Origin of the sequence: Neisseria viridiae (assembly GCF_962747995.1) — a bacterium.
Taxonomy (GTDB): Bacteria; Pseudomonadota; Gammaproteobacteria; order Burkholderiales; family Neisseriaceae; genus Neisseria; species Neisseria viridiae.
In genome coordinates, this window is sequence record NZ_CAUJAJ010000003.1 from 1 (window position 1) to 115343 (window position 115343).

The 115343-nt window shown below is 52.6% G+C and carries 95 protein-coding genes, 3 tRNA genes and 2 pseudogenes (1 of these 100 running past the window's edge); 67 read left to right on the top strand and 33 right to left on the bottom strand.

Features of this window, described 5'->3' with window-relative positions; all coding sequences use genetic code 11:
• Window positions 1-320: 320 nt before the first annotated feature.
• The 5 genes from truA to Q9J79_RS02865 all read left to right on the top strand — a co-directional run bounded on the left by truA (window position 321) and on the right by Q9J79_RS02865 (window position 3972).
• A complete protein-coding gene (gene truA, locus Q9J79_RS02845) occupies window positions 321-1118 on the top strand; it encodes a tRNA pseudouridine(38-40) synthase TruA (RefSeq protein WP_301912340.1) in 798 nt (265 codons plus the stop codon).
• A 122-nt stretch (window positions 1119-1240) separates the two neighbouring features.
• Window positions 1241-1480 (top strand): AbrB/MazE/SpoVT family DNA-binding domain-containing protein, encoded by a 240-nt coding sequence (locus Q9J79_RS02850; protein ID WP_002218169.1) that lies wholly within the window; start codon window positions 1241-1243, stop codon window positions 1478-1480.
• Entirely contained in the window at window positions 1468-1791 is a 324-nt protein-coding gene (locus tag Q9J79_RS02855; protein ID WP_301912339.1) for a type II toxin-antitoxin system PemK/MazF family toxin, read from the top strand. Before Q9J79_RS02850 ends, Q9J79_RS02855 begins: the two co-directional genes overlap by 13 nt.
• Window positions 1792-2471: 680 nt before the next feature.
• The gene (gene porB, locus Q9J79_RS02860) at window positions 2472-3485 is read left to right on the top strand and encodes a trimeric porin PorB (protein WP_304685278.1); all 1014 of its coding nucleotides are present in this window, start codon (window positions 2472-2474) and stop codon (window positions 3483-3485) included.
• 325 nt (window positions 3486-3810) lie between these two features.
• On the top strand, window positions 3811-3972 hold the full coding sequence (locus Q9J79_RS02865; protein WP_301912337.1) for a hypothetical protein: 162 nt from the start codon (window positions 3811-3813) through the stop codon (window positions 3970-3972).
• Window positions 3973-4540: 568 nt separating this feature from the next.
• On the opposite strand, the gene putA is transcribed toward Q9J79_RS02865, so the two are convergent.
• Window positions 4541-8146 (bottom strand): bifunctional proline dehydrogenase/L-glutamate gamma-semialdehyde dehydrogenase PutA, encoded by a 3606-nt coding sequence (gene putA / locus Q9J79_RS02870; RefSeq protein ID WP_304685279.1) that lies wholly within the window; start codon window positions 8144-8146, stop codon window positions 4541-4543.
• A gap of 250 nt (window positions 8147-8396) precedes the next feature.
• A complete protein-coding gene (gene putP, locus Q9J79_RS02875) occupies window positions 8397-9923 on the bottom strand; it encodes a sodium/proline symporter PutP (RefSeq protein ID WP_107819899.1) in 1527 nt (508 codons plus the stop codon).
• Window positions 9924-10404: 481 nt separating this feature from the next.
• On the opposite strand from putP, the gene Q9J79_RS02880 reads away from it, so the two are divergent.
• From Q9J79_RS02880 to Q9J79_RS02900, 5 genes are all read left to right on the top strand, one after another.
• The gene (locus Q9J79_RS02880; protein ID WP_025457830.1) at window positions 10405-10725 is read left to right on the top strand and encodes an accessory factor UbiK family protein; all 321 of its coding nucleotides are present in this window, start codon (window positions 10405-10407) and stop codon (window positions 10723-10725) included.
• Between the two features lie 14 nt (window positions 10726-10739).
• Window positions 10740-12236, top strand: a complete 1497-nt coding sequence (locus Q9J79_RS02885) for a YifB family Mg chelatase-like AAA ATPase (protein ID WP_304671554.1) — start codon at window positions 10740-10742, stop codon at window positions 12234-12236.
• Between the two features lie 105 nt (window positions 12237-12341).
• Complete coding sequence (gene ftsN / locus Q9J79_RS02890; RefSeq protein WP_301673151.1) at window positions 12342-13205, top strand: cell division protein FtsN; 864 nt, start codon at window positions 12342-12344, stop codon at window positions 13203-13205.
• 2 nt (window positions 13206-13207) lie between these two features.
• Window positions 13208-13852 carry a thiol:disulfide interchange protein DsbA/DsbL gene (locus tag Q9J79_RS02895; protein WP_301673150.1) on the top strand — a complete coding sequence of 215 codons (645 nt, stop codon included), beginning with the start codon at window positions 13208-13210 and terminating at the stop codon, window positions 13850-13852.
• Between the two features lie 32 nt (window positions 13853-13884).
• Window positions 13885-14706 carry an undecaprenyl-diphosphate phosphatase gene (locus Q9J79_RS02900; protein WP_301912331.1) on the top strand — a complete coding sequence of 274 codons (822 nt, stop codon included), beginning with the start codon at window positions 13885-13887 and terminating at the stop codon, window positions 14704-14706.
• Between the two features lie 185 nt (window positions 14707-14891).
• On the opposite strand, the gene Q9J79_RS02905 is transcribed toward Q9J79_RS02900, so the two are convergent.
• The 3 genes from Q9J79_RS02905 to Q9J79_RS02915 all read right to left on the bottom strand — a co-directional run bounded on the left by Q9J79_RS02905 (window position 14892) and on the right by Q9J79_RS02915 (window position 16400).
• A tRNA-Ala gene (locus Q9J79_RS02905) sits at window positions 14892-14967 on the bottom strand.
• A gap of 7 nt (window positions 14968-14974) precedes the next feature.
• Window positions 14975-15051: transfer RNA gene (locus Q9J79_RS02910), tRNA-Met, on the bottom strand.
• Between the two features lie 131 nt (window positions 15052-15182).
• Window positions 15183-16400, bottom strand: a complete 1218-nt coding sequence (locus tag Q9J79_RS02915; protein ID WP_301912330.1) for a class I SAM-dependent methyltransferase — start codon at window positions 16398-16400, stop codon at window positions 15183-15185.
• A 278-nt stretch (window positions 16401-16678) separates the two neighbouring features.
• Here Q9J79_RS02915 and mraZ point away from each other — a divergent pair, with 278 nt between their 5' ends.
• The 20 genes from mraZ (at window position 16679) to Q9J79_RS03015 (ending at window position 38959) form a co-directional block, all read left to right on the top strand.
• Window positions 16679-17134 carry a division/cell wall cluster transcriptional repressor MraZ gene (mraZ, locus tag Q9J79_RS02920; RefSeq protein WP_003676745.1) on the top strand — a complete coding sequence of 152 codons (456 nt, stop codon included), beginning with the start codon at window positions 16679-16681 and terminating at the stop codon, window positions 17132-17134.
• A complete protein-coding gene (rsmH, locus tag Q9J79_RS02925) occupies window positions 17131-18090 on the top strand; it encodes a 16S rRNA (cytosine(1402)-N(4))-methyltransferase RsmH (protein WP_025457823.1) in 960 nt (319 codons plus the stop codon). The genes mraZ and rsmH overlap by 4 nt, the downstream gene beginning before the upstream one ends.
• 23 nt (window positions 18091-18113) lie before the next feature.
• On the top strand, window positions 18114-18377 hold the full coding sequence (gene ftsL / locus Q9J79_RS02930; protein ID WP_002220363.1) for a cell division protein FtsL: 264 nt from the start codon (window positions 18114-18116) through the stop codon (window positions 18375-18377).
• A gap of 60 nt (window positions 18378-18437) precedes the next feature.
• Complete coding sequence (penA, locus tag Q9J79_RS02935; protein ID WP_304685277.1) at window positions 18438-20183, top strand: peptidoglycan D,D-transpeptidase PBP2; 1746 nt, start codon at window positions 18438-18440, stop codon at window positions 20181-20183.
• Between the two features lie 24 nt (window positions 20184-20207).
• Window positions 20208-21686, top strand: a complete 1479-nt coding sequence (locus tag Q9J79_RS02940) for a UDP-N-acetylmuramoyl-L-alanyl-D-glutamate--2,6-diaminopimelate ligase (RefSeq protein WP_301912328.1) — start codon at window positions 20208-20210, stop codon at window positions 21684-21686.
• A gap of 57 nt (window positions 21687-21743) precedes the next feature.
• A complete protein-coding gene (locus Q9J79_RS02945) occupies window positions 21744-22757 on the top strand; it encodes a Card1-like endonuclease domain-containing protein (RefSeq protein ID WP_301912327.1) in 1014 nt (337 codons plus the stop codon).
• Between the two features lie 30 nt (window positions 22758-22787).
• Complete coding sequence (locus Q9J79_RS02950) at window positions 22788-24155, top strand: UDP-N-acetylmuramoyl-tripeptide--D-alanyl-D-alanine ligase (protein WP_304717617.1); 1368 nt, start codon at window positions 22788-22790, stop codon at window positions 24153-24155.
• A gap of 2 nt (window positions 24156-24157) precedes the next feature.
• Window positions 24158-24334, top strand: a complete 177-nt coding sequence (locus Q9J79_RS02955; RefSeq protein ID WP_002218790.1) for a hypothetical protein — start codon at window positions 24158-24160, stop codon at window positions 24332-24334.
• 93 nt (window positions 24335-24427) lie between these two features.
• Entirely contained in the window at window positions 24428-25510 is a 1083-nt protein-coding gene (gene mraY / locus Q9J79_RS02960) for a phospho-N-acetylmuramoyl-pentapeptide-transferase (protein ID WP_304717618.1), read from the top strand.
• 125 nt (window positions 25511-25635) lie between these two features.
• Window positions 25636-26778 (top strand): SEL1-like repeat protein, encoded by a 1143-nt coding sequence (locus Q9J79_RS02965; protein WP_304673155.1) that lies wholly within the window; start codon window positions 25636-25638, stop codon window positions 26776-26778.
• A gap of 85 nt (window positions 26779-26863) precedes the next feature.
• Window positions 26864-28201: a UDP-N-acetylmuramoyl-L-alanine--D-glutamate ligase gene (gene murD, locus Q9J79_RS02970; RefSeq protein ID WP_304685274.1), complete on the top strand. Its 1338-nt coding sequence runs from the start codon at window positions 26864-26866 to the stop codon at window positions 28199-28201.
• Between the two features lie 143 nt (window positions 28202-28344).
• Window positions 28345-29649 carry an FtsW/RodA/SpoVE family cell cycle protein gene (locus Q9J79_RS02975; protein WP_301673138.1) on the top strand — a complete coding sequence of 435 codons (1305 nt, stop codon included), beginning with the start codon at window positions 28345-28347 and terminating at the stop codon, window positions 29647-29649.
• A gap of 3 nt (window positions 29650-29652) precedes the next feature.
• Window positions 29653-30720 (top strand): undecaprenyldiphospho-muramoylpentapeptide beta-N-acetylglucosaminyltransferase, encoded by a 1068-nt coding sequence (gene murG, locus Q9J79_RS02980; RefSeq protein ID WP_301912321.1) that lies wholly within the window; start codon window positions 29653-29655, stop codon window positions 30718-30720.
• A 290-nt stretch (window positions 30721-31010) separates the two neighbouring features.
• Window positions 31011-32420 carry a UDP-N-acetylmuramate--L-alanine ligase gene (gene murC / locus Q9J79_RS02985; RefSeq protein WP_301912320.1) on the top strand — a complete coding sequence of 470 codons (1410 nt, stop codon included), beginning with the start codon at window positions 31011-31013 and terminating at the stop codon, window positions 32418-32420.
• Between the two features lie 112 nt (window positions 32421-32532).
• Complete coding sequence (locus Q9J79_RS02990) at window positions 32533-33447, top strand: D-alanine--D-alanine ligase (protein WP_301912319.1); 915 nt, start codon at window positions 32533-32535, stop codon at window positions 33445-33447.
• Window positions 33437-34165: a cell division protein FtsQ/DivIB gene (locus Q9J79_RS02995; protein ID WP_301912318.1), complete on the top strand. Its 729-nt coding sequence runs from the start codon at window positions 33437-33439 to the stop codon at window positions 34163-34165. Before Q9J79_RS02990 ends, Q9J79_RS02995 begins: the two co-directional genes overlap by 11 nt.
• Before the next feature lie 85 nt (window positions 34166-34250).
• Window positions 34251-35495 carry a cell division protein FtsA gene (ftsA, locus tag Q9J79_RS03000; RefSeq protein ID WP_304685273.1) on the top strand — a complete coding sequence of 415 codons (1245 nt, stop codon included), beginning with the start codon at window positions 34251-34253 and terminating at the stop codon, window positions 35493-35495.
• 118 nt (window positions 35496-35613) lie between these two features.
• A complete protein-coding gene (gene ftsZ, locus Q9J79_RS03005) occupies window positions 35614-36792 on the top strand; it encodes a cell division protein FtsZ (protein ID WP_118997649.1) in 1179 nt (392 codons plus the stop codon).
• Between the two features lie 137 nt (window positions 36793-36929).
• The gene (locus tag Q9J79_RS03010; RefSeq protein ID WP_301912316.1) at window positions 36930-38240 is read left to right on the top strand and encodes an NCS2 family permease; all 1311 of its coding nucleotides are present in this window, start codon (window positions 36930-36932) and stop codon (window positions 38238-38240) included.
• 98 nt (window positions 38241-38338) lie between these two features.
• Window positions 38339-38959 (top strand): L-threonylcarbamoyladenylate synthase, encoded by a 621-nt coding sequence (locus tag Q9J79_RS03015; protein WP_301912315.1) that lies wholly within the window; start codon window positions 38339-38341, stop codon window positions 38957-38959.
• A gap of 171 nt (window positions 38960-39130) precedes the next feature.
• Here the strand turns inward: Q9J79_RS03015 and purH are convergent, their stop codons facing one another.
• The 3 genes from purH to serB all read right to left on the bottom strand — a co-directional run bounded on the left by purH (window position 39131) and on the right by serB (window position 43096).
• On the bottom strand, window positions 39131-40711 hold the full coding sequence (gene purH, locus Q9J79_RS03020; protein ID WP_301912314.1) for a bifunctional phosphoribosylaminoimidazolecarboxamide formyltransferase/IMP cyclohydrolase: 1581 nt from the start codon (window positions 40709-40711) through the stop codon (window positions 39131-39133).
• Between the two features lie 264 nt (window positions 40712-40975).
• The gene (locus Q9J79_RS03030) at window positions 40976-42199 is read right to left on the bottom strand and encodes a chloride channel protein (RefSeq protein WP_301912313.1); all 1224 of its coding nucleotides are present in this window, start codon (window positions 42197-42199) and stop codon (window positions 40976-40978) included.
• Between the two features lie 63 nt (window positions 42200-42262).
• The gene (gene serB / locus Q9J79_RS03035; RefSeq protein WP_301912312.1) at window positions 42263-43096 is read right to left on the bottom strand and encodes a phosphoserine phosphatase SerB; all 834 of its coding nucleotides are present in this window, start codon (window positions 43094-43096) and stop codon (window positions 42263-42265) included.
• A gap of 289 nt (window positions 43097-43385) precedes the next feature.
• Here serB and Q9J79_RS03040 point away from each other — a divergent pair, with 289 nt between their 5' ends.
• The 3 genes from Q9J79_RS03040 (at window position 43386) to pntB (ending at window position 46765) form a co-directional block, all read left to right on the top strand.
• The gene (locus Q9J79_RS03040; protein WP_301912311.1) at window positions 43386-44927 is read left to right on the top strand and encodes a Re/Si-specific NAD(P)(+) transhydrogenase subunit alpha; all 1542 of its coding nucleotides are present in this window, start codon (window positions 43386-43388) and stop codon (window positions 44925-44927) included.
• A 3-nt stretch (window positions 44928-44930) separates the two neighbouring features.
• On the top strand, window positions 44931-45314 hold the full coding sequence (locus Q9J79_RS03045; protein ID WP_301912310.1) for an MAPEG family protein: 384 nt from the start codon (window positions 44931-44933) through the stop codon (window positions 45312-45314).
• A gap of 65 nt (window positions 45315-45379) precedes the next feature.
• Window positions 45380-46765, top strand: coding sequence for a Re/Si-specific NAD(P)(+) transhydrogenase subunit beta (pntB, locus tag Q9J79_RS03050; protein WP_301912346.1), 1386 nt, complete (start codon window positions 45380-45382; stop codon window positions 46763-46765).
• Between the two features lie 364 nt (window positions 46766-47129).
• On the opposite strand, the gene Q9J79_RS03055 is transcribed toward pntB, so the two are convergent.
• On the bottom strand, window positions 47130-48926 hold the full coding sequence (locus tag Q9J79_RS03055; protein ID WP_301912309.1) for an aminopeptidase P family protein: 1797 nt from the start codon (window positions 48924-48926) through the stop codon (window positions 47130-47132).
• Between the two features lie 316 nt (window positions 48927-49242).
• Here Q9J79_RS03055 and Q9J79_RS03060 point away from each other — a divergent pair, with 316 nt between their 5' ends.
• Together Q9J79_RS03060 and lysS are read left to right on the top strand one after the other, a co-directional pair.
• Window positions 49243-50496, top strand: a complete 1254-nt coding sequence (locus Q9J79_RS03060) for an NRAMP family divalent metal transporter (protein WP_304685272.1) — start codon at window positions 49243-49245, stop codon at window positions 50494-50496.
• Window positions 50497-50650: 154 nt separating this feature from the next.
• The gene (lysS, locus tag Q9J79_RS03065; protein ID WP_025457552.1) at window positions 50651-52162 is read left to right on the top strand and encodes a lysine--tRNA ligase; all 1512 of its coding nucleotides are present in this window, start codon (window positions 50651-50653) and stop codon (window positions 52160-52162) included.
• A 76-nt stretch (window positions 52163-52238) separates the two neighbouring features.
• Here the strand turns inward: lysS and Q9J79_RS03070 are convergent, their stop codons facing one another.
• Window positions 52239-53477: an NAD(P)/FAD-dependent oxidoreductase gene (locus Q9J79_RS03070; protein WP_304685271.1), complete on the bottom strand. Its 1239-nt coding sequence runs from the start codon at window positions 53475-53477 to the stop codon at window positions 52239-52241.
• Between the two features lie 178 nt (window positions 53478-53655).
• Complete coding sequence (locus Q9J79_RS03075) at window positions 53656-55029, bottom strand: DEAD/DEAH box helicase (RefSeq protein ID WP_304685270.1); 1374 nt, start codon at window positions 55027-55029, stop codon at window positions 53656-53658.
• A gap of 367 nt (window positions 55030-55396) precedes the next feature.
• Between Q9J79_RS03075 and dusB the strand changes: the two genes are divergently transcribed.
• From dusB to pepN, 6 genes are all read left to right on the top strand, one after another.
• The gene (dusB, locus tag Q9J79_RS03080; RefSeq protein ID WP_301912345.1) at window positions 55397-56407 is read left to right on the top strand and encodes a tRNA dihydrouridine synthase DusB; all 1011 of its coding nucleotides are present in this window, start codon (window positions 55397-55399) and stop codon (window positions 56405-56407) included.
• A gap of 29 nt (window positions 56408-56436) precedes the next feature.
• Window positions 56437-56676, top strand: a complete 240-nt coding sequence (locus Q9J79_RS03085) for a Fis family transcriptional regulator (RefSeq protein ID WP_002213092.1) — start codon at window positions 56437-56439, stop codon at window positions 56674-56676.
• A gap of 2 nt (window positions 56677-56678) precedes the next feature.
• On the top strand, window positions 56679-57215 hold the full coding sequence (gene ruvC, locus Q9J79_RS03090) for a crossover junction endodeoxyribonuclease RuvC (RefSeq protein ID WP_301912305.1): 537 nt from the start codon (window positions 56679-56681) through the stop codon (window positions 57213-57215).
• Between the two features lie 49 nt (window positions 57216-57264).
• Window positions 57265-58134: a lipid A biosynthesis lauroyl acyltransferase gene (locus Q9J79_RS03095; protein ID WP_301912304.1), complete on the top strand. Its 870-nt coding sequence runs from the start codon at window positions 57265-57267 to the stop codon at window positions 58132-58134.
• Window positions 58135-58883: 749 nt separating this feature from the next.
• A complete protein-coding gene (locus Q9J79_RS03100) occupies window positions 58884-59678 on the top strand; it encodes a 3'-5' exonuclease (protein WP_301912303.1) in 795 nt (264 codons plus the stop codon).
• A gap of 211 nt (window positions 59679-59889) precedes the next feature.
• Window positions 59890-62493, top strand: coding sequence for an aminopeptidase N (gene pepN, locus Q9J79_RS03105; protein WP_301912302.1), 2604 nt, complete (start codon window positions 59890-59892; stop codon window positions 62491-62493).
• A 93-nt stretch (window positions 62494-62586) separates the two neighbouring features.
• On the opposite strand, the gene Q9J79_RS03110 is transcribed toward pepN, so the two are convergent.
• The gene (locus Q9J79_RS03110; protein WP_301912301.1) at window positions 62587-62925 is read right to left on the bottom strand and encodes a helix-turn-helix domain-containing protein; all 339 of its coding nucleotides are present in this window, start codon (window positions 62923-62925) and stop codon (window positions 62587-62589) included.
• A gap of 136 nt (window positions 62926-63061) precedes the next feature.
• Here Q9J79_RS03110 and Q9J79_RS03115 point away from each other — a divergent pair, with 136 nt between their 5' ends.
• The 10 genes and pseudogenes from Q9J79_RS03115 to Q9J79_RS03160 all read left to right on the top strand — a co-directional run bounded on the left by Q9J79_RS03115 (window position 63062) and on the right by Q9J79_RS03160 (window position 68771).
• The gene (locus Q9J79_RS03115; RefSeq protein ID WP_301912300.1) at window positions 63062-63373 is read left to right on the top strand and encodes a hypothetical protein; all 312 of its coding nucleotides are present in this window, start codon (window positions 63062-63064) and stop codon (window positions 63371-63373) included.
• Between the two features lie 14 nt (window positions 63374-63387).
• Window positions 63388-64020, top strand: coding sequence for a DUF805 domain-containing protein (locus tag Q9J79_RS03120; RefSeq protein ID WP_301912299.1), 633 nt, complete (start codon window positions 63388-63390; stop codon window positions 64018-64020).
• 202 nt (window positions 64021-64222) lie between these two features.
• A pseudogene (locus Q9J79_RS03125) lies at window positions 64223-64621 on the top strand (MafB family polymorphic toxin); the annotation flags it as partial.
• 401 nt (window positions 64622-65022) lie between these two features.
• A complete protein-coding gene (locus Q9J79_RS03130; RefSeq protein WP_107819530.1) occupies window positions 65023-65424 on the top strand; it encodes a hypothetical protein in 402 nt (133 codons plus the stop codon).
• A 184-nt stretch (window positions 65425-65608) separates the two neighbouring features.
• Window positions 65609-66283 (top strand): annotated as a pseudogene (locus Q9J79_RS03135) (HINT domain-containing protein).
• Between the two features lie 38 nt (window positions 66284-66321).
• Window positions 66322-66549, top strand: coding sequence for a hypothetical protein (locus tag Q9J79_RS03140; protein ID WP_196428871.1), 228 nt, complete (start codon window positions 66322-66324; stop codon window positions 66547-66549).
• Between the two features lie 126 nt (window positions 66550-66675).
• On the top strand, window positions 66676-67218 hold the full coding sequence (locus tag Q9J79_RS03145; protein WP_301912298.1) for a suppressor of fused domain protein: 543 nt from the start codon (window positions 66676-66678) through the stop codon (window positions 67216-67218).
• 40 nt (window positions 67219-67258) lie between these two features.
• A complete protein-coding gene (locus Q9J79_RS03150) occupies window positions 67259-67795 on the top strand; it encodes a suppressor of fused domain protein (protein WP_301912296.1) in 537 nt (178 codons plus the stop codon).
• Window positions 67796-68104: 309 nt separating this feature from the next.
• Window positions 68105-68458, top strand: a complete 354-nt coding sequence (locus Q9J79_RS03155; protein WP_301912295.1) for an immunity protein Imm33 domain-containing protein — start codon at window positions 68105-68107, stop codon at window positions 68456-68458.
• The gene (locus Q9J79_RS03160) at window positions 68448-68771 is read left to right on the top strand and encodes a ribonuclease E inhibitor RraB (RefSeq protein WP_301912293.1); all 324 of its coding nucleotides are present in this window, start codon (window positions 68448-68450) and stop codon (window positions 68769-68771) included. Before Q9J79_RS03155 ends, Q9J79_RS03160 begins: the two co-directional genes overlap by 11 nt.
• A gap of 83 nt (window positions 68772-68854) precedes the next feature.
• Here the strand turns inward: Q9J79_RS03160 and Q9J79_RS03165 are convergent, their stop codons facing one another.
• Window positions 68855-71068, bottom strand: a complete 2214-nt coding sequence (locus Q9J79_RS03165; RefSeq protein WP_301912292.1) for a RelA/SpoT family protein — start codon at window positions 71066-71068, stop codon at window positions 68855-68857.
• A gap of 142 nt (window positions 71069-71210) precedes the next feature.
• Between Q9J79_RS03165 and Q9J79_RS03170 the strand changes: the two genes are divergently transcribed.
• The gene (locus Q9J79_RS03170; RefSeq protein WP_301912290.1) at window positions 71211-71852 is read left to right on the top strand and encodes a GrxB family glutaredoxin; all 642 of its coding nucleotides are present in this window, start codon (window positions 71211-71213) and stop codon (window positions 71850-71852) included.
• A gap of 84 nt (window positions 71853-71936) precedes the next feature.
• Here Q9J79_RS03170 and Q9J79_RS03175 read toward each other — a convergent pair whose 3' ends face one another.
• Entirely contained in the window at window positions 71937-72587 is a 651-nt protein-coding gene (locus Q9J79_RS03175) for a site-2 protease family protein (protein WP_301912289.1), read from the bottom strand.
• A 252-nt stretch (window positions 72588-72839) separates the two neighbouring features.
• Here Q9J79_RS03175 and Q9J79_RS03180 point away from each other — a divergent pair, with 252 nt between their 5' ends.
• The 3 genes from Q9J79_RS03180 (at window position 72840) to Q9J79_RS03190 (ending at window position 74856) form a co-directional block, all read left to right on the top strand.
• Window positions 72840-73691 (top strand): energy transducer TonB, encoded by an 852-nt coding sequence (locus Q9J79_RS03180; protein WP_301912288.1) that lies wholly within the window; start codon window positions 72840-72842, stop codon window positions 73689-73691.
• A 65-nt stretch (window positions 73692-73756) separates the two neighbouring features.
• Window positions 73757-74419, top strand: coding sequence for a TonB-system energizer ExbB (gene exbB / locus Q9J79_RS03185; protein WP_118811836.1), 663 nt, complete (start codon window positions 73757-73759; stop codon window positions 74417-74419).
• Between the two features lie 2 nt (window positions 74420-74421).
• Window positions 74422-74856 (top strand): ExbD/TolR family protein, encoded by a 435-nt coding sequence (locus Q9J79_RS03190; RefSeq protein WP_003706998.1) that lies wholly within the window; start codon window positions 74422-74424, stop codon window positions 74854-74856.
• Between the two features lie 64 nt (window positions 74857-74920).
• On the opposite strand, the gene Q9J79_RS03195 is transcribed toward Q9J79_RS03190, so the two are convergent.
• Together Q9J79_RS03195 and Q9J79_RS03200 are read right to left on the bottom strand one after the other, a co-directional pair.
• Entirely contained in the window at window positions 74921-75355 is a 435-nt protein-coding gene (locus Q9J79_RS03195; protein WP_301912287.1) for a TIGR01244 family sulfur transferase, read from the bottom strand.
• Between the two features lie 74 nt (window positions 75356-75429).
• On the bottom strand, window positions 75430-77178 hold the full coding sequence (locus Q9J79_RS03200) for a M61 family metallopeptidase (protein ID WP_301912286.1): 1749 nt from the start codon (window positions 77176-77178) through the stop codon (window positions 75430-75432).
• A gap of 326 nt (window positions 77179-77504) precedes the next feature.
• Here Q9J79_RS03200 and ccoN point away from each other — a divergent pair, with 326 nt between their 5' ends.
• From ccoN to recC, 6 genes are all read left to right on the top strand, one after another.
• Complete coding sequence (gene ccoN, locus Q9J79_RS03205) at window positions 77505-78938, top strand: cytochrome-c oxidase, cbb3-type subunit I (RefSeq protein ID WP_192883297.1); 1434 nt, start codon at window positions 77505-77507, stop codon at window positions 78936-78938.
• Window positions 78939-78964: 26 nt separating this feature from the next.
• Window positions 78965-79576, top strand: coding sequence for a cytochrome-c oxidase, cbb3-type subunit II (gene ccoO / locus Q9J79_RS03210; RefSeq protein WP_002212596.1), 612 nt, complete (start codon window positions 78965-78967; stop codon window positions 79574-79576).
• A gap of 4 nt (window positions 79577-79580) precedes the next feature.
• Window positions 79581-79751, top strand: a complete 171-nt coding sequence (locus Q9J79_RS03215; protein ID WP_003752303.1) for a CcoQ/FixQ family Cbb3-type cytochrome c oxidase assembly chaperone — start codon at window positions 79581-79583, stop codon at window positions 79749-79751.
• A 23-nt stretch (window positions 79752-79774) separates the two neighbouring features.
• Window positions 79775-81106, top strand: a complete 1332-nt coding sequence (gene ccoP, locus Q9J79_RS03220) for a cytochrome-c oxidase, cbb3-type subunit III (RefSeq protein ID WP_301912285.1) — start codon at window positions 79775-79777, stop codon at window positions 81104-81106.
• A 344-nt stretch (window positions 81107-81450) separates the two neighbouring features.
• Window positions 81451-82860 carry a PepSY-associated TM helix domain-containing protein gene (locus tag Q9J79_RS03225; RefSeq protein ID WP_301912284.1) on the top strand — a complete coding sequence of 470 codons (1410 nt, stop codon included), beginning with the start codon at window positions 81451-81453 and terminating at the stop codon, window positions 82858-82860.
• 100 nt (window positions 82861-82960) lie between these two features.
• Complete coding sequence (gene recC, locus Q9J79_RS03230) at window positions 82961-86170, top strand: exodeoxyribonuclease V subunit gamma (RefSeq protein WP_301912283.1); 3210 nt, start codon at window positions 82961-82963, stop codon at window positions 86168-86170.
• 81 nt (window positions 86171-86251) lie between these two features.
• Here recC and mtrR read toward each other — a convergent pair whose 3' ends face one another.
• Window positions 86252-86884: a multidrug efflux system transcriptional repressor MtrR gene (gene mtrR / locus Q9J79_RS03235; protein ID WP_301912282.1), complete on the bottom strand. Its 633-nt coding sequence runs from the start codon at window positions 86882-86884 to the stop codon at window positions 86252-86254.
• A gap of 247 nt (window positions 86885-87131) precedes the next feature.
• Here mtrR and mtrC point away from each other — a divergent pair, with 247 nt between their 5' ends.
• From mtrC to mtrE, 3 genes are read left to right on the top strand one after another with little or no spacing between them, the layout of a single operon-like run.
• Window positions 87132-88370, top strand: coding sequence for a multidrug efflux RND transporter periplasmic adaptor subunit MtrC (mtrC, locus tag Q9J79_RS03240; RefSeq protein ID WP_301912281.1), 1239 nt, complete (start codon window positions 87132-87134; stop codon window positions 88368-88370).
• Window positions 88371-88381: 11 nt separating this feature from the next.
• Window positions 88382-91585: a multidrug efflux RND transporter permease subunit MtrD gene (gene mtrD / locus Q9J79_RS03245; protein ID WP_301912280.1), complete on the top strand. Its 3204-nt coding sequence runs from the start codon at window positions 88382-88384 to the stop codon at window positions 91583-91585.
• A gap of 54 nt (window positions 91586-91639) precedes the next feature.
• Window positions 91640-93043, top strand: a complete 1404-nt coding sequence (gene mtrE, locus Q9J79_RS03250; protein WP_301912344.1) for a multidrug efflux transporter outer membrane subunit MtrE — start codon at window positions 91640-91642, stop codon at window positions 93041-93043.
• A gap of 111 nt (window positions 93044-93154) precedes the next feature.
• Here mtrE and Q9J79_RS03255 read toward each other — a convergent pair whose 3' ends face one another.
• From Q9J79_RS03255 to Q9J79_RS03265, 3 genes are all read right to left on the bottom strand, one after another.
• Window positions 93155-95314 carry a TonB-dependent siderophore receptor gene (locus Q9J79_RS03255; protein WP_304685269.1) on the bottom strand — a complete coding sequence of 720 codons (2160 nt, stop codon included), beginning with the start codon at window positions 95312-95314 and terminating at the stop codon, window positions 93155-93157.
• A gap of 252 nt (window positions 95315-95566) precedes the next feature.
• A complete protein-coding gene (locus Q9J79_RS03260) occupies window positions 95567-97570 on the bottom strand; it encodes a TonB-dependent copper receptor (protein WP_301912277.1) in 2004 nt (667 codons plus the stop codon).
• A 179-nt stretch (window positions 97571-97749) separates the two neighbouring features.
• Window positions 97750-99393, bottom strand: coding sequence for a lactate permease LctP family transporter (locus Q9J79_RS03265; RefSeq protein ID WP_301912276.1), 1644 nt, complete (start codon window positions 99391-99393; stop codon window positions 97750-97752).
• 342 nt (window positions 99394-99735) lie between these two features.
• On the opposite strand from Q9J79_RS03265, the gene Q9J79_RS03270 reads away from it, so the two are divergent.
• Window positions 99736-100515, top strand: coding sequence for a FadR/GntR family transcriptional regulator (locus Q9J79_RS03270; RefSeq protein WP_301912275.1), 780 nt, complete (start codon window positions 99736-99738; stop codon window positions 100513-100515).
• A 223-nt stretch (window positions 100516-100738) separates the two neighbouring features.
• Here the strand turns inward: Q9J79_RS03270 and gdhA are convergent, their stop codons facing one another.
• Window positions 100739-102073: an NADP-specific glutamate dehydrogenase gene (gene gdhA, locus Q9J79_RS03275; protein WP_301912274.1), complete on the bottom strand. Its 1335-nt coding sequence runs from the start codon at window positions 102071-102073 to the stop codon at window positions 100739-100741.
• A gap of 422 nt (window positions 102074-102495) precedes the next feature.
• Here gdhA and Q9J79_RS03280 point away from each other — a divergent pair, with 422 nt between their 5' ends.
• Both Q9J79_RS03280 and Q9J79_RS03285 read left to right on the top strand, forming a co-directional pair.
• The gene (locus Q9J79_RS03280) at window positions 102496-103290 is read left to right on the top strand and encodes a thymidylate synthase (RefSeq protein ID WP_301912343.1); all 795 of its coding nucleotides are present in this window, start codon (window positions 102496-102498) and stop codon (window positions 103288-103290) included.
• Window positions 103291-103298: 8 nt separating this feature from the next.
• Window positions 103299-104306, top strand: a complete 1008-nt coding sequence (locus Q9J79_RS03285; protein ID WP_301912273.1) for an FAD:protein FMN transferase — start codon at window positions 103299-103301, stop codon at window positions 104304-104306.
• Between the two features lie 61 nt (window positions 104307-104367).
• Here the strand turns inward: Q9J79_RS03285 and Q9J79_RS03290 are convergent, their stop codons facing one another.
• The 12 genes from Q9J79_RS03290 to Q9J79_RS03345 all read right to left on the bottom strand — a co-directional run.
• Window positions 104368-105705, bottom strand: a complete 1338-nt coding sequence (locus tag Q9J79_RS03290; RefSeq protein ID WP_301912272.1) for a sodium-dependent transporter — start codon at window positions 105703-105705, stop codon at window positions 104368-104370.
• A 233-nt stretch (window positions 105706-105938) separates the two neighbouring features.
• Window positions 105939-107003, bottom strand: coding sequence for a glycosyltransferase family 4 protein (locus Q9J79_RS03295; protein ID WP_118997608.1), 1065 nt, complete (start codon window positions 107001-107003; stop codon window positions 105939-105941).
• Window positions 107004-107762 (bottom strand): glycosyltransferase family 2 protein, encoded by a 759-nt coding sequence (locus Q9J79_RS03300; RefSeq protein WP_301912271.1) that lies wholly within the window; start codon window positions 107760-107762, stop codon window positions 107004-107006.
• Window positions 107763-107836: 74 nt separating this feature from the next.
• Window positions 107837-107912 (bottom strand) — tRNA-Ile (locus Q9J79_RS03305).
• Between the two features lie 53 nt (window positions 107913-107965).
• Window positions 107966-109168, bottom strand: a complete 1203-nt coding sequence (locus Q9J79_RS03310; protein WP_301912270.1) for a beta-ketoacyl-ACP synthase — start codon at window positions 109166-109168, stop codon at window positions 107966-107968.
• Window positions 109165-109689, bottom strand: a complete 525-nt coding sequence (locus tag Q9J79_RS03315) for a hypothetical protein (RefSeq protein ID WP_301912268.1) — start codon at window positions 109687-109689, stop codon at window positions 109165-109167. The genes Q9J79_RS03310 and Q9J79_RS03315 overlap by 4 nt, the downstream gene beginning before the upstream one ends.
• A 9-nt stretch (window positions 109690-109698) precedes the next feature.
• Entirely contained in the window at window positions 109699-112044 is a 2346-nt protein-coding gene (locus Q9J79_RS03320; RefSeq protein ID WP_304685265.1) for an MMPL family transporter, read from the bottom strand.
• A gap of 16 nt (window positions 112045-112060) precedes the next feature.
• Window positions 112061-112654, bottom strand: coding sequence for an outer membrane lipoprotein carrier protein LolA (locus Q9J79_RS03325; RefSeq protein WP_301912266.1), 594 nt, complete (start codon window positions 112652-112654; stop codon window positions 112061-112063).
• Window positions 112655-112712: 58 nt separating this feature from the next.
• Window positions 112713-113153, bottom strand: a complete 441-nt coding sequence (locus tag Q9J79_RS03330) for an acyl-CoA thioesterase (protein WP_301912265.1) — start codon at window positions 113151-113153, stop codon at window positions 112713-112715.
• A complete protein-coding gene (locus Q9J79_RS03335) occupies window positions 113150-114082 on the bottom strand; it encodes a lysophospholipid acyltransferase family protein (protein WP_301912264.1) in 933 nt (310 codons plus the stop codon). The genes Q9J79_RS03330 and Q9J79_RS03335 overlap by 4 nt, the downstream gene beginning before the upstream one ends.
• Window positions 114079-114804 (bottom strand): glycosyltransferase family 2 protein, encoded by a 726-nt coding sequence (locus Q9J79_RS03340; RefSeq protein WP_301912263.1) that lies wholly within the window; start codon window positions 114802-114804, stop codon window positions 114079-114081. Before Q9J79_RS03340 ends, Q9J79_RS03335 begins: the two co-directional genes overlap by 4 nt.
• 49 nt (window positions 114805-114853) lie before the next feature.
• Window positions 114854-115343: the 3' portion of an ApeI family dehydratase gene (locus tag Q9J79_RS03345; RefSeq protein WP_301912262.1), read on the bottom strand. Its footprint extends 1226 nt past the window's final position; 490 of the gene's 1716 nt are visible here — the last part of the coding sequence; its start codon lies beyond the right edge, outside the window; the stop codon is at window positions 114854-114856.

Genomic DNA, 115343 nt, shown 5'->3' on the forward strand with positions numbered 1-115343 from the left:
TTTGGGTAGAATCAGTGGATATTTGAAACGAAAACAGCCGAAAACCTGTGTTGGGGTTTCGGCTGTCGGGGGAAAAGGAATTTTGTAAAGGTCTCAGGTTGTTTGAAATCTTTTCAGGTGTAGGGCGGATGCGTAGCAACTGTATTTTTGCCCGACGGGGTGAAAAATACAGTTGCTACGCAACACCCTGCGGCGCACCCTGTATCCACCTCTCTTTCGAACATCTCCCCAAACAACGCCGCGCGCCCCGGGCGTTTGCCGTTTCCCTGCAAAATCTGCGATACAATGCCGTCTGAACATTTATCCGAATCACCAACCCGATGGATACCGCACAAAAACAACGCTGGGCACTGACCCTATCCTATGACGGCAGCCGTTTTTACGGCTGGCAGAAACAGGCAGGCGGCGTACCGACCGTTCAGACGGCATTGGAAACCGCACTCGCCCAAATCGCAGGAGAATCTGTCGCCACCACCGTTGCCGGCAGAACCGATACCGGCGTGCACGCCACCGCCCAAGTCATCCACTTTGACACAACTGCCGTCCGTCCCCAACAGGCATGGATACGCGGCGTGAACGCCAACCTGCCGGAAGGCATAGCCGTTTTGCACGCCCAACAGACCGCACCCGAATTTCACGCACGCTTCGATGCATACGGACGGCACTACCGCTACCTGCTCGAATCCACCCCCGTCCGTTCCCCACTGCTCAAAAACAGGGCAGGCTGGACACACCTCAAACTCGACATCGAACCGATGCGTCGGGCTGCCGCCTTATTGATCGGCGAACAAGACTTCTCCAGTTTCCGTGCCGCCGAGTGCCAGGCAAAATCCCCCGTCAAAACCATTTACCGCGCCGACCTTACCCAAAGCGCAGGACTGATCCGCCTCGATTTGCACGGCAACGCCTTTTTGCACCATATGGTACGCAACATCATGGGCGCGCTCGTTTATGTCGGCAGCGGCAGACTCAGCGTCGAAGGCTTCGCCGCACTGATTCAAGAACGCAGCCGCCTCAAAGCCCCACCGACCTTCATGCCCGACGGACTCTACCTGACCGGCGTCGATTATCCCGAGGCATACGGCATCATCCGCCCCCAAATCCCCGAATGGCTTTAAAACATTCTTGTTGCGGAGATTTTGAAATCGGACAAACTGTCAGGCAATCTTTTTCAATGTTGACACTACCTCATCAAAGTAATGACATTGTTATTACATAAACTGGTAAATATGGTACGTATATGATTCTCAACATACGCAAAATGGGAAACTCGCAAGGAGTGATTCTGCCCAAATCATTATTGGGTCAAATAGGGGCAGTGGACAGCTTGGCTGTTACAGTTGAAAAGGGCAATATTATTTTAAGCTGTCCTACCGTTCGCAGGGGATGGGCAGAAGCTGCCGCAATGCTTGTCGAAACCGAGCAGGAGCATTTTTTTTCCGAAATTGAAAACGAAGCGGATAAAGAATGGATATGGTAGTACGCGGCGGAATCTATCTGGTCTCCTTAGACCCGACCGTAGGAAGCAAAATCAAAAAGACACGTCCTTGTGTCGTAGTATCTCCTCCTGAAATACACAACTATCTCAAGACTGTGCTGATCGTTCCTATGACGAGCGGAAGCCGTCCTGCCCCGTTCCGCGTCAATGTCCGCTTTCAGGATAAAGACGGTCTGCTTTTGCCCGAACAGATTAGGGCTGTGGATAAAGCCGGATTGGTCAAACATCTTGGAAATTTAGACAACAGTACGGCTGAAAAACTGTTTGCAGTATTGCAGGAGATGTTTGCCTGATTGAATAGTCTGAATTGATTGTGTTCATTATCCTGCCGCAGGGGCGGGTTTTACATCCGCCCGCAACCTTTTCACCCTTTCAGACGGCATTTGAAACAGAAAACTTTGCTGCCGCCATTTTTACTGGCAGGAATCCGAACCTGTCGGTTCAGACGGCATTTTATTGCAGGGGCGGATTTCACATCCGCCCGTTCCGAAAGAAACCGTGTATGCGTTTTTTGCTGTCTTTATATAGTGGATTAACAAAAATCAGGACAAGGCGGCGAGCCGCAGACAGTACAAATAGTACGGAACCGATTCACTTGGTGCTTCAGCACCTTAGAGAATCGTTCTCTTTGAGCTAAGGCGAGGTAACGCTGTACTGGTTTTTGTTAATCCACTATAACCCCCGGTTTGCAATACCCTCCAATACCCTCCCGAGTAAGTGTTGTAAAAATGCAAATCTTAAAAATCTAAAATAACTATATGTTATAAAACAAAAAATATTCATAATATCTCTATCCGCCCTTCAAAATACACATCGGATTCCACACAAAAACAGGCAGAAGTTTGTTTTTTCAGACAGGAACATTTATAGTTTCAGACATGGAATCGCCGAGCCCCTCGGCGGTAAATGCAAAGCTAAGCGGCTCGGAAAGCCCGGTTCGCTTAAATTTCTTAACCAAAAAAGGAATACAGCAATGAAAAAATCCCTGATTGCCCTGACTTTGGCAGCCCTTCCTGTTGCAGCAATGGCCGATGTTACCCTGTACGGCACCATCAAAGCCGGCGTAGAAACCTACCGCACTGTAAAACATACAGAAGGCAAAGTAACTGAAGTGGAAACCGGCAGCGAAATCGCCGACTTCGGTTCAAAAATCGGCTTCAAAGGTCAAGAAGACCTCGGCAACGGCCTGAAAGCCATTTGGCAGTTGGAACAAAGCGCCTCCATCGCCGGTACTGACAAAGGCTGGGGCAACAAACAATCCTTCATCGGTTTGAAAGGCGGCTTCGGTACCGTCCGCGCCGGTAACCTGAACAGCATCCTGAAAAGCACCGGCGACAACGTCAACGCTTGGGATTCCGGTTCTAACACCGAAAATGTACTGCAAGTCAGCAAAATCTCTGCTCCGGAACATCGCTACGCATCCGTACGCTACGATTCTCCAGAATTTGCCGGCTTCAGCGGCAGCGTGCAATACGCGCCTAAAGACAATTCAGGTGCAAACGGCGAATCTTACCACGTCGGTTTGAACTACCAAAACAGCGGCTTCTTCGCACAATACGCCGGCTTGTTCCAAAGACACGGCGAAGGCACTAAAGCCACAGTCGGCGAGCCTGTTGAAAAACTGCAAGTTCACCGTTTGGTCGGCGGTTACGACAACGATGCCCTGTACGCCTCCGTAGCCGTACAGCAACAAGATGCGAAATTGGCTGATGCTTCCAATTCGCACAACTCTCAAACCGAAGTTGCCGCTACCGTGGCATACCGCTTCGGCAACGTAACGCCCCGCGTTTCTTACGCCCACGGCTTCAAAGGCACTGTTGCTAAAGCAGACGGCGACAACCGTTACGACCAAGTTATCGTCGGTGCGGAATACGACTTCTCCAAACGCACTTCTGCCTTGGTTTCTGCCGGCTGGTTGCAAGCAGGCAAAGGCGCAAACAAAACCGTATCGACTGCCAGCACCGTCGGTCTGCGCCACAAATTCTAATCTGCAAAGATTGGTATCAACAAAAAGCCTGTCGTCAGACAGGCTTTTTTCTGTTTTTAGTCTTTTTTATTCAATGTCAAAATATGTCGCCATTCCCGCGCAGGCGGGAATCCGAACACGTCCGCACGGAAACCTGATCCCGTCATTCCCACGAAAGTGGGAATCCAGGACGCAGGGTTGGAGAAACCGTTTTACCCGATAAGTTTCCGTGCCGACAGGTCTGGATTCCCGCCTGCGCGGGAATGACGGGTTTCAAGATGACGGTGTTATCGGGAATGACGGTTCGGGTATTTCCTTACGCCCGTCCCACGCCTGTAAACGGTAAGTGCATCAAAAATGCCGTCTGAAGGTTCAGACGGCATCGGTGTCGGGGAATCAGCAAGCCGTAGGGTGGGCTTCAGCCCACCATTTCCATCAATTCCACATTTCCACCGTTTTCATCGAATCCATCGAATCCATCGAATCCTCACCTTTCGACAATCACTGAACCGTCATTCCCGCGCAGGCGGGAATCCAGACCTGTCGGCACGGAAACTTATCGGATAAAACGGTTTCTTCAACCCTACGCTCTAGATTCCCGTTTTCACGGGAATGACGAAAAGTTGCGGGAATCTAAAAACCCAACGCTGCAAGATTTATCAGAAACAACTGAAACCGAACGGACTGGATTCCCGCCTGCGCGGGAATGACGGGATTTTGGGTTTCTATTTTGGTTTTCTGTTTTCGTGGGAACGATGGAATAAAAGAAGTTGAAATAATGAAGTAAAAACGTGATGGTGCTGCGATTTGGGCTTGTGCAGGTAATCAACGTCAAGTTGTGCGAATGACGAAATATAGTGGATTAACAAAAACCGGTACGGCGTTGCCTCGCCTTAGCTCAAAGAGAACGATTCTCTAAGGTGCTGAAGCACCAAGTGAATCGGTTCCGTACTATTTGTACTGTCTGCGGCTTCGTCGCCTTGTCCTGATTTTTGTTAATCCACTATAAAAATGCCGTCTGAAAGGTTTTCAGACGGCATTTGTTCACGGGCCGCGCTCGGGCGGTTTTGGCAAAATCAGTCGGCAACCGCCATCAGGCTGGCGTTGCCGCCGGCGGCTGTGGTGTTGATGCTGCAAGAGATTTCTTCAAACACTTGCAGGATGTCGAGTCCGTTTTCCGAAGGGAGGATGCGGATGAGTGCGCCGTCGTGGGCAGCAAGTTCCTGTTTGCGCGCGCTGTCCAAAGGCGACAGGGCGGCAACGTGGCTGATGCCGGCGGTTTCGGGTTTGCCGTTGACCAGCAGCAGGCCTTCCAGATCGGCGGTGTAGGAAGCCAAGGGGCTGTCGGGTTCGACCACTGCCTGTACGCCGGAGGCGGCAAGTTCGGTCAGTGCGGCAAAGGCTTGAACCGTGCTGCCGCCGTGTATCCAAACGCGTTTGGGCGCGTGCCATGAAATGCTGTTGCGCTCGCCGGTCGGGCCGGTAAGGACGGTTTCGGCACGGCGCAGGGTGCGGATGCGGGCGTGTCCCAAAGCGGCCGCTGCGGCTTTTTTCTCTTCGGCGTTGAACGGCAGTTTGTGAACCAGTGCTTCGAGACGTTTGAGCGCGGCTTCGTCCGCCTGTCCGATTTGGCTCAGGGTCGGGGCAACCCATTCGGGGATGCGGGTCAGTTTTTGCAGGTAGAACGAACCGCCTGCTTTGGGACCTGTGCCGGACAGACCGTGTCCGCCGAAGGGCTGTACGCCGACGACTGCGCCGACGATGTTGCGGTTGACGTAAACGTTGCCGGCTTCGATGCGGCTGCGGATGTGGCGTACCGTGCCTTCGATGCGGCTGTGTACGCCGTGGGTCAGGGCGTAGCCTTTGCTGTTGATTTGGTCGATGACGCTGTCGAGTTCGTCGGCGCGGTAGCGGACGACGTGCAGGACGGGGCCGAAGACTTCGCGTTGCAGTTCGTTGAGGTTGTTCAATTCAAACAGGATGGGGCGGACGAACGTGGATTTTTCGGAATCGACATCGGCAGCGGTTTTGACTTCGTGGTAAGACTTGGCAACGCCTTTCATTTTGTTGATGTGGTTCAACAGGTTTTGCTGCGCTTCGGCATCGATGACGGGGCCGACATCGGTGGTGAGCTGAATCGGTTTGCCGACGACGAGTTCGTCCATCGCGCCTTTGATCATGTCGAGCATACGGTCGGCAACGTCTTCTTGGACGCACAAAATGCGCAGGGCGGAGCAGCGTTGTCCCGCGCTGTCGAAGGCGGAGTTCAATACGTCGGCGCAGACTTGTTCGGCAAGTGCGGTGGAATCGACAATCATGGCGTTTTGTCCGCCGGTTTCGGCAATCAGGACGGGATTGTCGCCGCGTTTGGCAAGGGCTTTGTTGATCAGGCGCGCCACTTCGGTCGAGCCTGTGAAAATCACGCCGCCGATGCGTGGATCGCCTGTCAGCGCCGCGCCGACATCGCCTGCGCCGAGGACGAGTTGCAGGGCGGAAGTCGGGATGCCGGCTTCGTGCATGAGGGAAACGGCATAACCGGCAATCAGGCTGGTTTGTTCGGCAGGTTTGGCGATGACGGTGTTGCCTGCCGCCAATGCGGACACGACTTCGCCGGTAAAGATGGCGAGCGGGAAGTTCCACGGGCTGATGGCGACAATCGCGCCGACGGCTTCGGCATCTTTGGGCAGGGTGTTTTCGGCTTCGCCTGCGTAGTAGCGGCAGAAATCGACGGCTTCGCGCACTTCGGCAATGGCGTTGTTCAGCGTTTTGCCTGCTTCGCGCACGGCAAGCATCATCAGCGCGGGGGTGTGCTGTTCGAGCAGGTCGGCGAAACGGTGCAGGCAGGCGGCGCGCTCGGCGGCAGGTGTCGCACTCCATTCGGGGAACGCGGCAACGGCTGCGCCAACCGCTTCTTGGGCAAGCGCGGCATCGGCAAAGCTGACCGTACCGACAACATCTCCGTGGTCGGCAGGGTTTTTAATCGGTTGCGCTTCGCCGACATCGCGGGCTTTGCCGTTGACGATGGATGCGGCGTGGAAGTCTTGCGCGGCGGCTTTGTTCATCTGTTCTTGAAGCTGCTGCAATACGTTTTCATTGCTCAAGTCCACGCCTTGCGAGTTCAGACGGCATTTGCCGTACAAATCGCGCGGCAGCGGCAGCGCGTTGTGCAGGTGGATGCCCTGTTCGGCGATGGTGTCGAACGGGCTCTTAATCAGGCGGTCGATGCTGATGTTTTCATCGACGATTTGGTTGACGAAAGACGAGTTCGCGCCGTTTTCCAACAGGCGGCGCACCAAGTAGGCGAGCAGGGTTTCGTGCGTGCCGACCGGGGCGTACACGCGCACGCGGCGGCCTAGGTTTTGCGGGCCGACGACTTGGTCGTACAGGGTTTCGCCCATTCCGTGCAGGCATTGGTGTTCAAAGTCTTTGCCTTTGCCCATTTGGTAAATCGCGCCCAAGGTGTAGGCGTTGTGGGTGGCGAATTGCGGGAATACCGCGTCTTGCGCGGAAAGCAGTTTGCGCGCGCAGGCGAGGTAGGAAATGTCGGTATGCACTTTGCGGGTGTAGGTCGGATAGCCGTTCAAGCCGTCCACTTGCGCCCATTTGATTTCGCTGTCCCAATACGCGCCTTTGACGAGGCGGATCATCAGTTTTTGGTTGTTGCGGCGGGCAAGGTCGATCAGGTAGTCGATGACGAAGGGGCAGCGTTTTTGGTAGGCTTGGACAACGAAACCGATGCCTTTGTAGCCTGCCAAATCGGGGTCGGAAACGAGTGCCTCCATCAAATCCAAAGACAGCTCCAAGCGGTTGGCTTCTTCGGCATCGATGTTGATACCGATATCGTATTTTTTACCCAAAAGGAACAATTCTTTCAGGCGCGGCAACAGTTCTCCCATCACGCGGCCGTGTTGGGCGCGCGAGTAGCGCGGATGGATGGCGGAGAGTTTGACGGAAATGCCGTTGCCTTCGTAAACGCCTTGGCCAGCGGCATCTTTGCCGATGGCGTGGATGGCTTCGACATAGTCGCGGTAGTAGCGGTCGGCATCGGCTTGGGTGTAGGCGGCTTCGCCCAACATATCGAAGGAGAAGCGGTAGCCCATTTTTTCGCGTTCTTTGCCGTTTTGCAGGGCTTCTTCAATGGTCTGTCCGGTGACGAACTGTTTGCCCAGAAGCCGCATGGCGTAATTTACGCCTTGGCGGATGAGCGGTGCGCCGCCTTTGCTGATCAGGCGGCTGAGTGCGGAACTCATTTGTTTGTCGTTTGTGGCGGTCAGTTTGCCGGTAATCAGCAGACCCCAGGCGGCGGCGTTGACGAAGAGGGAAGGGCTGTTGTTCAAATGGCTTTTCCAGTTGCCGTCTGAAATCTTGTCGGCAATCAGGCGGTCGCGCGTGGCGTTGTCGGGAATGCGCAGCAGGGCTTCCGCCAGACACATCAGAGCGATGCCTTCTTCGCTGGAGAGTGAAAACTCGTGCATCAGCGCATCCACTCCGCCGGCTTTGGTGCGGCCGGCGCGGACTTGGGTAACCAAACGGCGGGCAAGCTCGGAGGCGGCGTTGCGCTCTTCATCGCTCATCTGTGCACGTTGCAACATATCCTGTACGGCTTCGATTTCATTACGGCGGTAGGCATCGGTTATCGCTTGGCGCAGGGCAGTTTGTGCCGGAAATGCAAAATGAAACATTTTTTGGATTCTCCAAAGTTTTTCGGGGGGTTCAGACGGCATCGGTGCGGCCTGAATACGGTAATATCGTAATAAATCCGCAGATGAAATACAAGGCTTCAAATGCGGGCAGAATCGGTGCTTCCGTTTCTTTGAAAATGAAACGGGTAAAACACAAATAAGGCCTGTATGCAGGCAAGGTTTATTTGTGTTTGACCCGGAAACGGGTTCAGACGGCACGAACCGGGATGCCGTGCCGTCTGAAAGGGGTTTATCGGGCGGCGCGGTAGTCTGCGTCGGCTTTTTCAAAGCGTTCTTGGATTTCGCGCGAAGGTTCTTTGTTGAACAGGGAAACCAACACGGCAACGATCAAGCAAACAATAAAGCCCGGCACGATTTCGTACATCGTCAACAGGCCGCTTTCTCCTGCCGCTTGAGCCGGTTTTTTCACCCATTCCGCCCACACAACAACGGTTAACGCACCTGCAACCATACCCGACAACGCGCCGTAGGCAGTGATGCGTTTCCACAATACGGACAGAATCACAATCGGGCCGAACGCCGCACCGAAACCTGCCCACGCGTAAGACACCAGTCCCAATACTTTGCTGTTCGGATCGGAAGCAATCAGGATGGAAATCACGGCAATCGCCAAGACCATCAGGCGGCCGACCCATACCAGTTCCGACTGTTGCGCGTTTTTACGCAAAAAGCCTTTGTAGAAGTCTTCGGTAATCGCGCTGGAGCAAACCAAAAGCTGGCAGGACAGGGTGGACATCACCGCCGCCAAAATCGCGCTCAAAATAATACCGGCGATCCAAGGGTTGAACAGCAGGGTGGAAAGCGCGATGAAGATGCGTTCGTGGTTGCCGCTCATAGAAGAAACTTTGTCGGGATTTGCACCGAAATACGCAATGCCGAAATAACCGACCGCTACCGCGCCCGCAAGGCACAACGCCATCCAAGTCATACCGATGCGGCGTGCGGATACCAGCGATTTCGCGCTTTCGGCGGCCATAAAGCGCGCCAAAATGTGCGGCTGTCCGAAATAGCCCAAGCCCCATGCGGCGGTAGAAATGATGCCGATGACGGTCGTACCGGCAAACAGGCTGCCGTATTCTTTGCCCGTGCCTGCGGCGACGCTTTGAATCGCGGCAGACATCTGTTCCGCGCCGCCCAAGCCCAGATAGACCATCACTGGCGTTAAAATCAGGGCGAAAATCATCAAAGATGCCTGCAACGTATCCGTCCAGCTGACCGCCAAGAAGCCGCCCAAGAAGGTATAGGCGATGGTCGCGCCCGCGCCCAGCCACATTGCCTGATTGTAAGTCATACCTTCAAACAGGCTTTGGAACAGGGTTGCGCCCGCCACAATGCCCGAGGCGCAATAAATCGTGAAGAAGAACAGGATAATCAGTGCGGAAACCACTTTCATCAAGTGTCCGCCCGCGCCGAAGCGGTGGAAGAAATAATCCGGCAGCGTCAGCGCATTGTTGGCGTATTCGGTATGCACGCGCAGGCGGCCCGCCACCAAGAGCCAGTTGAAATACGCGCCGACCAAGAGGCCGATGGCAATCCAGGCTTCGTTCAAACCGCTCAGGTAAATCGCGCCCGGCAGCCCCATCAAAAGCCAGCCGGACATATCGGACGCGCCCGCCGACATCGCCGTAACAAACGGGCCCAGGCTGCGCCCGCCCAAAATATAATCGTCGAAATTGCGCGTGGAAAAATAAGCGGCAAGCCCGATGAGAAGGACTGCAACCAGATAGATTGCAAAAGTGATGTACATGGGATTCATGTGCTATTCCTCGTCTAAAACTTCAGAATTACAGGCTTTGAAATTGCAAGCAACTTGCGCCTGAAATGTTTTTCTAATAAAAGTACAACTGAAAATCCGGACACCCGAAAGGGGATTCGGATAAATTATCTTCAATCACAATAAGATATGTAATGAAATCACATGAAATTGTAAATAATTTGGTTCAGCATAACCCAAATTCTTTTGTTTGCAAAGCACTTGCCGTCGAAAAAAGGCGGAGAAAAGCAGATTGTTAACATAAAATCTATCTAAAACAAGATATTATTTTGTAGTTGTTTGTAATTGAAAAGGGATGGTGTTGTGAAACCGGCTTTCCGCCTGCTTATGTTTTGAAGTGTAGTTTAGCAACGGAAGTGGGGGCGGAACATTTTGTGCAGATGGCCGGCCGCCCGTTTTCAGACGGCATTTTTCCTTATACAATAGCCGCTTGAATTTGATATGTTCAGGAAGGATACAGATTATGTTCGGCAAGCAGCTTTTTGAAGAAGTCGGCTCGAAAATCAGCGAAACCATCGCCAACAGCCCTGCCAAAGATGTGGAAAAAAATATTAAGGCGATGCTGGGCAGCGCGTTCAACCGTATGGATTTGGTTACGCGCGAAGAATTCGACATCCAGCAGCAGGTTTTGATTAAAACCCGTACCAAACTGGCGGCTTTGGAAGCGCGTTTGGCAAAACTCGAAGCCGCGCAAAATCCCGAACGGGCAGCATTGGAAGCGGCTGAAGCCGCTGCCGAAGAAGCCGTCGCCGAAATCAGGCAGCAAACCGCAGCCGGCGAATAAGGCCGTCTGAAAATATGTCGCTCGCCTTGGTTTACAGCCGCGCCTTGAGCGGTATGAATGCGCCGTTGGTCGAAGTGGAAGCCCACCTTGCCAACGGTCTGCCGCATTTCAACATCGTCGGACTTCCCGATACGGAAGTCAAAGAAAGCCGCGACCGCGTCCGTGCCGCCATCATCCAAAGCGGCTTCGAGTTTCCCGTCAAAAAAATCACCGTCAATCTCGCCCCTGCCGACCTGCCCAAAGAGTCGGGGCGTTTCGATTTGCCGATTGCAATCGGCATCCTTGCCGCATCGGGGCAGGTTGCGCCCGAAAAGCTGGCGGAATACGAGTTTGCGGGGGAATTGGCACTGTCGGGGCTGTTGCGCCCCGTGCGTGGCGCGTTGGCGATGGCGTGGCAGGGTATGCGGGCGGGGCGTTCCTTCGTCTTGCCGCAGGAAAACGCAGAACAAGCCGCCGTGATGCGCGGCATTACCGTTTACGGCGCGCGCTCTTTGGGCGAAGTCGCCGCTCATTTGAACGGTATCGAACCTTTGGCGCAAACCGAATGTTCAGTATCGCAAATGTCGTCTGAACATGGCGGACAACCTGATTTGTGCGATGTGAAAGGTCAGCACACTGCCCGCCTTGCTTTGGAAATTGCCGCCGCAGGAGGACACAGCCTTTTGATGATGGGGCCGCCGGGAACGGGCAAATCTATGCTTTCCCAACGGCTGCCCGGCATCCTGCCGCCTTTGACCGAAGACGAATTGGTCGAAGTGTGGGCATTGCGTTCGCTCCTGCCCAACCACCAGCAACAACTTGACAGCCACCGTCCTTTCCGCAGCCCACACCACAGCGCGAGTTCGGCAGCCATGGTCGGCGGCGGCTCGGATCCGCGTCCGGGAGAGATTTCGCTGGCGCATCACGGCGTTTTATTTTTGGATGAATTGCCCGAGTTTGACCGCAAAGTTTTGGAAGTTTTGCGCGAACCGTTGGAAAACGGCGAAATCCACATTTCCCGCGCGGCGCGCCAAGCCGTCTATCCTGCCAAATTCCAACTTGTTGCCGCCATGAACCCCTGCCCGTGCGGTTATCTCGGGCATCCCGTCAAGCCCTGCCGCTGCACGCCCGAAAGCGTCGCGCGTTACCGCAGCAAGATTTCCGGCCCGCTGCTCGACCGCATCGATTTGACCATCGAAGTCCCGAGCCTGTCCGCCGCCGAACTGATGCAGCAGGAAGCGGGCGAAAGCAGCGCGTCCGTTTTGGAACGCGTCATCGCCGCCCGAGACAAACAATACGCACGGCAGGGTAAAGTCAACGCCGCTTTGAGCGTCAGCGAACTCGATTCCCAAGCCCGCATCCAAAAAGAAGCGCAGGAAGCCTTGGGCGGCCTGCTGGAAAAACTCTCCCTTTCCGCCCGCAGCTTCCACCGCATTATGCGCGTGGCGCGTACATTGGCGGATTTGTCGGGCGATGAAGAAGTCGGTAGAAGCCACGTCATGAAAGCCATAGGTTTCCGCCGCGCTTTATAGGAATGGGAATGGAAGCAGGTTTTGCCCAAATATGGCGATATTGTTAGAATATCCGCCCGTAAGCAAACGGCGTTAATGCCGTCTGAAACACATTAAGGTATATTTATGAACAAATTTTCCCAATCCGGAAAAGGTCTGTCCGGTTTCTTCTTCGGTTTGATACTGGCGACGGTCATTATTGCCGGTATTTTGTTTTATCTGAACCAGAGCGGTCAAAATGCGTTCAAAATCCCGGCTCCGTCGAAGCAGCCTGCAGAAACAGAAATCCTGAAACCGAAAAACCAGCCTAAGGAAGACATCCGACCTGAACCGGCCGATCAAAACGCCTTGTCCGAACCGGATGCTGCGAAAGAGGCAGAGCAGTCGGATGCGGAAAAAACTGCCGACAAGCAGCCCGTTGCCGACAAAGCCGACGAGGTTGAAGAAAAGGCGGGCGAGCCGGAACGGGAAGAGCCGGACGGACAGGCAGTGCGCAAGAAAGCATTGACGGAAGAGCGTGAACAAACCGTCAGGGAAAAAGCGCAGAAAAAAGATGTCGAAACGGTTAAAAAACAAGCGGTAAAACCGTCTAAAGAAACAGAGAAAAAAGCTTCAAAAGAAGAGAAAAAGGCGGCGAAGGAAAAAGTTGCACCCAAACCGACCCCGGAACAAATCCTCAACAGCGGCAGCATCGAAAAAGCGCGCAGTGCCGCCGCCAAAGAAGTGCAGAAAATGAAAACGTCCGACAAGGCGGAAGCAACGCATTATCTGCAAATGGGTGCGTATGCCGACCGCCGGAGCGCGGAAGGGCAGCGTGCCAAACTGGCAATCTTGGGCATATCTTCCAAGGTGGTCGGCTATCAGGCAGGAAGTAAAACGCTTTACCGCGTGCAAAGCGGCAATATGTCTGCCGATGCGGTGAAAAAAATGCAGGACGAGTTGAAAAAGCACGGGGTCGCCAGCCTGATCCGTGCGATTGAAGGCGAATAATTATGAAGCTCAAACATCTGTTGCCGCTGCTGCTTTCGGCAGTGTTGTCCGCACGGGCATATGCCCTGACGGAAGGGGAAGACTATCTTGTGTTGGATAAACCCATTCCTCAAGAACAGTCGGGCAAAATTGAGGTTTTGGAATTTTTCGGCTATTTCTGCGTACATTGCCATCATTTCGATCCTTTGTTGTTGAAATTGGGCAAGGCATTGCCGTCTGATGCCTATTTAAGGACGGAGCACGTGGTCTGGCGACCTGAAATGCTCGGTCTGGCAAGAATGGCAGCAGCCGTCAATTTGTCAGGTTTGAAATATCAGGCAAACCCTGCCGTGTTTAAAGCAGTTTACGAACAAAAAATCCGCTTGGAAAACAGGGCGGTTGCCGAAAAATGGGCTTTGTCCCAAAAAGGCTTTGACGGCAAAAAACTGATGCGCGCCTATGATTCCCCCGAAGCTGCCGCCGCCGTATTAAAAATGCAGAAACTGACGGAACAATACGGTATTGACAGCACGCCGACCGTTATTGTCGGCGGAAAATACCGCGTCATCTTCAATAACGGCTTTGACGGCGGCGTTCATACGATTAAAGAATTGGTTGCCAAAGTCAGGGAAGAACGCAAGCGTCAGACCCCTGCTGTACAGAAATAGCCGAACTCCCGTATCCGAAAGAAGCGCAAGCAATGGATTTTCTGATTGTCCTGAAAGCCCTGATGATGGGCTTGGTAGAAGGTTTTACCGAATTTTTACCGATTTCCAGCACCGGACATTTGATTGTGTTCGGCAATCTGATTGATTTTCACAGCAATCACAAGGTTTTTGAAATTGCCATCCAGCTCGGTGCGGTTTTGGCGGTAGTGTTTGAATACCGGCAGCGTTTCAACAATGTGTTGCACGGCTTGGGAAAAGACCGGAAAGCCAACCGTTTCGTCCTCAATCTTGCCATTGCTTTTATACCTGCCGCCGTGATGGGGCTGTTGTTCGGCAAACAGATTAAAGAACATCTGTTCAATCCTTTGAGTGTGGCGGTCATGCTGGTTTTGGGCGGTTTTTTTATTTTGTGGGTGGAGAAACGCCAAAGCCGGGCAGAGCCTAAAATTGCCGATGTCGATGCATTGCGTCCGATTGATGCGTTGATGATCGGCGTTGCCCAAGTGTTTGCACTGGTTCCGGGTACGTCCCGTTCGGGCAGTACGATTATGGGCGGGATGCTTTGGGGAATCGAGCGGAAAACGGCAACGGAGTTTTCATTTTTCTTGGCCGTTCCGATGATGGTTGCAGCAACGGCTTATGATGTCCTGAAACATTACCGATTTTTCACCCTGCATGATGTCGGTTTGATTCTGATAGGCTTTATTGCCGCTTTTGTTTCCGGTTTGGTGGCGGTAAAAGCATTGCTGAGGTTTGTTTCCAAGAAAAACTATATCCCGTTTGCCTATTACCGTATTGTTTTTGGTATTGCCATCATTATATTGTGGCTGTCGGGCTGGATAAGTTGGGAATGAAACCATAAACCCGGCCTGAAGACATTATTCGGGTCGGGTTTGTCTGGCGGACTGATAAAATCAGGACGGGCAGGGCAATAGGTTTAAAGTCGATTGTCTGTTTTGAAGGCAGTGGTTTGTTCTTTGTTTTCCGGCAATCAGGCAATAAAAAAGCACATACCTTTTACGGTCTGTGCTTTTTTATCTGGTGGAGGTAAGCGGGATCGAACCGCTGACCTCTTGCATGCCATGCAAGCGCTCTACCAACTGAGCTATACCCCCGAAAATCTGGTGGCGAATCAGGGACTCGAACCCCGGACACAAGGATTATGATTCCTCTGCTCTAACCGACTGAGCTAATTCGCCGTTTCGTGAAGTCGCTATTATATGTTTTTTTGTTTTTTTGACAAGCCGTATTTTTTAATTTTGAATTAGTTTCCTGTTTTTAAATGTTAAAAAGTTTATGCCGTCTGAAGCGGATTCAGACGGCATGAGGGTTAGAGTTTGTGGCAGATGTCGCCGAAACAAAATCCTGTCCAATCAGTGCCGATATTTTTTCCGAATGCGATGACTTTAAACAGTTCGCCCATTTCGTGCTGGTCAATCAGTTTCTGAACGGCAGCAGCTTCACGGATGTAGGCGGGCGAGTCTGTTTTTCCCACTTGTGCCAACAGTTCGGTTATACCCAGATTCAGCAGAAAATGGGACTGGGGCAGATAGCCTGTCAAATCCAGTCCTGCATCCGTACCGGCTTGGGCGATGTCGGTAAAGTTGACGTGGGCGGTCAGGTCGGCCAACCCGATGAAGTCGAAAGGATTGTGGATAACGTGGTGTCGGTAGTGTCCGATTAATGTGCCTTGACTGCGTTGGGGATGGTAATACTGCGCCGCATCAAAACCGTAGTCGATGAATATCATACCTCCGCGTTCAAGCTTTGAGGCAAGGGTGCGGATAAAGGCATATTGTTGCGGGTGCAGTTCGCTGGTGTAGGGGGAATCCGTTTGAGGGAAATAAAGGGAAGCAGAGGCGGAAAGCGACGGGTCGTGCAAGGGTCTTGCAGAATAGGCGAAACGGCCGTTATCCGTGCAAACGCCGATGTGCTCGAATAATCCGCCTTCATTTTTACGGACGATTTCGACAGGTATGGCATCGAGCACTTCGTTGCCGATGACGATTCCGTCAAACGCTTCGGGAAGTGCGGTCAAGTGGACAACTTTTTGAGATGCTTCCGGTGCGCGGGTCTGAATCAGGTTTTTCTGACGCGCGACCAGCTCCGGCGATATTTCAATAATATAGTAACAGTCGATGCCGTCTGAAATGCTGCCCAACAGATCGGCGGCAAGCTGTCCGGTTCCCGCGCCGAATTCATAGATATTGCCTGCCGTTTGGGGTAGGAGTTCTTGAAGTTGGCGTGCCAGTGTCTGTGCAAACAGAGGGGTGAGTGCCGGTGCGGTAATAAAATCCCCGTTATTGCCGATTTTATGGCTGCCGCCGGTATAGTAGCCGTATTGCGGAGCGTATAAAACCAATTCCATAAAACGTGAAAATGGAATCCAGTTGCCGTGTTTGCCGATTTCTTCGGCAATGAGGGTTTGCAGTTTGAGCGAGGATTGCCGTGCTTCGGGAGAGGGGAGGGGGAGGGGCATGATAAATGTTATCTTGTGTAAATTTATTGGATTTCCCAACATATTACACGTTGGTATAGATGCTGTCATGGCTTTATTTTAATGCTATATATTGCTTTTTATTTAAAATAAATAGCATATATGGTAATTATTTACCTTTATTACTATGCCTTGCGGTTGGCTGCCTGCAATTGGATTTTTCTATTTTGTTGTTTTTAAAGGAATTTAAAAGACTTGATATATTAATGAAATTTTCCGTCCGTATTTGACCGAGTGTTTAAAATTTCTTATAGTGTCGATTGGTGGGGAATTGTGGGGCAAAGTGTCTCTTTTACCCTTGTGATTTTGATTTCGGCTTGGGACATGTCATGTTCGGCGGCGCACACGAATTAAGCATTGACAGTAAAGGGCGGTTGGCTGTTCCTGCCAAATTCCGCGACATTCTGTCGCGCCTCTATACGCCTGCCGTAGTGGTAACGCTCGAGTCGAAACATAAGCTGTTGATGTACCCTGTTGCGGAGTGGGAAAAGGTTGCGGCGCAACTTTTGAACTTAAAAGTGGCGGATAACCCTGTTTTACGACGGTTTCAAAATCTTCTGCTGCATAACGCGGAAATTTTGGAATGGGATAGTGCCGGTCGGGTATTGGTTCCTGCCGGGCTGAGGAAGAGGGTGGTTTTTGACCGTGAAGTTGTTCTGGTCGGGCGGGCCAACCGTTTGGAGCTTTGGGGTCGTGAGCAGTGGGAGGCCGAAATGGTTCAGGCTTTGGACGACGATCCTGGCGAACTTGCCTTCCAGTTGAGTCAGACGGATTTGCAATTGTGAGTGAAACAGAAAGTTACCGGCATATCACGGTCTTGCTGAATGAGGCGGTGGATGCGCTTGCCGTGCGCGAAGACGGCGTCTATGTGGACGGTACGTTCGGCAGGGGAGGGCATTCCCGGTTGATTTTGTCGCGTTTGGGCGATGCGGGGCGGTTGATTGTTTTCGACAAAGACCCGCGGGCGATTGCTGTGGCAGAGGAGCTGGCTCGTTCGGACAAACGGGTCGGTGTCGTGCATGGCGGTTTTGCTTCGTTTCAGACGGCATTGGACGGTTTGGGTATCGGCAAGGTGGACGGTGCGCTGTTTGATTTGGGGATTTCGTCTCCGCAAATCGATGACGGCAGCCGCGGTTTCAGCTTCCGTTTCGATGCTCCTTTGGATATGCGTATGGATACGACGCGCGGTATGTCTGCCGCAGAGTGGATAGCGGTTGCGTCGGAACAGGATTTGCACGAGGTAATCAAGAATTATGGTGAAGAGCGGTTTAGCCGCCAGATTGCGCGGGCCATTGTTGCGCAACGGGCGGAAAGTCCAATCGATACAACCCGCAAGCTGGCGCAGATCGTGGCACAAAACGTCCGTACTCGTGAGCGGGGGCAGGATCCTGCGACGCGCACCTTCCAGGCGGTCCGCATCTTTATTAACCGCGAGCTTGAAGAAGTAGGGGCGGTATTGCCGCAGGTCATGTGCCGTCTGAAAGAGGGCGGACGTTTGGCGGTCATTGCTTTCCATTCGTTGGAAGACCGCATTGTGAAGCAGTTTGTCAAAAAATATTCGCAACACGCGCCCCTGCCGCGCTGGGCGGCGGTCAGAGAAGCGGATTTGCCCGAGCCGCCCCTGAAAATCGTGGGCAGGGCATTAAAGCCGGGTGAGGCGGAAATTGCCGCCAATCCGAGGGCGAGAAGTGCGGTTTTGCGTGTGGCGGAGCGGACTGCCGGTCCGATACCGGAACAATAACAGAGAAAAACGTCTGAACGGCAATGAACAAATTGAATTTCCTTCTGCTGCTTGCGGTGTGTGTTTCCGCTTTTTCCGTTGTGATGCAGCAAAACCAGTACAGGCTCAACTTCACAGCTTTGGACAAGGCGAAAAAACAGGAAATCGCCTTGGAGCAGGATTATGCGCAAATGAGGCTGCAACAGGCGCGTTTGGCGAACCACGAAGCGATCAGGGCGGCGGCAGAAAAACAAAACCTCCATCCGCCGGTTTCGGGCAATACCTTTATGGTGGAACATCAAAGATAGAAGCAGCCTGTGTGCCGGAATCGGATTCCTGCGTCAGGATAATAATAACGAGAAGTAAAAATGTTGATTAAGAGCGAATATAAGCCCCGGATGCTGCCCAAAGAAGAGCAGGTTAAAAAGCCGATGACCAGTAACGGACGGATCAGCTTCGTCCTGATGGCAATGGCGGTCTTGTTTGCCGGTCTGATTGCCCGCGGACTGTATCTGCAGACGGTAACGTATAAATTTTTGAAAGAACAGGGCGACAACCGGATTGTGCGGACTCAAACATTGCCGGCTACACGCGGTACGGTTTCGGACCGAAACGGTGCGGTTTTGGCGTTGAGCGCGCCGACGGAGTCCCTGTTTGCCGTGCCTAAAGATATGAAGGAAATGCCGTCTGCCGCACAATTGGAACGCCTGTCCGAGCTTGTCGATGTGCCGGTTGATGTTTTGAGGAACAAGCTCGAACAGAAAGGCAAGTCGTTTATCTGGATTAAGCGGCAGCTCGATCCCAAGATTGCCGAAGAGGTCAAAGCCTTGGGTTTGGAAAACTTTGTATTTGAAAAAGAATTAAAACGCCATTACCCGATGGGCAACCTGTTTGCACACGTCATCGGATTCACCGATATTGACGGCAAAGGTCAGGAAGGTTTGGAACTTTCGCTTGAAGACAGCCTGCATGGCGAAGACGGCGCGGAAGTCGTTTTGCGGGACCGGCAGGGCAATATTGTGGATAGCTTGGACTCCCCGCGCAATAAAGCCCCGCAAAACGGCAAAGACATTATTCTTTCTCTGGATCAGAGGATTCAGACTTTGGCTTATGAAGAGTTGAATAAGGCGGTCGAATACCATCAGGCAAAAGCCGGAACGGTGGTGGTGTTGGATGCACGTACTGGGGAAATCCTCGCCTTGGTCAATACGCCTGCCTATGAGCCCAACAAACCCGGTCAGGCAGACAGTGAACAGAGGCGTAACCGTGCCGTTACCGACATGATCGAGCCCGGTTCGGCAATAAAGCCCTTTGTCATTGCGAAAGCACTGGATGCGGATAAAACCAATTTGAACGAGAGGTTGAATACGCAGCCTTATAAAATTGGTCCGGCTCAGGTGCGCGATACCCATGTTTATCCTTCTTTGGATGTGCGCGGTATCATGCAGAAATCTTCCAATGTCGGTACAAGCAAACTGTCTGCACGATTCAGTTCGAAAGAAATGTATGATTTGTATCATGAGTTGGGCATCGGTGTGCGTATGCATTCCGGTTTTCCGGGAGAAAGTGCGGGCGCGTTGCGCAATTGGCAAAAATGGCGGCCTATCGAACAGGCAACCATGTCTTTCGGTTACGGTCTGCAGTTGAGCCTGCTGCAATTGGCACGGACCTATACCGTGTTGACACATGACGGTGTTTTGTTGCCGGTCAGCTTTGAGAAGCAGGCGGTTGCGCCGCAAGGCAAACGCATATTTAAATCATCGACCGCACGTCAGGTGCGTGAGTTGATGGTTTCTGTAACCGAACCCGGCGGTACGGGTACGGCGGGTGCGGTAGATGGTTTCGACGTCGGCGCAAAAACCGGTACGGCGCGTAAGTTGGTTAACGGACGATACGTCGATAACAAACACGTTGCCACTTTCATCGGTTTTGCCCCGGCTAAAAATCCGCGTGTGATTGTGGCGGTAACCATTGACGAACCGACTGCAAACGGTTACTACGGCGGCGTAGTGGCAGGACCGGTCTTCAAGCAAGTCATGGGTGGCAGCCTGAACATCTTGGGCGTTTCCCCGACCAAGCCTCTGACCGCCGCAGCCGTCAAAACACCGTCTTAATCCGAGTATCAACGAGATTGTTTTATGTTCAGCAAGTTAACCCCTTTGGCTGAAACCAACTTTCCGCCTCTGCCGTGTGCAAACTCGGCAGGGCGTTTGTTGCATTCAGACAGCCGCCAAATCAAACAAGGCGATATTTTTGTTGCCTGTCCGGGCGAATATGCCGACGGCCGCAGTTATATCCCCGCCGCCGTTGCCAACGGCGCGGCTTTTGTTTTTTGGGACGACGACGGCAAATTTACATGGAATCCCGAATGGAAAGTCCCCAATCAAGGCATCAAAGATTTGAAACACCGTGCCGGTATGTTGGCGGCGCAAGTTTACGGCAATGTTTCAGACGGCCTCAAAGTCTGGGGCGTAACCGGTACCAACGGCAAAACCTCCATCACACAATGGCTGGCGCAAGCAGCCGATTTGTTGGGCGAAAAAACCGCCATTATCGGCACGGTCGGCAACGGCTTTTGGGGCGCGTTGGAAGAAACCACGCACACCACCCCCGCCCCCGTCGATGTCCAAACCCTGCTCTACCGCTTCCGCCGGCAAGGTGCAACCGCCGCCGCGATGGAAGTCTCCAGCCACGGTCTTGACCAGTCGCGCGTCAACGGCGTGCCATTCCGCAGCGCAATCTTCACCAATCTCACCCGCGACCACCTCGACTACCACGGCACGATGGAAGCCTACGGCGGCATCAAGTCGCGCCTGTTTTACTGGCACGGCTTGAAACACGCCGTTATCAACGTAGATGACGGATACGGCGCGGAACTCGTATGCCGTCTGAAAAAAGACTGCCCCGATTTGGCCGTTTACAGCTATGGTTTCAACGGAAACGCCGACATCCGCATTACCGACTTCACCGCCTCTTCAGACGGCATAGCAGCCGTATTCCAAACCCCTTGGGGCGAAGGGAAATGCCGCACACGCCTGCTCGGACGGTTCAACGCGCAAAACCTCGCCGCCTGCATCGCCTTGCTATGCGCCAACGGCTATCCGCTTGATAATGTATTGGATGTTTTGGAAAAAATCCGTCCCGCCCCGGGCCGTATGGACTGCATCATGAACAGCGGCAAACCTTTGGTCGTTGTCGATTACGCACACACGCCCGACGCATTAGAAAAAGCACTCTCCACCTTGCAGGAAATCAAACCGCAGGGCGCGGCTTTGTGGTGCGTATTCGGCTGCGGCGGTAACCGCGACCGAGGTAAACGCCCGCTGATGGGTACAGCAGCCGTACAGGGCGCGGATAAAGTCGTCGTAACCAGCGACAATCCGCGTTTGGAAAATCCGCACGACATCATCAACGACATCCTGCCTGCCGTACCTAATCCCGAATGCGTCGAAGCCGACCGCGCCGCCGCCATCCGTTATGCAGTCGGACGTGCCGCCGCAAGCGACATCATTCTGATTGCCGGCAAAGGGCATGAGAACTATCAGGATGTACAAGGGGTGAAGCACCATTTTTCCGATTTTGAAGTTGCGGAAAAAGCGTTGGCGGGGCGGAGATGAAAGACCGTCTGAAACATTATGAATCTTGATTTATGTAATCTGAATCTAAGGAAAAAAATGGGTATTTACCGTTGCAATAAATGCGGTTGCATGAATGAGCATTACTACGAATCCGGAATGAGTGAAATTGCTTGTCCAAAATGCACGGCTCCGGTTAAGGTTTACGACACTTTATTTTTTGTCAGTAAATTGTTGGAACGTTATTTCTCGGTAAACCGGGAATTGCAGGTTTTGAAGCAACAGGAAGACGGCGGTGAGGAAAATGCACAACAAGATACCGGTTCGGAAAACCAGAATTATAATCTGCTGACAGGCGTTAATTTATCGGAAACCGACATTTTGGCTACTGAAAAACAGCATGAACCGATACGCCAATGGTTTGCCCGGGCCAATATTGTGCCGGCGTTTGACTTGCAGGCGGTCAATATGAGCGGTTTTTTTGATGAGGCTGCCGCTAAATTGGGCAACAATTATCAGATTACTAAAAATGTGTTGGGTCAGATTATTCGGGCATACGGCCACAACCACACAAGCATTAGTTTGGATATCGGCAAAATGTCTCAAAAAGACGGGCAGACAATGAATAACCTATGCCGGCAATTTTATAGCCATACTCTGTTTTCTAAGTATTTTTATCAGAAACAGGAAAAAATTGTCCGCTTGAACCTGCAACGTGCCACTGCCATCAAACACTTTTTTTGCGGCGGTTGGCTTGAATGGTTTGCCTTGGGCAAAATGCTTGAAGAAGCAAAACAAAAAGGCAAGGATTATGCTTTTTCTTGCGCTAGAAATGTGAAAATCGAATTCGGCAATGAAGATAAACAGGAGTTGGATGTCGTATTTTTACCGATGGGTAAAGAGCCGGTTGTGGTGGAATGTAAATCAGGGGAATTCAGACGGGACATTGAAAAATATGTACGTTTGAAAAAACGGTTGAATTTGCCGGATGAACGCTTTGTGATACTGGCTGCCGATTTAGAGGAAAGTCAGGCGGCGGCATTGGGCAGTATGTACGGTTTAACTTTTGTTACACCTAAATCTATGATGAAACATTTACAGATGGTTATGTGAGGCCGTCTGAAAAAACAAACGGAAGAAACCATGAAACCACTGGATCTAAATTTCATCTGCCAAGCCCTCAAGCTTCCGATGCCGTCTGAAAACAAACCCGTGTTGCGCATCGTAACCGACAGCCGCGACATCCGCGCGGGCGATGTGTTTTTCGCATTGGCGGGCGAACGGTTTGATGCGCATGATTTTGTTGAAGACGTATTGGCTGCTGGTGCGGCGGCGGTTGTGGTTTCGCGGGAAGATTGCGCGTCTTTGAAAGGCGCGTTGAAAGTTGATGACACGCTTGCCGCATTGCAAACACTGGCGAAGGCGTGGCGTGAAAATGTGAATCCGTTTGTGTTCGGCATTACCGGTTCGGTCGGCAAGACGACGGTGAAGGAGATGCTGGCTTCGGTATTGCGCCGCCGTTTCGGCGATGATGCCGTGTTGGCGACGGCGGGCAATTTCAACAACCATATCGGATTGCCGCTGACTTTGTTGAAATTAAACGAAAAACACCGCTATGCCGTGATTGAAATGGGCATGAACCATTTTGGCGAACTGGCGGTTTTAACGCAAATTGCCAAACCTGATGCCGCATTGGTCAACAACGCCATGCGCGCCCATGTCGGTTGCGGTTTCGACGGAGTGGGCGATATTGCCAAAGCGAAAAGCGAGATTTATCAAGGCTTATGTTCAGACGGCATTGCACTGATTCCTCAAGAAGATGCCAATATGGCTGTCTTCAAAACGGCAACGCTTAATTTGAATACGCGCACTTTCGGCATCGATAGCGGCGATGTCCACGCGGAAAATATCGTGCTGAAACCGTTGTCGTGCGAATTTGATTTGGTGTGCGGCGACGAATGCGCAGCCGTGGTGCTGCCTGTTCCCGGCCGCCACAATGTCCACAACGCCGCCGCTGCCGCCGCGCTGGCTTTGGCTGCGGGTTTGAGTTTGAACGATGTGGCGGAAGGCTTAAAAGGCTTCAGCAACATCAAAGGCCGTCTGAATGTCAAGTCCGGCATCAAAGGCGCAACCCTGATTGACGATACTTATAATGCGAATCCCGACAGCATGAGGGCAGCGATTGACGTGTTGGCGCGTATGCCTGCGCCGCGTATTTTCGTGATGGGCGATATGGGCGAACTTGGCGAGGACGAGGCCGCAGCCATGCACGCCGAAGTCGGCGCGTACGCCCGAGACCAAGGCATCGAAGCGGCTTATTTTGTCGGCGACAACAGCGTCGAAGCGGCGGAAACATTTGGCGCGGACGGTTTGTGGTTCGCCGCCAAAGACCCGTTGATTCAAGTGTTGAGCCACGACTTGCCCGAACGCGCCACCGTGTTGGTGAAAGGTTCGCGTTTTATGCAGATGGAAGAAGTGGTCGAGGCGTTGACGGATAAAGAGGCCGTCTGAAAATGAAAAGCCGACGTTTTTTTAAAGCCTTATTGCTGATTGCCGCGCTGGTCGGCGCGTTTTATGCCGGAATGCGGACGCAGGCGTATCTTTATGAAGATTTATGTTTAGACTTGGGCGGCGGTAAAAATCCGGGGAGTTACCCGATTTGCGTGATTGAGAAAGTCCCTGCACGTTAATCTGCAAAAGCCGTCCGAAACCTTGTCGGACGGCAAGCCAACCTCAAACGGGCGCAAGCCCATGTAACGACAAAAACAAAAAAAGGAAGCCCCATGTTTTTATGGCTCGCACATTTCAGCAACTGGTTAACCGGTCTGAATATTTTTCAATACACCACATTCCGCGCCGTCATGGCGGCGTTGACCGCCTTGGTGTTTTCCCTGGTGTTCGGCCCGTGGACGATACGCAGGCTGACCGCGCTCAAATGCGGGCAGGCAGTGCGTACCGACGGCCCGCAAACCCACCTCGTCAAAAACGGCACGCCGACGATGGGCGGTTCGCTGATTCTGACTGCCATTACCGTGTCCACCCTGTTGTGGGGCAACTGGGCGAACCCGTATATCTGGATTCTCTTGGGCGTACTGCTTGCCACCGGTGCGCTCGGTTTTTACGACGACTGGCGTAAAGTGGTTTATAAAGACCCCAACGGTGTTTCCGCCAAATTCAAAATGGTGTGGCAGTCGAGCGTCGCCATCATTGCCGGCTTGGCGTTGTTCTACCTTGCGACAAATTCCGCCAACAATATCCTGATTGTTCCCTTCTTCAAACAAGTTGCCTTGCCGCTTGGCGTAGTTGGCTTCTTGGTATTGTCCTACCTGACCATCGTCGGCACATCCAATGCCGTCAACCTTACCGACGGCTTGGACGGCCTGGCCGCCTTCCCCGTCGTCCTCGTTGCCGCCGGCCTCGCCATTTTCGCCTACGCCAGCGGACACTACCAATTTTCCCAATATCTCCAGCTTCCCTATGTCGCCGGTGCGAACGAAGTCGCTATATTCTGCACCGCCATGTGTGGCGCGTGTCTCGGATTTTTGTGGTTCAACGCCTATCCCGCGCAAGTCTTTATGGGCGACGTCGGCGCGCTGGCATTGGGTGCGGCACTCGGTACCGTTGCCGTCATCGTCCGTCAAGAATTTGTTTTAGTGATTATGGGCGGTCTGTTCGTCGTAGAAGCCGTATCCGTTATGCTTCAAGTCGGCTGGTACAAGAAAACCAAAAAACGCATCTTCCTGATGGCTCCCATCCACCACCACTACGAACAAAAAGGCTGGAAAGAAACCCAAGTCGTCGTCCGCTTTTGGATTATCACCATCGTCTTAGTGTTAATCGGCTTGAGTACCCTCAAAATCCGCTGAACCTATGCCGTCTGAACACCTTTCAGACGGCATTTGAACGCGCAATAAACCTGCGGCGGCAATCCGCCCCGCCTTATCGTTAACGGCGGCTGAAACCCGCCTTATACTGAAACAGGAGTAAAACCATGAAACAGACAGTCAAATGGCTTGCCGCCGCCCTGATTGCCTTGGGCTTGAACCAAGCGGTGTGGGCGGATGACGATGACGTATCGGATTTTCAGGAAACGCTCCAAGCTGCGGAGCAAGGGAATGCTCAAGCCCAATTAAATTTGGGTTGGATGTATGCCAACGGGCAAGGAGTCCGTCAAGACGATGCACAGGCAACGCAGTGGTTTCGCAAGTCTGCAGAGCAAGGGAATGCTAAAGCCCAATTTAATTTGGGCTTGATGTATGCCAACGGGCAAGGAGTCCGTCAAGACGATGCACAGGCAGCGCAGTGGTTTCGCAAGGCTGCAGAACAAGGGGTTGCCACTGCCCAATTCGGTTTGGGTGTGATGTATTACGAAGGCGAAGGCGTCCGTCAAGACTATGCACAGGCAGTGCAGTGGTATCGCAAGGCGGCAGAACAAGGGTATGCCGGTGCCCAATATAATTTGGGTGTGATGTATGACAACGGGCAAGGAGTCCGTCAAGACGATGTACAGGCAGTGCAGTGGTATCGCAAGGCGGCAGAACAAGGGTTAGCCCAAGCCCAATCGGATTTGGGCCTGATGTATTACAAAGGCGAAGGAGTCCGTCAAGACAATGCACAGGCAGTGCATTGGTTTCGCAAGGCAGCAGAACAAGGGTTAGCCCAAGCCCAAAATAATTTGGGTGCGATGTATGCACAAGGGCGAGGAGTCCGTCAAGACGATGCACAGGCAGTGCAGTGGTATCGTAGGGCTGCAGAACAAGGGGATGCTCAAGCCCAAAGTTATTTGGGCGATATGTATGCACAAGGGCGAGGAGTCCGTCAAGACGATGCACAGGCAGTGCAGTGGTATCGCAAGGCGGCAGAACAAGGGCTTGCCAGAGCCCAATTCAATTTGGGTGTGATGTATGACAATGGGCGAGGAGTCCGTCAAGACGATGCACAGGCAGTGCAGTGGTATCGCAAGGCTGCAGAACAAGAGTATGCCGATGCCCAAAATAATTTGGGTGTGATGTATGAACAAGGGCAAGGCGTGCTCCAAGACCTCGCCCTTGCCCAAGAATGGTACGGTAAGGCTTGCGACAACGGAAACCAAGACGGCTGCGACAATTACCAACGCCTGAAGGCGGGTTATTGAACAGCCCGCGATGCCGTCTGAAAGCGGCTTGAGTAGGAGCGGACATCTTCCTGCTCAATATGATTTGTTTTAGGACAAAACCAACATGACTTTCCAAAACAAAAAAATCCTCGTCGCCGGACTCGGCGGCACGGGTATTTCCATGATTGCCTACCTGCGCAAAAACGGCGCGGAGGTTGCCGCTTATGATGCGGAGCTGAAACCGGAGCGCGTGTCGCAAATCGGTAAGACATTTGACGGGCTGGTGTTTTACACGGGCCGTCTGAAAGATGCGTTGGACAACGGTTTCGATATTCTGGCGCTCAGTCCCGGCATCAGCGAGCGTCAGCCGGATATTGAGGCGTTCAAGCAAAACGGCGGGCGCGTGTTGGGCGACATCGAATTGCTGGCGGACATTGTGAACCGCCGTGGCGACAAGGTGATTGCGATTACCGGCAGCAACGGCAAAACGACGGTAACGAGCCTGGTCGGCTATCTCTGCATCAAGTGCGGGCTGGATACCGTTATCGCGGGCAATATCGGCACGCCGGTTTTGGAGGCGGAATTGCAGCGCGAAGGCAAAAAGGCGGACGTGTGGGTGTTGGAGCTTTCCAGTTTCCAACTGGAAAACACTGAAAGCCTGCGCCCGACTGCGGCGACGGTGCTGAACATTTCCGAAGACCATCTCGACCGCTACGACGACCTGCTCGACTACGCGCATACCAAGGATAAGATTTTCCGTGGCGATGGCGTGCAGGTTTTAAATTCAGACGACGTGTTCTGCCGCGCCATGAAGCGCGCCGGGCGCGAGGTGAAATGGTTTTCGTTGGAACACGAAGCCGATTTTTGGTTGGAACGCGAGACAGGCACTTTGAAACAAGGCAATGAAGATTTGATTGCCACGCAAGACATCCTGTTGCAAGGCTTGCACAACGCCGCCAACGTGATGGCTGCCGTCGCCTTGTGCGAAGCCGTCGGTTTGCCGCGCGAAGCATTGCTCGAACACGTCAAAACCTTCCAAGGCCTGCCGCACCGCGTGGAAAAAATCGGCGAGAAAAACGGCGTGGTGTTCATCGACGACAGCAAAGGCACGAACGTCGGTGCGACCGCCGCCGCGATTGCCGGTTTGCAAAATCCGCTCTTTGTGATTTTGGGCGGTATGGGCAAAGGGCAGGACTTCACGCCCCTGCGCGACGCACTTGCCGGCAAGGCAAAAGGCGTGTTCCTGATCGGTGTTGATGCGCCGCAAATCCGCCGCGATTTGGACGGCTGCGGTCTGAATATGACCGACTGCGCCACTTTGGAAGAAGCGGTTCAGACGGCATATTCGCAAGCCGAAGCGGGCGACATCGTGCTGCTCAGCCCCGCCTGCGCGAGCTTCGATATGTTTAAAGGCTACGCGCACCGTTCGGAAGTGTTTATCGAAGCGTTTAAGGCTTTGTGATGCCGTCTGAAATGCAAACGCCGTCATTGTTGGGCGGGAAGTAAAGATTTAGAATATTGATTGGGGATGTATCGTATGTTCGGACGGCATTATCTGCCGTCTGAAATTTTTGCCCTTTGCGGCAGATGCAAACAGAATGACAGGTGGTTTTTTTGAAGATTTCGGAAGTATTGGTAAAAGTGGGCGACGGTGTCCACACTCTGCTGCTCGACAGGCAGATTGTGCGCGACGGCAGGAAATTCGACACGCCGCTTTTGTGGATGTTGGTGTTGATGACGGTATTCAGCCTGCTGATGATTTATTCGGCTTCGGTGGATTCGGCGGTACGCGAAGGCGGCAGCCAATTCGGCTATGTCGGCAAACAGGCGGCATTTGCCGCCGGCAGTGCGTTCTTATGCGGTTGCTTTAGCCTTTTGAAGATGAAAACGTGGCGGTGGCTGGTGCCGTGGATATTCGCCGGTTCAGTTATGTTGTTGGTTGCTGTGCTGCTTGTCGGCAATGAAGTCAATGGTGCGAAACGTTGGATTCCCTTGGTGATAGTCAATTTCCAACCGACCGAGTTATTTAAGTTGGCGGTCATCTTGTATCTGGCCAGCCTGTTTACCCGCCGCGAAGAAGTGTTGCGCAGTATGGAACACCTCGGCTGGCGGTCGATTTGGCGGGGGACGGCCAATCTGGCGATGTCCTTCACCAATCCTCAGGCGCGCCGCGAAACCAAAGAAATGTATAACCGCTTCCGGTCGATTATTCTGCCTATCATGCTGGTGGCGTTCGGCTTGACGCTGGTGATGTTCCAGCCGGATTTCGGTTCGTTTGTCGTGATTACCGTCATTACTGTCGGGTTGCTGTTCCTTGCGGGTTTGCCGTGGAAATATTTTTTCATTCTGGTGGGCAGTGTTTTGAGTGGGATGGCACTGATGATTGCCGCCGCCCCTTACCGTATGCAAAGGGTGCTGACCTTTCTCGACCCTTGGCAGGACAAACAGAACACAGGCTATCAGCTTACCCAGTCGCTGATGGCGATCGGACGAGGCGACTGGTTCGGCATGGGTTTGGGGGCAAGTTTGAGCAAACGCGGGTTTCTGCCGGAAGCGCATACCGATTTTATTTTCGCCATTATTGCCGAAGAATTTGGTTTCTTCGGTATGTGTGTGCTGGTGTTCTGTTACGGCTGGCTGGTGGTGCGGGCGTTTTCCATCGGCAAGCAGTCGCGCGATTTGGGTTTGACTTTCAACGCCTATATCGCTTCGGGTATCGGTATTTGGATCGGTATCCAAAGTTTCTTCAATATCGGCGTGAATATCGGCGCGTTGCCGACCAAAGGTCTGACGCTGCCGCTGATTTCTTACGGCGGTTCGGCAGTGGGGGTAATGTTTTTCAGTATTATGCTGCTGTTGCGCATCGATTATGAAAACCGCCGGAAAATGCGCGGTTACCAAGAGGAGTAAATCATGGGCGGTAAAACCTTCATGCTGATGGCGGGCGGAACGGGCGGACACATTTTCCCCGCGCTGGCGGTGGCGGATTCGTTGCGCGCGCGCGGCCATCATGTGATTTGGCTGGGCAGTAAGGATTCGATGGAAGAGCGTATCGTGCCGCAATACGATATTCCGCTTGAAACGCTGGCGATTAAAGGTGTTCGCGGCAACGGCATCAAACGCAAGCTGATGCTGCCGTTTACTTTATATCAAACCGTCCGCGAAGCGCAGCGGATTATCCGCAAACACCGTGTCGAGTGCGTCATCGGCTTCGGCGGTTTCGTTACCTTCCCCGGCGGTTTGGCGGCGAAGCTATTGGGCGTGCCGATTGTGATTCACGAGCAAAACGCCGTGGCCGGTTTGTCCAACCGCCACCTGTCGCGCTGGGCGAAACGCGTGCTGTACGCCTTCCCCAAAGCGTTTAACCACGAAGGCGGCTTGGTCGGCAACCCCGTCCGCGCCGATATTGCTAAGCTGCCCGTGCCTGCCGAACGCTTCCAAGGGCGTGAAGGCCGTCTGAAAATTTTGGTGGTCGGCGGCAGTTTGGGTGCAGACGTTTTGAACAAAACCGTACCGCAGGCATTGGCTTTGCTGCCCGATAATGCGCGTCCGCAGATGTACCACCAATCGGGACGGGGCAAGCTGGGCGGCTTGCAGGCGGATTACGACGCGCTGGGCGTGAAGGCCGAATGCGTGGAATTTATTACCGACATGGTGTCCGCCTACCGCGATGCCGATTTGGTGATTTGCCGTGCCGGCGCGCTGACGATTGCCGAGTTGACGGCAGCGGGGCTGGGCGCGTTGCTTGTTCCGTACCCTTATGCCGTTGACGACCACCAAACCGCCAACGCGCGTTTTATGGTGCAGGCGGAGGCGGGATTGCTGTTGCCGCAAACCCAATTGACAGCGGAAAAACTTGCTGAAATCCTCGGCAGCCTGAACCGCGAAAAATGTCTCAAATGGGCAGAGAACGCCCGTACTTTGGCACTGCCGCACAGCGCGGACGATGTGGCGGAAGCCGCCATCGCGTGTACGGCATGATGATATAATGCGATAAACGAAACAGATGCCGTCTGAAAACCACGAAACCGGTTTCAGACGGCCTTATATTTTGTTTTTTTTCGGGTGTTTCGGTATGTGAAATCGAGTTTGAAAATGGGTAGGAAAGCAGAGTTTGCCGCCGAGTGCAGCCTTATTTTTAACTATATTGCCATCGATATGAAATCCTGTATGCCGAAACATCTGTAATTTACAAAAAAACTATGGCGTAGAAGCGGATAGCCCTTTAAAATAACGCCTTTACGCATCGAAATCCACCGGAACGCAACATTATGATGAAAAATCGAGTTACTAACATCCATTTTGTCGGTATCGGCGGCGTCGGCATGAGCGGTATCGCCGAAGTCTTACACAATTTGGGCTTTAAAGTTTCCGGTTCGGATCAGGCGCGAAATGCCGCTACCGAGCATTTGAGCAGCCTGGGCATTCAAGTTTATCCCGGCCATACCGCAGAACACGTTAACGGTGCGGATGTTGTCGTTACCTCTACCGCCGTCAAAAAAGAAAATCCCGAAGTTGTCGCTGCGCTGGAGCAGCAAATCCCCGTTATTCCGCGCGCCCTGATGCTGGCGGAACTGATGCGCTTCCGTGACGGCATCGCCATCGCCGGTACGCACGGCAAAACCACGACCACCAGCCTGACCGCCTCCATCCTCGGCGCGGCTGGTCTCGACCCCACTTTCGTTATCGGCGGCAAACTCAACGCCGCGGGTACCAACGCCCGTTTGGGTAAAGGCGAATACATTGTTGCCGAAGCCGACGAATCCGATGCTTCTTTTCTGTATCTGACGCCGATTATGTCCGTCGTAACCAATATCGACGAAGACCATATGGACACTTACGGACACAGCGTTGAGAAACTGCATCAGGCGTTTGTGGACTTCATCCACCGTATGCCGTTCTACGGCAAAGCCTTTTTGTGTATCGACAGCGAACACGTCCGCGCGATTTTGCCGAAAATCAGCAAACCTTACGCCACTTACGGCTTGGACGATACTGCCGATATCTACGCGACCGATATTGAAAACGTCGGTGCACAAATGAAATTTACCGTTCATGTTCAAATGAAAGGACATGAGCAAGAGCCGTTTGAAGTCGTGCTGAATATGCCCGGCAGACACAACGTGCTGAACGCATTGGCAGCCATCGGCGTGGCACTTGAAGTCGGCGCATCCGTCGAAGCCATCCAAAAAGGGCTGCTTGGATTTGAAGGCGTCGGCCGCCGCTTCCAAAAATACGGCGACATCAAGTTGCCAAACGGCGGAACCGCTTTGCTGGTGGACGACTACGGACACCACCCCGTCGAAATGGCGGCAACCCTCGCCGCCGCGCGCGGCGCGTATCCGGACAAACGCCTGGTGCTTGCCTTCCAGCCGCACCGCTATACCCGCACGCGCGATTTGTTTGAAGACTTCACCAAAGTCCTCAATACCGTTGACGCGCTGGTGTTGACCGAAGTCTATGCCGCCGGCGAAGAACCGGTTGCCGCAGCCGACTCCCGCGCCCTTGCCCGCGCCATCCGCGTTTTGGGCAGACTCGAGCCGATTTACTGCGAAAATGTCGCCGACCTGCCGCAAATGCTGATGAATGTTTTACAAGACGGCGACATTGTGCTGAATATGGGCGCGGGCAGCATCAACCGCGTCCCCGCCGCGCTGCTGGAATTGTCGAAACAGATTTGAGGCACACCCGCCTGACAGACGGAACATCATATAAAGGTCGTCTGAAACCGCAAATCAGGTTTCAGACGACCTCTGACAACAAGCATAAAGCAATCAGGAAAGAACAAAAACAATGCAGAATTTTGGCAAAGTGGCCGTATTGATGGGCGGTTTTTCCAGCGAACGAGAAATCTCGCTGGACAGCGGCACCGCCATTTTGAACGCTTTAAAAAGCAAAGGCATAGACGCATACGCCTTCGATCCTAAAGAAACGCCGTTATCCGAACTGAAGGAGCGGGGCTTTCAGACGGCATTCAACATCCTTCACGGTACTTACGGCGAAGACGGAGCTGTTCAGGGTGCATTGGAGCTGTTGGGCATCCCCTATACCGGCAGCGGTGTCGCCGCATCCGCCATCGGCATGGACAAATACCGCTGCAAACTGATTTGGCAGGCATTGGGACTGCCCGTTCCCGAGTTCGCCGTCCTGCACGACGACACTGATTTCGATGCCGTCGAAGAAAAATTGGGCCTGCCGATGTTTGTGAAACCAGCGGCCGAAGGCAGCAGCGTCGGCGTGGTAAAAGTCAAAGAAAAAGGCCGTCTGAAAAGCGTTTACGAAGAATTGAAATACCTTCAGGGCGAAATCATTGCCGAACGTTTTATCGGCGGCGGCGAATATTCCTGCCCCGTCCTGAACGGCAAAGGGCTGCCCGGCATACACATCATTCCCGCAACCGAGTTTTACGACTACGAAGCCAAGTACAACCGAGACGACACCATTTATCAATGTCCTTCGGAAGATCTGACCGAAGCCGAAGAAAGCCTGATGCGCGAACTGGCGGTTCGCGGCGCGCAGGCAATCGGTGCGGAAGGCTGTGTGCGCGTCGATTTCCTCAAAGATACCGACGGCAAACTCTATCTGTTGGAAATCAACACCCTGCCCGGTATGACGAGCCATAGTTTAGTACCGAAATCCGCTGCCGTTACGGGCGTGGGTTTTGCCGATTTATGTATTGAAATTTTGAAGACCGCACATGTGGGATAATGCCGAAGCGATGGAACGGCTGACGCGCTGGCTGCTTGTCATGATGGCGATGCTGCTTGCCGCGTCCGGGCTGGTTTGGTTTTACAATTCGAATCATCTGCCCGTCAAGCGGGTGTCGCTGAAGGGCAACCTGGTTTATTCCGATAAGAAGGCATTGGGCAGTTTGGCGAAAGAATACATCCATGGGAATATTTTGAGGACGGACATCAATGGTGTACAGGAAGCCTACCGCCGGTATCCGTGGATTGCGTCGGTCATGGTGCGCCGCCGTTTTCCCGATACGGTTGAGGTCGTCCTGACCGAGCGCAAGCCGGTTGCACGTTGGGGCGCCCGTGCCTTGGTGGACGGCGAAGGCAATGTTTTTGAAGCCCGTTTGGACAGACCCGGAATGCCGGTATTCAGAGGCGGTGAGGGAACGTCTGCCGAAATGCTCCGCCGTTATGACGAATTTTCGACTGTTTTGGCAAAACAGGGTTTGGGCATCAAAGAGATGACCTATACGGCGCGTTCGGCGTGGAATGTCGTTTTGGACAACGGCATTACTGTCAGGCTCGGACGGGAAAACGAGATGAAACGCCTCCGGCTTTTTACCGAAGCGTGGCAACATCTGTTGCGTAAAAATAAAAATCGGTTATCCTATGTGGATATGAGGTATAAGGACGGATTTTCAGTCCGCTATGCTTCCGACGGTTTACCCGAAAAAGAATCCGAAGAATAGTGGGAACAGGTATCGGACAGATTACGGCCGTGCCGTCTGAAACGGTGCGACGCAAATTTCAATCAGTTTTAAGAGCAGACGAACAATGGAACAGCAGAAAAGATATATCAGCGTACTGGATATCGGTACGTCTAAAGTCCTCGCACTGATCGGGGAAGTTCAAGATGACGACAAAATCAACATCGTCGGTTTGGGGCAGGCTCCTTCACGGGGCTTGCGCGCGGGCATGGTAACCAATATCGATGCCACCGTCCAGGCCATCAGGCAGGCGGTCAATGATGCCGAGCTGATGGCGGATACCAAAATTACCCACGTTACCACAGGTATCGCAGGCAACCACATCCGCAGCCTCAATTCGCAAGGTGTGGTTAAAATCAAAGACGGGGAAGTCACGCAGGCAGACATCGACCGCGCCATTGAAACGGCAAAGGCAATCAATATCCCGCCCGATCAAAAAATTCTCGATGCCGTGGTTCAAGACTACATTATCGACACCCAACTTGGCGTGAGGGAGCCCATCGGTATGAGCGGTGTGCGTCTGGATACGCGGGTGCACATCATTACCGGTGCAAGTACGGCAGTGCAGAATGTCCAAAAATGTATCGAGCGGTGCGGCTTGAAAAGCGATCAAATCATGCTTCAGCCGTTGGCAAGCGGGCAGGCGGTGCTGACTGAAGATGAAAAAGACCTCGGCGTATGCGTCATCGACATTGGTGGCGGAACGACCGATATTGCCGTTTATATGAACGGCGCCATCCGCCATACGTCCGTCATTCCGGCCGGTGGTAATCTGATTACCAAAGATTTGTCCAAATCGTTGAGAACACCTCTCGATGCCGCCGAGTACATTAAAATCCATTATGGCGTGGCATCATGCGATACGGAAGGCTTGGGTGAGATGATTGAAGTTCCGGGCGTGGGTGACCGGACATCGCGTCAGGTTTCCAGTAATGTTTTGGCAGCAATCATCAGCGCACGCATTCAGGAGATTTTTGGCGTAGTGCTGGGCGAGCTGCAAAAATCGGGTTTCCCCAAAGAAGTGCTGAATGCCGGTATCGTTCTGACCGGCGGTGTGTCCATGATGACCGGGATTGTGGAATTTGCCGAAAAAATCTTCGATCTGCCTGTACGCACCGGTGCGCCACAAGAAATGGGCGGTTTATCCGACCGTGTCCGCACACCGCGCTTTTCTACCGCTATCGGGCTGCTTCATGCAGCACGCAAGCTGGAAGGAAACTTGCCGCAGCCGGAAAACGGTGCAGTGCAAGAGAGGGAAGAGGGCGGCGGTTTGTTGGCAAGATTGAAGCGGTGGATTGAAAACAACCTCTGAACAGGTGGATTGCTGTTTGACAGGTGAGAAGTATTTTGCCAGCAGCAAGATACTTCTTATATAATAAATAATGATTTATTTAAACCGTCCTCTGAACGGGGCGAGCAGGAGTTTTTGAATGGAATTTGTTTACGACGTGGCAGAATCGGCAGTCAGCCCTGCGGTAATTAAAGTAATCGGCTTGGGCGGCGGCGGTTGCAATGCAATCAATAACATGGTTGCCAACAATGTGCGCGGTGTAGAGTTCATTAGTGCCAATACGGATGCGCAGTCTCTGGCAAAAAACCATGCGGCGAAGAGAATCCAGTTGGGTACGAATCTGACACGCGGTTTGGGCGCGGGCGCGAATCCCGATATCGGCCGTGCGGCAGCCCAGGAAGACCGGGAGGCCATTGAAGAAGCCATTCGCGGTGCGAATATGCTGTTTATCACGACCGGCATGGGTGGCGGTACCGGCACCGGTTCCGCGCCGGTTGTTGCTGAGATTGCCAAGTCTTTGGGCATTCTGACCGTTGCCGTGGTTACCCGCCCGTTCGCATATGAAGGCAAGCGCGTCCATGTCGCGCAGGCGGGTTTGGAACAATTGAAAGAACACGTCGATTCGCTGATCATCATCCCGAACGACAAACTGATGACCGCCTTGGGCGAAGACGTAACGATGCGCGAAGCCTTCCGCGCCGCCGACAATGTATTGCGCGATGCGGTTGCCGGCATTTCCGAAGTCGTTACCTGTCCGAGCGAAATCATCAACCTCGACTTTGCCGACGTGAAAACCGTGATGAGCAACCGCGGTATCGCCATGATGGGTTCGGGTTATGCCCAAGGTATCGACCGTGCGCGTATGGCGACCGATCAGGCCATTTCCAGCCCGCTGTTGGACGATGTGACGTTGGACGGTGCGCGCGGTGTGCTGGTCAATATTACGACTGCTCCGGGTTGCCTGAAAATGTCCGAGTTGTCCGAAGTGATGAAAATCGTCAATCAAAGCGCGCATCCCGATTTGGAATGCAAATTCGGTGCGGCAGAAGACGAAACTATGAGCGAGGATGCCATCCGGATTACCATTATCGCTACCGGTCTGAAAGAAAAAGGCGCGGTCGATCCTACTCCGGCAAGGGAGGTAGAACCGGTTGCCCCGTCCAAACAGGAGCAAAGCCACAATGTCGAAGGTATGATCCGCACCAATCGCGGTATCCGCACCATGAATCTGACAGCAGCGGATTTCGACAATCAGTCCGTACTTGACGACTTTGAAATCCCTGCGATTTTGCGCCGTCAGTACAATTCAGACAAATAATGCTCCGTGTGCCGTAAACCCATTGCCTCCCGAACCGGTTTGTCCGGTTTGGGAGGTATGTTTTTCAAGATGTTGCAATTCCGTACGGTTTGCGGTCGGCGGATTCAGATTTTTCCACTTGATACAGACTTTCAGATATGGACACTTCAAAACAAACACTGTTGGACAGGATTTTCAATCTCCGGGCAAACGGTACAACGGTTCGCACCGAATTGATGGCGGGTCTGACGACATTTTTGACGATGTGCTACATCGTTATCGTCAACCCCCTGATTTTGGGTGAGACCGGGATGGATATGGGGGCGGTATTCGTCGCTACCTGTATCGCATCCGCCATCGGTTGCTTTGTTATGGGCTTTGTCGGCAACTATCCGATTGCGCTTGCCCCGGGTATGGGTTTGAACGCGTATTTTACCTTTGCCGTCGTTAAGGGTATGGGTGTGCCTTGGCAGGTGGCTTTGGGCGCGGTGTTCATCTCTGGTCTGATTTTCATCCTGTTCAGCTTTTTTAAAGTCAGGGAAATGCTGGTCAACGCACTGCCTATGGGTTTGAAAATGTCGATTGCTGCCGGTATAGGTCTGTTCTTGGCACTGATTTCCCTGAAAGGCGCAGGCATTATCGTTGCCAATCCGGCAACCTTGGTCGGTTTGGGCGATATTCATCAACCGTCTGCGTTGTTGGCACTGTTCGGTTTTGCCATGGTGGTTGTTTTGGGATACTTCCGCATTCAAGGTGCAATCATCATTACCATCTTGACCATTACCGTCATTGCCAGCCTGATGGGTTTGAACGAGTTTTACGGCATCATCGGCGAAGTGCCGAGCATTGCGCCGACCTTTATGCAGATGGATTTTAAAGGCCTGTTTACCGTCAGTATGGTCAGTGTGATTTTCGTCTTCTTCTTGGTCGATCTGTTTGACAGTACCGGAACGCTGGTCGGCATATCCCACCGTGCCGGACTGCTGGTGGACGGTAAGCTGCCCCGCCTGAAACGCGCACTGCTTGCAGACTCTACCGCCATTGTGGCGGGTGCGGCTTTGGGTACTTCTTCGACCACGCCTTATGTGGAAAGCGCGGCGGGCGTATCGGCAGGCGGACGGACCGGTCTGACGGCGGTTACCGTCGGCGTATTGATGCTCGCCTGTCTGATGTTCTCCCCATTGGCGAAAAGTGTTCCCGCTTTTGCTACCGCGCCCGCCCTGCTTTACGTCGGCACGCAGATGCTCCGCAGCGCGAGGGACATCGATTGGGACGATATGACGGAAGCCGCACCCGCATTCCTGACCATTGTCTTCATGCCGTTTACTTATTCGATTGCAGACGGCATCGCTTTCGGCTTCATCAGTTATGCCGTAGTCAAACTTTTGTGTCGCCGAACCGGGGATGTTCCGCCTATGGTATGGATTGTTGCCGTATTGTGGGCACTGAAATTCTGGTATTTGGGTTGATGGTTGTAAGCATCAAATGCCGTCTGAAATTTTCAGACGGCATTTTGTTTGGATTTTGGGCGTACAATACGGAAAACATGACGATAAGGACACAAAACATGGCACAGTTTTTCGCCGTTCATCCCGACAATCCTCAAGAGCGCCTCATCAAGCAGGCAGTCGAAATCATCAATCAAGGCGGCGTGGTCGTTTATCCGACCGATTCGTGTTACGCCTTGGGTTGCAAACTTGGCGATAAGGCGGCGATGGAACGCATACTCTCCATCCGCAAAATCGATCAGAAACACCATCTGACACTGGTCTGTGCCGATTTGAGCGAGTTGGGTACATATGCCAAAATCGACAACGTACAGTTTCGTCAGCTTAAAGCCGCCACACCCGGACCTTATACTTTTATTTTACAGGCGACGAAGGATGTGCCGGCGCGCACCCTGCACCCGAAACGCAAAACCATCGGGCTGCGTATTCCTGATAATGCCGTTGCACAAGCCCTGCTGGAGGAGTTGGGCGAGCCGCTTTTAAGCTGCACTCTGATGTTGCCCGAAGACGGCGAACCGCTGACCGACCCTTATGAAATACGCGACCGTTTGGAGCATGCCGTCGATTTGGTGATTGACGGCGGCTGGTGCGGAACCGAGCCGACCACCGTCATCGACATGACCGACGGTACGGAATTGGTGCGCCAAGGTTGCGGCGATACGGCGGTGTTCGGTTTGTAGGGAAACCGATGCCGTCTGAAACATAAACCGTCCGAACGTATCGGGTGTTTTGCCGTTTACGGAAGTTCGGAATGCCGCCGCACATTTTGTTTCAGGCGGATTGTCTGTTCGGAACATCAAACAAAATGCCGTCTGAAAGCCCTTCAGACGGCATTACCTTGTTTATCTGCATTAATGGCGGAAATGGCGGATGCCGGTTACCACCATGGCGATGCCGTGTTCGTCTGCCGCGTCGAAGACTTCCTGATCGCGCATCGAACCTGCCGGATGGATGATGGCTTTGATGCCCTGCTCGGCAATCACGTCCACGCCGTCGCGGAAGGGGAAGAAGGCATCAGAGGCAGCGCATGCGCCGTTTAAGTCCAAACCTGCGTCCTGCGCTTTGCGGGCGGCGATGCGGGTGCTGTCCACGCGGCTCATTTGTCCTGCACCGATGCCGTAGGTTTGTCCGCCTTTGCCGAACACGATGGCGTTGGATTTGACGTATTTTGCGACGTTCCAGACAAACAGCAAATCGTTCCATTCCTGCTCGGTCGGTTGGCGTTTGGAGACGACTTTCAAATCGGCGCGGTTAAGTCGGCAGATGTCGGGGGTTTGTACCAACAGTCCGCCGCCGACGCGTTTGAGTTCAAAGCGGTTGACACCTGCTTCAAGCGGTACTTCCAATACGCGCACGTTTTTCTTGGCGGCGGCGATTTCGAGGGCTTCGGCGGTGAACTTCGGCGCCATCAAGACTTCCATAAACTGGTTGTCGGTAATCTGTTTCACGGTTGCGCCATCCACTTCGCGGTTGAAAGCGATGATGCCGCCGAACGCGCTGGTGGTGTCGGTGGCGTAGGCGAGTTTGTAGGCGTCCAAGGTATTGGAGGCGATGGCGACGCCGCACGGATTGGCGTGTTTCACGATCACGCAGGCGGGCGCGTCAAAGGATTTGACGGCTTCCCAAGCGGCATCGGCATCGGCGATGTTGTTGTAAGACAATTCTTTGCCTTGCAGTTGTTTGTAGGCGGAAAGGCTGCCTGCGGCGGGGTATACATCGCGGTAGAACGCGGCGCGCTGATGCGGGTTTTCGCCGTAGCGCATGTCTTGCACTTTAATCCAGCTTTGGTTGAACCGGCTGGGAAATTCGCCGATTTCAGGCTCTCCGCTCAAAACGCCGTCTGAAAGCGAGGTCAGGTAGTTGGAAATCATGCCGTCGTATTGGGCGGTATGGCTGAATGCTTTGCGTGAGAGGTTAAAACGGGTTTTGTCGCTCAATGCGCCGTTGTTGGCTTCGAGTTCGGCGGCGATGGCTGGGAAATCGGCGGTGTCGGTAACGATGGCGACGTGTTTCCAGTTTTTCGCGGCAGAGCGCACCATGGTCGGGCCGCCGATGTCGATGTTTTCAATCGCGTCTTCCAGTGTGCAGCCGGGCTTGGCGATGGTGGCGGCGAAGGGGTAAAGGTTGACGCACACAAGGTCGATGTTGCCGATGCCGTGTTCTTCCATCTTGGCAACGTGTTCGTCCAAATCGCGTCGACCCAAAATACCGCCGTGGATTTTCGGATGCAGGGTTTTCACGCGGCCGTCGAGCATTTCGGGAAAACCGGTATAGTCGGCAACTTCAATCACGGGAACGCCCGCATCGGCAAGCAGTTTCGCCGTGCCGCCGGTGGAGAGGATTTCGACACCGAGCTTGTGCAGGGTTTGGGCAAATTCGACCGCGCCTGCCTTGTCGGACAGGCTGATCAGGGCACGTTTGATGACGGACATTGGGGCTTCCTTTTCTGACAGTTGGATGGGGAAAGGGGAACTTTTTCGGGGCGGTATTATCCGCTATTTTCAGTTTTTTGGCAGTAGGTTTTTGCAGATATTGTTGACAATTTATAGTGGATTAAATTTAAACCAGTACGGCGTTGCCTCGCCTTGCCGTACTATTTGTACTGTCTGCGGCTTCGTCGCCTTGTCCTGATTTTTGTTAACCCACTATACAAAGAAATGCCGTCTGAAAACCTTTCAGACGGCATTTGTCGGCATTCATTTGAAGCCCATTTTTCCCGATGTTCCCAATGCCCCCGCCATGCCGATGCACAAAGGCAGCAGCAGGGACAGCGGCGCGTAGGTCAGTTCCAATACGAACACAATGGCGGTCAGCGGCATTTTGAGCGATACGCCGAGAAACACCGCCGCTCCGACGACTGCCGCGCTTTCAGACGGCATTGCGGGGAAAACACTGTTCCACGCGGCTGCGGCGGCAAAGGCGATGGTACTGCCGAGCATCATGGACGGGGTAATCAGACCGCCGTATGCGCCGACGGCAAGCGCCATTAAGACGACCAGCCATTTGACGGCGGTCAGCCCAAGGCTGTGTTGCCAATCGGTCAATCCGCCAAAGGTCAGTTGATTGCCTGCTTTGCCATTGCCCAAAATCTCGGGAAACCAAACGGAAATCACGCCGATGAGTGCAAACATACAGACGGCCAAGGGAATAATTTTGACATTATCGCGCTTAATGAAGGGGAACTTTTGGGCGGTACGCTGGAAAAAGACGGCGGTTGCGCCCAGTATCGGGCCGATGATGGCGGAAAACCAAAGTAATGAGGTGTTGATGGAAAGGTTGGTCGGATGATATTGCTGCACATCGCCCAAGCCGATGCGCGCGACGGCGGTGGCGATGACTGAAGTCAGCAATGCGGCGGCAACCGCCTGCTGCGTCCACAAGCCCAGCATGGCTTCGAGAATAAACAGCGTGGAGGCGAACGGCACGTTATACACCGCCGCCAAACCCGCGCCGGACGCACAGGCAATCAAGAGGCGCATTTCGCCTTCTTCCAAACCCAAGCGTTTGCCGCCTGCGGAAGCAAATGCGGCAGTCATTTCACGCGGGGCGACTTCGCGTCCGAGCGGCGAACCGAGTCCGACCGTTATGATTTGCAGCAGAACATGGAAAACCGTCGTCAGAAACGGCAGCCCCTGCAACGGCTGCTTCAAGGCGGCTTTGATTCCGATTTGCGGCTTGCCGAAACGTTTGAGCAGCCACCAGCCGCCGCCTGCGATCGCGCCGCATAGCGTCAGCACGGCAACGCGCCGCATACCGGAAGCCTGTGCCACGCCTTCGCGGAACGAAGTGTACACGCCGTCCGCGCCATAACCGTATGCTGTGTGTTGTATGAAGTGCATCAGTTCCGTCAGCACAATGCCGACCAAACCGCCGATAACGCCCGCTGCTGCCAGGGCAAACCAAAATTTTCTGCGTCCCACTGTTGTTCCCGCCGTTCAAATGCCGTCTGAAAACCTTTCAGACGGCATCCGTTTCCTATCCGCCTACCTGAACAGGCCGCGTACACGCTCCAAACCGCCGAAGTTGATACAGGTATCGGCGGCTGCCTGCGCTTTCGGTTTGGCACGGTAAGCCACGCCCACGCCCGCTTCTTTGAGCATCGGAATATCGTTCGCACCGTCGCCCACCGCCAACACTTGATGCGGCTGCAATCCGAGGCGGCTGCGGTATTCGCGCAATAAATCCGCCTTTGCCTGCGCGTCGATGATTCTGCCTTTCAAACGTCCGGTCAACCTGCCATTTTCAATTTCCAAAACATTGGCGTGTTGGTATTCGAAGCCGAGTCGTTGTTGCAGCCTTTCGGTAAAAAACGTGAACCCGCCGGACACCAGCAGGAATTTCACATTGTGCCTTTTGCATTCGTCCAACAAAAATTCCGCACCGGGCGAGAGCTTCAAAACGTTTTCATAAACGTCCGCCAAAATCTGTTCGTCCAATCCCGCCAACAGCGCGACGCGGCTGCGTAAAGACTGTTCGAAATCGAGTTCGCCGCGCATCGAACGCTCGGTAATTTCCGCTACTTTGTCTTTTAAACCCACGCCTGCCGCAATTTCATCGACGCATTCGATGGTAATCAGCGTCGAATCCATATCACTGACAATCAAACCGAGTTCGCCGAAATCCATATCCGGCAACACGGCGTGGTCGATTTGACGGCTGCCAAGTAACGCCGCGTCCGCCCCGCTTAAAGAAAACCCTTCTTCAACAAGAAAACGCATACGCTTTTCATCGGCGCAATCAGGTTCGGGCAGGCGTGAGGGGAAGTCGGAAGGCAGGGCTTCGGCGGAGGGAAATTGGAGGACGAGGGCTTGCGGCATAACGGCGGCTCAAAAAATGCGGATTATATAGTGAAACGGCAAAGAATGTTACGGCGGGCGGGACTGCAATCGGAAAACGACTTCAAAAACAAACGGCAGTATGTGTCGGACAACACGGGAAAATGCCGCAACTATTGCCAGCCTGATGAAAATTCGTTATAAGGGGATTATCTAAAATATATTAACATTTGAAGTGAATCGGCTTTAAACCGGTACGGCGTTGCTCCGCCCTGCCCCGATTTAAATTTAACCCACGATACATATAAACAACCCGAAAAAGGATTCAGAGATGAAAATCGGTATCCCACGCGAGTCATTATCCGGCGAAACCCGCGTCGCCTGTACGCCTGCCACCGTCGCCCTGCTGGGCAAACTGGGCTTTGAAACCGTTGTCGAAAGCGGTGCAGGTTTGGCGGCAAGTTTGGACGATGCCGCTTACCAAACAGCAGGCGCAACCGTTGCCGACAAAGCGGCGGTTTGGGCCTGCCCTTTGATTTATAAGGTTAACGCGCCGTCCGAACAGGAACTGCCGCTTTTGAACGAAGGTCAGACCATCGTCAGCTTCCTGTGGCCGCGCCAAAACGAGGCTTTGGTCGAAGCCTTGCGCGCCAAGAAAGTCAACGCGCTGGCGATGGACATGGTGCCCCGCATTTCGCGCGCGCAGGCTTTGGACGCTTTGTCTTCGATGGCAAACATCAGCGGCTACCGCGCCGTGATTGAAGCCGCCAACGCCTTCGGGCGTTTCTTCACCGGTCAAATTACTGCCGCAGGCAAAGTGCCGCCCGCGCAGGTTTTGGTAATCGGTGCCGGTGTGGCAGGTTTGGCAGCAATCGGTACGGCAAACTCGCTCGGCGCAGTGGTACGCGCGTTCGATACCCGCTTGGAAGTGGCGGAACAAATCGAATCGATGGGTGGCAAGTTTTTGAAACTCGACTTCCCGCAAGAATCGGGCGGCAGCGGCGACGGCTATGCCAAAGTGATGAGCGACGAATTTATCGCCGCCGAGATGAAGCTCTTTGCCGAGCAGGCGAAAGAAGTGGACATCATCATCACCACCGCCGCCATTCCGGGCAAACCCGCGCCCAAGCTGATTACCAAAGAAATGGTGGAAAGCATGAAATCCGGCTCCGTCATCGTCGATTTGGCGGCGGCGACGGGCGGCAACTGCGAACTCACCCGCCCGGGCGAATTGTCCGTAACCGGCAACGGCGTGAAAATCATCGGCTACACCGATATGGCAAACCGCCTTGCCGGACAGTCTTCCCAGCTTTACGCCACCAACTTGGTGAACCTGACCAAGCTGTTAAGCCCGAACAAAGACGGCGAAATCACGCTGGACTTCGAAGACGTGATTATCCGCAACATGACCGTTACCCGCGACGGCGAAATCACCTTCCCGCCTCCGCCGATTCAAGTTTCCGCCCAGCCGCAGCAAACGCCGTCTGAAAAAGCCGTGCCTGCCGCCAAGCCCGAGCCAAAACCCGTTCCCCTGTGGAAAAAACTCGCGCCCGCCGTCATCGCCGCCGTATTGGTGCTGTGGGTCGGCGCGGTCGCACCCGCAGCATTCCTGAACCACTTTATCGTGTTCGTCCTCGCCTGCGTCATCGGCTACTATGTCGTCTGGAACGTCAGCCACTCGCTGCACACACCGCTGATGTCGGTAACCAACGCCATCTCCGGCATCATCGTCGTCGGCGCGCTGCTGCAAATCAGCCAAGGCAACGGTTTCGTTACCCTGCTTGCCTTCATCGCCATCCTGATTGCCAGCGTCAACATCTTCGGCGGCTTCTTTGTAACGCGGCGGATGCTGAATATGTTTAGGAAAGGGTAAGCCATGACTTTCGCCTATTGGTGTATTCTGATTGCCTGCCTATTGCCGCTTTTTTGTGCGGCGTATGCCAAAAAAGCGGGCGGATTCCGGTTTAAAGACAACCACAATCCGCGCGATTTTTTGGCGCACACGCAAGGCGCAGCCGCCCGTGCCCATGCCGCGCAGCAAAACAGTTTTGAAGCATTTGCGCCATTTGCAGCCGCCGTTTTGACGGCACACGCAACCGGCAATGCGGAGCAATCGGCCGTCAACACGCTTGCCGGTCTGTTCATCCTGTTCCGCCTCGCCTTTATCTGGTGCTATATCGCCGACAAAGCCGCTATGCGCTCACTGATGTGGGCAGGCGGATTTGCCTGCACCGTCGGACTGTTTGTCGCGGCTGCTTAAAACAGATGCCGTCTGAACAGTTCAGACGGCATCAAAAACAAATCATCGAAAATCGGAGAATTTCTATGTCTTCAGGACTCGTAACAGCGGCGTATATCGTTGCCGCAATTTTATTTATCTTCTCACTGGCGGGGCTGTCCAAGCAGGAAACCGCCAAGCAGGGCTGCTATTCCGGTATCGCCGGTATGGCGGTCGCCCTCTTCGTAACGGTCTTTTCCGACAATACCCATGGACTGGGCTGGATTATCATCGCTATGCTCATCGGCGCGGCAATCGGCATCTACAAAGCCAAAAAAGTAGAAATGACCGAAATGCCCGAACTGATTGCGCTCTTGCACAGCTTCGTGGGCTTGGCAGCCGTTTTGGTCGGCTTCAACAGCTATATCGAGCCGGGCAACGTCGCACACGATATGCACACCATCCACTTGGTCGAAGTGTATTTGGGCATTTTCATCGGCGCGGTAACCTTTACCGGCTCACTGGTCGCATTCGGCAAGCTCAACGGCAAAATCAGCAGCAGCCCGCTGCAACTGCCCGCCAAACACAAGCTCAACGCACTGGCACTTGGTGTATCGTTTGTGTTGCTGCTCGTATTTGTCGGCATTGGCGGCAGCGGCTTCATCCTGCTGATTATGACCCTGATTGCCCTCGCATTCGGCTGGCACTTGGTCGCATCCATCGGCGGCGCAGATATGCCCGTGGTCGTGTCCATGCTCAACTCCTACTCCGGCTGGGCGGCCGCAGCGGCAGGCTTCATGCTCTCCAACGACCTGCTCATCGTTACCGGCGCGCTGGTCGGCTCAAGCGGCGCGATTCTGTCCTACATTATGTGCAAAGCCATGAACCGCTCGTTTGTTTCCGTGATTGCCGGCGGTTTCGGCAGCGACAGCAGCGCGGCATCTTCTGCCGGTCAAGAAGTCGGCGAATACCGCGAAGTCAAAGCCGCCGATGTTGCCGAAATGCTGAAAGGCGCAAGCAGCGTCATTATCACCCCGGGCTACGGTATGGCAGTCGCACAAGCGCAATACCCCGTTGCCGAAATCACCGAGCTTTTGCGTAAAAACGGCACAGAAGTGCGCTTCGGCATCCACCCCGTCGCCGGCCGCCTGCCCGGTCATATGAACGTACTGCTCGCCGAAGCCAAAGTCCCCTACGACATCGTTTTGGAAATGGACGAAATCAACGACGACTTCCCCGAAACCGATGTGGTCTTGGTGATTGGTGCGAACGATACCGTCAACCCTGCCGCCCAAACCGACCCGAACAGCCCGATTGCGGGTATGCCCGTGTTGGAAGTGTGGAAGGCAAAAGAAGTCGTCGTCTTCAAACGCTCGATGAGCACCGGCTACGCGGGCGTACAAAACCCGCTGTTCTTCAACGAAAACAGCGTGATGTGTTTCGGAGATGCGAAGAAAACCGTGGATGACATTCTGTCCGAACTGAAAAAATAATCCGCATGGCGCAATGCCGTCTGAAACCCGATGTTTGAACTGCACCCTGCAAGTCGGACACTATTTCCGACTTGCAGGGTGTAGTTTTTTACGGCAAGCATTCAAACAAATCCAAATCCGCCGATGCTTTTTGACATTCGCCCACACTTTTTCAACAAGGTTGGGTGTGGAGGAAGCAGTACTTTTGCCGGATGGGCGGCATTGCACGAATATATCCGCTATGACAACCACAAGAGGAACAGCTTGAAATTGAAAGGGCTGATTTTGTCCCGGACAGGAAACAGCCCTTGAAAGCCGTTTGATCGAACTGCTTAAAGTTTTTAGGTCAGTCCGATTCAGACGGCATTTTTTTGCGCCGTGCCGTTTAACGCGCCAGCGGTTCGGTGCGTTTGATCAGCCACGCTTTTGCCGCGCCTTCGGTCAGCGGCTCGAGGCGGCGGCGGACTTCGGCGTGGTAGCGGTCGATCCACTCGATTTCGCCGTCGGTCATCAGGGCGGTGTCCATCAGGCGTGTATCGATGGGGCAGAGGGTCAGGGTTTCGAAGTACAAGAAGCTGCCGAACCCGGTTTCCTGCGGGTTGGCGACGGCTTGGTTGGCGGCAAGGTTTTCAATGCGGATGCCCCATTTTCCCGGACGGTAGAGGCCGGGCTCGATGGAGGTTACCATCCCTTTTTTCATCGCGGTTTCGGGCGTGGCGGGGGCGGTGAAGGCGATGCGTTGCGGGCCTTCGTGGACGTTGAGGAAATAGCCTACGCCGTGGCCGGTGCCGTGGCCGTAGTCGCATTGCGCCTGCCACAGGGGTTTGCGGCAAATCGCGTCGATCAGCGGCGAGGGGATGTTTTCGGGGAACACGGCTTCGGCAAGCGCGATATGGGCTTTGAGAACGAGCGTGTTGTCGCGTTTTTGTTCTGCTGTGGGCGTGCCGACGGGGACGACGCGGGTGATGTCGGTCGTGCCGCCTTTGTATTGCGCGCCGGAGTCGATGAGCAGCAGACCGTCGCCCTTAATGACGCTGTGGCTTTCGGGCGTTGCGCTGTAATGCGGCAGTGCGCCGTTGGCGTTGAAGCCCGCGATGGTGTCGAAACTCAAGGACACAAAACCCGGGCGCGCGCTGCGGTGGCGGTAAAGCATCGTATCCACGTCGATTTCGGTCAGGCTGCCGCCCTTGCCGATGATGTCTTCAAACTCGGCGAAGAAACCGCACAAAGCCGCACCGTCTTGTTCCATCGCTTCGCGGATATGGGCGATGTCGGCTTCGGATTTGCAGGATTTGAACAGCATGGACGGGTTGGTGCCTTCAATCAGGTGCACGCTTTCGGGCAGGCGCACAAGCGTGCTGACGGCGGTTTTGTTCGGCTCGATGAGCAGCGCGCCGCCGATTTGCGCGAGTTTGCCGGCAACTTGGGCGTAAGGCTCGACCGTGATGTCGGCGGTTTGCAGCGCGGCGGCGGCTTCTGCGTTCAGACGGCATTGTTCGGTAAACAGGACGGCGCTGTCTTTGCCAATCAGCAGGAAGGACACGAAAACAGGGTTGAAAGGCACGTCGCTGCCGCGCAGGTTGGTCAGCCAAGCGATGTCGTCAAGCGAGGAAACCAAGTGGTAATCCGCGCCTTTTTCCGCCATCACGGCGCGCACGCGGGCGAGTTTCTCGGAGGCGGTTTCGGAGACGTAGTCGGGGTCGTGGATGAATACCGGTTCGGCGGGGAGGGTGGGGCGGCTGCTCCACACTTGATTCAGTAAATTATCCGGGTGTTCGATGCGGATGTTTTTGGCGGCTAGGGTTTGCGCCAAAGTGCGTTTGCCGGCGAGCGACACCATATCGGATGGGATGCCGACGGCGGCGTTTTCGGGCAGGTTTGCCGCAAGCCATTCGTTGTACGGCGGCACTTGACCGCTTTTTTGCAGCTCGATGCCGCTGCCCGCAAGCTGTTTGGCGGCTTGTTCCCAATAGCGGCTGTCCACCCATACGCCCGCTTCATCGGTGGTAACGACGAATGTGCCGACCGAGCCGGTAAAGCCCGACAATTCGCGGCGCGCCTGCCAATGCTCGGGCAGGTATTCGGACAGGTGGGGGTCGGCGGAAGGGATGACGAGTGCGTCCAAGCCTTGCGCCTTCATGGCTTCGCGCAATGCGGACAGGTAATTCGATACGGTATTCATGAACGGATTCTCCAGAGAAAGTGTAAGGTTTCAGACGGCATGGCGGCGTACCGGCTGGGGAAATGTAACCATCTTATCAAATCGTTTGCCGACTGCAAAACGCGTTCAGGGGTTTGAAAGTATATTTTGTACGGTAAAAAGCGATGCAAGGCTATTTGTTGTAAACTTTCAGGCATAAAATGCCATATTGCATGTTTTTCTGAAAATAATTGGGAAAAATCAGGAATATTAGGGTGTAAAGTTTCAATAAGCCGGTTTGGCGTGTATTTAGATTACGTTAAAATACGCATTTTTATATCAGCAATACGGAAAAATCATGTCCGAACAACATATTTCGACTTGGAAAAGTAAAATCAATGCATTGGGGCCGGGTATTATGATGGCATCGGCGGCAGTCGGCGGTTCGCACCTGATTGCCTCCACACAGGCAGGTGCGCTTTACGGCTGGCAGCTCGCGTTGATTATCGTCCTGACCAACCTCTTCAAATACCCGTTTTTCCGCTTCAGCGCGCATTACACGCTGGATACGGGTAAAAGCCTGATTGAAGGTTATGCGGAGAAAAGCCGCATCTACCTGTGGGTCTTTTTGATTTTGTGTATTGCTGCCGCGACGATTAATGCGGGTGCGGTTGCCATTGTAACCGCCGCCATCGTCAAAATAGCGATTCCCTCGCTGACACTGGGTATCGGCGCAATCTCCGCGCTGATTATGGCTTCCTGCCTGATTATCCTGGCGAGCGGACGCTACAAGGCTTTGGACAATGTTTCCAAAATCATCATCGTCAGCCTGACGGTTGCCACGGTTGCCGCCGCCGGTATCGCCATGTCGCGCGGTATGCAGATGAAACCCGATTTTATCGAGCCGACACCGTGGACGCTTGCCGGTTTGGGCTTCCTGATCGCGCTGATGGGCTGGATGCCTGCGCCGATTGAAATTTCCGCCATCAATTCTTTGTGGGTTACGGAGAAACAGCGTCTCCAACCTTCCTCTTATCATGACGGGATTTTTGATTTCAACGTCGGTTACATCACCAGTGCCGTGCTTGCCGTCGTCTTCCTTGCCCTGGGTGCGTACGTGCAATACGGCAACGGTGAAGAAGTGCAGATGGCCGGCGGCAAATATATCGGACAACTGATCAATATGTATGCGGTAACCATCGGCGACTGGTCGCGTCCGCTGGTGGCGTTTATCGCTTTTGCCTGCATGTACGGTACGACGATTACCGTTGTTGACGGTTATGCACGCGCCATTGCGGAACCTGTGCGCCTGCTGCGCGGCAGTGAGAAAACCGGCAACGCCGAACTCTTTGCCTGGAATATTTGGGTGGCGGGCAGCGGTTTGGCGGTGATTTTCTGGTTTGACGGCGTAATGGCGAATCTGCTCAAATTTGCCATGATTGCCGCCTTTGTGTCCGCCCCTGTGTTCGCATGGCTCAACTACCGTCTGGTCAAAGGAGACAAACGGCACAAGCTTACCGCAGGTATGAATTTCCTTGCCATTGTCGGCTTGCTCTACCTGACCGGATTTGCCGTTTTGTTCCTGTTGAACCTTAGCGGACTTTTGGCATAGGTTTCAAAATCTGAATGCCGTCTGTAATATTTTCAGACGGCATTGCCCTTTCCTAGAAAAAAACACCGACATCGCGTAAAATATGCGCAAATTTTGTGATTCAATCAGGTCGTCTGAAACAGATTGCGCCTGATTTATTTTTCCGGAAAATACCATGAGCGAACAAAACCATCCGCAAACCGAGCCGCAGTTGGACGAAAACCAAATCATCGCCCTGCGCCGTGAAAAACTGCACAACATCCGCCAACAGCGCAACGCCTACCCTAACGATTTCAAACGCGACAGCTTTGCCGCCGATTTGCACGCCCAATACGGTGAAATCGGCAAAGAAGAACTCGACCCGCAAGCCGTTCCTGTCAAAATTGCCGGACGCATGATGCTCAAACGCCAAATGGGCAAAGCGAGTTTTGCCACCATTCAAGACGTGTCCGGGCAAATCCAGCTTTATCTGAACAACAAAGGCGTGAGCCAAGAAGTTTTGGACGACTTCAACCACTGGGACCTGGGCGACATCGTCGGTGCGGAAGGTACTTTGTTCAAAACCAACCACGGCGAATTGACCGTGCGCGTGTCCGACATCCGCCTGCTGTCCAAATCCCTGCGTCCGCTGCCCGACAAACACAAAGGCTTGAGCGATCAGGAAACCAAATACCGCCAACGTTACGTCGATTTGATTGCCAATGAAGAATCGCGCAATACCTTCATCAAACGCAGCCAAATCATCCAATCCGTGCGCAATTTCATGGTTAACGAGCATTATCTCGAAGTCGAAACCCCAATGATGCACCCGATTCCCGGCGGCGCGACGGCAAAACCCTTCGTGACCCATCACAATGCTTTGGACATCCCGCTCTACCTGCGTATCGCGCCCGAGCTGTATCTGAAACGCTTGGTGGTCGGCGGCTTGGAACGCGTGTTTGAAATCAACCGCAGCTTCCGCAACGAAGGCATGTCCGTGCGCCACAATCCCGAATTTACGATGATTGAATTTTACGAAGCCTTCTCCGACTACGAACGTATGATGCAGATGGCGGAAGACATCATCCGCAATGCATCGCGCACGGTAAACGGTACGGCAAACATCACTTACAACGGCAAAGAAGTCGATTTGGAAAGCCCGTTCGAGCGTCTGACTATCCTCGAAGCCATCAAAAAATATAATCCGCACTACACCGACGAGCAGTTGAACGATGCGGAATGGCTGAAAAAAGAAATCGTCAAACACGGCGAAAGCCTGCCGCCGTCTCCCGGCATCGGCAGCCTGCAACTCTCCCTGTTTGAAGGTTGTGCCGAGGGCAAATTGTGGAACCCGACCTTTATTGTCGATTACCCGGTCGAAGTTTCCCCGTTGGCACGCGCATCCGATACCAAACAAGGTCTGACCGAACGTTTCGAATTGTTCGTTGTCGGCCGTGAACTGGCAAACGGCTATTCCGAGTTGAACGACCCCGAAGACCAAGCCGAACGCTTCAAAGCGCAAGTGGCACAAAAAGACGCAGGCGACGACGAAGCGATGCACTACGATGCCGACTACATCCGCGCCATGGAATTCGGCCTGCCGCCGACCGGCGGTTGCGGTATCGGCATCGACCGCCTGGTGATGCTGCTGACCGATTCGCAAACCATCCGCGACGTGATTCTGTTTCCGCAGATGCGTCCCGAGTAATCATAAAAACAGTTGAAATAGAAATGCCGTCTGAACCCGATTGGATTCAGACGGCATTTTGTATGGCGGTACGGATTTATTCGGTTTCCAACTGACCGACCCATTCGGACAAGGCAGTCAGGCGTTGTTCGGATTTCGCCACGAACGGGTTTTCGGTATCCCACGCGTAGCCTGCCAAAATCGAAGAAAGCATACGGCTGATTTCCGGGCTGCGGTCGGGCGCGTACACGACGTTTTGGAAGCGGAAATCATACCAGCCGTCCACATAGGTGCGGAACGTGTCCACGCCGATCATCAAGGGTTCGGCAAATTCGGTTTGCCAATCGGCGGCTTCGCCTTTGAGTTGTTTTACCAACAGATCGGCGGCAAGTTTGGCGGAGTGCAGCGCGATGGTTACGCCCGACGAGAACACGGGATCGAGGAACTCGGCGGCATTGCCCAATAGCGCGAAATGCCTGCCGTGCAGCGATTTCACATTGGCGGAATAGCCTTGGATGGAGCGGAACGGAAAATCGTTTTCCCAGACGGCTTTGTCCAAAATTTCTTTCAGCATCGGGCATTCGTAAACAAATTTTTTCAACACGGTTTCCGATTCGCCGACAAGTTTGTCGGGTGTGCCGACCACGCCGATGGAACAGCGGTTGCCGCCGAAGGGAATCAGCCAAATCCACACGTCGCGGTGTTGCGGGTGGGTGGTAATCAGGATTTTGTTGCGGTCGAATTTCGGGTGGGTGATGTTGTCGTCGATGTGCGTGAAATGCGCTTGGCGCGGCGGCAGGTGCGAGGGCGTTTCCAAATCCAGCAGGCGCGGCAGCACGCGTCCGTAACCGCTTGCGTCCAAGACGAATTTCGCGGTCAGTTCATAGCGCTTGCCGGTGTCGGTTTCGATGTTCAAGCGGGCAAAATCGCCGCTGTTGTCGAACGCGGTTACACCGTGCCCGAAACGTACTTCAACGCCTTGTTTGGCGGCTTCGCCAATCAGGATTTTGTCGAACACGGCGCGGCGCACTTGATAAGTCGTGCCGGGGCCGTCTGAAAATTTATCGGTAAAGTCAAATTCCGTATAACGGCTGCCCCACGAAAACGCCGCGCCGTTTTTTAACTGAAAGCCGGGCTCGGCGCGCACGGCATCGGCAAATCCGGCTTCTTCCAGCATTTCCATACAGTGCGGCAGCAGGCTTTCGCCGATGACGAAGCGCGGAAAGTGCTGTTTTTCCAACACGCAGACTTGATAACCTTTTTTGCGGAGCAGGGCGGATGCGACCGAGCCTGCCGGACCTGCGCCGATTACGGCGACATCGAATTGGGTGGACATTGGGAAATCCTGATGGTTTGAGTGGAAAAGGAAATGATATTGTACAGGCGGCAAATGCCGTCTGAAACTGTTTGCGGAAGAAATTTATCCGGTATGGGCGGTTGCTCCCAATGCGTCAGTCCGGTTTGAAAAATGCCGTCTGAAACGGAAATGTTCAGACGGCATTTGATTTTCAGGGCTATTTTACGCCGTAACGCGGTTGGAGCAGGGCGCACGTCCGGTGTTCCCGGCGGCTTCGGCGGCTGCGTCCGGCAATTTTTCCGCAGGCCGCGCCCGCATCGTTTGCCGCATTTTCCGGCCGGGTGTTTTTTTCGCGTTGCGCTTTGGCGGATTCGTAGCGGTTGCGTTGTCTCGGTTCGCTTGTTTCGGTTTTTTCCGGTTTTGAGCCTTCCTGTTCCCACCATCGGGGCTCGAAGCCTTCGATGCGTTCGATGAGCAGCTTGTTGCCGGTCAATTCTTTGATGGCCTCAAACATTTTCTGTTCGGATTCGTCCATCAGGGAAATCGCCACGCCGTCCGCACCGGCGCGCCCCGTGCGCCCGATGCGGTGGACGTAGTCTTCGGGCTGGGTGGGCATTTCGTAATTGATGACGAAGGGCAGTTCGGCAATATCCAGGCCGCGTGCGGCGATATCGGTTGCGACAAGTACGCGCAGGCTGCCGTCTTTGAAGGCATTGAGTGTTTCGAGCCTACTTTGTTGGGAACGGTCGCCGTGTATCGCCTGTGCGGACAGGTTGCGGCGCACCAGTTCGCGCGTTACGCGGTCGACGCTTTGTTTGGTTTTGCAGAACACGATGACCTGATTCATATGCAGATCGACAATCAGGCGTTCGAGCAGGTTGCGCTTTTGGAAGGTATCGACGGCGATGATGTGTTGTTCGACGTTGGCGTTGGTGGTGTTTTGCGCGGCAACCTCGACGGTTTCGGGCGCGTTCATGAAGTCTTGCGCCAGTTTGCGTATCGGGGCGGAGAAGGTGGCGGAAAAGAGCAGGGTTTGGCGTTGGCGGGGCAGCATCTGCATGATTTTGCGGATGTCGTCGATAAAACCCATATCCAGCATACGGTCGGCTTCGTCCAAAACGACGATTTCGACTTTGTTCAAATGGATGTTTTTCTGTTTCACGTGGTCGAGCAGCCGTCCGACGGTGGCGACGACGATTTCGCAGCCGGCGCGCAAATCGGCGGTCTGTTTGTCCATATTCATGCCGCCGAACAAGACGGTATGCCGCAGCGGCAGGTTTTTAATGTAGCCCTGCACGTTTTGGTCGATTTGGTCGGCAAGTTCGCGCGTGGGGGTGAGGACGAGCATACGCACGGGGTGCATCGCGGGCGAGGTGCTGGCGGTGGCGTAACGTTTGAGGCGTTCCAGACTGGGCAGCATAAAGGCAGCAGTTTTGCCTGTGCCGGTTTGGGCGGCGGCTAGTAAATCATGACCGGCGAGTGCTTTGGGAATGGCGGCGGCTTGGATGGGCGTCGGGTTTTCGTAACCTTGCGCGGTCAGTGCGGAAACGAGTTCCGTACCCAAACCTAAAGAGGAAAATGGATTACTCATGATTGTAGTCTTTCTTTCAGACCTTATGCCGTCTGAAGCGGGAAACCGATAGGATGGGGAAAGTATAGTGGATTAACAAAAATCAGGACAAGGCGGCGAAGCCGCAGACAGTACAAATAGTACGGAACCGATTCACTTGGTGCTTGAGCACCTTAGAGAATCGTTCTCTTTGAGCTAAGGCGAGGCAACGCCGTACTGGTTTTTGTTAATCCACTATAAACTGCCCTCCTGTGAGTGGCGGGGCAGGGAATCTGTGTGCGGATTATGCCATAAAACGGTGCACGCCCCAATCGCGGGCGCGTCCGGAGATTGGAAATCCTGCTTAAAAAATGTACAATGGCGTACTTTTTTGAAACGCGGGCCCATTATGCACATCGGCGGCTATTTTATCGACAACCCCATCGCACTTGCGCCGATGGCGGGCATTACCGACAAACCCTTCCGCCGCCTCTGCCGAGATTTTGGCGCAGGTTGGGCGGTGTGCGAAATGCTGACCAGCGACCCGACGCTTAGAAATACCAAAAAGACCCTGTACCGCAGCGATTTTACCGATGAAGGCGGCATCGTTGCCGTGCAGATTGCCGGCAGCGATCCGCAGCAGATGGCGGATGCCGCGCGTTACAACGTCGGACTCGGGGCGCAGGTCATTGACATCAACATGGGCTGTCCCGCCAAGAAAGTGTGCAACGTCCAAGCCGGCAGCGCGCTGATGCAGGACGAGCCGCTGGTTGCCGCCATTTTGGAAGCCGTCGTCCGTGCGGCAGGCGTACCCGTTACCCTCAAAACCCGTTTGGGCTGGCACGACGACCACAAAAACCTGCCTGCCGTCGCCCGCATCGCCGAAGATTGCGGCATTGCCGCCCTTGCCGTCCACGGACGCACGCGCACGCAAATGTACAAAGGCGAGGCGCGTTACGAACTCATTGCCGAAACCAAATGCCGTCTGAACATCCCGGTCTGGGTCAATGGCGACATTACTTCGCCGCAAAAAGCCCAAGCCGTCCTCAAACAAACCGCCGCAGACGGCATCATGATAGGGCGCGGTGCGCAAGGCAGGCCGTGGTTCTTCCGTGATTTGAAACATTACGCCGAACACGGTGTTTTGCCGCCTGCTTTGAGTTTGGCAGAATGCACAGCTACTATTTTGAACCACATCCGAGCCATGCACGCGTTTTATGGCGACACCGCCGGTGTGCGCATCGCACGCAAACACATAGGCTGGTACATCGACGAAATGCCCGACGGTGAACAGACACGTCGTGAAATCAACTACTTGGACAGTGCGGCGGCGCAATACGACATGCTTGCAGGTTATCTTGAAAGGCTTGCCGAAAAAACCGACCGTTGGGCGTGCGGCTACCGCCCAAATGCCTTCTGAACACTTGATTATCCTTTGAAAGTGCAATCATGCCCCATACCCTTCCCGATATTTCTCAATGTATCAGACAAAATTTAGAACAATATTTCAAAGACCTGAACGGAACCGAACCTTGCGGCGTGTACGATATGGTATTGCATCAGGTGGAAAAGCCGCTGCTGGTGTGCGTGATGGAGCAATGCGGCGGTAATCAGTCCAAAGCCTCCGTCATGTTGGGGCTGAACCGTAATACCTTGCGTAAAAAACTGATTCAACACGGTTTGCTGTGAATATGTCGGCAACCGTCCGTATCTTGGGCATTGACCCGGGCAGCCGCGTAACGGGTTTCGGTGTCATCGATGTCAGGGGACGCGATCATTTTTACGTCGCCTCCGGCTGCATCAAAACGCCTGCCGATGCGCCTCTGGCAGACAGGATTGCCGTGATTGTGCGGCATATCGGCGAAGTCGTTACCGTTTACAAGCCTCAACAGGCGGCAGTGGAACAGGTTTTCGTCAACGTCAATCCTGCATCGACGCTGATGTTGGGGCAGGCTAGGGGGGCGGCATTGGCGGCTTTGGTCAGCCATGGTTTGCCCGTTTCGGAATACACCGCCTTGCAGGTCAAACAGGCGGTAGTCGGCAAGGGTAAGGCGGCAAAAGAACAGGTGCAGCATATGGTGGTGCAGATGCTCGGCTTATCGGGAACGCCTCAGTCGGATGCCGCCGACGGTTTGGCGGTGGCCTTGACCCATGCCTTGCGCAACCATGGGCTTGCGTCCAAACTCAGCCCCTCCGGGATGCAGGTCAAGCGCGGCAGATTCCAATAGTTTCAGACGGCATTTTCGTTATCTCCCTGAAAAGGAAATGTGTATCAAGATGAAGTTCATATTTTTTATTTTGTATGTCCTGCGGTTTTTGCCGTTTGCGCTGCTGCACAAACTTGCTGACCTGACGGGTTTGCTTGCCTACCGTCTGGTCAAACCCCGCCGAAGGGTTGGGGAAATCAATTTGGCAAAATGTTTTCCCGAATGGAGTGAGGAAAAGCGTAAAACCGTATTGAAGCAGCATTTCAAACACATGGCGAAGTTGATGCTGGAGTACGGTTTATACTGGTATGCGCCCGCAGGACGTTTGAAGTCGCTGGTGCGTTACCGCAACAAACATTATCTGGATGAGGCATTGTCGGCAGGGGAAAAAGTCATCATCCTGTATCCGCACTTTACCGCGTTCGAGATGGCGGTATATGCGCTTAATCAGGATGTTCCGCTGATCAGTATGTATTCCCATCAAAAAAATAAGATGTTGGATGAACAGATTTTGAAAGGCCGCAACCGCTATAACAATGTTTTCCTCATCGGGCGTACTGAAGGGCTGCGCGCCCTCGTCAAACAGTTCCGCAAAAGCAGCGCGCCGTTTCTGTATCTGCCCGATCAGGATTTCGGACGCAACGAGTCGGTTTTTGTGGATTTTTTCGGCATTCAGACGGCAACGATTACCGGCTTGAGCCGCATTGCCGCGCTTGCAAATGCAAAAGTGATACCCGCCATCCCCGTCAGGGAGGCGGACAATACGGTTACATTGCAATTCTACCCGGCTTGGGAATCCTTTCCGAGTGAAGATGCGCAGGCCGACGCGCAGCGCATGAACCGTTTTATCGAAGACAGGGTGCGCGAACATCCGGAACAATATTTTTGGCTGCACAAGCGTTTTAAAACCCGTCCGGAAGGCAGCCCCGATTTTTACTGACTACGTAAAATTACAAAACATATCAGGCGTTTCGAGTCGAAACTCCTGATTGTTTTTTTAAATGCGAAATGGCAGATTATATGAACAGATTTCATTTGATAATCGCTGCTATTTAAGTATCTCAAGAACAATATTTTTAAGACTTGGTCGGGAAATTTGAATCAGGTTTTGGAAGAAATACCGCAAACCCATGAATATATGCAGACAATCTAGTTAATATATTAAAATTAATTTTCTTTAAAAACATAGCGTTATAAATAAATATTTAATATATGCTTTTCATATTTCCTTTAATATTTAACATTTTATGCTTAAATTTAAATATAAATCAAAATTAAATTAATATTTATTAAAATATTTAAAATAAAAATTCATATATTTAATATTTTCAGCAATTTTATAAAATTAATGTTTTGACATTTATATTGTAAAAAATGCTTGGCAAAGCGTAGAAAATGGCGTACATTTCGCTACATGGAATTACACGACAGGCAGGAAATGCCGTCTGAAAGGATTTTCCAGTCAATCTTGCGATTGGTCGGGGTTTCATCGGAAACGGTGAAACGAAAGTTTGCCGGCGTAGAGTTGAGCTACGCGGGCAAAGCCGCAGGCGGAAGCCTGTATTGTTTGTGAAGCGTAAATCTCTGATTTGAGGTATTGGGGCAATCCTGTGGGGGGTTGCCTCTTTTTTTATCCGCCTTTTAATGACACAATAGGCGCAAGTCCGTTTTTGAATGCAAGGTACTGCCATGAATACGATTTTGGCTTTCGATATTGAAACCGTACCCGATGTGCAGGGTATCCGTACGCTGTATGACTTGCCGTCTTCCCTGCCGGACGACGAAGTGGTGCTGTTCGCGCAGCAGAAACGCCGCGCCCAAACGGGCGGCGATTTTATGCAGCATCATCTTCATCAGGTTGTGGCGATTTCGTGCTGCATGCGTTGGGGGCAGGATAAAGTCCATGTCGGTACAATCGGCGAGATGGATGACGGCGAGGAAGTGGTCATTGCCAAATTTTTCGAATTGATTGAAAAACATACGCCGCAACTGGTCAGTTGGAACGGCGGCGGTTTCGACCTGCCCGTACTGCATTACCGCTCCCTGATATACGGCATCAACGCCGCGCGCTATTGGGATATGGGCGACGGCGATTTCGGCGACAGCCGCGATTTCAAGTGGAACAACTATATCAGCCGTTATCACCAACGCCACTGCGATTTGATGGATTTGCTCGCGCTTTACCAGCCGAGGGCAAACGTGCCGCTGGACGATATGGCGAAACTGTGCGGTTTTCCGGGCAAGCTGGGTATGGACGGCAGCAAGGTGTGGGATGCGTTCCACGCGGGCAGGCTGAAGGAAATCCGCAATTATTGCGAAACCGATGCCGTGAATACGTATTTGATGTATCTGCGTTTCTGTCTGGTCAGCGGCAGATTCGACGCGGACGAATACGAAATGGAAATCAAGCGGATTAGAAACTATCTTTCCGCCCAAACAGAAGATAAACCGCATTGGGCAGAATTTGTCCAAGCGTGGAAATAGAAAAACTGCTGTCCGAAGGCGGTACGCTTGTGCCGCCGTTTCGGTTTCAGACGGCATATGGTGGATTAAATTCAAACCGGTACAGCCCGTACTATCTGTACTGTCTGTGGCTTCGTCGCCTTGTCCTGATTTTTGTTAATCCGCTTTAAAAGCTGTATCCGTGCCGTCTGAAGCCTTTTCCAGTCAAACCAAACAATATTGAAAGAAAAAAATGAGCAAAACCGTCCGTTATCTGAAAGATTACCAAACGCCTGCCTACCGCATTCTCGAAACCGACCTGCATTTTGATATTGCCGAACCGCAAACCGTCGTGAAGTCGCGTTTGACGGTTGAGCCGCAGAGGGTAGGGGAGCCGCTGGTGTTGGACGGTTCGGCGAAACTCTTGTCCGTCAAAATCAACGGGGCGGCGGCGGATTATGTGTTGGAAAGTGAGACGCTGACGATTGCAGGCGTGCCATCCGAACGCTTCACCGTCGAAGTGGAAACCGAAATCCTGCCGGCGGAAAACAAATCGCTGATGGGGCTGTATGCTTCCGGCGGCAATCTGTTTACCCAGTGCGAGCCGGAGGGCTTCCGCAAAATCACGTTTTACATCGACCGTCCTGATGTGATGTCCAAGTTCACAACCACCATTGTCGCAGATAAAAAACGCTATCCCGTTTTGCTTTCCAACGGCAACAAAATCGACGGCGGCGAGTTTTCAGACGGCCGCCATTGGGTGAAATGGGAAGACCCGTTTGCCAAACCGAGCTATCTGTTTGCTTTGGTCGCGGGCGATTTGGCGGTAACGGAAGACTATTTCACCACCATGAGCGGCAGAAACGTCAAAATCGAGTTTTACACCACCGAAGCGGACAAGCCCAAGGTCGGCTTTGCCGTGGAATCCTTGAAAAACGCGATGAAGTGGGACGAAACGCGCTTCGGCTTGGAATACGACTTGGATATTTTCATGGTCGTCGCCGTAGGCGATTTCAATATGGGTGCGATGGAAAACAAGGGTTTGAACATTTTTAATACCAAGTTCGTCCTTGCCGACAGCCGTACCGCCACCGATACCGATTTTGAAGGCATCGAATCCGTGGTCGGACACGAGTATTTCCACAACTGGACGGGCAACCGCGTGACCTGCCGCGACTGGTTCCAGCTTTCGTTGAAGGAAGGGCTGACCGTGTTCCGCGACCAAGAATTTTCCGGCGACCGCGCCAGCCGCGCCGTGCGCCGCATCGAAAACATCCGCCTTTTGCGCCAGCACCAGTTCCCCGAAGACGCAGGCCCGACGGCGCATCCGGTGCGCCCCGCCAGCTATGAGGAGATGAACAATTTCTACACCATGACCGTTTATGAAAAAGGCGCGGAAGTGGTGCGGATGTATCACACCCTGCTCGGCGAAGAGGGCTTCCAAAAAGGCATGAAGCTCTATTTCCAACGCCACGACGGCCAGGCCGTGACCTGCGACGATTTCCGCGCGGCGATGGCGGACGCGAACGGCATCAATCTCGACCAGTTCGCCTTGTGGTACAGTCAGGCAGGCACGCCCGTTTTGGAAGCGGAAGGCCGTCTGAAAAACAATATTTTCGAGTTGACCGTCAAACAAACCGTGCCGCCCACGCCCGATATGGCGGATAAACAGCCGATGATGATTCCCGTCAAAATCGGGCTGCTGAACCGCAACGGCGAAGCGGTGGCATTCGATTATCAGGGCAAACGCGCGACCGAAGCCGTATTGCTGCTGACCGAAGCCGAACAGACCTTCCTGCTCGAAGGTGTAACCGAAGCCGTCGTTCCCTCGCTGCTGCGCGGGTTCAGCGCGCCGGTGCACCTGAACTATCCGTACAGCGACGACGACCTGCTGCTCCTGCTCGCCCACGACAGCGACGCCTTCACGCGCTGGGAAGCCGCGCAAACGCTCTACCGCCGCGCCGTCGCCGCCAACCTTGCCGCGCTTTCAGACGGCATCGGGTTGCCGAAACATGAAAAACTGCTTGCCGCCGTCGAAAAAGTCATTTCAGACGACCTCTTGGACAACGCCTTCAAAGCCCTGCTTTTGGGCGTGCCGTCCGAAGCCGAATTATGGGACGGCACGGAAAACATCGACCCGCTGCGCTACCATCAGGCGCGCGAAGCCTTGTTGGATACGCTTGCCGTCCGCTTTCTGCTGAAATGGCACGAATTGAACCGTCAGGCGGCGAAGCAGGAAAACCAAAGCTACGAATACAGCCCCGAAACCGCCGGCTGGCGCACGCTGCGCAACGTCTGCCGCGCCTTTGTCCTGCGCGCCGACCCCGCACACATCGAAACCGTTGCCGAAAAATACGGCGAAATGGCGCAAAACATGACCCACGAATGGGGCATCCTGTCCGCCGTCAACGGCAACGAAAGCGATACGCGCAACCGCCTGCTGGCGCAGTTTGCCGACAAGTTTTCAGACGATGCGCTGGTGATGGACAAATATTTCGCCCTCGTCGGCTCAAGCCGCCGCAGCGACACTCTGCAACAGGTTCAAACCGCCTTGCAGCATCCGAAGTTCAGCCTCGAAAACCCCAACAAAGCCCGCTCGCTTATCGGCAGCTTCAGCCGCAACGTCCCGCATTTCCACGCAGAAAACGGCAGCGGCTACCGCTTCATCGCCGACAAAGTCATCGAAATCGACCGCTTCAATCCGCAGGTCGCCGCCCGTTTAGTGCAGGCGTTCAACCTCTGCAACAAGCTCGAGCCGCACCGTAAAAACTTGGTGAAACAAGAATTGCAGCGTATTCGGGCGCAGGAAGGCTTGTCGAAAGACGTGGGCGAAATCGTCGGCAAGATTTTGGATTGAGGCCGTCAAACAGAAAAAACGATGCCGTCTGAAAGCTCGTTCCGCTTTTCAGACGGCATTTTTGTATTTTGAAATATTGGGCAATTAATCCTTTTATAGAGAAGTCTGTTTCAATGTCTGAATCATGAGGGATTTGAACGACTGCTGCAAAGGCGTGGGGAGTTGCATGAAGATAAGTTCGATGGGCATATCTTCCATATTTGTTGCGGTATTGTTTTGCTGTCTTTCTAAATTTTCTGCCAATAGAAAAATAGACGAAACGGGGCAGTCCAAGGCTTCTGACAGATATTTTAGGATAGATTCGCTATATCCTTGGTTGCCGTTTTCAAGATTGGAAATATTGCTTTTTGAGGTGTTGGCAAAATCAGCAAGCTGCTGCTGAGTCCATCCCTTTTGTTTCCTTAAGAATCTGATTGCGTGACTAATGTTCATGAAATGAATCTTAGAGACAGGCAGACTCTTTTTAAATTGTATTAATGTATTTATTGACTAAAAAATATTTTAATGCAATACTTAATACAGTTTTACTGTACTTTATTTTTAAACCTCACTTATTTTGGGATAGGAAATGAAAATCAGAAATGGTATTTTTGCCGGAGTTCTCCCGGCAATGTTATTGACGGGTTGTATGGGTGGTTTGCCTTCATGTGGTTCCAGCGAGGCAGAAGGTTTGGTGAAGAAGATTGTTAACCAGAAATCGTTCTTTATCGGTCAGTTTGTTTCATTGGATGATGTAGAGGAGACTGCAGCTAATAATGAAGCAGGAATCAGGGTGTGTTCTGCTACGCTGACCACGACGAGAATCAGTAAGGACATTACTTATTCCATCAGGTGGCAGAACAAAGAAAACAAAGAATATATCGTGGAAGTAAATAACTAAAGGAATTTAAAACGATGAAAGGTCAAATTTTAGATTTCTCGATTCAAGCTGGCGGTTTGATTAGCAGTGAGGACGGTAAACGCTATCCATTTAAAAACGAAGAATGGAAAGAACAGGGCGTACCAACACGAGGGATGAAAGTCGATTTTGATGTTGATGAAGATGGGCAGGCGGTAGCTGTTTATAAAGCTTTGGGCGCAAGTTCGACCGGAGGGGTTGCAACTGTTTTGCAAAATGCCTCCCAAACCCGCAATGAAAATGGACAGCTTTCTCTCTTTGCTTTGTTCTTGGAAACATTGACCAAACGGTATGCCCAATTTTCAGGTCGTGCTTCTAAAAGAGAATTTTGGGGATTTGCGCTGTTTAGTGCAGTTGCAGAGGTAGCTATTTTATTTGTCGCTGTGATAATGTTTGAAATCAATGAAAGCCTTGGTAGTATTTTCAGTCTTTTATATTGGCTTTTTGTTATTGCTTTAGTTATCCCGCACCTATCAGTCGGTGTACGCCGACTCCATGATATCGGTAAATCAGGATGGTGGTTCTTGATTGTACTTGTTCCGCTTATTGGTCCGATTTGGTTGATTGTTTTGTGTTGTCAAGCTTCTGTAAACGAAGATAACCAATGGGGTGGACTGCCTGAGAACTAAATCTTTCATCAAAATGCCGTCTGAAGCGTTATCCGGCTTTCAGACGGCATTTTTGCCTCTTTCGTTTACAAACCCTTAAAATCCCTTTACACTCAAACCCATTCAAAACCAAACAAATATTTTGTCGCAAACACAGCGTCCCCATTATTACCGCCGCCTGAAACACACCAATCGGTATGACCACCGCAAAGGAGGATAAACCGTGAAACCGCCGCGAAGACTAACAAACCTACTTGCCGCCTGCGCCGTAGCGGCGGCCGCACTCATACAGCCCGCCCTCGCCGCAGAATTGGCGCAAGACCCGTTCATCAGGCAGAATATCGATCGGACAAATTTCGAACCCGGAGGCAAATACCACCTCTTCGGCGACCCGCGCAACATCGCCCCCTTGCCCGCCGAGGGCAAATTCGCCGCCATCGGCGGCTTGGGCAGCGTGGCAGGCTTTGAAAAGAATACGCGCGAAGCCGTTGACCGGTGGATACAGGAAAACCCCAATGCCGCCGAAACCGTCGAAGCCGTCTTCAACGTTGCCGCCGCCAAAGTCGCGAAGCTGGCAAAGGCGGCAAAACCGGGGAAGGCCGCGGTTAGCGGGGATTTTGCTGTTGCTTCTTATTCAAAGCACATCTCTGAAGAAACTTCAGCACTGAGACGTATTGCAAATAATCAAAAAAATACGATAAATTTGGATAATAAGGTTTCAAATAGTATCGTTAAAAATCAATCAGATAAGAGGGTAAATAGCATCTTAAGAGATGCTGAAAAGGGAAGGGAAACTAAAGGCAGGACTAAGCAATATGAGAAATCCGGTGATTTTGATAAGGCAGTTTCTGATTTTAATGCTTTAAAAGCAAAAAATATTCAAAACCGGGGAGATAAAAAATTAATCGGTGAGTTAGCCGATGGTAGGAAAGTAAATGTGAGAATGGACAGTACGGATGGTAGACCTACTTTAGAAATCCAGCAGGGCAATAAGAAAACAAAAATCAGATATGGAAAACGATGATGAAGATTAAACCATTACAATTTTCTAACAATAATCACAGATTTTATGTGGACAAAATTTGTGTTACCGAACAAGATGTGAACATTTTGGCATCCGACCGAAATTATGAATTAAATATTGAAATATTTATCGACAATATAATTCATTTTCAAATAACGGATGAATCTTATAAAGTAAAATTTTCAGAATATTTATTCGAAAATAAAACAGAAAATAATTCGGATGGGAATCCTACTGCAAATTATTTTTTCGAGATAATAGACGACGGTTATATGGACTGGTTGAAAGAAGAAAGTTTTGATTTTTTTGAAAAGAAATATTATAAGGCTTATATTTTCTTTTTTAGCGATTCTGTAATAGAAGTTATCAGCTCGACAGAACCTGTATTTTATTCAAAATAACAAATTATCAAACAAAGCTCTGATTAAAAACCCAATAATCAAAATGCCGTCTGAAGCGGTATTCGGCGTTCAGACGGCATTTTGATGAATGAAACAGGATATTGGGAACTAAGTTCTTCAAAAATCCTGCCTCCGTCCCTTATACGTCGGTGCTTTAGTCAAAACGGCAGACGGCTACAAAACCATCGCCCGTATCCGAGTCGGCGACCGCGTCCTTTCCAAGGACGAGGCAAGCGGAAAAACGGGATACAAACCCGTTACCGCCTGATACGGCAATCCGTATCGGGAAACCGTTTACATTAAAGTTTCAGGCGGCATCGGTAAAATACAGACCCTCGTTTCCAATAAAATCCACCCGTTTTACAGTCAAGGAAAATGGATACAGGCAGGTCGTCTGAAAAAAGGCGACACCCTGCTTTCCGAAAGCGGTGCAAAACAGACGGTTCAAAACATTACCCTCAAACAGCAGCCGCTCAAAGCCTACAATCTGACCGTTGACGACTGGCATACTTACTTCGTCAAGGGTGATAAGGCGGAAACGGAAGGGGTTTGGGTTCATAATGATTGTCCGTATGAAAAATCTTCAAGAAAAATTAATGCTGTTATCAATGAAACCAATACTCAAAGAGGTAATATAACAAGTAAGCATACTTTATCTTCTGATGAAGCCTTAGATGCTGGAATTAAATACTTAGGCTCCGAATATAAAGAAATTGGTAAATCAGGTAGCGGCGTTTATCGGAACAAAGCGGGCACAAGGCAATTTAGGATTGATAACAACTCTTTAGAGGGAAATCATGCACCAAATATACCGCATATCCATTTGGAAAGGATAGACCCGAATAAAAAAAACCACTAACAAATGACCATATTCCCATTAAAGATTAGGGGATGTCTATGGAAATAAAATTCAATACTTTGGGGGTTATCCTGAATGGGGTCAATCCTGAAGAAAAATTCATAAAAATTATTGACGATTGGGAAAATACCGGGGGATTTCTGATACTGTTATCTTCAAATGACAAATTCTCATCATTTGACAGTTACGATGACTGGGTCGAAAACTTAGAAATATTAAAAGAATACCTGCAAGAATCTCATTGGATAATAAAGTGGGTCGGATAGTCGGCAAACGTAGTCCGTCTGAAACGCTTTTACTTTTCAGACGGACTTTCTATCAATGGGAACAAGGCGTTTTGTCTCAATCCGGTCTATGATTATTCGATACGATGATGGGAAGCTAAGAAAAATATGATTAATCATATTGAAAAATATATAGGCACTATTTCTCATGGCTCGAAAAGCGATTCGGGAAGTCAGTACAAATTAAATATCGCAGCTATTCCCTCTTCCCCTGACAGGGCTTTGAAAACTTATATTACTTTAGGGTTAAGCAAACATGATCTGAATTATAAAAGCAGATTTGAAATACTTTTCGTATGTTCTTTAAAATATGATGAAAATCAGATTTTCCCATTTTTAAGATGGTTGGCAGAAACCATCATTGAGAACAAAAAAATCCTTCTTCGGGGACAGGTTGTTTATTTGCCCAGAAGCATTGTTGATTCAACAAAAATGGACGCACTGTACGTTTCCGCCCCATTTTATTTCGACGATGATTTCCAAGTCTGTTATGGCGAACACTACAATATCGTTTTCCCTTTGCTTGTTCCCTTGTATAAACAGGAAGCAGAATTGGTAGAAAAGAAAGGTTGGAATGCTTTTGAGCAGTTCTTGTTGGATAATGAAGTTGACAACCTTTCGGATATGAATCGGAAACCGTTTGTTTGGTAAATACCTTCTTCAGACGACCTTTGAAAACAGGCTAAAAAGCATGGACTATAACCAAACTGTTTTATCTCACTTGCAAAAATTTTGGAAACATCATGATATTAAAGGATTTACTTGGACTTTAGGAAGGATTGTTGAAGAACTTCCCGATTTCCAAGTTTTCCAAGTGATTCCTAATCATGCAGATGAGCCCTGGGTTTATGTCAGCTCTGGGATGGGCTCATTTTTAGGACGGGAGTTTTTTATCGTCAGCCCGTTTGAAACGCCTGAACATATTGAGACCTTGGCAATGCTGGCATCGGCAAGTATGCATTATCCCGATCGATTTCAATTAGGAAAAACGGTCAATATCGGCAGAGCGTGGGTTGAGCAATCATCCTTTCGGCATTTTCTGATTTCTCTGCCTTATCCTTATGGGCAAGAGTTGGAATATATGGAGAATGTCCGATTTTTCTGGTTATTGCCGATTACTCATCAAGAGAGACTTTTTGTAGAGACTCATTCGGTAGAAGAATTGGAAACAAGATTTGATGAGCTAGGTATTGATTATTTAGATATAAATCGTGCAAGCACCGTCTGACAGGTCGGATGAAAATTCGGCAATCCGATGCCGTCTGAAACAAGTTTGGGCTTTTCAGACGGCATTCTGATGAATGGAACAGGATACTGGGAGCTGAGTTCTTCAAAAATCCTATCTCCGTCCCTTATACGTCGGTGCTTTAGTCAAAACGGCAGACGGCTGAAAAATTATTGCCCGTATCCTTGCCAAAGACGAAGCAAGATGAAACCGTGGCAATTGAATCGGTATAAGCGCAATGTCCGACTTGTTCTGTAAAACAAGGAGGGAGATTAAGCCAATATTCAAAAGAACAGAAAAGGAAACTGAGTAATGGGAATAAAAAATGAACAAATAATAATTTGTAAAAAATATAATACAGAAATATATCCTGTTTCCGATGTTTCAAAAATCGGTGTTGCTGAAAATGTCAAACAGACAGACCTGTATCCGATTAACGGGTTAAGGCACCGTTCCAAAGGCGATACGAACGGTTGGTATATCTGGGCCGGTGAAAACTTCTCCCATGATAAAAATTTTTTCCTGCCCTTGCATACTTTCCATTTGCAAATATGGCGACCCGAAATCATCCCCTTTTTGACACTTCCGCCCGGTTACCGTTTTTTAATTGGGGAAAACGGTTATGAAGACGTATGGTTTGATGAGTTGCTATTAAATGATAATTGACGAAAAATCTACTTCAGATGTACTGAAACAATATCAAGAACTAGGGTTTGATTTGACAAAACCTATGATAATAGAGTTTTTTATAGGAGGTTCTCAAAAGAATCTGCAATCAATAGAAAGCCGGCTCATTTCTTATCGGCAAGATTTTCAAATCAGTATTGAGCAAAATGAATTCGGAGAAATGTGGACTTGCTATTGTTTCGTCAATATCGTCCCTTCTCTTGAAAATATTTTAGCTATTGAAACTACGTTATTTGATATTGCACAAAAGAATGATTGTAATTACGAAGGTTTTAGTTTGTATGGGAACTAACGGAAAATGTCGGTCAGGCTAAAAAACCGGTAATCAAAATGCCGTCTGAAACGATATTCGTCTTTCAGACGGCATTTTTGTATTTAAAGCCGGGTAACGCTCAATACGCCTTTGACGTCGCCGAGGCTGGTGAGGACGCGCGGGAGGTCGTTGACTTGTTTGACTTCGAGCGTGAACCTCATGCTGGCTTCCAAGTCGCGGGACTGGGTTTGCACGGCGGTAACGTTGAGTTTGTGGCGGGCGAGTGCGTCGGATACGTCGCGTAAAAGCCCTGAGCGGTCTTGGGCGCGGATTTCGATATCGACGGCAAACACTTGCCCTTCCTGCAACGCCGCCCAGCTTGCGTCCAGCACTTTTTCGGGCGCGTGTTCGGCGAGGTGTTGGAAAGAGGGGCAGGTTTTACGGTGGACGGAAATGCCGCGCTCGCGGGTAACGAAGCCGACAATGTCGTCGGGCGGCGCGGGTTTGCAGCATTTGGCCAGCGTGGTCATCAGGCCGTCTTCGCCGTCGATGAGCACGCCGGTTTTGCCGCCTTTTTTGATTTTCGACTGTTTGACGATGGTGGTTTCGCTGACGGGCACGGGCGGCGGTTCGTTCAGCGTACCGCAGGCTTTCTGGATGGCGCGGTTGGAAATTTCGCCCTGTCCGACGGCGGTGTAGAGGTCGTCGAGTTTTTTGTAGCCGAGGTTTTCGGCAAGCTCTTGCAGGTTGGGTTTGGGCGTGAGTTTGGCAAGCTGCTTGTCGAGTTGGACGCGGCCTTCTTCGCGCACGGTGTCGGCGTTTTGCTGACGGATGTAGGCACGGATTTTGCTGATTGCCTTGCTGGATTTGACCCAGCCTTCGTAGAGCCAGTTGACGGAAGGATGCCCTTCTTTGGCGGTAATGATTTCGACGCGCTGTCCGTTTTCGAGCGGGGTGGACAGCGGCACGATTTGCCCTTCGACTTTCGCGCCGCGGCAACGGTCGCCGATGCTGCTGTGCAGGGAGTAGGCGAAGTCGATGGGGGTCGCGCCCGTGGGCAGGGAGAGGACTTTGCCGTGCGGGGTCAGGACATAAATCGTGTCGTTGAAAAGCTCGGTTTTGAAAGCGGCGGCGAGGTCTTCCTTGCCGCTCTCCGCCATATTTTCGCGCCAATCCAAGAGTTGGCGCAACCAGGCGATTTTTTGTTCGTAGGCTGAATCGCCTTTGCCGCCCTCTTTGTAACGCCAGTGGGCGGCGACACCGAATTCGTTGAATTGGTGCATATCGAAGGTGCGGATTTGCACTTCCACGCCTTTGTCTTCGGGGCCGACGATGACGGTGTGCAAACTTTTATAGCCGTTGCCTTTGGGATTGGCGATGTAGTCGTCGAACTCTCCCGGAATCGGCTGCCAGAGGCTGTGGACGATGCCCAGCGTGGTGTAACACTCGGGGACGGTATCAACCAGAATCCGCACGGCGCGGATGTCGAACAACCCGTCGAAGCTGAGTTTTTTCTTCACCATTTTTTTGTAAATGGAGTAGATGTGTTTCGGGCGGCCGGCGACTTCGAAGTGGATATTGTATTTTTTCAGTTCCGTACGCAGGATATTGAGGAAGTTTTCAATATATTCGAGACGTTCGGTGCGTTTTTCGTCCAAAAGCAGCGCGATTTCGCGGTATTTTTCGGGTTCTTGATGGCGGAAGCCGAGGTCTTCGAGCTGCCATTTGAGTTGCCACACGCCCAAGCGGTTGGCGAGCGGGGCGAAAATGTCGAGGGTTTCCTTGGCAACGGCGCGTTTTTCGGGGCTGTCGGGGGCATTGCTTAAAAATTGTAGGGTACGCGTACGCATCGCCAGTTTGATTAACACGACGCGGATGTCGGTAACCATCGCCAGCAGCATTTTCCGCATAGTTTCGGCCTGCAGGGCGCGTTCTTCGGGCGTGGCGAGGCTGTCCACGCGGGCGAAGTGGGTGAGCTTTTGTACTTCGTCCACACCTTTGACCAACTCGGCGACGGTGCTGTTGCAGCGTTCGGAAATCAATAGGTTCCAATCGGGGACGTAGCGTCCGATGTCGGCAAGCAGGGTGGCGGCGACGGCATCGGGCAGCAGGTCGAGTTCGTCGACCATCTGCGCCGCACCGAGGAAGTGGTCGGGCAACGGCTCGCCATACGGCGTGGCGGCATCGGCGGGGTAATGTGCTTCCGCCAGCGAACGGGCGGCTAAGACCAGTTTTTTATCGTTGTCCGGCAGCGCGGCGCAGTAGCTGTCGAACCATTCGCGCAATTCTTGCGGGGTCGCGCTTTGCGTGTCTTGAATCGGGCTGATGGCGGTCATGATGGGGTCTTCCGTTCCGATAAAAACGAGTTTATTGTAACAGCTTATTTATTTGCGGTGCATAGGCGGGAAGATAAACTTGTTTCGGGCGGCGCAGGGTGTTAAGGTAGCCGATACCGACAGGTTGACGAGGAATATTTTGATGAAACTGTATATTTACGACCATTGCCCGTTTTGCGTGCGTGCGCGGATGGCTGCCGGGCTGTTTGGCGCGGACGTTGAGGAAGCCGTGCTGGCAAACGACGACGAGGCAACGCCGATCGGCATGATTGGCGCGAAACAAGTGCCCATCCTGCAAAAAGAAGACGGTTCGTTTATGGGAGAGAGTTTGGACATTGTGCGGCATTTCGACCGCGAAGGCCGTCTGAAAGACGAAGTCCGCCCCGAGATACAGGCGTGGCTGGACAAGGTGGGTGGATACAACAACAAACTGGTTCAGCCGCGCGTGATCAAAATCGGGCTGCCTGAATTTGCAACGCCGGAAGCGGTGAAATATTTTACAGATAAAAAAGAGAAAAGCATCGGCAGCTTTTCTGCCAATTTGAATAAAACCGCCCAATACCTCAAACGGATAAACGCAGATTTGCAAGAGTTGGAGAATTTGATGGACGGTACTTCAGACGGCATCAACGGCGGAATCGGCATGGAGGATATTTTGGTTTTCCCCGTTTTGAGGAATCTGACCGTGGTGCGCGGCATCGCGTTCCCTCGGAAGACGATGGATTATTTAATCGGTATGAGTGAAAAATCAGGCGTGCCGCTTTATTTTGACAGGGCATTGTAAAACAGGAAAACGCGGCAGGCAGGGAAGCCTTGCTGCGTTTTCCTGTACTTGGCAAATACGGCATACTGCCCAAAAACCGCCAATTCAAATAAACCATCCGATGAGGGATTGAACCAGTATCATAACCAGCTGTACGACAGGGGTGACAAACATACCCAACCCCCCGGTCAGCAGAAGCAGCAGGATAATCCACGTCCCATAGGGTTCGATTTTGCGGAATAAGACAGAATATTTCGCCGGCAGGAAGGTGTCGATGAAAATGCCGCCGTCACCAGGCAGGATGGGAATGATGTTGATCGCAAACAGAATGGCGTTAATCAGGATGCCGTAATTTGCCATTTTTGCCAGCGGCATCTGATACGCCCCGCCGACATACGGAGTCAGCACCAAAACCACGCCCCACAGAACCGCCATCGCCAGATTTGCCAGCGGACCGGATGCGGCAACATAACGCCAGGCAAGGCGAGGGTTGCGGAAGTTGCGCGAATCGATAGGGATAGGACGTGCCCAACCAACTAGAAACGGTGTGAACATCAACGTAATCAGCGGAAAGATTACCGTGCCGACCAAATCGATATGGGGTAGGGGGTTCAGTGTCAGCCTGCCGTATTGTTCGGCAGTGTTGTCTCCCCAGTAGCGCGCCGTATAGCCGCGTACCACCTCCCTGACGGTAATGGCGAGCAGCACGGGCAGGACGGCAAGCAAGAATACGCCCAAGTCAAAATTCCGAAACATGATTTTCCTTTAAAACAGGTGGTACGCAGCCGTAACCGGCTGCCGGATGAAAGCGGCAATATATCATTTAACCCGATTTTGTTGGAATGGGAAAACAGGCAGATCTGCTCCGTTTGTCTGCCGGTATCTGATAATTTGTCATAACATATTGTTTTAATATGGATTCTAATAATATGAAAACAGTATTCAGATAAAGGTAAATAATAAAAATAGGTTGCAAATAGGAATTGTTGCTATTATTATGCCCGAATTATGGATAAAGAACGAATTTTAACCCCCGCAGTCGTGTTTTCCGTCGCACTGCTGCATTTGGCAATGGTGGCATTGCTCTGGCAGGCGCACAAGCTGCCCGTGATAGAGTCAGGCAATGTTATTGAATTTGTCGATTTGGGCGACTTTGGCGGAGGGGACGGCGCACCCGAAGGCTCAGGCGCGCCTGCCGCGCCCGAACCGCAACCCGAGCCCGAGCCGCCCAAACCTGTCGAGCCGCCCAAGCCGGTTTTGAAGCCGGTGGTTACAAAAAAGGCGGATGCAGATATTCAGCAGCCCAAGGAAAAGCCGAAACCCGAAGAAAAACCGAAGCCCGAACCCAAACCGGAAGCGAAGCCTGCCCCGAAACCGGCGGAAAAACCGGCAGAAAAGCCGTCTGAAAAACCTGCCGAACATTCCGGCAATGCTTCTGCCAAAGCCGGCAGCGAGCAGGGCAATGGGGAAGGTAAGGGAACCGGTACCAAAGGCGACGGAACGGGGCGCGGAGAAGGCGGCGGTAAAGGAAGCGGCGGAGCCAAAGGCGAACACGGGGAAGGAAGTGGCGGCAGCGGCGGCGGAACCGGTGCCGGCAGCAGCAAAGGCAACCCTTTACGCGCCAACGGCAGCATCCCGCGCCCGGCCTATCCCGCGCTTTCTATGGAAAATGACGAGCAGGGTACGGTTGTTTTGAGCGTTTTGGTTTCTCCGGGCGGTCATGTCGAGTCCGTCAAAGTGGTGAAAAGCAGCGGTTTTTCCCGTTTGGACAATGCGGCACGCAAGGCGGCGCAAAACGGGCATTTTCAAGCCAATGCTTGGACGGAGTTTAAAGTCCCCGTCAAGTTTGAATTGAATTAGGCGGTTGCCGCAGCGGTTTGCGGCAGCTTGGATGTTTGATTGGTTTTTTCAGTGTTGGAATCATTATGAATTTGAAATTAGTGTTTGAATCGGGCGATCCCGTCCTGATCGGTGTGTTTGTGTTGATGCTGCTGATGAGTATCGTAACGTGGTGTCTGGTTGTCTTGCGCTGCATCAAGCTGTATCGGGCGCGCAAAGGGAATGCCGCCGTCAAACGGCATATGCGCGATACTTTGTCGCTGAACGACGCGGTCGAAAAAGTGCGCGCCGTCGATGCGCCTTTGTCCAAGCTGGCGCAAGAGGCGTTGCAGTCTTACCGCAACTACCGCCGGAGCGAAGCGTCCGAACTGGCGCAGGCTTTGCCGTTGAACGAGTATTTGGTCATTCAAATCCGCAACAGTATGGCGCAGATTATGCGCCGGTTTGATTACGGGATGACCGCGCTTGCCTCCATCGGCGCGACCGCGCCGTTTATCGGGCTGTTCGGCACGGTTTGGGGGATTTACCACGCCCTGATCAATATCGGGCAAAGCGGACAGATGAGCATTGCGGCGGTTGCCGGCCCGATTGGCGAGGCATTGGTGGCGACGGCGGCTGGCCTGTTCGTGGCGATTCCGGCGGTGTTGGCATACAACTTCCTCAATCGCGGCACGAAAATACTGGCTCAGGATTTGGATGCGATGGCGCACGATTTGCACGTCCGCCTGCTTAATCAAAAGGATAGCTGATTATGGCATTTGGTTCGATGAATTCCGGCGACGATTCTCCGATGTCCGACATCAACGTTACGCCGTTGGTGGACGTGATGCTGGTGTTGCTGATTGTGTTTATGATTACTATGCCGGTGCTGACGCATTCCATCCCTTTGGAACTGCCGACCGCGTCCGAGCAGGCAAACAAGCAGGACAAACAGCCTAAAGACCCCCTGCGCCTGACGATTGATGCGAACGGCGGCTATTATGTCGGCGGGGATTCTGCAAGCAAAGTGGAAATCGGGGAAGTGGAAAGCCGTCTGAAAGCCGCCAAGGAGCAGAATGAAAACGTGATTGTGGCCATTGCGGCAGATAAGGCGGTGGAATACGATTATGTGAACAAAGCGTTGGAGGCCGCCCGTCAGGCAGGGATTACCAAAATCGGTTTTGTAACCGAAACCAAGGCGCAATAAAGTTTGACGTTTGAACGAATGCCGTCTGAAAACTGTTCAGACGGCATTTTTGTGTCGTCCGGTTTTATGGTTTGGCGGCTGCTTCTTCCAAACGGGTTCTGAAGTTTTCCAAATTTACGCCTGCCGCTTGGGCGCGGCGGATGATTTCATCAACCGGCATACCTTCTGCCGCTCGGCGGAAGCCCCACAGGAGGGAGCAGCGCGTACCGGTTCGGCAATAGGCAAGGACGGGATATTCGGCTTGTCCGATGAGTTGGAGGAAGGTTTCGACATCGTGTTTTTGGATGTCGCGGGCGGTAACGGGTTGGTGATGGAATCCGGTAATGCCTGCTTGTTCCAACCACTGTTTGATTTGGGCGAAGTCGGGCTGCGATTCTTCTTCGCGGTCAGGGCGGTTGCAGATGACGGTTTTGATGCCCAGTTGCGCGATTTGTTCCGCATCGGCTTTGGTCAGTTGTGGGGAGATATAGAGATGTTCGTCAAGTTTCAGAATGGCCATTTTGTTTCCTTTCCTTTGCTTTGCCTTGCGGTTGTTTTTCAGACGGCATTTTGTGTGCAATGCCGTCTGAAAGTTTAACCGAACAACCAGTTTTCCAACAGGTTCCGGTCTGTGATATGCAGGATGGCAGTATCCGCCGCCGCTGCCTGAACCGTCAAGACGGTTTGACGCAATATGCCTGCACGGAAGAAGTGGATATTGATTTTTGCATTGACGTGGTATCGGGCCCATTGTGCGGCAAAGTCGGTGCAGGCATAACCGTCTAAAGCAATGATTTTGTCTTGCGGGCACAGTGCCGCAGATTCTGCGCTGCCGCCGTTGAAGACATGGGTCAGGACGATGTGGTCGGCGTTTTGTTTGAAACGTGCGCCGAAATCGCCCGTCGGCGGGACGGGGCAGATGTGTTCCGCATATCCGCCGCCGTGTTGTCGGGGAAGAGGCAGGAAGGTCAGTCCCACGCCTGCGGTTGCCAGGCATTCGGCAAGTGGCAAATCTTCGGTGCTGTATAACGCTTTTTGGAAAAAATCTTCCAAATCCAAGCCGGTTATTTCCTGACAGCGGATTTGCCAGTGTTTTTCCGGAATGCCTGCGTGCGTATCCCTCCACTCCCGATAGAGTTTGTCCATTACCGTATCGAGAGAATGTCTGCCGTTGCTTCGGTTGCGTATTATCAGATCAAGGCACAATGCGGCAAGCGCGCCTTTCTGGTAGTAGCTGACGATGGCGTTGGGGCTGTTTTCATCCGGTTTGTAAAATTTGTTCCACGCGGTAAAACTCGATTCTGCCAAGGTCTGCCTCAAACGGCCGCGGGTTTGTTGTACGCGCGTAATGCCTTGTGCCAGCAGGTTTAAATAAGATTTGGGCGAGATGGTGCGGCTGCGTGCCAAAAACAAATCGTCGTAATAGGATGTAATGCCTTCGAATGCCCATAGTTGTTCGGTATAGTTTTCTTTGTCGAGGTCATAAGGGACGAACGCGGCAGGTTTGATGGATTTGACGTTCCACGCGTGAAAATATTCGTGGGAGAAAAGTCCGAGCAATGTGGTGTAGGCATCGTCGGCATCGGTCATATCGAACAGCGGAAGGCTGTGGCGGTCGGCGAGCAGGGCGGTGCTGTCGGCGTGTTCCAAACCGCCGTAAATATGGTCGCCGACGTGGAGCAGGAACAAATATTCTTGAAACGGGGCAGGGGAGGAAAATATTGCCAGTTCTGTTTCGCAGATTTTTTTGATGTCCGAAACCAGCCTGTCGCGGTCGAAATCGGGATAGATGCCGCTTAAGGCAATCGTGTGCGGAATGCCTGCCGCCTCAAAATCTAAAAATTCAATCAAGCCCATCTCGACAGGTCGGTCAATCAATTCGGCATAAGATGCCGTCTGAAAGACAAGCCTCCCTGTTTCCGGCAGCGTTGTGGCAATACGCCATTCGGGTGGAATGCCCGTCAATTTCAAGCGGTGCGGCAGCGTTTCCGTTCCTTCGACTTTCAAAAACAGGCACGATCCGTCAAAAAAACCGCGTTCTGTTGTCAGGAAAGAACCTCGAACCGACAAATCGAATGCATATACGGTGTAGCGGATTTGCCACTCGCCGCGTACGGCGTCAGCGTGCCAGCGGTTTTTTGCAATTTGTTCGAGCGGCATGGACGTGCCGTTGCAGGATGCATGGATAGAAGTGATGTGGCGGGAAAAATCCCGAATCAGATAACTGCCCGGCACCCAGTTTGGCAGGCTTATTTCCACAGGAATATCATTATCTTGCACAAATGTCAGCAGGATGTGCCACTCGTGGTCTAGAGGGGAGAGGGCAATTTTATAATTAATCATGGCTATTAAATATATCGTTAAATATTATTGATAAAATGTCTTTAAAATGCAGCTTAATCTACATCAATAAAGTGTTACAAAAAAGGGGGCTTGAAAAACAAAGCAATGTCAAACTGGTTGTAATTTATTGTAATAATATGATTTATATATAATAAGAATGAATTTAAGAAAAATTTTCCTTTATGTTGCAAATGTAATTCTGCTTGGCGTAAGAAAGCAGATATGTTAAATTTAGAAAAAATTACGCTTGCCCAAGTTGTACCTTAAGAGGTCGCAAAGGTGGGCAGGATAAAAAATTTTTATTCCCATAATTCATGGAGACTCTCATGGACACACAAACTTACAACTACAAAGTGGTGCGCCAGTTCGCCATCATGACTGTAGTTTGGGGTATCGTGGGCATGTTGGTCGGCGTTATCGTCGCAGCCCAACTGTTTGCTCCCGCCCTCGATTTGTCTAATATCGGACCTTGGTTCCACTTCGGCCGCCTGCGTCCGCTGCACACTAATGCGGTTATTTTCGCATTTGGCGGCTGCGGCCTGATCGGCACATCATACTACGTTGTCCAACGTACTTGTAATACCCGTCTTTTCGGCGGCTGGCTGCCGGCATTTACCTTTTGGGGCTGGCAGGCGGTAATCGTTGCCGCCGCCGTCAGCTTCCCTATGGGTTGGACTCAAGGTAAGGAATATGCCGAACTGGAATGGCCGATCGACATTCTGATTACTTTGGTTTGGGTGGCTTACGCCATCGTATTCTTCGGTACGATTGCCAAACGCAAGGTAAAACACATTTACGTTGCCAACTGGTTCTACGGCGGCTTTATTTTGGCGGTCGCACTTTTGCACATCGTCAACAATATCAGCATCCCGGCAGGGTTGATGAAGTCGTATCCTGTCTATTCCGGTGCGATTGATGCTATGGTTCAATGGTGGTACGGGCATAATGCCGTGGGCTTCTTCCTGACTGCCGGCTTCTTGGGTATGATGTACTATTTCGTCCCCAAACAAGCAGGTCGCCCTGTTTATTCCTACCGCCTGTCCGTCGTTCACTTTTGGGCGTTGATTTTTACCTATATGTGGGCGGGTCCGCACCATCTTCACTACACTGCGCTGCCTGACTGGACTCAATCTTTGGGTATGGTTCTGTCCTTGATTCTGTTCGCACCCTCTTGGGGCGGTATGATTAACGGCATTATGACCTTGTCCGGCGCGTGGGACAAACTGCGTACTGACCCGATTCTGAAATTCCTGATTGTTTCCCTGTCCTTCTACGGTATGTCTACCTTTGAAGGTCCGATGATGTCGATTAAAACGGTCAACGCATTGAGCCACTATACGGACTGGACCGTTGCGCACGTTCACGCCGGTGCTTTGGGTTGGGTAGGCTTTGTAACCATCGGTTCCGTCTATTACATGATTCCCCGTCTGTTCGGCAAAGAACAGATGCACAGCACCAAACTGGTAGAGGCGCATTTTTGGATTGCGACCATCGGCGTGGTTCTGTATATCGCCGCGATGTGGATTGCCGGTGTGATGCAGGGTTTGATGTGGGGCTCTTTGAACGATGACGGTACGCTGACCTACTCGTTTGTCGAATCCGTAAAACGCACCATGCCTTACTACATGATTCGTTTTGCAGGTGGTTTATTGTATCTGAGTGGTATGTGCATTATGGCGTACAACGTGTACCGCACAGCCATCGGTGGTAAAGCAGTCGATGCCGAAATCCCTGCGGTTTCCCAAACACAGCACCACTAAAATACTAAGAAAGATAGGCTACCAAAATGAAATTACAACAATTGGCTGAAGAAAAAATCGGTGTTCTGATTGTGTTCACGCTGCTTGTAGTCAGTGTCGGTCTGTTGATTGAAGTTGTGCCCTTGGCCTTTACCAAGGCGGCAACACAGCCGGCTCCGGGCGTGAAGCCTTACAATGCCTTGCAGGTTGCCGGACGCGATATTTACATCCGTGAGGGCTGTTACAACTGCCACTCGCAAATGATTCGTCCGTTCCGTGCGGAAACCGAGCGTTACGGTCATTACTCTGTTGCCGGAGAGTCGGTTTACGACCATCCTTTCCAATGGGGTTCCAAACGTACCGGTCCTGATTTGGCACGTGTGGGCGGCCGCTATTCCGACGAATGGCACCGCATCCACCTGCTGAATCCCCGTGATGTCGTGCCTGAGTCCAATATGCCGGCATTCCCGTGGCTTGCACGCAATAAAGTCGATGTCGATGCAACCGTTGCCAACATGAAGGCTTTGCGTAAAGTAGGTACTCCTTACAGTGATGAGGAAATTGCGAAAGCGCCTGAGGCTTTGGCAAACAAATCCGAGCTGGATGCTGTAGTCGCCTATCTGCAAGGATTGGGTCTGGCTTTGAAAAACGTAAGGTAACATCATGGATATTAACGGTATTCGCGCTCTTTTCACGGTATGGATCTTTATCTGTTTCCTGTTGGTACTCTATATCGTCTTCAACAGGCGGAATAAGAAAAATTACGATGATGCCGCAAACAGCATTTTTGATGAAAACCAAGATGCGCAAGATAAGAAAAGCGAAAACCGTTAATATTGTGATAACGGAGCAAAACAATGAACACAACATCCCAATTTACCAGTAACTTCTGGAATATATATATTGCAGTCATTGTCTTACTGAGCTTTATCGCTTTGGCTTGGCTGCTGCTGTCTCAAAATGTTGTCAAACGCCCGAAAAAAGGCGAAGAAGTACAAACCACAGGTCACGAGTGGGACGGTATTGCCGAATACGACAACCCGCTGCCGCGCTGGTGGTTTTGGCTGTATGTTTTGACATGGCTGTTCGGTATCGGTTATCTGGTTATGTACCCGGGTGTCGGCGACTACAAAGGCCTGCTGAAATGGACCAGCCATAACCAATATGAAAAAGAGGTCAAAAAAGCCGATGAGCAATACGGCAAACTGTATGCCAAGTTTGCGGATATGCCGATTGAAAAAGTGGCAAAAGACCCACAGGCCAAGCAAATCGCCCAAAACCTGTTTAACACTTATTGTATCCAGTGTCACGGTTCTGATGCCAAAGGCTCTAAAGGTTTCCCCAACCTGACTGACAGCGATTGGCTGTGGGGCGGCGATCCCGATAAAATCCACGAGACCATCGAAAAAGGCCGTGTTGCGACTATGCCTGCTTGGGGTCCTGCTTTGGGCGAAGAAGGCGTGAAAGACGTTGCTCATTATGTGATGTCCCTTTCAAAACCCAAAGGTCAGTATGATGAGGAACGTGCCGCACGCGGACAAGCCTTGTTCAGCGGTCCGCCTGCCAACTGTTTCACCTGCCACGGCGATAAGGGACAAGGTATTCAAGGTTTGGGTCCGAACCTGACTGATGACGTATGGTTGTGGGGCGGTACGCAAAAATCCATTATCGAAACCATTACCAACGGACGCAGCAGCCAAATGCCCGCGTGGGGACGTTTCTTGGATAAAGACAAACTGCATATCATGACTGCTTATGTATGGGGTCTTTCCAATAAAGACGGCAAAGCACCTGTGAAAAAAGCCGAGCCTGCACCGACTCCCGCACCGGCGGCAGAACCCGCAGCATCTGCTCCTGCAGAAGCAGCACAAGCCGCTTCTGAAGCCAAACCTGCCGCAGCAGAATCTAAAGCCGAGGAAAAAGCCGCACCTGCTGCCAAAGTGGACGGCAAACAGGTTTATGAAACCGTTTGTGCCGCCTGCCACGGCAATGCAATTCCGGGTATTCCCCATGTCGGCACCAAAGCCGACTGGGCCGACCGCATCAAAAAAGGCAAGGACACGTTGCACAAACACGCAATCGAAGGTTTCAATACGATGCCCGCAAAAGGCGGTCGCGGCGATTTGAGCGATGATGAGGTTAAAGCTGCGGTTGACTATATGGTCAACCAGTCAGGCGGTAAGTTCTAACCGTTGTTTTCCGACTTTGTCGGATGCAGAAATCCGGATTCATATCGAATCCGGATTTTTTATTTTGAATGGAAATCCTGTTTTTGATTTATGCCGTCTGAAAGTGGGGATTTTGATGCTTAAACAGTCAGACCGACTGATATTTTTGTATGGTTTAAAGAATGGTGCGGTTGGGTGTCGGACAGCATTGTTTGATGCTTTCAGACGGCATATAGGTTTGTTTCTTCAAAATTGAATCTTTTTTCATATGTTGCAAAAAATATTGATTTTAGTCATAAAGAATTAGTCTTTATTGTCTATAATCGCGCATCATCACGATAACTCTAATTTCAAAAGGACGATTAATGGATACACAAATCAAAACTGAAGCCAGTCAGCAGAATAACCGGCGTTATCTGACCGTTTGGCGGTGGCATTTTTATGCCGGTCTGCTGGTTATGCCTTTTCTTACCCTGCTTGCCGTTACGGGTTTGGGGATGCTGCTGTTTGCCAATATTACCGGCAAGGAGGGCGAGCGTATTCATATTACCCCTCAGGCAGTGGTGCAGCCCCTCTCTGTTCAGGCAGAAGCGGCACGCAGTGCCGTTAATCCGGAGACTTCGTCCGTCGTCCAATATATTGCACCGCGTGCCGATGATATGGTTGCTGTGTTCCGTGTCAACAATGAAGGTAAGGCAACCATGGTTGCGGTCGATCCTTATACGGCAAAAGTGGTCAACACCATGCCGCGCAATCAGGGTTGGTATCACACGATGGATGAAATCCACAGTGATATGATGCTCGGTGCGGCAGGCGATTATCTTCTGGAAACGGCTGCATCGCTGACGATTATCATGATAATCAGCGGTTTGTACCTTTGGTGGGTGAAACGGCGCGGCATCAAGGCGATGCTGCTGCCGCCAAAAGGCAGGGCGCGTTCTTGGTGGCGGAATCTGCACGGCGCGTTTGGAACTTGGGTGTCGCTGATTTTACTGTTGTTCTGTCTGTCCGGAATTGCTTGGGCAGGTATTTGGGGCGGCAAGTTCGTGCAGGCTTGGAGTCAGTTCCCGGCCGGCAAATGGGGTGTCGAACCGAACCCTGTTTCAGTCGTGCCGACCCACGGCGAGGTATTGAATGACGGCAAGGTTAAGGAAGTGCCGTGGATTTTGGAGCTTACGCCTATGCCTGTCTCAGGGACAACTGTGGGTGAAAACGGCATTAACCCCGACGAGCCGATGACATTGGAAACCGTTGACCGTTTCGCGCGGGAAATCGGTTTCAAAGGGCGTTATCAGCTGAATTTGCCCAAAGGCGAGGACGGCGTATGGACTTTGTCGCAAGACTCTATGAGTTACGATATGATTAGTCCGTTTGCCGATCGCACGGTGCATATCGACCAGTACAGCGGAAAAATTCTTGCTGACATCCGCTTTGACGATTACAACCCGTTCGGCAAATTTATGGCGGCAAGCATTGCGCTGCATATGGGTACTCTGGGCTGGTGGAGCGTGTTGGCGAACGTCGTGTTCTGCCTTGCCGTCATTTTTATCGGCATCAGCGGCTGCGTGATGTGGTGGAAACGCCGTCCGACCGGAGCGGTGGGCATGGTTCCGCCGGCGCAGAAAATCAAACTGCCTGTCTGGTGGGCGATGGCATTGCCGCTATTGGCAATCGCATTGCTCTTCCCGACCGCACTGCTTGCCATTGCCGTGATTTGGCTGTTGGATACCTTGCTGCTGTCGCGGATTCCTGTTTTGAGGAGATGGTTTAAATGACCCGATGCCGTCTGAAGCGTTCAGACGGCATTTTGTTTGAAGGCGGACGGGGGAAAGGCTATATAATCTCGAATACTTTTCCGCAACTTTTGTCGAAATCATGTTTTATCTGTATCAATCCAACCGTCTTGAAACGCTGGCGGCACTGTTTGCCCGCATTCAAAAAGTCAAACCGCTGAAATCGGCTTTACAGCCCGAACAGATTATTGTGCAGAGTCAGGGGATGCGCCGCTACCTCAACACCTGCCTCGCCCGAGATTTGGGCGTGGCGGCGAATTTGGCGTTCAGTCTGCCCGCCGGCTTGACGTGGAAGTTGATGAAAAAACTGATTCCCGGTATTCCAGAACTCAGCCCGTTTGCCCCCGAAGTCATGCGCTGGCGGCTGCTGGATTTGTTCCGCAGCGAGGCATTCCGGAATACGGCAGAATTTGAAGATGTGAGGAATGTGCTGCAAGACTATCTGGGCAGCGGCGAATCGGCAGATTATCAGCTTGCGGGACAGCTTGCAGACATATTCGACCAATACCTCGTGTATCGTCCCCAGTGGATAGATGCTTGGCAGCAGGGCAGGCTGCTCGGTTTGGGCGACGACGAAATCTGGCAATCCAAACTGTGGCGTTACCTCGACGACGGCAGGCAGAGCGCGCCGCACCGTGTCGCCTTGTGGGAAAAACTGCTTGCCGCGTTGGACAAGGATAAGCTGCCTGAGCGTTATTTCGTGTTCGGCATTTCCACGATGGCGCCGATGTATTTGCAGCTTTTGCACAAGCTGTCCGAACATTGCGATGTGTTCGTGTTTGCACTCAATCCGAGCGGGATGCATTGGGGCAACGTCATCGAAGCGGCGCAAATCCTCAAAGGCGGCGGCGATTCCGATCTGACGCAGGCAGGGCATCCCCTGCTTGCCTCATTGGGCAAGCAGGGGCGCGACTTTTTCGATTTTTTGAACGAAATGGAAATAGAAGGCGAAACGCCGGTATTTGAAGAAGGCGGACGCGATACGCTTTTGCACGCCCTGCAAACCGATATTCAAAACCTGAAAATGCCGTCTGAAAATGTGGGAAGCGTCAACACGGACGACGGCTCGATACGCATCGTATCGGCACACAGCCCTTTGCGCGAATTGCAGATACTCAAAGACAAGCTGTTGAAAATTCTGCATGAACATCCAGATTGGCAGCCGCACGACATCGCCGTATTAACCCCGAACATCGAACCCTATACGCCTTTTATCGAAGCCGTGTTCGGACAGGCGCAGCCCGGCGCGCAGGCATTGCCGTATTCCGTTTCGGACGTGAAAATCAGCCGCCGCCAACCGTTTTTTTACGCGTTGGAATGCCTGTTCGACTTGTTGGAAAGCCGATTTGAAGTCGATAAAGTGCTCGCGCTTTTGGAAACCGCGCCCGTGTTGCGCCGTTTCGGACTGACCGGGGACGATTTGCCGCTTTTGCACGATATGGTTGCCGATTTGAATGTCCATTGGGGTTTGGACGGAGAAATGCGCGGCGGCACGGATCAGCTGTTCACATGGAAGCAGGCGGTAGAACGCATGATATTGGGCTGGATGCTGCCCGAAGGCGGCAACCCGATGTGGCAGGGGGTCAGCGCGTGGTATGCCGACGTGAACCAAACCGCCCTGTTCGGACGTTTTGCCGCCTTCCTCGAAACCTTGTCGGATATTGTACGGATATGGCGGCAGCCCGCGACGGTCGGCGAATGGGTGGCGCATTGCCGGGATTTGCTTGAAATATTGTTCCAAGCCGAAGCCGATGACCAAAAGGCAGTCCAAAACCTCGAAAACGAATGGGTCAAATGGCAGGAAGAGAGTACTCTGGCTGGGTTCGTCGGACAGTTGTCGCAACAAACCGTCATCCGCCACATCCGCCGCTTCCTCGACAGCGAAAGTGAGGCAGGCTTTTTACGCGGCGGCATCACTTTTTGCAGTATGGTGCCGATGCGCAGCCTGCCCTTTAAAGTCATCTGCCTGTTGGGTTTGAACGACGGAGATTTTCCCCGTAATACCAAAGCCGCCGTATTCGACCTGATTGCCAAACATCCCGCCAAAGGCGACCGCGCCCGCCGCGATGACGACCGCTACCTCTTCCTCGAAGCCCTCATCAGCGCACGTGAAATCCTGTATTTGTCCTACATCGGGCGCGACATCCGCAAAGACGAAGAGCTTGCCCCGTCTTCGCTGTTGGGCGAACTCATCGATACCGTTGCCGCTATGGCGGGCATCGGTAGCCGCCAACTTGCACAAAACTGGATAGAACAGCATCCGCTGCAAGCCTTCTCGCGCCGATATTTCCAAGAAGGCGGACGTTCAGACGGCATATTCGGCACGCGTACCGACTACGCCGCCGCGCTCGGACAAACGCCCGAACCGCCACAACCCTTTTTCGACCAATCCGTAGAAAACGCCGAACCTGTTGCCGAAATCGGACAGGACGAATTTATCCGCTTCTGGCGCAACCCCGTCAAAGTATGGCTTCAGCAGCAGCTTGCGTGGAGCGAACCCCATATCGGCGAAGCCTGGGAGCCTGCCGAACCCTTCGAACCGCAACATGCTGAGCAAATTGCCGAAACCTATATCGAGGCGCGCCGCGAAGGACAAGATTTTTCCCAAACCGCCGCCCGTATCGGGGCAGAAAGCCTGCTGCCGTCGGGAGAGTTGGGCAGACTTTGGCAGCAGGACTTCCAAACCGCTGCCAAACAAATCGACACGGCGGTTTTAAACAGCCCCAAACTGCCTCCGTTCCCATACGCCATACCGTCGGACGGGCAAATCCTGAAAGGCAGTTTGGGCAATCTGTACCGCTGCGGTCAGGTGTTTTACGCCTACGGCAAACCCAACGCGCCGCAACGTATCGCTTTTCTGCTGGAACACCTGATATTTTGCGCCGTTATGCCGTCTGAAGCCGAAACGCGGCAAACCTTTATCGTCCAATCCGGAGAAACCGAAATATTGGCGGAAATCGCGCAAGGCAGGGCATTGCAGCTATTGTCGGAATGGATGGCGTTTTTCAATATCGGGCAAAACCGCCCGCTGCCGTTTTTTGCCAAAACCTCGCTTGCCGCCGCCGAAGCGTTTGCCCAAAAACAAGATTGGGAAGCCGCCCTGAAAAAAGCTCAAACCGCTTATTACGGCAGCAAAGTCAGCAAAGGGCAGAAAGACTATACCGAAGTCGCTCTCGTGTTCGGCAACGCAAGCCAAAACCCGCTCGAACAGCCCCTGTTTGGAAACCTCGTCCGCCTGCTTGCCGACACGCTTGCCGCAGCGGAAAAAAAGGAAGAGGCCGGAGCAGCATAGAAAAAGCATAACAGGATAGAAAGACAAATGCCGTCTGAAAACAGAACAAGGTTTTCAGACGGCATTTTTACCAAGGCTTGATTATTTCCGGCGCAGGCAGGGATGGTTTTCCAAGTTGTCCATCATTATCCCGATGATGCGCGGGGCGGTTTTGCCCAAATCGAAATTTTCACCGGAAGAGAGCCAACGCCAAATCAGCCCGTCCAAGGTTGATTTGATGAAGATGACCGCCGTTTCCTTGTCCAAATCGTCTGCCAAATCTTGATTTTCCACCGCTTCGGTCAAAACGGCGGTAATTTTTTCGCGCCAGATTGCCTGATGCTTGCGGGCAATGGCGATAACGGCGGCGTTTTGCTCCGTGTGTTCGCATTTTAAAAACAGGATGTTGTGGAATTTGTAGTGGATGTCGTTGCTTTGCAGCCGCTCGAAAAAGTGCAGCAGCGTGTGGCGGAATACCGTCCAAGATTCTCCTTCGGCATTTGCGGCATCTTGCGCGATGCAGTTTTCGATGTCGTCGCAGATACGTTGGAACAGCGCGTCAAACAAGTCTTCCTTATTTTTGAAATGCCAATAGAGCGCTCCGCGCGTTACGCCGGCGGCTTGGGCGATTTCGTTGAGCGAGGTGCGCGCAATCCCTTTGCGGTAAAAGGTTTCCAAGGCGGCAAGCATCAGGTGCTCTTTGGTTTTCAAGGCTTCGGTTTTGGTTTTTCTCATAATGGCGTTTTCGTTCCGGCGCGGTTTGACGGTTGGGATTATAAAAAAGACTTTGTATCCGTGCAATCGTGTATGTATAATAACGCCCCTGAAATTGAGACAGTTTCCCAGTGCCGAAGTGCCGAACCCACCTGCTTTGCAACCCGTTTGAATACAGGGATGCCGAAGCAGGCGGTTTTGTATTTTGAAACGGGAATTTCTGTTAAATCTAAAATCCTTTAATAAAATCATACAGATAGGATAAATAATGGCTTTTTATGCTTCTAAGGCAATGCGTGCGGCCGCGTTGGCTGCCTCTGTCGCGTTGGCACTGTCGTCTTGCGGTAAAGGCGGAGACGCGGCACAGGGCGGGCAGCCTGCTGGTCGGGAAGCCCCTGCCCCCGTCGTCGGTGTCGTGACCGTCCATCCGCAAACCGTTGCATTGACCGTCGAGTTGCCGGGACGTTTGGAATCGCTGCGTACCGCCGATGTCCGCGCGCAAGTCGGCGGCATCATTCAAAAACGCCTGTTCCAAGAAGGCAGTTATGTCCGTGCCGGACAGCCGCTGTATCAGATTGACAGTTCCACTTATGAAGCAAGTCTGGAAAGCGCGCGCGCGCAACTGGCAACGGCACAGGCAACGCTTGCCAAAGCGGATGCGGATTTGGCGCGTTACAAACCGCTGGTTTCCGCCGATGCCATCAGTAAACAAGAGTACGATGCTGCGGTAACGGCGAAACGTTCTGCCGAGGCAGGCGTTAAAGCGGCGCAGGCGGCAATCAAATCCGCCGGCATCAATCTGAACCGTTCGCGCATTACCGCGCCGATTTCCGGCTTTATCGGTCAGTCCAAAGTTTCCGAAGGTACGCTGTTGAATGCGGGCGATGCGACCGTACTGGTGACTATCCGCCAAACCAATCCGATGTATGTGAACGTTACTCAGTCTGCATCCGAAGTGATGAAACTGCGCCGTCAGATAGCCGAAGGCAAGCTGCTGGCGGCGGATGGTGCGATTGCGGTCGGCATCAAATTTGACGACGGCACGGTTTATCCTGAAAAAGGCCGTCTGCTGTTTGCCGATCCGACCGTTGACGAATCGACCGGTCAGATCACCCTGCGTGCCGCCGTGCCGAACGATCAGAATATCCTGATGCCCGGCCTGTATGTGCGCGTGCTGATGGATCAAGTGGCGGTGGATAATGCATTCATCGTTCCACAGCAGGCGGTAACGCGCGGTGCGAAAGATACCGTGATGATTGTGAACGTCCAAGGCGGTATGGAACCCCGCGAGGTAACGGTTGCACAACAGCAGGGTGCGAATTGGATTGTTACGTCAGGTCTGAAGGACGGGGACAAGGTGGTTGTGGAAGGCATCAGTATCGCCGGTATGACGGGGGCGAAAAAGGTAACGCCTAAAGAATGGATGCCGTCTGAAAACCAAGCCTCTGCCCCTCAAGCCGGCGTTCAGACGGCATCTGAAGCCAAACCTGCTTCTGAAGCGAAATAAGGAAGGCATCGATGGCTAAATTCTTTATCGACCGCCCCATTTTCGCGTGGGTTATTTCGATTTTCATTATTGCGGCGGGTATTTTCGGCATTAAAAGCTTGCCTGTTTCGCAATATCCGTCTGTTGCCGCACCGAATATTACCCTGAGGGCCACTTATCCGGGCGCGTCCGCACAAGTGATGGAAGACAGTGTACTTTCCGTTATCGAGCGGAATATGAACGGCGTGGAAGGTTTGGATTATATGTCCACTTCCGCCGATTCGAGCGGCAGCGGCAGCGTGAGTTTGACGTTTACGCCTGAAACCAATGAAGATTTGGCGCAGGTGGAGGTGCAGAACAAGCTTTCCGAAGTATTGAGCATGTTGCCGGCAACCGTTCAACAGTACGGCGTTACCGTATCCAAAGCGCGTTCCAATTTCTTGATGATTGTGATGCTGTCGTCAGACGTACAGTCAACCGAGGAGATGAACGACTACGCGCAGCGCAACGTCGTTCCCGAGTTGCAGCGTATCGAAGGCGTGGGGCAGGTACGCCTGTTCGGCGCGCAACGCGCGATGCGGATTTGGGTCGATCCTAAGAAACTGCAAAACTACAATTTGTCGTTTGCCGATGTCGGCAGCGCGCTGTCGGCGCAGAATATCCAGATTTCCGCAGGTTCTATCGGTTCGCTTCCCGCTGTGCGCGGACAGACGGTTACGGCTACCGTAACGGCGCAAGGGCAGTTGAGTACGGCGGAAGAATTCGGCAACGTTATCCTCCGCGCCAATACCGACGGTTCTAATGTTTATCTGAAGGATGTGGCGAAGGTCGGACTGGGTATGGAAGACTATTCTTCCTCAACCCGCCTGAACGGTGTAAATACCACCGGTATGGCGGTGATGCTGTCCAACAGCGGCAATGCGATGGCGACGGCAAAGGCGGTGAAAGAACGCATGGCGACGTTGGAAAAATACTTTCCGCAGGGTATGAGCTGGAAAACCCCTTACGATACTTCCAAATTCGTCGAAATTTCGATTGAAAAAGTGATTCACACTTTAATCGAAGCGATGGTGCTGGTGTTTGTCGTGATGTACCTCTTCCTGCAAAACATCCGTTATACGCTGATTCCGACCATCGTCGTACCGATTTCCCTGTTGGGCGGTTTCGCCTTCATCTCTTATATGGGGATGTCGATTAACGTACTGACCATGTTTGCGATGGTTTTGGTCATCGGTATCGTGGTCGATGACGCGATTGTGGTGGTTGAAAACGTCGAGCGCATTATGGCGGGTGAAGGCCTGCCGCCTAAGGCTGCAACCAAAAAAGCAATGGGTCAGATTTCCGGTGCGGTAATCGGTATTACTGCTGTTTTGATGTCTGTATTCGTTCCTCTGGCTATGTTCAGCGGGGCGACGGGCAATATCTATAAGCAGTTTGCACTGACTATGGCGGCATCGATAGCCTTCTCCGCCTTCCTCGCGCTGACGCTCACACCTGCTTTGTGTGCCACAATGTTGAAGGCCATCCCGAAAGGGCATCACGAAGAGAAAAAAGGTTTCTTCGGTTGGTTCAACAAAAAATTCGACAACTGGACACACGGCTACGAAGGCTGGGTTGCCAAAGTGCTGCGTAAGACTTTGCGCATGATGGTGGTTTACATGGGCTTGGCGGTTGTCGGCGTATTCCTGTTTATGCGCCTGCCGACTTCCTTCCTGCCCACCGAAGATCAAGGCTTTGTCATGGTCAGCGTGCAACTGCCTGCGGGTGCGACCAAAGAACGCACCGATGCGACTTTGGCACAAGTTACCCAGTTGGCGAAAAGCATTCCCGAAATCGAAAACATCATCACCGTTTCCGGCTTCAGCTTTTCGGGCAGCGGTCAGAATATGGCGATGGGTTTTGCGATGCTTAAGGATTGGAACGAACGTACCGCCCCGGGCAGTGATGCCGTTTCGATTGCCGGCAAGTTGACGGGTATGATGATGGGGACGCTGAAAGACGGTTTCGGCATCGCCATCGTCCCGCCTCCGATTATGGAGTTGGGTAACGGTTCCGGTTTGAGCATCAACCTGCAAGACCGCAACAACACCGGCCATACCGCATTGCTGGCGAAGCGCAACGAGTTGATTCAAAAAATGCGGGCCAGCGGTTTGTTTGACCCCAGCACCGTCCGTGCCGGCGGTTTGGAAGATGCGCCGCAGTTGAAAATCGACATCAACCGTGCCGCCGCAGCCGCACAAGGCATTTCGTTTGCCGACATCCGCACCGCATTGGCAAGCGCGCTGAGTTCGTCTTATGTCAGCGACTTCCCGAACCAAGGCCGTCTGCAGCGCGTGATGGTGCAGGCAGACGGGGATGCCCGTATGCAGCCTGCCGATATTTTGAACCTGACCGTGCCGAATAAATCCGGCGTTGCCGTACCGCTTTCCACCATTGCCACTGTTTCTTGGGAAAACGGTACGGAACAGAGCGTGCGCTTCAACGGTTATCCCTCGATGGATCTGTCCGCTTCGCCCGCAACAGGTGTTTCCACCGGGCAGGCTATGGCGGCGGTTCAAAAAATGGTTGACGAAATGGGCGGCGGTTACAGCCTGGAGTGGGGCGGACAGTCGCGCGAAGAGGCAAAAGGCGGTTCGCAAACCGTTGCCCTTTACGCGCTTGCCGCCGCCGCCGTTTTCCTCGTGCTTGCCGCACTTTATGAAAGCTGGTCTATTCCGCTGGCCGTTCTGCTTGTGATGCCTTTAGGCTTGGCAGGGGCGGCGGCAGGTGTAACCGGGCGCAACCTGTTTGAAGGATTGTTGGGCAGCGTTCCCTCGTTTGCCAACGACATCTACTTCCAAGTCGGTTTCGTTACCGTGATGGGCTTGAGTGCGAAAAACGCGATTCTGATTATCGAATTTGCCAAAGACCTTCAAGCACAAGGCAAAAGCGCGGTCGAAGCCGCTTTGGAAGCCGCCCGCCTGCGTTTCCGTCCGATTATCATGACCTCGTTCGCCTTTATTTTGGGCGTGGTCCCCCTGTATATTGCCGGTGGTGCAAGTTCTGCCAGCCAGCGCGCCATCGGTACAACCGTATTCTGGGGGATGCTCATCGGCACGCTTTTGTCCGTGTTCCTTGTTCCGCTTTTCTATGTGGTGGTGCGCAAATTCTTCAAAGAAACCGCACACGAACACGAAATGGCAGTAAAACACGCCGCCGAAGCGGGCATTACCGGTTCGGACGATAGCCAACATTAAGCAACCATGCCGTCTGAACGCCTACGGGTTTTCAGACGGCATCAGGACTTTTTTATGGATACTACATTGAAAACTACCTTGACTTCTGTTGCAGCAGCCTTTGCATTGTCTGCCTGCACCATGATTCCCCAATACGAGCAGCCCAAAGTCGAAGTTACGGAAACGTTTAAAAACGATACCGCCGACAGCGGCATCCGCGCCGTCGATTTAGGTTGGCATGACTATTTTGCCGACCCGCGCCTGCAAAAGCTGATCGACATCGCACTCGAGCGCAATACCAGTTTGCGTACCGCCGTATTGAACAGCGAAATCTACCGCAAACAATACATGATTGAACGCAACAACCTCCTGCCCACGCTTGCCGCCAATGCGAACGGCTCGCGTCAAGGCAGCTTGAGCGGCGGCAATGTCAGCAGCAGCTACAATGTCGGACTGGGTGCGGCATCTTACGAACTCGACCTGTTCGGACGCGTCCGCAGCAGCAGCGAAGCAGCACTGCAAGGCTATTTCGCCAGCACCGCCAACCGCGATGCGGCACATTTGAGCCTGATTGCCACCGTTGCCAAAGCCTATTTTAACGAGCGTTATGCCGAAGAAGCGATGTCTTTGGCACAACGTGTTTTGAAAACGCGCGAGGAAACCTACAAGCTTTCAGAATTGCGTTACAAGGCAGGCGTGATTTCCGCCGTCGCCCTGCGTCAGCAGGAAGCCCTGATCGAATCTGCCAAAGCCGATTATGCCAATGCCGCGCGCAGCCGCGAACAGGCGCGCAATGCCTTGGCAACCCTGATTAACCAACCGATACCTAATGACCTGCCCGCCGGTTTGCCGTTGGACAAGCAGTTTTTTGTTGAAAAACTGCCGGCCGGTTTGAGTTCCGAAGTGCTGCTCGACCGTCCCGACATCCGCGCCGCCGAACACGCGCTCAAACAGGCGAACGCCAATATCGGTGCGGCACGCGCCGCCTTTTTCCCATCCATCCGCCTGACCGGAAGCGTCGGTACGGGTTCTGCCGAATTGGGCGGGCTGTTCAAAAGCGGCACGGGCGTTTGGTCGTTCGCGCCTTCCATTACCCTGCCGATTTTTACTTGGGGAACGAACAAAGCCAACCTCGATGTGGCAAAACTGCGCCAACAGGCACAAATCGTTGCCTATGAATCCGCCGTCCAATCCGCATTTCAAGACGTGGCAAACGCATTGACCGCGCGCGAGCAGCTGGATAAAGCCTATGCCGCTTTAAGCAAACAAAGCCGCGCCTCTAAAGAAGCGTTGCGCTTGGTCGGACTGCGTTACAAACACGGCGTATCCGGCGCGCTCGACTTGCTCGATGCGGAACGCAGCAGCTATGCGGCGGAAGGTGCGGCTTTGTCGGCACAACTGACCCGCGCCGAAAACCTTGCCGATTTGTACAAGGCACTCGGCGGCGGATTGAAACGGGATACCCAAACCGACAAATAACCGGTCGGGCAACCAAATGCCGTCTGAAACGATAAGGTTTCAGACGGCATTTCTTTCTTTAAAACGGTTTCCGGTACCTGCCTGCCTTTCAAGACGGCAGGCCGTATTCGTTTAGAAGGTATGTTTGACGGTTGCGGTCAGGCTGCGCGGCGTGCCGTAAACATGGATGTCGGGCATCGTGCGGTAGCGTTTGTTGAACACGTTTTCAAAGTCCAAACCGATGCGGGTGGATTTGCCGATTTTGTAATGCGCGGTCAAATCCAGCGTAGCGTATGGGCGTTGGGTCAATGCAGCGGCGGCAGCCGGGTTGATATCTGCGGGATATTCGTCCAGCGTGTGGCTGCGGCTTTGCCAGTTGACGTTTGCGCCCAGGTTCAAACGGTCGGTTAGGTCATACGCGGTAAAGAGTTTGAACAGATGAACCGGATAAGACGGATGAAGTTGAACCCCTTTGCTGTCTTTGATTTTAGAACGTGCATAAGACGCATTCAGCAGCCATTTATCACTTAGGCGGCCGCCGACAGAGAGTTCCACGCCTTTTGTCGTGGTGTTGTTGACTGCACGGTAGTATTCATCGCCATTCGCGAATTCGCCTTCAACCACGCCCACATGGTCGCGTTTGTTCATAAACACAGACGCGGAAGCATTCAGACGGCCTTCAAACCACGAGGCTTTCAAACCGGTCTCGTAGGTTTTGCCGCGTTGCGGTTCGAGCGGTTTGCCGTCTTTGGTCAGGTTGCGCACTTGTGGGCGGAAGATGGTGGTGTAGGACGCATAGGCAGTCAGGTTGTCGTCTAGATCATAAGTTACACCCAAATAAGGAATGAAAACGTTTTGTTTGTGGCTGCTGTAAGCGAATTTGTTACGGTCAGTGCTGTAACGGTACCGCCAATCTACAAAACGTCCGCCGCCTATCAATGCCAGCTTGTCGGTCAGTTTGAAACGGGTCGAGCCGTAAACCGACAGGTTTTTCATATCGGTAAAACCATCGCGCGAATACGGCATATCGGGTTTGGCAATGTTGCCGTTAAAGAGGCGCAAATCAGGAATTTTCGACTCGCCTTCTTCATAGAAAGACAGGTTTTCTTTGTTGTCCTGATAGCTGATGCCCGCATTAAATTCATGCGAGCGGCCCAATGCCGGATAGTCGCCGTCCAAGGTCAGGGAGAAATCTTGGTCGCGGTATTTGCTGCGGTCGCGGTCTGAAGTGAAAAGCGCGGAGTAGTCGGTATTGATTTTGTATGTACCGGCAATGCCTGAAACGATGTCGCTTTTACCTGTCAGATAGCTGTAATTGCCTGTCAGTTTCCAGCCGTTGTCAAATTCATGGCTGAGGGAAGTGAACACTTCGGCACTGGTGTCTTTGCCGTAAGCCCATTTTGCCGAGGAATTGCTACGCGGCGAAGCCTCAAACGGTATGAATCCGTCTTTCTTATTGCCTGCTGCCGTCAGATAGCTGAAACGCGAGCTACCTTTATTGCGGAAACGGTGTATTTCCGTACCGATATTCCACTGAGTCTGAGGGGCAATGTCGTAGGAGAGAATGCCGTAGAACGTATGATTGTGGCGCGAAGTGTTCGGCAGGTAATCGCCGCCGTGGTCGCTGACCAAAATAGCGCGGCCGCGCAAGGTATTGTCTGCATTTAAAGGCTGATTGGCATCAAGGACGAAGCGGTAGTGCTTCCACGAACCGACACCGGCTTCGACGCTGACGGCAGGTTTGGCAGTCGGTTTTTTGCGTTCCAAAGCAACCGTGCCGCCCGGCTCGCCCATACCGCCGTTGGACAAACCGCTTGCGCCGCGCACGACGACGACTTGGTCATACAATTCGCTGTCCAGATTGTTGGTGCCGCGGCGGATGGCTTTGTAGTCGTAAAGGAATTTGGGCGCACCGTCTACGGAAATGCTGTCAATCGCCTGACTGCGCGAAATAAATTGGCTATGACCGGATACGTTGTTGCCCATTTTGCTGTGGAACACGCCCGGTGTTTGTTTCAATACGTCCTGCAAGGTATCCAAGCCTTGGTCTTCGATTTGTTTTGCCGTTACGACAGACAGGGATTGCGGCGTTTCACGCTGGGTCAGCTTGATGCCTGTGGCTGCGGAAGAAGCGGGGATGGTGTAGTTGGAAGCCGTTTGTTTTCCCAGTTCTTTGACGTGTATTTCCGGAAGGGCGGCAATATCTGCGGCGGAGACGTGCGCGGCGCATAACAGCATGAGTGCGGATGATACGGCAAGCGCAGTGCGTGAATGGCGGGGGGGGGTATGCATGATTTTTCCTTTTAGTGGTTTGGGCGGCGGGATTTTAGCAAAATGTTGTAATTATACTAGTTAGTGTAAATATTATTTAGGATTAGTTTGACTGTTGTCAAAATATATCTATTTATCTAGTTATAAAGATTTATATTAAACCGTGATATGAGGGGAAAAAGGCAATGCTAGCGGAACGACGGATTGTCGCACCTTGCAAAAAATGCCGTCTGAAACGATAAGGTTTCAGACGGCATTTTAAAATGCAGGCGTTTAGAACTTGGCTTGCAGCCTTAACCAAGCGGTGCGGCCGGGTTCGTTGACGCGGGTGGTTTTGATGCCGGCGGCAGGATCGACAAATCCTCCGCTTCTGCTGACGAATTCGGCATAGGTTTTGTTAAAGACGTTGTCCACGCCGCCTTGCAGGGTGGCGTATTTGTTGAATTTCCAACCTGCATTGACGGAAAGTACGCCAAAGCCTGCGGATGCGCCGATGTCCTGACCGATGATGTTGCCCTGTCCTTTGGCGTAGCGGTTTTGTTTGGCAACCAGTTTCCACAGTGCGCCCGCGCTGAATTTGCCGTTGTCGAAGGCAAGGGTGTTGTTCCATTCGAGCGGAGGTGTTTGTGCCAACGGCAGATTGTCGGTCGTGTTTTTACCGCGCGTGTAGGCAAGGTTGCTGCTGATGCTCCAGCTTGGTGCAAACTGCCATTTGGCTTCAAGTTCGCCGCCGAAACGGGTAGCGTCGATGTTGCGCGCCATGGTCATGATATGTCCGTGTCCGTGTCCGCCATGCCCGTGTCCGCCATGTCCGCTGTGGGGCATCATGTGCTGTTCGATCAGGATATAGTCGCGGATTTTGCCTGCAAATACAGAGGCGGAGACGTGCCAATTTCCGCTGTTCCAAATCAGACCTGCATCAAGTTGGCGGTTGGTTTCTTTTCGGAGATTTTTCGGTTCTTTGCGTTCCCAGTAGTCGGGCGCACGTTGGGCGATACCGAAGCCTGCGTAGTATTTGGTATCACCCAGTTTTTGTTCAAATCGGAAGAAGCCCGAATTCAAGGGGTATTTGGTTTTTTTGAGGGGATCGGAGTCTGCCTTGTCTTCGTATGTACCTGTTACTTGGTCATGACGGAAGCCGGCAATCAGTTTTTGCTTGTCAGTACGTTGCCAAGCCGTTTCGGCAAAGCCGCCCAGTTGGTCAAAGCTTTGGGTAGGCTTGAAAGGACTCGAAGCGTAGTTTTCATTGCCGTTGCGTTCGGTATGGCGGTCGCGCATATAGTCGATGCCGGTTTGAAGGTTGACGTTGTCCCAATCGAAAGTGGCTTTCAGATTGCCGGTATCGGTGCGGCGTTTGGGGTTAATGGCTGCCTTGCCCATCATACCGACGGGGCGCAGGCTGTAGGTGTCCATAACGTGGTCGATTTCGCTGGAGCCGTAGCGTGCCTCGATTTCGCTCAACCATGGTGTGATATTGCGTTGGCTGATGCGGACATTCCATGCGTCGCGGTCGAATTTGCTGCCGTCCATCATACGGTCGGCGTAGGCGGCTTTACCGCGGCTGCGTTCGTATGTGCCGGCGATGGTGGTGTTTTCGGTCGGGGTAACGCCCAACTGAACCATTTGGCTGTCGCGTTTAAAGTTGGAATGTACGCGGTTGCCTGCTCCGTCTTTATAGTCGTCGGATTCGTTGTGTGAGACATTGAGGCGGGCATAACCGTATTTGCCACCCGCACCGGCTTCAAAGGAGGCATCGCGTCTGCCGCTGTTGCCTAATGTGGTGCTGCCGTTGAAGGAGTAGGGTTGTTCGTGGAAGGTTGGATCTTTACGGACGAAATGTACCGAACCGCTGATCAAACCCATCCCTTGGGTAACGGTTTGCGGACCTTTGGTTACGACAACTTCATCAAAGGTGCTGGGGTGGATGTAGGAAGTGGGCGGGTCCATGCGGTTGGAACAGCCGCCGTAAACGAACTGGTCGTCTGCGTTGATGGCAAGGCGCGAGCCGCCCAAACCGCGGAACAATGGATCGCCCGAGCTACCGCCTTTGCGGATGATGCTCATGTTGGGGACAGATTGCAGCAAATCCGCGCCGTCGCCTGCCGGTAGGGGCTGGAGGGTGGCTTTAGGGTTGAATTTGACTGTGTTGGCTTTTTGCTGCTGTGTTCCGGTAACGGTAACGGGGGAGAGTTCGGCGGTTTCTTCCGCAACAGGGGCTGCCCATGCTTGGCTTAGCGCGGCTGCGAGGGGAAGGAGTAGGAAGTGGGTAGTTTTCATATCTAATCTACTTAAATAGAGGGTTGTTGTGTTAGTCCTAAAGTAGTATATAAAACTAAACTGAACGATGTATCAGAAAATGCACTTTGTTTAACATACATCAATAATGAATGTACCGACCCGATAAAAAAATGCCGTCTGAAGCGGAAAAGGCTTCAGACGGCATTTTGAAAGACGGGTTATTTATTAAAGAAAATCAGCGTCCACGGTAAAACATATGCCTGTAGGAGGGTGAGAAGACCGACAAAGCTACAGAAAATCAGGCTGTGTTTCACGGTGAAGCGGAACAGGTTGGATTCCTTGCCCTCTAAGCCTACTGCCGCACATGCGATGGCGATGGATTGAGGGGAAATCATTTTGCCTGTTACGCCGCCGGTCGTATTGGCGGCAACGGTCAGCTCGGGGGTAACACCGATTTGATGCGCGGTGCTGGCTTGCAGCGAACCGAAGAGTGCGTTGGCGGAGGTGTCCGAACCGGTCAGGAATACGCCCAGCCAGCCGAGGAACGGCGAGAAGAACGGGAACACGGCACCGGTAGCGGCAAGGACGAGTGCCAATGTAGACGACAGTCCTGAATAGTTTGCCACGAATGCGAAACCGAGTACCAAACCGATAGACAGGATGGACAGGCGCAGTTCTTTGAGCGTTTCAAAGAAAGTGCCGACGGCTTCGGAAGGTTTCATTTTCAGTAAAGCGGCGGAAACGATGGAAGCAAACAGGATTGCCGTACCGACTGCGCCGAGGAAGTCGATTTTGAACACGGCGGCGTATGGTGTCGGTTCGCTGACGATGGGCGCGGCTTTTTGCACCAGGTTGTGCAGCATCGGCCAGTCGAATTTGACGGTGGCAACGCCCAAAGCCTCTTTTACGCCCTTAATCGTCCACACGCTGACGAAAACGGTCAGAATGGCAAAGGGCGACCAAGCTTTGATGATTTGTCCTGCCGTGTATTCGCCCGCTTTGCGTTCGGACGGTTTTTTCATGCCGTTGAACGTGAAGATTTCTTTAGGCTGCCATTTTTTCAGGAAGGCGGACAGGCAAATCAGGCTGACCAGTGCGGAGGTTACGTCGGGCAATTCCGGGCCGATGAAGTTGGCGGTAATGAATTGGGTAACGGCGAAAGACACGCCCGCCACCAATACGGCAGGCCAAGTTTGGCGTATGCCGCGCATACCGTCCATCATGGCAACCAGCCAGAAGGGTACGATAACTGAAAGGATAGGAAGCTGGCGGCCGGCGACTTGACCGATGTGGTAAGGATCGAGGTTGGACACTTGTCCGGCAACCAAAACCGGAATGCCCATCGCGCCGAAAGCCACGGGCGCGGTGTTGGCAATCAAACACAAACCTGCGGCGTAGAGCGGATTGAAGCCCAAGCCCACCAGCAAAGCGGCGGTAATCGCCACCGGCGCGCCGAAGCCTGCCGCGCCTTCGAGGAATGCGCCGAAGGAGAAGCCGACCAGCAGCATTTGCAGGCGTTGGTCTTCTGTAATTGAAATAACAGAGGCGCGGATAATATCGAACTGCCCTGTTTTTACGGTAATTTTATATAGGAACACGGCGGTAACGATAATCCAGGCAATCGGCCACAAGCCGTAAGCGAAGCCGTACAGCGCGGAAGAAACCGCCATACCCGCCGGCATCCCGAAGCCGAATACGGCAACGGCAAGCGCAATCAGCAGCGTATAAAGCCCCGCCTGATAGCCTTTCAGCTTCAGGACGGTCAGCGCGGCAAAGAAAAAGACGATGGGTAAGAGTGCGGCGGCGGCAGTCAGATACAGGCTGCCGCCGATTGCCGTGTAGTTTTGAACCCAAGTTTCCATAATTGAGCATCTCCGAAAATATTTTTATGATTAATAAAATTGGTCAAACCAATTAAGATAATACGAGGCTACTTTACGAAACTTTAATATACCAGTCAATATATTTTTCAATACAAATGATGATTTTTAAAAGAATATTAATTTTATTCCTTAATAATCAAGATAGTATTTTATTTAAAAATGTAATTGAATGTAGTTCTGAAGGGGGTTGCCATGTTGGGCCTGTAATGCGGTTGACGGTGGGAGTGTTGTATTATTAGAATTTATGTTTGTTGGTCAGTCCAATTTTATTTATATTTCGGAGAAAGTTTGGCAGAAAACCGATAGAAGGAGAATGCGATTATGAAATTGATAAGGCCGCAGAAAATCAGCGATCAGGTATTGTCGGTATTGGAAGGCCGTATCGTGGAAGGGGTTTACGCGGAAGGGGGCAAGATTCCGCCCGAACGCGTTTTGGCGGAAGAGTTCGGCGTTTCGCGCCCGTCGGTCAGGTCGGCATTGAATGTTTTGGTTGCCCGTCAGGTTTTGGAAGCGAGGCAGGGCGACGGTTATTATGTTTCGGTCAAGCCGCAGCAGGATTTTTTGCAAAGTTGGCAGGAGCTTTTGGGCAAACATTCCAATTGGGAACAGGATGTTTTTGATTTCAGCTGCCACATCGAGGGCTGTATGGCGGCATTGGCGGCAGAACGCCGGACGGATGCCGATTTGAAGCGGATTCGGTTTTGGCTTGAAAAGTTTGAGGAAGCGTGCGGAAGCGGCAATTTGGAACATCAGAGCGAAGCCGATGTCAGCTTTCATCAGACGATTGCGGATGCGGCGCACAATTTGTTGTTCAGCCATTTGTCGGGCGGTTTGTTGAAAATGCTGTACCGGCAGACGCGCAGCAGCCTTATTTATCTGAATCAGGAAGAAGATCCGCGTCCGAAACTGATGGCGCAGCACCGTGTATTGTATGAGGCGATATCGAACCGCCGGCCGGGCGAGGCTTCGGAGGCGGCAAAGGCACATTTGAATTATGTGGCAAGCAGCATATTGAAAGACAGGGAATATCAGAGCCGTAACCGCCACGCGGATACTTTGGCGCAAAACGATTTGAAACGTGTGCAGGATTGGGCGGTGTGAATGCCGTTCAGACGGCATAGCGCGCCAACAATCGGACAGCCTTTATTCAATGGAGCCGGTTTGCGCCCAAACGGAAATACGCGGCTTTTCACTTGCAAACAGATGGAATCGGCCGGGTATCCAAACACAGGAAAAAAGGTTTGAAATGCCCGGATAAGGAAATGCCGTCTGAACAGCATTTGCGGTTCGGACGGCATTTTGTTTGCGGGTCGGCGGCGTTTGCTTAGAAGCCTTGCGCCAGCATCGCATCGGCAACTTTGACGAAACCGGCAATATTCGCACCATTGACATAGTTCACTTTGTCGCCGACTTTGCCGTATTTCAGGCAGGATTCGTGGATGCTTTGCATAATCTCAAATAAGCGGTTGTCCACTTCTTCGCGCGTCCAAGACAGGCGGATGGCGTTTTGGCTCATTTCCAAGCCCGAAGTTGCCACGCCGCCGGCGTTGGAGGCTTTGCCCGGGGCGTAGAGGATGCCGGCTTTGATAAATTGCTCGACCGCGCCCAAAGTCGACGGCATGTTCGCACCTTCGGCAACAACGTAGCAGCCGTTTGCCAACAGGGTTTTGGCGGCTTCTTCGTCCAATTCGTTTTGAGTCGCGCAGGGCAGGGCGATTTCGGCGGCAACGTTCCACGGTTTTTGGTTTTCAAAGTATTGCAAACCTTGCTCTTTGGCATAAGTGGCAACCCGTTCGCGGCGGACTTCTTTCAGTTCGATAAGTGCGGCGAGTTGCGCTTCGGTCATACCGCTGTCGGGGAAGAGGACGAAGCCGTTGGAGTCGGAAACGGTCAGTACTTTCGCGCCCAGTTGGATGGCTTTTTCGGCAGCGTATTGCGCCACGTTGCCGGAGCCTGAAATCAGGACGCGTTTGCCTTCAAAGCCGTCATTGCGGGTTTGCAGCATGGCTTGTGCGAAATAGACGCAGCCGTAGCCGGTCGCCTCGGGGCGGATGAGGCTGCCGCCCCATTCCAAACCTTTTCCGGTCAGGACGGAAGTGAATTCATTGCGGATTTTTTTGTATTGTCCGAACAGGTAGCCGATTTCGCGTCCGCCTACGCCGATGTCGCCGGCCGGAACATCGGTGTCTGCGCCGATGTGGCGGTAGAGTTCGGTCATAAAGGCTTGGCAGAAGCGCATTACTTCGGCATCGGATTTGCCTTTGGGGTCGAAGTCGGAACCGCCTTTGCCGCCGCCCATAGGCAGGGTGGTCAAGGCGTTTTTGAACACTTGTTCAAAAGCGAGGAATTTCAACACGCCCAAATCGACGGTCGGGTGGAAGCGCAGACCGCCTTTGTAAGGGCCGATGGCGGAACTCATTTGCACGCGGTAGCCCCGGTTGACTTGGACTTGTCCTTTATCGTCCTGCCAGGTTACGCGGAACATGACGACGCGTTCGGGTTCGACGATGCGTTCCAGCAGGCTTTGCTGGGTGTATTTCGGATTTTTTGCCAAAAACGGATCGAGGCTCATGAAGACTTCTTCAACCGCCTGATGGAACGGCTCCTGATTGGGGTTGCGTTGTTTGAGGTTGGCAAACAGGGTGTTCAGGTCAGTCATTCGGATACTCCTTTTGGTTGATATTGTACTAATGGGAAAACAAATTTGTAGGTAGCAATATAAACCTATTTTTTTCTGATGCCAAGCCCGATTTGGCACAAATTGTTGACATTATTTTTTCCATATTTTCGATGTTTGATGTTTGTTGCCGATAATCAATCAATAATCATAAATTAATTTCGCAGATAAAAATATTATTGGAATTTTATTCTAAGTAATTAAACTAGATTTTTTGATTACAATCAAGGTAATTTTGTTTTCACGCCTGCTTTTGCTGTGGAGAATGACTAAAATTGTCAACAATCTTGCCTGACCGTACTCGCGTTTTGAGCGTCCGGTGGGGCGGCGTGCGCGCTTGTCCGGACTCGGGCGTTGGCCGGAAATGTTACAATATGCGCCGTTCAACTTGATGAAAGATGATGATGAAGGCCTATTTGGACTTGATGCGCCACGTCCTCGACAACGGTACGGACAAATCAGACCGCACCGGTACGGGCACGCGCTCCGTATTCGGTTATCAGATGCGTTTTGACTTGGGCAAAGGTTTTCCGCTGCTGACGACCAAAAAGCTGCATTTGCGCTCGATTATTCACGAGCTGCTTTGGTTCCTCAAAGGCGATACCAATATCAAATACCTGAAGGACAACAATGTTTCCATTTGGGATGAGTGGGCGGACGAAAACGGCGATTTAGGTCCGGTGTACGGCTACCAATGGCGCAGCTGGCCCGCGCCCGACGGCCGCCATATCGACCAAATTGCCAATGTGGTGGAACAAATCAAGAAGAATCCGGACTCACGCCGTCTGATTGTATCGGCATGGAATCCGGCTTTGGTCGATGAGATGGCCTTGCCGCCTTGCCACGCGCTGTTTCAGTTTTACGTTGCCGACGGCAAACTGTCCTGCCAGCTTTACCAGCGCAGCGCGGATATTTTCCTTGGTGTGCCGTTTAATATTGCCAGCTACGCGCTGTTGACGATGATGATGGCGCAAGTGTGCGGGCTGGAGGCGGGCGAGTTTGTCCATACGTTTGGCGACGCGCATTTGTACCGCAACCATTTCGAGCAGGCCGCATTGCAGTTGGAACGCGAACCGCGTGCCTTGCCTGTGATGAAAATCAATCCTGAAGTCAAAGATTTGTTTGCCTTCAAATTTGAAGATTTTGAGTTGGAAAGCTACGATCCGCATCCGCACATCAAGGCGGCAGTGTCGGTTTAGGAGGCGGTATGGGCAGGCATTTCGGGCGCAGGCGTTTTTTGACGGTTGCCGCTGTTGCTGCGGCGGGCGCGGCGGTTTCTTTTTTGCCGAATCCTTTTGCCGCCGATGATGAAAAACGCAATGAAAATGTGTTTTTCTGGAAAGGTGTCGCGCTGGGTTCCGGCGCGGAGCTGCGCCTGTTCGGTGTGGACGACAGACAGGCGGCGGATTTGGTCAATAAGGTTTTGGCGGAAGTGGCGCGTTTGGAAAAAATGTTCAGCCTTTACCGTGAAGACAGCCTGATCAGCCGCCTGAACAGGGACGGTTATCTGACTTCGCCTCCGGCGGATTTCTTGGAACTGTTGAGCATTTGTCGGGATATGCATACTTTGACCGGAGGGGCATTCGATCCGACAGTTCAGGTTTTGTGGAAACTGTATGCCGATTATTTTGCCGCCCATCCCGATGCGGAAACGCCGCCGCCGGAGAATAGCGTGAAGGAAGCCCTGAAACGGGTCGGCTTTGACAAATTGGTGTTTGATGACCGTGAAATCCGTTTTGCCGAAAAGGGTATGGGTTTGTCCTTGAACGGCATCGCGCAAGGCTATATCACGGACAAGGTTGTTGCGCTGCTTAAAGCAAACGGCGTGCCTGCCGCGTTGGTCGATATGGGTGAAATCCGCGGATTTGATACAAACGGCAGGCGGACGTGGAATGTCGGCATCCGCAATCCGGACGACGAAGAAGGCGTGCTGGCAAATATCACGATGAAAGACAAGGCGTTTGCCACTTCGGGCGGCTATGGGACGGTGATGGACAAGGCGGGCAGGTTTACCCATTTGTTCGATCCGCGAACCGGCGTGAGTACGCCGCGTTATAAAAGCATGAGCGTGATGGCGGATGATGCGGCGGTTGCCGATGCCTTGTCGACGGCGTTTTCCGTGATGGATTTGCCGCTGATACGGTCGGTTGCCGAAAGCAGGCGGCTTAAGGTTTGGCTGGTCATGCCGGACAATACTTTGAACGAAATAGGCTGAACCTGAAGCAAAATGCCGTCTGAAAGGCTTTCAGACGGCATTTTGCCGTTGGGCGGGATTTTTAAAGGATGCCCAAAGAATTGATGAAAACAATAATAATGGCAATCGGGGCGAGGTAGCGCAAGGTATTCAGCCACAGCAGCAGCACTGCCCGTGGTACGGTGCTGCCCGATCCGGCATCTTTTAACACAGACTGCTTGTCCTGAATCCAGGCGGTAAAGATGGAAACACTCAAAGCACCAATCGGCATAATGACGGCGGAAATAACATAGTCCCACAAATCAAAAATGGTTTTGCCGAAAACCTTAAACTCACCCCATACGCCGAAAGACAGCGCGGACGGGATGCCGACAATGAAAATGGCTGTGCCGATAAGCCAAGTGTGTTTTTTGCGTTTGCGCTCGTCTTGGCGGATGGTTGAGGCAATGACCGTTTCCAACATCGAAAATGCGGAAGTCAGCGTGGCGAAAACGACCAGCAGCATAAATACCGCAAACAAAACCGTACCGAACGGCATCTTCATAAACACTGCGGGCAATACGATAAAAATCAATCCCGGCCCCTGGCTCGGTTCAAAACCGAAGGCGAACACCGCCGGGAAAATCACCAGACCGGCAAGTAGGGAAACCAAGAGGTTCATCCACATAATCGTATGGCCGGAACGGAACATATCCTGATCTTTTCCCAAATATGAAGCGTAGGTAATCATGGCGGAAACGCCGATGCTCAGGGCAAAAAACGCCTGTCCCAAAGCCGTAATCATCGTATCGGCTTTAAAGTACGACCAATTCGGTTTGAGCAGGAAAGACACGCCCTCCATTGCACCCGGCAGCGTCAGCGAACGGATTGCCAGCGCAATAAAGAGGATAAACAGCCCCGGCATCAGATAACGGTTTGCCTTTTCAATGCCGTCTGAAATCCCGCCTTTGACCACCCAAACCGTAATCAGCATAAACAGTGCCTGATAGGACAGCGAACCTGCCGGATTGGAAATCGTTGTGCCGAACAGGGCTTCAAAGTCCGCTCCTGCATGGATTGCCCCTGTAAAACTGTGGACGACATAATTCAATACCCATCCGCCGACCACGCTGTAAAACGACAGCAAAATAAAGCAGGCGGCAACGCCCATGCGCCCGACCCAAAGCCATTGCGTACCCGGACGCAGAACCCTGAAGGAGTCGACGGCATTTTTACCGCCCGTGCGCCCGATATAAAATTCGGCAAGCTGGACGGGCAGGGCGACCAAGATAGTAAATATCAAAAACAGCAGGAAAAACACCGCGCCGCCGTTGGTGCCTGCCGTATAAGGAAATTTCCAAATCGCGCCCAAACCGATGGCCGAACCTGCCGCAGCAAGGACGAAACCGATTTTGGACGACCAAGAAGCATGGGTAGTCATAGGGTTTATTAAGAAATGTGAAGGTAGTGCATTGTAACAAAGCACTTGACGCGGCGGCACAAGCCGGGGAAGACGCTGCAAAACTTTGCCAATAGGCTGCGTAATATCGGGGGATATTGGGATTTTCTTATTTTGAGGGATGAATTCGGGGTGTTTCTTTCCAATGAACGAATATAATTTGGCGGTTTGTTGCATCAAAGGCTTTCAGACGGCATAGACCGTCTGAAAGCAGTTTATATTGCATCCAATAATTTGTCGGCGGTATGGTTGATGGTGAAACGGTTGGCGACGCATTGATGCCCTGCCGTTGCCAGTGCGTTTTTCGTTTCAGGGTTCAAGACGAGACATTCGATTTCATCCGCCAAAGATTCAGGTGTCAGCCTATCCAGCAGAATCCCCGATTGATGATGTTCGATAATTTCCTTTTGCGCGCCCAAAGTATTGGAAATCACCGCCGTTCGGCAGTACATCGCCTCGCATAATGACAAACCGAATGCTTCCGGGACGAGGCTGGGTAAAACCACGACATCGCTTTGGCGGTAAAACGAAGCAATGTTTTCGGTAAACCCTTCAAAAGAAACAAATGGTTCTGCTCCTGAAGCAGATACGTCCCGCTTCAGGCGGCACATATAATCCGGATGTCCGTGCCCTGCCAATTTGAGCCTGATTTGAGGATATTTCCGATGCAGTATCACACAGGCTTCAATCAGGTTTTCCAATCCTTTTTCCGGACTGATCCTGCCGGCGTAGGCGACGGTAAAAAAACGGCTGTCGGGTTTTTCTTGAGACGGGGGAAAACGGCCGGTATCGATACCGTTATGAACAATCCGGTATTTTTCTTTAAAGGGATTGTCGGCGGTTTGCACATCGTAAACCAGACGGGAAACGCAAATAAAGCGGTCGGTGTTTTTCTGTATCAGGCGGTGATAAAAATCGGTTTTGTTGGCGACGACATTGTGTTTGACAAATATCAGGCGTACCCCGGTCAGTTTTTTCAAAAGTATGGATAAGGCGGCAATTTTGCCGGTGTGTATCATCAGGTGGGAAATGCGGTTTTTCCGGATAAAGCGGGTAAGCGCGCAGAGCGAAAACAGCCCGTTGAGCGTGTGAAGGCGCGTTGTGAAAACGGAAGAAACTTCGGAAAAGCGCCTGTGCATCAACTCATTATTTTTATTGACGGCGGTAAACATCGTGCAGCCCCGCAGTCCCAATGCTTTTGAAACATCATAGACATATTGTTCGCCCCCGCCCCAAATCTTGGCCGATACGATATTTAATATCCTGAATTCTTTTTCCATTTAAAATTTTCCGCCGGATTTGTACAGATAATATAGTTTGACATATTTAATCATCGTGTAATAGCTGTGGTTGACGGACATAATCCAACCCATTTTTCCATCGAGAAACCCTTTGTTCAGGATATAAATTTTGAAAAAACCCCAAATCGGGCGGAGGATAATGTCCCTAACGAAACTCACGGGCTTTCCCTGCTCTCGGTATTTCTCGGCTGAGATGGAAGTGTATTTGTTGAATTTGTTGAAATATTGTTCCCAGTTGTCGTATGTGTAATGGTATATAAAATGCTTCAGACGGCGTTTGGGGTAGGGGGTTTGTACGGTTTCGTGTACTTTGCCTTGCACCGAACTGTCTTTCTTCGGCATCAAACGGCATACGCTGTCGGGACGCATCGCGCCGTGTGTGGCCGGATGGTTGGGGAAAAGGTTGCGGCGTTCGACAAAATAGGCGGCATAATCGCCGGTTCGGACAATTTTTGAGATTTCATCAGATAGTTCCGGCGTGCAGCGTTCGTCTGCATCAATCAGGAAAACCCATTCTCCGCCTGCCTGTTCGATGGCAAATGTTTTTTGCGCTCCGAAATCCCCGTTCAAATGCCGTCTGAAGACTTTTGCGCCCAAACCCTCGGCAATTTCGGCAGTATTGTCGGTGCTGTAGTCGTCGATAACGATGACTTCTTTATCGAAACGGCAACTTTCAATACATTCCTGAATGTGGTTTGCTTCGTTTTTGGCAACAATCAATACGCTGACTTTTTTCATTATCAAGGTTTCTCAAAGCATTTTGGTTTCACAGGGCGGCAAAAAAGCCCAAACATACGTCCGGGCTTGGGAATTGGTGGGTCCGGTGGGGTTCGAACCCACGACCAAGGGATTATGAGTCCCCTGCTCTAACCCCTGAGCTACAGACCCGTCAAGAGTAGGCGCGTATTGTATAGCATAGCGGTGGGATTGACAAACTTATTTCATCCGATGAGTAAAACGCAGTTGCTTCCCCCAAAGGCAAACGACGAGCTGGCGGCAATGCGTTTTTCGGTTTCCCAGCGGCTGCCGCTGCCGGTCAGGTTGATGGCGGGCAGGTCGGGGTCGTTCTGCCCGTCCCAAAGCTGGGGCGGAAGTTTCCCTTCGGGATTGCTTTGCCGGTCGGCAATGCCCCACGCGAACGCGGCTTCGATTGCGCCCGCCGCGCCCAGCGTGTGTCCGGTTTGCGGCTTGGTGGAAGTGCAGGGCGTATTGTTGTTGAAAACCGCTGCAACGGCGCGGCTTTCCATACTGTCGTTGTGGTGCGTCCCGGTGCCGTGCAGATTAATCCAGCCGATGTCTTCGGGCGCAAGACCTGCGTGTTGCAATGCCGTCTGAAAGGCGAGGATTGCGCCTTGAGCGTCGGGGCGCGGCGTGGAAATATGGTAGGCATCGCTGCTTGCGCCGTAACCCAGAAGCCGCATACCGCCGGAAAAATCCGCATCGCGCGTCATGATGAATACGGCTGCACCTTCGCCGATATTGATGCCGTCGCGGTTGGCGGAAAAGGGATTGGCAATGTTTGGGGACAAGACTTCCAGTGAGGCGAATCCGTTGACGGTCAGCGGCGAGAGTGTGTCCGCGCCGCCGCAGATGACGGCATCGCACATACCGGCGCGAAGCAGGCGTGCGGCACTGATTAATGTGCGCGCGCCGGAAGTGCAGGCGGTGGAAACGACGTAACGCAGGCCGTTTAGCCCGTAAGCATCGGCAATGAAATCGGCGGGCGCGTTCATAAGGTGTTGGCATTGGTTGAACGTGAGGTCTTGCCAGGCTTTTCCCTGAACTGCCTGTCGGAACATCGGGATGTTTTCGTCCGCGCCGCCGGTGGATGTGCCGATAACGACGGCAATCCGGTTTGCGCTGTACCGCCGTATGGCGGCATCGATTTGCGGTTCGATTTGTTCGAGCGTGTGCCAAAGCAGCCTGTTGGTGTGGCTGCGGCAGTGTGCGGGCGTGCCGTCTGAAAAGGGGCGCAGGGTTTCTTTTACCATACCGAAGGCAAGGTTTTTGCCGTCAACCCAGTCGGATGAAAATGTCAGTGCCGGTTTGGAAGAAGGGGACAGCAGGGCATCGATGTGGGTGTGCAGTCCGCTGCCCAATGCGCTGGTGAGTGCAGGGCTTCCGAGGTAAACAGGTATGTTCATAATGGTTCAATCGGTGTAACCGACCAGCGGGTTTGGTCGGGAAGGGTAATCAGGAACTGTCCTCCAATATGGTTGACGCACCATATGTCCCGATTGCGGTAGCGGAACAATGCCCCCTCTTTGCAAAAGGACGCGCCGCCGCCCGCCTGTTTGAGGTCGGGATAGGGGGGCGCGGCATTTTCGGCTGTTATCAGCGGGAGCAGTGCGGCAAACAGGCGACGAGACGGCATATTGGGCATCACGAACCCGTCATTTTTCCAGCCGCCGCTATTGATGGTTTGGCGTGAAACCGGTGCGCCCAATATGTCGGTTTGTACAAACCGGATGCCGTCTTCCAGCTGTTCGGCTGCCAATATGCCGGTTTGTACCGGTTCTTGCCCCTTATTGTAGCGTTCCCATTTGAACCATTGTACGTCTTGGGCAAGGCGTGGTTGGGTTTGGGGGACGGGTAGGGTGTATGAGGAGCAGGCGGCGAGCAGTTTTGCGGTCAATAGGGCAAGCAGGGTTGTGGTCGGGCGCATAAGTTCCTTTCAAAAATGCCGTCTGAAGCAGAAACGGCGGCAGGGCGGCTGACGGTTGGGATGCTGCGTATCTGGGACCGAGTACATCAGCCGTGCTGCCAGCCACAGGTTCAATATGACCCCGATGCCGACGGTCATGCCGAATGCGGCGACGGCCGGTGTACCGCTGAAGGCAAGCAGGACGAAGGAGATGCCGGTCGTGAGCGCGGCAAGCAGCATACCGCCCAGCCGCGCATCGGTGCTGTGTCCGGCATTGAGCGCGTAAACGGCATAATCGATGCCGATGGCGGAAACCAGCAGCAATCCGAACATGGCAAACAGGCTGACGGGAATGCCCAGCCAACCCAATACGGCAACAGTGCCGATGGCGGCAGCGACGGGTACGGCGAGGATTTTTCCACCCTGCCGTGCGCCAAACAGCCGCCACAGCAGCAGCCATGCCAACAGGTAAGACGACAATTTCAGCCAAGCCGCCTGATTGCGCGTATGGCGGAACAGTTCGTTGAGCCTGCCGCGCTTGTCCGCCCATTTGATTCCTGGGACGGTTTCTGCCGTTTTGCGGACGGTTTCCGGATCGGTCATGCCGTTCAGACGGATAACCGAGGCATAACGGTGCGGTTCGACTTCGCCGAGATACAGGGGTTTCCAAGCCTGCGCCAGAGGCAGGACGATGCCGTCTGAAAGCGTGATGGCGGGCGTGCCGGCCGCTTGCAGCAGGGCGGATTTCAGCGTGTCTTCGGGAATACCCAGTTCGTGCAGGGCGCGGTAGTTGCCGGGTTTGTCTGCAATCGCGCGCAAATATTGTTTCAGGCGGTTTTGTTCGGCTGCCGGCAGGATGAATTGATCCAGCGATTGGATGCCTTTCAGTTTGCCTTGTCGAATCAGGGGCGTAAGGGCGCGGCGCAGTTCGGCATTTTTTAACAGCAGCGCGTCTTCGCTTGCGGCTTCGGCAACCAGATATTGACCGCTGAAATCGGTTCCGCCCAATGTGCCGATTTTTTGTATTTGCGACAACAGTCCGGGCGGCATATTCACCCATTGGCGGATGTCGTCGCGCCAGTTGCCGCGCCATAGCCCGACGGCAGTGAAAACAATCAGAAAACCTGTTGCAGGATAACGGAAGGATGGGGGGAGCTGTTTCTTGATATGTCTGCCCAGTATGGTACTTAAGGTGGTAAAAGGTACGGGTTTTGCATGATAACGGGCAAACAGGGGCGGCAGCAGGCAGACGGTCGCGCCGAATGCGCCAAGTAGCGAGAATCCGGAGAAAACGGCAGTTTGCTGTAAAACCGGCAAAGGTGTGAACCAGAGCAGCGCGTATCCCGAAACGGTAATCAGCAGACTGACTGCAAAGGTGGGCAATACCTGTTTCATCGCCGGTTTCGCCTGCCATGATGAGAATACCGACGGGGTCAGCCAGTGCAGCGGGAAATCGACCAGCATCCCGATCAGGCTCGTACCGATAACCAGCGTCAGGGCGTGGATATGTCCGAATACCGCCAGAGCCGCCGCCAAGCCCGCCAGCATGCCTGCGGCAGACGGCAGCAGCAGCCAGAAAGTGCGTGCGCTGCGGAAAACCCACAATATGAGGGTTACGGTCAGGGTTATGCCGGCAAAACCCATTATCCGGCTTTCTTTTTCTGCATCGGCTTTGGCGGCTGCTGCAAAAAGTGCGCCGCCCCCGGTCAGGATTTCGGTGTGCCTGTCGGATGCCAATGTCTGTGTTTTTTGGAGCAGGTTTGCCAAGGCATCTTGAGGCAGGGTGTTATCGGGCAGCTTGGCGCGTATCCACACCCAGGTTTTCCCGTTGTCTTCGTTGAACAGCATACCGTTTTCGGGATGCCATTGCAGACGGGTTTGGGGATTGATTTTGCCGGCAACGAAACGCCCGAAACCCAGCCAGTCCTCATCTAAGGGCAGGGGGGATACGGCAAACGGGTTGGCGGCATCCTCGGCGCGTTGGCGGAAATAATCGGCGGGTTTTTCGGTCAGCAAACGCCGTTGGGCTTCGGGCAGGACGGCTAAACTGATTCTGCCGATGTCTTGGCGGATTTGTGCAAGGTCGGGGCTGATTTGGCTGTTTACTTCGGAAAATATCCCGCTTTGCCGCCACAAGCCGGCGATTTCCGATGCCGTCTGAAATGCGGTTTCGGGTCGGGGGCTGCCCGCCAGCAGGATGATTTGGCTGTTGATTTGCGCGTCGCCGGCGCGTTCCGCCGCCTGCAAAACGGCATCTTGGCTGCTCTTGGGCAGCAGCTCGGTTAAATCGGTTTGCAGCCAATCGCGCGTTGTGATGTTGTAACAGGCAAAGACGGCAAGTGCAGACATCAGCAGGGTGTAAATCAGGCGGATCATAGCGGTTCGGACGGTGTCAGAGTGATTGTTTGGCAAATTCGTCCAGAGGGTTGCCGACGCTGATGCCGTTAAACTGCATATCGGTTTTGTCGCCTTGTTTTTCGTGCAGTTCGATGCGGCGGACGACGCTGTCCCCGCTGATGTCGATATGGTTGAAGATTTGTTTCATCACCAGTGTTTTCGGTGTGAGTTGCAGCGTCCATTTTTGCGCCGACCCTTCGAGTTTCAGGTCAAACTGTTTTTCCAGCCCTTGCGTATCGCCGCCGATCAGGTCGAGAAAGAGTTTGATTTGCCTGCTTTGTCCGGAAAATTTTCCGGTGTCGGGCATTATCCAGCCTTTGCCGTTCCATTGGCTGATGCCGTCTGAACGGACGCGCAGGGTGGCGGCAAACGGTTTTTGCATCTGCCAGAGCAGCCCGCGTTTGGGCATCAGTACGAATTTTCCGGTTGTAGCCATCGGTTTAGATAGGGATTTCAGATGGCGGTATTGGATAAAGCTGCCTTGGATGTTATCGGGTTTTTGCAATATCCGGGCCAGTTCGGCAGTGGAAAATGCCGAGGCGGAAAGAGCGGTTGCGGCAAGGAGTGCGGCAAGCAGGTATTTTTTCATGGTTGTCTGTCGGTGTGGCAATAATGGGTAAAAATGCCGTCTGAAAACGGACGGTGGCTTATGCGGCTTGAAAAGTCGGATGGCTCCGTATGGCTTCGAGCCAGCTTTCCGGCGTTTGGAACTGTGTTTCTCCGATTTCCAAGGATACTGCCGCCTGCGTGGTCGATGCGCGGGTCAGTTTTTCGCCGGTTTGCTCATCGGACAAAGTGTAGTCGATACGCAGGCAAGTGTCGATTTCGACGATGGCCATATCGATGCGGATGGTTTGTCCGAACCGTGCGGGGCGTATGTATTTCAAGTCCATTTTGACGATGGGCCAACTGAAGCCCCGCCTGCCCATTTCATCGTAGCCGTAGCCTATGCTGTCGAGGAAGGCACAGCGTGCGACTTCGAGGTATTTGACGTAGTTGCCGTGCCAGACAATCTGCATCGGATCGACATCGAAAAACGGGACTTGGATGATGTGGCTGTGGCGGCAGAAAATGTGTTTTTTGTTCATCTGGGATGGTGCTCCGTGTGCCAAAAGTCGTAAAAATTGAACCATTGCAGCGGATTCAGACGGCATTCTTCTTCTAAAATGCGGGCGAAATGTTGCGCGGATTCTTTAATTTTTTGCGTGCGCTCCGCCCGCGTCCAATCCGATGTGTCGGTCATAGGGCGAAGTTTCAGGCGGTAGCGTCCGTCCTGTTTGATGCAAAACAGCGCGTTGACCTTGGTTTTCAGCAGAGAGGCCAGAATCCACGCACCTTGCGGTATTTCGGTGCGGTGTTGCAAAAAATCGACGGTTACGGTTTTTTCGCCCCGGACGGGAATGCGGTCGGCGGCGATTGCCAACCACTCTCCTGCTTCAATGCGCCGGCTGAGCGTCATCATCAGCGATGCGTCCAAGTCGCTTACCTGTATCAGTTGGATTTTGTCCGCGCCCGCCTGTTGCAGGGCTTCGTTGAACATTTGCGCGTGGCAGCTGTGTACGAGGACGTTGAGTTTGAAATTCCGGTGGTGGGAAACCAGTGCGCGGCAGATTTCCGTATTGCCCAAGTGCGAACAGGCAAAAATCTGCCCGCGCCCGTTTTGATACATAGAGGCAGTCAGGTTGTCGGGATCCTCGATAATCAGGTCTTCGTAACGTATTTTGCGCTGCCATACGGCAAAGCGGTCGCAAACGGCTTCGCCGAATGCCAAAAACTGCGCGAATATGCGGTTTTCAGACGGCATAGCGTCGGGAAAGGTGTGCCGCAGGCGGTTTTGGTAGGTATGGAGGTTTTTCCGCGCCCGGGGCGAGGTCAGGTAGAAATACAGGACGACAAACCAAATACACGGTTTCATTAAAAAAGGGGGCAGATAACGGACAATCACCGCCGTCAGCTTGAGGAACAGGCGGTTGCCGCGTTCGTTTTGTTCCGCCCAGTGTCGGGATGCGCCGTTCATCGGAATATGCCTTTCAAGATGCGCCAACGCCATTTGAGCATACCGAAAAACAGCCGTGTGTGCATTTGGCTGATAAGGATGTTGTCGGCAAGGGCGCGGAAGTGGGAAATGCCGTCTGCGGCGTAACGGACGGGCGTGGGTATCCACACGGTTTTGATGCCGCGCCAATATAGCCGGATCAGGATTTCGATATCGAAGTCCATACGGTTGCCGACGTGTTCTTCGCGTATGACCGCCAAGACGGACGGCAACGGATAAAGGCGGAAGCCGCACATACCGTCTTTAATATCGGACGACCAGGTATGGACCATATTCCAAAAGTCGGTAATTTTGCGCCCGTACAATCGTGATTTGGGCGCGTCGCCGCCGTATTGCGGCTGACCGCAGATGAGGGCTTCGGGATTGAGTTGCGCGGCACGGACGAACTTCGGCACGTCGTCCAAACAGTGTTGGCCGTCGGCGTCGATTTGCAGGACGTGGCTGTATCCCAGCTCCGCCGCCGCCTCGAAACCCGTGCGTACTGCCGCGCCTTTGCCGCCGTTGCTTGTGCGGCGGATGACGCGGATGCCGTCTGAAGCCAGATTTTCTAAAACGGGTATGCAGTCGGGGCGCGAGCAGTCGTCCACGACCAACACGTCCAAACCGCAGGCGCGCAGGCCGCGCGCGACCGTGCCGACGGTTGTCGGGTGGTTGTAATGGGGGATGAGGGCGAGGATGTTCATATTTATATTAAGGTAAGGCGGTAATCTTATTTGCCTTTGCGAAGGCGGTTCATCGTTCTTCCCTTGCGGCCGGATTGGGACTGTCCTGCGGCGTGTCGAATACCAGTTTCCCCGAGGCGCAGGCGGCATCCTGTTTTTGGATTTTAAATGACAGTTTGTTTTTATCGGCATCGTATCCGAGTTCTACGGAAATGTCGTCATACGGGCGGATAAACTGTTGGTATTTCAGGTTTTCGATGCGGATAATGTTTTGCCTGCCGAAGGGGTGCCGTGCGGCAAGCCGGCGTACCCATTCCAATTCGACTGCGCCGGGGACGAGTGGGAAGGTGGAAAAATGTCCGCCGAAATAGGGTAAATCCAGCGGTACGCGGGTTTGATAGCGCAACCGGTTTCCTTCGGGCGGCAAGGTGTGCCATTGCGGCACGGCGGGTTCTGCCAATGCCGTCTGAAAGTCCGCTGCGGTAATTTTCCCTTGTCCGTTGCGCGGCAGACGGTCTGTAAAACGCCAGTAGCGCGGCAGGGCAGCCGTGTCTTGCGTT

What these genes read in the sequence shown, in the direction of transcription:
- truA (WP_301912340.1), top strand. Translation starts at nt 321, where the DNA reads ATGGATACCGCACAAAAACAACGCTGGGCACTGACCCTATCCTATGAC.
- Q9J79_RS02850 (WP_002218169.1), top strand. Translation starts at nt 1,241, where the DNA reads ATGATTCTCAACATACGCAAAATGGGAAACTCGCAAGGAGTGATTCTG.
- Q9J79_RS02855 (WP_301912339.1), top strand. Translation starts at nt 1,468, where the DNA reads ATGGATATGGTAGTACGCGGCGGAATCTATCTGGTCTCCTTAGACCCG.
- porB (WP_304685278.1), top strand. Translation starts at nt 2,472, where the DNA reads ATGAAAAAATCCCTGATTGCCCTGACTTTGGCAGCCCTTCCTGTTGCA.
- putA (WP_304685279.1), bottom strand. Translation starts at nt 8,146, where the DNA reads ATGTTTCATTTTGCATTTCCGGCACAAACTGCCCTGCGCCAAGCGATA.
- putP (WP_107819899.1), bottom strand. Translation starts at nt 9,923, where the DNA reads ATGAATCCCATGTACATCACTTTTGCAATCTATCTGGTTGCAGTCCTT.
- Q9J79_RS02880 (WP_025457830.1), top strand. Translation starts at nt 10,405, where the DNA reads ATGTTCGGCAAGCAGCTTTTTGAAGAAGTCGGCTCGAAAATCAGCGAA.
- Q9J79_RS02885 (WP_304671554.1), top strand. Translation starts at nt 10,740, where the DNA reads ATGTCGCTCGCCTTGGTTTACAGCCGCGCCTTGAGCGGTATGAATGCG.
- ftsN (WP_301673151.1), top strand. Translation starts at nt 12,342, where the DNA reads ATGAACAAATTTTCCCAATCCGGAAAAGGTCTGTCCGGTTTCTTCTTC.
- Q9J79_RS02895 (WP_301673150.1), top strand. Translation starts at nt 13,208, where the DNA reads ATGAAGCTCAAACATCTGTTGCCGCTGCTGCTTTCGGCAGTGTTGTCC.
- Q9J79_RS02900 (WP_301912331.1), top strand. Translation starts at nt 13,885, where the DNA reads ATGGATTTTCTGATTGTCCTGAAAGCCCTGATGATGGGCTTGGTAGAA.
- Q9J79_RS02915 (WP_301912330.1), bottom strand. Translation starts at nt 16,400, where the DNA reads ATGACAGCATCTATACCAACGTGTAATATGTTGGGAAATCCAATAAAT.
- mraZ (WP_003676745.1), top strand. Translation starts at nt 16,679, where the DNA reads ATGTTCGGCGGCGCACACGAATTAAGCATTGACAGTAAAGGGCGGTTG.
- ftsL (WP_002220363.1), top strand. Translation starts at nt 18,114, where the DNA reads ATGAACAAATTGAATTTCCTTCTGCTGCTTGCGGTGTGTGTTTCCGCT.
- penA (WP_304685277.1), top strand. Translation starts at nt 18,438, where the DNA reads ATGTTGATTAAGAGCGAATATAAGCCCCGGATGCTGCCCAAAGAAGAG.
- Q9J79_RS02940 (WP_301912328.1), top strand. Translation starts at nt 20,208, where the DNA reads ATGTTCAGCAAGTTAACCCCTTTGGCTGAAACCAACTTTCCGCCTCTG.
- Q9J79_RS02945 (WP_301912327.1), top strand. Translation starts at nt 21,744, where the DNA reads ATGGGTATTTACCGTTGCAATAAATGCGGTTGCATGAATGAGCATTAC.
- Q9J79_RS02950 (WP_304717617.1), top strand. Translation starts at nt 22,788, where the DNA reads ATGAAACCACTGGATCTAAATTTCATCTGCCAAGCCCTCAAGCTTCCG.
- Q9J79_RS02955 (WP_002218790.1), top strand. Translation starts at nt 24,158, where the DNA reads ATGAAAAGCCGACGTTTTTTTAAAGCCTTATTGCTGATTGCCGCGCTG.
- mraY (WP_304717618.1), top strand. Translation starts at nt 24,428, where the DNA reads ATGTTTTTATGGCTCGCACATTTCAGCAACTGGTTAACCGGTCTGAAT.
- Q9J79_RS02965 (WP_304673155.1), top strand. Translation starts at nt 25,636, where the DNA reads ATGAAACAGACAGTCAAATGGCTTGCCGCCGCCCTGATTGCCTTGGGC.
- murD (WP_304685274.1), top strand. Translation starts at nt 26,864, where the DNA reads ATGACTTTCCAAAACAAAAAAATCCTCGTCGCCGGACTCGGCGGCACG.
- murG (WP_301912321.1), top strand. Translation starts at nt 29,653, where the DNA reads ATGGGCGGTAAAACCTTCATGCTGATGGCGGGCGGAACGGGCGGACAC.
- murC (WP_301912320.1), top strand. Translation starts at nt 31,011, where the DNA reads ATGATGAAAAATCGAGTTACTAACATCCATTTTGTCGGTATCGGCGGC.
- Q9J79_RS02990 (WP_301912319.1), top strand. Translation starts at nt 32,533, where the DNA reads ATGCAGAATTTTGGCAAAGTGGCCGTATTGATGGGCGGTTTTTCCAGC.
- Q9J79_RS02995 (WP_301912318.1), top strand. Translation starts at nt 33,437, where the DNA reads ATGTGGGATAATGCCGAAGCGATGGAACGGCTGACGCGCTGGCTGCTT.
- ftsA (WP_304685273.1), top strand. Translation starts at nt 34,251, where the DNA reads ATGGAACAGCAGAAAAGATATATCAGCGTACTGGATATCGGTACGTCT.
- ftsZ (WP_118997649.1), top strand. Translation starts at nt 35,614, where the DNA reads ATGGAATTTGTTTACGACGTGGCAGAATCGGCAGTCAGCCCTGCGGTA.
- Q9J79_RS03010 (WP_301912316.1), top strand. Translation starts at nt 36,930, where the DNA reads ATGGACACTTCAAAACAAACACTGTTGGACAGGATTTTCAATCTCCGG.
- Q9J79_RS03015 (WP_301912315.1), top strand. Translation starts at nt 38,339, where the DNA reads ATGGCACAGTTTTTCGCCGTTCATCCCGACAATCCTCAAGAGCGCCTC.
- purH (WP_301912314.1), bottom strand. Translation starts at nt 40,711, where the DNA reads ATGTCCGTCATCAAACGTGCCCTGATCAGCCTGTCCGACAAGGCAGGC.
- serB (WP_301912312.1), bottom strand. Translation starts at nt 43,096, where the DNA reads ATGCCGCAAGCCCTCGTCCTCCAATTTCCCTCCGCCGAAGCCCTGCCT.
- Q9J79_RS03040 (WP_301912311.1), top strand. Translation starts at nt 43,386, where the DNA reads ATGAAAATCGGTATCCCACGCGAGTCATTATCCGGCGAAACCCGCGTC.
- Q9J79_RS03045 (WP_301912310.1), top strand. Translation starts at nt 44,931, where the DNA reads ATGACTTTCGCCTATTGGTGTATTCTGATTGCCTGCCTATTGCCGCTT.
- pntB (WP_301912346.1), top strand. Translation starts at nt 45,380, where the DNA reads ATGTCTTCAGGACTCGTAACAGCGGCGTATATCGTTGCCGCAATTTTA.
- Q9J79_RS03055 (WP_301912309.1), bottom strand. Translation starts at nt 48,926, where the DNA reads ATGAATACCGTATCGAATTACCTGTCCGCATTGCGCGAAGCCATGAAG.
- Q9J79_RS03060 (WP_304685272.1), top strand. Translation starts at nt 49,243, where the DNA reads ATGTCCGAACAACATATTTCGACTTGGAAAAGTAAAATCAATGCATTG.
- lysS (WP_025457552.1), top strand. Translation starts at nt 50,651, where the DNA reads ATGAGCGAACAAAACCATCCGCAAACCGAGCCGCAGTTGGACGAAAAC.
- Q9J79_RS03070 (WP_304685271.1), bottom strand. Translation starts at nt 53,477, where the DNA reads ATGTCCACCCAATTCGATGTCGCCGTAATCGGCGCAGGTCCGGCAGGC.
- Q9J79_RS03075 (WP_304685270.1), bottom strand. Translation starts at nt 55,029, where the DNA reads ATGAGTAATCCATTTTCCTCTTTAGGTTTGGGTACGGAACTCGTTTCC.
- dusB (WP_301912345.1), top strand. Translation starts at nt 55,397, where the DNA reads ATGCACATCGGCGGCTATTTTATCGACAACCCCATCGCACTTGCGCCG.
- Q9J79_RS03085 (WP_002213092.1), top strand. Translation starts at nt 56,437, where the DNA reads ATGCCCCATACCCTTCCCGATATTTCTCAATGTATCAGACAAAATTTA.
- ruvC (WP_301912305.1), top strand. Translation starts at nt 56,679, where the DNA reads ATGTCGGCAACCGTCCGTATCTTGGGCATTGACCCGGGCAGCCGCGTA.
- Q9J79_RS03095 (WP_301912304.1), top strand. Translation starts at nt 57,265, where the DNA reads ATGAAGTTCATATTTTTTATTTTGTATGTCCTGCGGTTTTTGCCGTTT.
- Q9J79_RS03100 (WP_301912303.1), top strand. Translation starts at nt 58,884, where the DNA reads ATGAATACGATTTTGGCTTTCGATATTGAAACCGTACCCGATGTGCAG.
- pepN (WP_301912302.1), top strand. Translation starts at nt 59,890, where the DNA reads ATGAGCAAAACCGTCCGTTATCTGAAAGATTACCAAACGCCTGCCTAC.
- Q9J79_RS03110 (WP_301912301.1), bottom strand. Translation starts at nt 62,925, where the DNA reads ATGAACATTAGTCACGCAATCAGATTCTTAAGGAAACAAAAGGGATGG.
- Q9J79_RS03115 (WP_301912300.1), top strand. Translation starts at nt 63,062, where the DNA reads ATGAAAATCAGAAATGGTATTTTTGCCGGAGTTCTCCCGGCAATGTTA.
- Q9J79_RS03120 (WP_301912299.1), top strand. Translation starts at nt 63,388, where the DNA reads ATGAAAGGTCAAATTTTAGATTTCTCGATTCAAGCTGGCGGTTTGATT.
- Q9J79_RS03130 (WP_107819530.1), top strand. Translation starts at nt 65,023, where the DNA reads ATGAAGATTAAACCATTACAATTTTCTAACAATAATCACAGATTTTAT.
- Q9J79_RS03140 (WP_196428871.1), top strand. Translation starts at nt 66,322, where the DNA reads ATGGAAATAAAATTCAATACTTTGGGGGTTATCCTGAATGGGGTCAAT.
- Q9J79_RS03145 (WP_301912298.1), top strand. Translation starts at nt 66,676, where the DNA reads ATGATTAATCATATTGAAAAATATATAGGCACTATTTCTCATGGCTCG.
- Q9J79_RS03150 (WP_301912296.1), top strand. Translation starts at nt 67,259, where the DNA reads ATGGACTATAACCAAACTGTTTTATCTCACTTGCAAAAATTTTGGAAA.
- Q9J79_RS03155 (WP_301912295.1), top strand. Translation starts at nt 68,105, where the DNA reads ATGGGAATAAAAAATGAACAAATAATAATTTGTAAAAAATATAATACA.
- Q9J79_RS03160 (WP_301912293.1), top strand. Translation starts at nt 68,448, where the DNA reads ATGATAATTGACGAAAAATCTACTTCAGATGTACTGAAACAATATCAA.
- Q9J79_RS03165 (WP_301912292.1), bottom strand. Translation starts at nt 71,068, where the DNA reads ATGACCGCCATCAGCCCGATTCAAGACACGCAAAGCGCGACCCCGCAA.
- Q9J79_RS03170 (WP_301912290.1), top strand. Translation starts at nt 71,211, where the DNA reads ATGAAACTGTATATTTACGACCATTGCCCGTTTTGCGTGCGTGCGCGG.
- Q9J79_RS03175 (WP_301912289.1), bottom strand. Translation starts at nt 72,587, where the DNA reads ATGTTTCGGAATTTTGACTTGGGCGTATTCTTGCTTGCCGTCCTGCCC.
- Q9J79_RS03180 (WP_301912288.1), top strand. Translation starts at nt 72,840, where the DNA reads ATGGATAAAGAACGAATTTTAACCCCCGCAGTCGTGTTTTCCGTCGCA.
- exbB (WP_118811836.1), top strand. Translation starts at nt 73,757, where the DNA reads ATGAATTTGAAATTAGTGTTTGAATCGGGCGATCCCGTCCTGATCGGT.
- Q9J79_RS03190 (WP_003706998.1), top strand. Translation starts at nt 74,422, where the DNA reads ATGGCATTTGGTTCGATGAATTCCGGCGACGATTCTCCGATGTCCGAC.
- Q9J79_RS03195 (WP_301912287.1), bottom strand. Translation starts at nt 75,355, where the DNA reads ATGGCCATTCTGAAACTTGACGAACATCTCTATATCTCCCCACAACTG.
- Q9J79_RS03200 (WP_301912286.1), bottom strand. Translation starts at nt 77,178, where the DNA reads ATGATTAATTATAAAATTGCCCTCTCCCCTCTAGACCACGAGTGGCAC.
- ccoN (WP_192883297.1), top strand. Translation starts at nt 77,505, where the DNA reads ATGGACACACAAACTTACAACTACAAAGTGGTGCGCCAGTTCGCCATC.
- ccoO (WP_002212596.1), top strand. Translation starts at nt 78,965, where the DNA reads ATGAAATTACAACAATTGGCTGAAGAAAAAATCGGTGTTCTGATTGTG.
- Q9J79_RS03215 (WP_003752303.1), top strand. Translation starts at nt 79,581, where the DNA reads ATGGATATTAACGGTATTCGCGCTCTTTTCACGGTATGGATCTTTATC.
- ccoP (WP_301912285.1), top strand. Translation starts at nt 79,775, where the DNA reads ATGAACACAACATCCCAATTTACCAGTAACTTCTGGAATATATATATT.
- Q9J79_RS03225 (WP_301912284.1), top strand. Translation starts at nt 81,451, where the DNA reads ATGGATACACAAATCAAAACTGAAGCCAGTCAGCAGAATAACCGGCGT.
- recC (WP_301912283.1), top strand. Translation starts at nt 82,961, where the DNA reads ATGTTTTATCTGTATCAATCCAACCGTCTTGAAACGCTGGCGGCACTG.
- mtrR (WP_301912282.1), bottom strand. Translation starts at nt 86,884, where the DNA reads ATGAGAAAAACCAAAACCGAAGCCTTGAAAACCAAAGAGCACCTGATG.
- mtrC (WP_301912281.1), top strand. Translation starts at nt 87,132, where the DNA reads ATGGCTTTTTATGCTTCTAAGGCAATGCGTGCGGCCGCGTTGGCTGCC.
- mtrD (WP_301912280.1), top strand. Translation starts at nt 88,382, where the DNA reads ATGGCTAAATTCTTTATCGACCGCCCCATTTTCGCGTGGGTTATTTCG.
- mtrE (WP_301912344.1), top strand. Translation starts at nt 91,640, where the DNA reads ATGGATACTACATTGAAAACTACCTTGACTTCTGTTGCAGCAGCCTTT.
- Q9J79_RS03255 (WP_304685269.1), bottom strand. Translation starts at nt 95,314, where the DNA reads ATGCATACCCCCCCCCGCCATTCACGCACTGCGCTTGCCGTATCATCC.
- Q9J79_RS03260 (WP_301912277.1), bottom strand. Translation starts at nt 97,570, where the DNA reads ATGAAAACTACCCACTTCCTACTCCTTCCCCTCGCAGCCGCGCTAAGC.
- Q9J79_RS03265 (WP_301912276.1), bottom strand. Translation starts at nt 99,393, where the DNA reads ATGGAAACTTGGGTTCAAAACTACACGGCAATCGGCGGCAGCCTGTAT.
- Q9J79_RS03270 (WP_301912275.1), top strand. Translation starts at nt 99,736, where the DNA reads ATGAAATTGATAAGGCCGCAGAAAATCAGCGATCAGGTATTGTCGGTA.
- gdhA (WP_301912274.1), bottom strand. Translation starts at nt 102,073, where the DNA reads ATGACTGACCTGAACACCCTGTTTGCCAACCTCAAACAACGCAACCCC.
- Q9J79_RS03280 (WP_301912343.1), top strand. Translation starts at nt 102,496, where the DNA reads ATGAAGGCCTATTTGGACTTGATGCGCCACGTCCTCGACAACGGTACG.
- Q9J79_RS03285 (WP_301912273.1), top strand. Translation starts at nt 103,299, where the DNA reads ATGGGCAGGCATTTCGGGCGCAGGCGTTTTTTGACGGTTGCCGCTGTT.
- Q9J79_RS03290 (WP_301912272.1), bottom strand. Translation starts at nt 105,705, where the DNA reads ATGACTACCCATGCTTCTTGGTCGTCCAAAATCGGTTTCGTCCTTGCT.
- Q9J79_RS03295 (WP_118997608.1), bottom strand. Translation starts at nt 107,003, where the DNA reads ATGGAAAAAGAATTCAGGATATTAAATATCGTATCGGCCAAGATTTGG.
- Q9J79_RS03300 (WP_301912271.1), bottom strand. Translation starts at nt 107,762, where the DNA reads ATGAAAAAAGTCAGCGTATTGATTGTTGCCAAAAACGAAGCAAACCAC.
- Q9J79_RS03310 (WP_301912270.1), bottom strand. Translation starts at nt 109,168, where the DNA reads ATGAACATACCTGTTTACCTCGGAAGCCCTGCACTCACCAGCGCATTG.
- Q9J79_RS03315 (WP_301912268.1), bottom strand. Translation starts at nt 109,689, where the DNA reads ATGCGCCCGACCACAACCCTGCTTGCCCTATTGACCGCAAAACTGCTC.
- Q9J79_RS03320 (WP_304685265.1), bottom strand. Translation starts at nt 112,044, where the DNA reads ATGATCCGCCTGATTTACACCCTGCTGATGTCTGCACTTGCCGTCTTT.
- Q9J79_RS03325 (WP_301912266.1), bottom strand. Translation starts at nt 112,654, where the DNA reads ATGAAAAAATACCTGCTTGCCGCACTCCTTGCCGCAACCGCTCTTTCC.
- Q9J79_RS03330 (WP_301912265.1), bottom strand. Translation starts at nt 113,153, where the DNA reads ATGAACAAAAAACACATTTTCTGCCGCCACAGCCACATCATCCAAGTC.
- Q9J79_RS03335 (WP_301912264.1), bottom strand. Translation starts at nt 114,082, where the DNA reads ATGAACGGCGCATCCCGACACTGGGCGGAACAAAACGAACGCGGCAAC.
- Q9J79_RS03340 (WP_301912263.1), bottom strand. Translation starts at nt 114,804, where the DNA reads ATGAACATCCTCGCCCTCATCCCCCATTACAACCACCCGACAACCGTC.